This window comes from Mucilaginibacter sp. UR6-11, from assembly GCF_020880695.1.
Lineage (GTDB): Bacteria > Bacteroidota > Bacteroidia > Sphingobacteriales > Sphingobacteriaceae > Mucilaginibacter.
Genome location: NZ_JAJIWO010000001.1, coordinates 632,960 through 748,302 on the forward strand (window position 1 = coordinate 632,960; position 115,343 = coordinate 748,302).

Here is a 115,343-nt window from a genome sequence, read left to right on the forward strand (position 1 = left end):
CGCAAAACCGGTATGCCCAATGCTTGAGTAAGCCAGCATGCGTTTGGCATTATTTTGCATAACTGCAGCAAAGTTGCCAGCTATCATGGTAACAATGCCGATGACTGAAAGATAAAGGCCAAAATCAACCGCTTTAAATTGCGGGTTAATTATAAAAGGCGTTAAAAAATTAATTAATAGGGCAAATGCGGCAACTTTAGGCACACTTGATAAAAAAGCAGTAATTGGTGTTGGCGCGCCTTCATAAACATCGGGCACCCAAAAATGCACCGGTACAAATGACAATTTAAAACCCATCCCCACCAGCACTAACACCATTGCGAAAACTACCCCCGCAGTATTAACCTGAATTAATGCCGTCACAAAAGCCGGATCAAACAAACTTAAGCTACCGGTAAAGCCATATAGTAATGACATCCCGTACAACATAACTGCCGACGATGCGGCACCAAACAGTACATATTTAAACCCCGCTTCGGTACTAAAAGCATTCTCTGACCGGTAGGCCACCAGCAGGTAAGAAGCGACGGATACCATCTCGATAGCCAGGTAAACCGACAGCAGGTTTACAGCCATCGCCATTAAATGCAACCCGAATACTGCCGCAATAGTTATAGAATAGAGATCTGACAGTTTTTTTTGGTGCGATTTAAGTGGCTCGTCCCAGGCAAAATATAAGAGCAGCAATAATGCTGAAATATCAATAATCAGCTTAAATACGACACCTGTATGGCTTTGCACCAACATCCCGCTAAATAAAAAACGGACGTCGTCTCCCATATACAGTTTCTGAACAACGTCCTTCGATATAATCACCATCATACCTCCACAGGCTACTATTCGGCAAAGCCTTTCTGAGTTACGGCCGAAAAGCAGGTCGGTAATTAAAACCACTATAAACAACAACGACAGGAAAATTTCAGGGATAAAATAGTTGATATCGCCTAAAATGCCGGTTAGCTGTTGATGTATGTTGGGTATTAAATCGTGCATATTATTTGGTTAGCTGTAAAAATTGCACCAATGCCAATACCGAATCATTGATCTTGCTGAATACCAATGAAGGCATGACACCTAATACTAAAACTACCAAGGCCAGCGGCAGGAGGGTAATTATTTCGCGGATGTTCAGATCGGCCAGGGCTATTTTCCAAATCTCTCCCCCTTTTAATGATACCGCGCCGAAAAACATGCGTTGCAGCGTCCATAAAAAGTAGCAGGCACTTAGCAATATACCTACTGCGCCGCAAATAGCCATCCAATAAGGTAATAATCCGTTTGCGGTTGGCGACTTAAAGGCGCCGGCCAATGAAAATGCCTCTGCTATAAAAGCCGAAAATCCGGGCAAACCCAATGATGCAAAGAAAGCGATCATTACAAATACGGTATATTTAGGCATCAGGGTTCCTAAACCACGGAAATGGTAGATATCCCTGTCGTGTACCCGGTTATAAACCACCCCGGCCAGGAAGAACAGCATCGTTGATAAAAAACCATGGCTTACCATCTGGATCACCGCGCCGCTCAAACCCTCGGCGGTTTGCGAGGCTATGCCCAATAATACAAAACCCATTTGCGATACCGACGAATAGGCGATAACCTTTTTCAGGTCGCGCTGGGCCAGTGCGTTAAGCGCGCCATAGATAATGGAGATCACACCCAGCAATCCCAACCAAAACGCTCCCGAAATCGCGATATCCGGGAATATGCCCAGGCAGATCCGGATGATCCCATACCCGCCTATTTTTAATAAGATAGCTGCCAGTATGATGGATACCGGCGTCGGTGCTTCAACGTGCGCATCGGGCAGCCAGGTATGCAGCGGCACTACCGGCACTTTAATAGCAAAGGCAACAAACAGGATGATAAAGCCAAGCGTACGGGCCGGCACACCAAATAGCGTATAATGGCTGGCTGCACCAAATATTGATCCCTGTCCGTAATTGGCAGGGTTCATCATTTGTACCATATTAAAGGTATGATTACCCGTTGCAGGGTCGGTCACCGACAGGTATAAGCCAATCATCACCAGCAACATAAATACCGAACCAAACAAGGTATACAGGAAGAATTTTATAGCTGCATACTCGCGCCGTGCGCCGCCCCACATCCCTATAAGGAAGTATAATGGCAGCAACATCAACTCATAAAAAATATAAAACAGAAAGAAATCCAATGAGCAAAACACGCCCATTACGGCCATATCCAATATCAGGAACAGTACAAAGAAACCCTTAAGATTACTCTTAATTTCCCACGACGCCAGGGCCGCAATAACCAATACCAGCGATGTCATTACTAAAAGTGTAATAGATATGCCGTCAATCCCTACAAAATAATCCATCTGCATGTGGCCCATGCTGCCCAGGTCGAGGTTGATCCAGGGGTGCTTCTGCACAAACTGAAACTGGCTCTCGGTGGTAACACCTCCAAAAGCGGTGCCCGTTTTAAAATTAAGATATAAACCAACACTCATACATAACTGCACCAATGTAGCGGCCAGCGTAATGTATTTAAAACTACCGCGCAGGCTGGATGGCATCAAAGCAATGATGAACCCAAACAACAACGGTATAAATATGAGTATGGTTAAACTAGTCATTTTATGAGATGTAAGCTATGAGATGTGAGCTTTTAGCTATTTTGATTAAAAACGGGACAACAGGAAATATTCGGTTATTAAAAACCGTATGGTGACGCTGGCACATTGTTTCATATCCCATAGCTAAAATTTCACTTCTAAATAAATAATAAGGGCCAGCACAACGGCCAGCATGCTAAATAAATAATACTGAACCTTACCGCTCTGAAACCTGCGCACAAAATTACCGGTAATTTGCACGGTAAAGGCAAGCACGCGCGATATTCCGTCGATAACATGATAGTCAAACCAAACCGCTAATTTTGACAGAGTTATGGTTATGGTTGATAATCCGTTAACAAAGCCATCTATAACCTTGCTGTCAAACCAGGACAGCGCGTGGCTAAGCGCCATCACTGTACGGACGATGACTTTGTTATAAAAGTTATCGATATACCACTCGTGATAAGATAAACGGAACAAAAAACCGGTTTGCGGGAACACCAATATCTTGCGACCGGTATAAACGGCCCATGCCCAGTAGATCACGAATAAGCTTAATATGTTTACCCCAACCGGTACAATGGTATGATAGATATTTACCCGTTCCAGGTGGATCGAGCTGAACCCGGTAAAAACCCAGGCACGTTCATACAAAAACGGGTTCCATGAAAATAACGGAAATAAGCTGGCCAATGCCAACAGGATAAGCGGTGCGCGGTACTGCCAGCTGCCGTCACTGATATGGTACTTGATATGAGGATGAAATTGCTCGAGCCTGAAATCGCCAAAGAACACTTTTGCTATTAGCCGCGCCACATAAAAACCGGTAAGCCAGGTAGTGACGATTGCACCAATTGGGATCAACCTGAATAAAGTACCTTTATTATCAGACCAATCAACTGCCTGCACCAAAATACCATCTTTTGATAAATAGCCGGATGTAAACGGCAGGCCTATCAACGCCAGGCCCGCTACAACCGCAACCCAAAAGGTTAGCGGCAGCTTTTTGCGCAGCCCCCCCATGTACAATATGTTCTGCGGATCAATATCCAGCTCATTATCATCTTTAATATGCTGCATCTGGTGGATAACAATACCCGCTACCAAAAACAAAGCACATTTAAAAAACGCATGTGTTACCAGGTGGAACAGCGATGAAGCGTAAGCACCTATCCCCATAGCCATTACCATAAAGCCTAGTTGCGATATGGTTGAATAAGCCAGGATCCGTTTCAGATCGTTTTGTGTGAGGGCAATGGTTGCTGCCATAAAAGCGGTGAGGCAACCTGCGATAGCCAATATATCCAGTTCATGGGTATTGAATAGCGGATAAACCCGGCCCAGCAGGAATACACCCGCAGCCACCATCGTTGCCGCGTGGATTAATGCGGATACCGATGTAGGGCCTTCCATTGCATCAGGCAGCCAGGTATGCAACGGGAACTGTGCAGATTTTGCAGCAACGCCCAACATAATGCCCCCGCAGGCGATATATTGCCAGATAACCGGTAGGCTACCAGCCGGGGTTACCCACAATCCGTTTTCAGTGGTCGACTGGCTGATTAAACCGTTGGCGCCAAATAACTGTACAATATCAAAAGTGCGGTATTGTGCAAACAGGATAATGATGGCTGTTAACAAGCCTATATCCCCTATTCTGTTCATCAGGAAAGCTTTTTTGTTGGCCTGCACCGCTTTTTCCCGCGTGAACCAAAAGCCTATCAGCAGGTAGGATGAAAAGCCAACCAACTCCCAGAAAGCGTAAAGCAGCACCATATTATCAACTACTACCAGTGCCAGCATGCTGAAGCAAAACAGGCTGAGGTATATGAAGTAACGATCGTAATTCTCATCGTGCTTCATGTAGGCCGTAGAGTAAATATGTACCGGTAAAGCTATCACCGATACCAGCATCAGCAATATAGCCGAAAGGTTATTTAGCAAGATACCCGCATACAATTGCGTTGCGCCAATAGTGAACCAAAGCTGTTGCACATGTATCTGCTGTCCATTCCACGTTTTGGCAAATATAGCGACAGACAATATACAGCTGATTAAAATAGCTGCTGTAGCTATCCAGCCTGATACCTGATTGCGCTTACCCGGCAAACAACAAATTACCATACAGGCAAAAAGTGGCAGCAATACCGTTGCTATGGCAAAGTAAATGGCAGACAGATCCTGGTATGGTATAAGTGTTTTCAAATATTATTTATCTTTCAAATTATTGATCTTACCCGGATCAATGGTTCTGTATTTTTTATAAACGTTTAATATTATAGCCAGCGCCACCGCAGTTGTGGCCGCAGCCAGTACAATGGCAAACAAGGCAAATATCTGCCCGCCGTTAGTGATCCTGTCAAACTTGCCAAAAGCTACCATATTTAATATAGCCGCGTTAAGCATCAGCTCAATACCAATTAAAATCTGTATGGCGTTATGTTTGGTAATGATCATGTACAAACCGATACAAAACAGCGCTGCGCTTACTATTAAAAAATCCGTTAGCGTAATCATACGGCTCCCCGCTCCTTTCTGGCTAAATGTGCCGCTCCAACCAACGCCATCATCAGCAAGATAGAAATAGCCTCAAACGGCAGCAAATAGCGGGTCATTAAATTTATGCCGATGTTATTTACGGTTATATCATTAGGCCCAATAGCAGCGTTAGTTGCGACAGCTTGTTTTATCCAGGGCAAGTTACCGGCTCCGGTTTTAATCAGCACATTTACCATCACTACAAAAAATAAGGCTGCAAATAATATGGCCGGCAATTTATTCAGGCTGATGAATTTACTTTTTTGCTGTTGTAATATGTTCAAAGTCTCCCTGCCTGATAGCATGAAGGCAAACAATATCAACACCAGCACCCCCCCTACATAAATTACAATCTGGGTTACTGCCACAAAATCGGCTAAAGCCAAAACGTAAAGGCCAGCCAGGCCAAACAGCGTTATAAAAAACATAAAGATTGAACGTACCAGGTTTTTGCTGCCTGCCACAAACAACGCCGATGCCAGCACCACAAATGCCATTACATAAAAAAGCACCTGGCCTATATTCACGCGTCGCCCTCCTTTTTATTTAGGGCGGCTAATTTGGCGGCCTGCCTTTCAGCTATCTGGTTTTCTAATAACTGCCTTTTCTCGGCCGCGACTTCCGGCGCCATGTCGGCAAATTCATAGTTTAAATTCTTCAACTCAAAGACGCTCCTGTCATATTGGTTCGTCATGATGATACACTCGGTTGGACAAACTATGGTACATAGGCCGCAATACATGCACTTGGCCATGTCTATATCAAACTTCGGTGCATATAATAATTTCTTTGAACCGTCCGAAGTTTCACCGATGGGGCCTGTTGTTGATTTTATCGATTCGATAGTGATGCAATCAACCGGGCAAATTTTGGCGCAAAGATCGCATACTATACAATCGTCTATCTCTACATCCAACTGGTATCGGCCCACTTCGGGCACGGGCAGTTTTTGATGCGGATATTGAATGGTATTGGTACTGCTGTCTAATTGTTTAAAGTAATTATCGTCGCTAACAGAAATTACCCGGCGCTTCGCGTTTGATGCAAAGAGGTGCCTCCAGGTAAGGGATAGTCCCTTCATGGCAGTAGTAAATCCGTTTATTGCTCTTTTTAACACTTTATTATTTTGATTTCACCGATTACATTCCTAATCTCTAATTAACTAATCTCTAATACCTACATCAACCACAACCGCCACACGCCTGATATCAGCATACATAAAAATGCCAGCGGTGTTAATACTTTCCAGCATAGATTCATTAACTGATCCACGCGTAAACGGGGTAATGTCCATCGTATCCACATTTGTACAGCAATTAAGGCCAATGTTTTTGCAGCTATCCAGAATATGCCCCAAGCTGTATTGGTAGTCCAATCTGCCAGATGTATTGCGCCTATATTTGGCAACGGAGTGTTCCAGGCGCCTAAAAATAAAATAACGCCTATCATTGACACCAAAAACATCATGGCATATTCGGCCAAAAATACCAGCGCAAACTGCAAACCGGTAAATTCGGTATGGAAACCGGCCACCAGTTCAGATTCGGCCTCGGGGATATCAAAAGGCGCACGGTTACTCTCGGCCAGTGAGGCTATGAAGTAAATTACAAATGCAATGATCAGGTGCGGCGCCCTAAAAATATTCCACGCCAGTATACCGCCGTTGGCAGATACATCAAAGAAGCCTAAAAACTTTATTTTTTCTGTGGATAATATCCCCTGTTGTAAAGCTATCTCCTGAAGGTCAAGTGTCTGTGCAATCATTACCACAGCTATCAGGGCAAAGCCCGCAGGGATCTCATAAGAAATGATTTGTGCAGCCGACCGCATTGCGCCCAGTATAGCGTATTTGTTGTTTGATCCCCATCCGGCCATTAATATGCCCAGGGTTTCTATCGATATGATTGCGAGGATATAATACAACCCGATATTAATCTTAGCCGGCACTAAACCCGGCGCCCAGGGTAAGGCCGCAAAACCCAAATAAACCGCTACAAATATGATAACCGGGGCCATTAAAAACAGCACTTTATCTGCAGCGGCGGGTATAATCAATTCTTTTTGAATAAGCTTCATTATATCGGCAAGCGTTTGCAGCATGCCATACTTACCCACCTCGGTTGGGCCCAGCCGGTCTTGTATAAAGGCAGAAAGTTTGCGCTCTGCATATACGCCGAACAGCGTAAACACAGCCACAAAAGCAAATAAGCCTATCGCAATAATGAAATATGTACTATAAAAGTTCAACCGGTTTGCTTTAGCTGCAAACTTAATAAATTTTGAATTGATTGAGTTGACTAACCGCCATAAAGTTGACTAAACTGGTAGGATTAATTAAAATTTACAAAGCCCCGGCTAAATCCTCCTCAAACGAAAGCGCTAAGAAAAACAATTTTGCCAAGCTATTTTATCCCATCCTTTGGAGAGGCTACATAGGCCTAGCAACTAAATTCGGTAACCGATACAAATTCTGAGGTTACAGGCGCCGAAAAGAAGCGCGAAGCATGATGATCAAATTCGGCGGTATCATCTGTAGTAGTATAGAATTTACGTGTACCTTCTTTACTTATTTTTTGTTCCAGTTCAGGGTGGCGCTGCAAATAATCGGCCAGGCTTTTGGCTACGATATCGCCCTGCGCTATTACATTTACGTTGGCCGGCAAATGCGCTTTTATTTTATCCTGTAATAACGGATAATGCGTACAGGCCAGTAACAGCGTATCAATATTGGCTGACTGTGACATGATCTCATCCAGGTATTCTTTGATAAAATAATCTGATCCCGGTTTTTCGTATTCGCCGCTCTCAACCAGGGGCACCCATAGCGGGCACGCCTGCTGGTAAACCTTTAAATCAGGAAAAAACTTTTGGATCTCAATCAGGTATGATTCTGATTGTACGGTACCTGTTGTGCCCAATACGCCTATCTCTTTTGTGGTTGAATAGTTACCAATAACCTCGGCTGTAGGCCTTATCACGCCCAGTACCCTTTTAGTTGGATCAAGGCCCTGCATATCCTTTTGTTGAATAGTGCGCAACGCCTTGGCTGATGCGGTGTTACAGGCCAGTATAATAAGCGGGCAGCCCTGCTTAAACAACCACTGCACACATTCCCAGGTATATTGGTGGATAGTATTGAACGACCGGTTACCGTAAGGCGCACGGCTGTTATCTCCCAGGTAAATATAATCATAGCCCGGTAACTGCCCGGCAATAGACCGGAATACAGTAAGCCCGCCTATCCCCGAATCAAAAATACCTATTGGCGTGTTTGGCATAGTTAAATATTAATTATTAGCGATAAAGATCAGCGAAACCGTTATCAAAAAATCTTTGACCCAAAAATAAAAAAAGCGCCCTGTATCGGAGGGCGCTTTCAAATGTTTTTATTAAATCTTACTTAACACCTAATTTAAGCTTTACCGCAGCCATCAGATCATCAGCCGGTGGCGATACCAATAAAGCGGTTTGTGATGAATCCAACACATAGTTATAGCCTTTTTCTTTAGCTACTGCTGATATTGCATTATGAACCTTATCAAGTAATGGTTTCATCAACTCATTTCCTTTAGCTTCAACTTGTTGTTGCGCGTTAGTTTGATAATCCTGAGCGCGTTTTTGCAGGTCAGCTAATTCGCTTTGTTTAACTGTTTTTACAGCGTCAGTCATGGTAGCTTGTTTAGACTGGTAATCTGCGCTTTTTGTTTGTAGCTCAGTACCTAAGTTTTGGAGTACATCCATAAATGTCTTTTTAAAAGCATCCATTTGTGTATTAACCGTCTTTAATTCAGGCATAGCTTGAATTAAATCGTTTGTATTAATATATCCAATTTTTGTTTGTGCCTTGGCAAAGTTGCCCATCGATATCATGCATACTGCAACTAAAGCAACTTTAAATAGTTTTTTCATTGTTTTTTTGTCTGTGTTTAATTTTAATAATGTGCGATTATATATATAAAAAGTTTATTTAGCAAATACTCCCGGTTTTAATCCCAGGCGTGTTATAACGTCAGCGCTCTTATCATAACGCGGATTAGCGTAAAGCATTATAACTTCACTGTTTTTATCAAATATCATATCCAGGTTTTCGGCCTCGGCAACAGCTTGCACCGCTTTAGCCACCCTATCCTGTATAGGTTTCATTACCGCGCTGCTTTTGGTTTCTAACTCACCGTTAGGACCAAATTTTTGGCGCTGAAAGTCTTTAGCTGCTTTTTCTTTAACGATAACCTCGTCTTCACGTCGTTTTTTCATATCTGCAGACATCAACACCTGATCAGCCTGGTAGGCTTTGTACATCCTGTCAATTTCCTGAAAGCGGCTATCCACTTCTTTTTGCCATTGATCTGATAATGCCCCCAGTTGTTTTTGGGCAGATACATAATCTGGCATATGTTTTAAGATATACTCAGAATCAACATAAGCAAACCGTTGCGCAAATGCGCCGGTGAATGCTAAAAACGTAAAAGCCAGTACTAAAATTACCTTTTTCATTAGTTTTTTTTCTTAGTTAAATCCGCCGCTTAAGCTTTGCGCAATAGAGAAGCTAAATTGCCCCTTATTGGCAGACGGTATTCCGGGTATCGGATCATAGCCATAACCATAATCCAAACCAAGTAAACCAAAAATAGGTAAAAATATCCGTGCGCCAATACCTGTTGATCTTCTAACATTATACGGATTAAATTGAGAGAACTTATCCCAAACGTTACCACCTTCAGCAAATACCAATAAAAATATGGTTGCCGATGAACTGGTAATAACAGGGTGACGGATCTCAAAGGTTAATTTATCATAAATAGCGCTGCCCGGGTTATTGTTAGCATTAAAGTGTGAGCCTACCGGTACTATCGAGAAGTTTTCATAACCACGCAAGCCTATGATATCACTACCTTGTAAAAACTGGTAGCTCTGCATACCGTCACCACCCAGTTTAAAGCGTTCAAACGGCGATCCGGGAACGGCTGAATTATACTCGCCCAGGAAACCAAATCTTGTTTGCGTCATCAGGGTAAATTTACCGGCAAGGTGAACAAACCACTGCGCATCAAACTTAACCTTGTAGTATTCTACAAAATGATACAATTGTTCCTGCGTTGGCGGCAGCTTGTAGTTAATGTTGTTAAACAATGAATATGGCGGCGTACCCTGTAAAGTAAACTTAATGTTTGAGCCACCTGTAGGGAAGATTGGCGAGCCTTCTAACGAGTTACGCGAAAGTTCCTGCGTTAGTTTAATATTATACGAAGTACCATTTGAGAACAGGTAACCCGGATAGTTATCTAAAGCGTAATGGTCAACATTTAATGAATAATTTAACTGGAAGTGGTTATCCGGCCATTTTAAACGCTTTCCTAAAGTAACACCAATACCGTTTATACGCAGGTGGTTATAGTTAGGGTCTGTTTTGGCATAATACTGACCTGATGAGCTTAACTGGGTATAAGCCGAAACCGCAAAGTATATTGGCCTTTTTCCACCCAACCATGGCTCAGAAAATGTAAACGAGTAATTCTGATATGATCTTCCGCTTGACTGGCCTCTTAAGCTCAATTTTTCACCGTCACCTTTTGGCAGTGGTTTATAGTCCTTAAGATGGAAGATGTTTCTTATAGCGAAGTTGTTAAAGGTTAAACCTAATGTACCCACAAACTGGCCACCACCAAAACCGCCCGAAAGCTCAACCTGATCTGATGGTTTTTCAACCACGTTATAGATCAAATCAACTGTGCCATCCTGTGGATTAATGTTAACCGGTCTTGGTTCGGTTTTTTGGTCGTCAAAGTTTCCTAACTGGCCAATTATCCGCGTACTTTCAACCAATAATGCTTTGTTAAATTTTTGTCCGGGTAAAGTTTGCAATTCGCGTATAACCACTTTATCGTTGGTTACATCATTGCCTTTCACGGTTACGCGGTTAATGGTATACTGTGGGCCTTCATATACCCTTATATCCAAATCAACAGTATCATTATGGATACGGGTTTGTACCGGATCGGCGCTATACGTCAGGTATCCATCATTTAAATAAAGTGATGAAACATCGTCCCCGCCGGGACCGCCGCCACTTAATCTTTTGCTTAAAACCTCTTCGCTAAAAACATCGCCTTTTTTTATGCGTAATATCAAGTCTAAAGTCTTGTTGTCATATTTAGCATTACCAGACCATTTAATGTTACCGAAATAATATTTAGGGCCTTCAAAAACTTTAATTTTCACATCAACCGTTTGACTATCATGTTTGGTAACGGTATCGCTTATCAATGCGGCATCGCGGTAACCGGCAGCCTGCATTTTTTCAATCAGGTTTTGTTTATCTTCCAGATATTTATCAGCCTTAAATTTTTTCGACCCAAAAATGTTATAAAATTTACGGCTGCGTGTTTTTGATAAATAACCTCTTAATTTCCCCTGCGAGAAATCTTTGTTACCTTCAAAAGTAACCGAGTTTATCATCACTTTTTTGCCTTTATCAATAACCACATCCAAAATTAAACTATTGGCATCACCCGGATCGGGCCTTTGTTTGATGGTTACCGTGGTATTTAAAAATCCTTTTTCGTTAAAAAAACGTTTGATGATAGCGGTAGTACGCGTCAACAGGTTGGCGTTAACAATTTTTCCTTTATCATCTAATTTCTTGTTCAGGTCGTCAATTTCGCTTTTGCGGATACCTATTAAGCGTAAATTTGATAAACGCGGCAGTTCTTTAATAGCTATCTCAAGATAAACAGTGTCTAAGCTAATTTTGGTGATATTTAACTGTACATCATCAAATAAATTTTCTTTGTACAGGTTTTTAACAATGGTAGCGCTGGCTTCGCCGGGTAAAAGCAATTTATCACCTTTATTCACTTTGGCTATTTGAAGCAACACTTCTTTATCCAGGTGCTGGGTACCGGTAATAGTAACACCGCCAACGATGTACTCTTTAGGATTTAAATAGCTCAATGTATCAGATGATGATCTAAACATTTGAGTATTATTTTTAACCTGGGCCAGGGCAGCAGTACTTATTACGGAGAAAAGAATAGCAAACAGAAATTTATTCATTCGGATATTTTAGTGGGCTAAAAATAATTTATACAGTTGTTAAAATTTGTTAAAAGAAAAAATTTAGTTGACTTGCTCGCTTGTCATACCAAAACGGCGCTCGCGTTTTTGATAATCTAATATCGCTTCATACAGATCTTCTTTCCTGAAATCGGGCCATAATTTTGTTGTAAAATACAATTCAGCATAGGCTATTTGCCAAAGCAAATAGTTACTTATTCTAAATTCGCCACTGGTTCTTATCAACAATTCCGGGTCGGGCATATCACCGGTATATAAGTTGCTTTCAAAAAGCTTCTCATCTATGTCATCGATGTTAATTTCGCCACTCTGCACTTTAGCAGCTATATTTTTTGCTGCCTGTACAATTTCGCGCCGTGAGCTGTAGCTTAACGCCAGCGTTAACACCAAGCCGGTATTGCCCGCCGTAGTATTAATAGCATTAGTTAGCTCGTCATAACATTTTTTGGGCAGCATAGTCAAATCGCCTATGGCGTTCAGGCGAACATTTTTTTCCATAAAGTTTCTGATCTCTTTGTGGATGGTACTAACCATTAATTCCATAATGGCCATAACCTCTAACTTGGGCCGGTTCCAGTTTTCGGACGAAAAAGTATATAACGTAAGATATTTAAGGCCGAGGTTAACCCCGCCCTCTACTACGTCCCTGACAGAAAGCACACCACTGTGGTGACCGAATATTCTTAATTTGCCTTTGTCCTTCGCCCATCTGCCATTGCCATCCATAATGATAGCGATGTGCTGCGGTAACTTTAACAAATCAATCTGATCCTTATAACTCATTTCCTTTGCCGATCAATAAAAGCCCATTAAGGCCTGCAATACGTGTTTTTAATAAAAAACGATGTCTTAATAACACGCCCGATAATTATGCTTTTATTAAATAATGCCCAATTTTTCAGGTGACAAAGGTAAAACTTACTTTGTACTTTTTTAGTATGCAGATGAAAAGAAAGTTTGCACAAAAATTTACCTGTTTTTTGCTTAGCTTTTGAGTATGTGAGGGTTGATATGTGCCATCCGCAGGATATTCTGCGGGGGACCTGACCACCGGTCAGAAAATCTTTATCTTTCTTTTTTCAGCTTTTCGCGGTGCATGGTGCCCCCACTCTGGCAAAGTCAGCGGTTGCTTCACAATGACAGTACCGGGTTAATAATAGCACTTTTGTGTTATAAAGGTATATGACAAAGTAAAACCTACAAAAAGATAGGTATCATGCGGCTGCAAATCACCGCGTTGCGTGCCTGTCGCGGCAGTTTGTCCGGCTGAGCGATCGGACAGTGCCAATGCTACCGAGCCGGGCTGCAGTTTGCTTTTATCAATATATACACCGCTTACGTCATCCAGATAATCTGTATAGGCTGTACGATAGCCCAGTTCTGCAGCTAAACTAAACCTGCCGGCTATATTATATTTTATGCCCACACCAAAGGGCACGGCTATAGCAGTATTAGCATAAGCTTTACCTTCAGTTTGATAATCCCGCAGATCATAGGTTTGCCCCCGGTAGGTTGCCTGCGGATTGTACGCCATATAAGCAATCCCCGCAAAAATATAAGGCGTATATACATTTTTGCTTACAGACGGAACATAGCTCATCAGGTTAAACTCGCCGGTTAGGCTGGCCTCATTTAACAACGTCCTGAAACTTAGGTTACGGTTACGCGCCTGTTGGTTTTTTGAGGTACTGTCGGCACCCGCTATACGGCCCAGGGTATAGCCAAGCTTTAATGAAAGATAGCCATCAAAATTTCGCTTTACAAACAACCCGGCAGCCAGGCCTGATACTTTAATTGGGTTGGTCTGGTTCAGGTCGCCCATATAACCTGCCCCGCCGCCAAAGCCACCTATCTCCCAGGTCTGTGCCCGGACATTAAGCGAAACCACCAGGAATAAAATTACAAGTAACGTTTTAAACATCCACCCCAATTAATAGTTGCGCGCATCAAGGCCCCACAACAGTTTGTTCCTTAACGTTGATAAATAACTTTCATTATTTAAACGGATCAGATTCAACTCAAATTTTGCTTTCTGAACCTTAAACCGCATAGTTTTATCTATCACTTCAGTCTTCGAGTCGCAGGACAGGATGTAGTTTGCACTGCGCGATTCGACTTCAAAAGACAATACACAGCTATCAGGCAGCACAATTGGCCTTACATTTAAATTATGCGGAGATACGGGTGTAACTACAATGCTGTTTGACTCGGGGAAGATAATCGGGCCGCCGCAGCTTAAAGAGTAAGCGGTTGAGCCGGTTGCGGTTGCTATAATAATGCCATCGCCCCAGTAAGAGTTTAAAAACTCGCCATCCAGGAACATATTGGTTGTGATCATGGCGGAATCATCACGTTTATGGATGGTAATGTCATTAAGCGCGAAGTTATCTATCCCCAAAATATTCAGCTCAGACTCAACACTAAGCAACCCCCGGCTATCCAGCGTGAAGTGATTATTGACCACAGCGTGTATAGCTGAGGCAATATCATTTTTATTTACACTGGCTAAAAAACCCAGCCTGCCAAAATTAATACCTATTATCGGCACACCCGAGTCGCGGATTACGCTGACCATATCCAACAGTGTACCATCGCCACCAAGGGTGATAAAAACGTCGATAAGGCCTTTTATGCGGTCTCCGTCATTCAGCACATTGTATGCCCCGGTATTTATTTTGCCCGAAAGATAATTGTTTAGCTGGTGATGAACATATATATCAACCGCATGCAGCGAAAGACTATCAAATACCTGTTGAATGTAAGGAATTACCGCCTGATCATTAAAGTGCCTGCCGTATACTGCTATTGTCATTAGTTAATGGTTCATGGTTGATAGTTCATTGGACCTTAGCGGGATGGAAATATACGATGAACCATCAGCTATGAACTAAGCTATAAATTTAGATAATTCATTAATGAATCGTATCTGTCCATTGAGTTGTCATTATTATCGCTGTGATTAAAAGTGGCTTTAACGTCATACTCATAGCGCAAAAATGTAGCAATTATATTTGATATATCCTGTTTGTTTACTTTTAGGGTAACCTCCATACGGGTTGAATCCGGGAAAGTGCGCACGTATGAACTCAGAATCTGGGCGTTGTCTGACTCTACAATCTGCGCCATATGCGCGAGCGAGTTGTTTTTGTTATTGATATCCAGCACAATAATGCCACCCGGCTGCGAAACCGATGCTATAGTAGCAAAATATTGGTTCATGGCATTAATGGGTATTAGCCCCAAATAATTTTTTTTGATATCCAACACCGGTACCACGCTAAGCTGTTGCTCATAAAAAAGGCGGATCACATCATAAATATGCTGGTCTTCACGCACGTACGGATTAACCAGTGAAAGTGCCAGTGTACCTATGGGCGTTTGGGGATCCATTTCGGGCTGTATATCACTTTCGGCAAGCAGGCCCAAAAACTGCTCTTCGTTTACAATGGGTAAATGGCGGACCCTAAACTCCACCATACGGTCAAGCACCTTCTGTATCGTGTCAGAGGTGTGTACCGGTGGTATCGCTTCAGCTATTAATTCGCCCGCAAACATATTTTATGCTCCTATTTTTTGTAAAAATCCTTTTAACAAACGGTTAAACTCCTGCGGGTGCTCCATCATGGCAGCGTGGCCGCATTTATCTATCCAGTGTAACTCAGAGTCGGGCAGCAACTGATGAAATTCCTCAGCAACCTCCGGCGGTGTTATTTTATCATTTTTACCCCATATTAATGCAACCGGCATATGTATTTTATGCAAATCCTTTTTCATATTATGGCGTATGGCCGATTTTGCCATGGCTAACAACCTGATAACGCTATGCCGGTCATTAACTAATTTATAAACTTCGTCAATTAATTCGGGCGTAGCAATTTTAGGGTCGTAAAAAGTGTATTCAACCTTTTCTTTTACAAATTCCATACTTTCCCTTCGCGGGAAAGACCCTCCAAAAGCATTCTCATACAAACCGGAGCTTCCGCTTAAAACCAGCGCCCTTAATTTCTCAGGGTGGGCCAGTGCATATATTAAACCAACATGGCCGCCTAACGAGTTTCCAAGCAGGATAACATTCTCCAGTTTTTTATATTTAATAAACTTATGTACGTATTTTGATAACGTTTTTACCCCGGTAGTTATTACCGGCAGATCATATACAGGCAACATGGGTAAAATTACCCGGTATTTATCTTTAAACGCTTCAATAACTTCCTCCCAATTACTAAGCCCTCCCATTAAGCCGTGCAGCAACAACAGCACTTCGCCTTCGCCCTCATCGATGTAACTAAAACCACGTTCCTCTTTAAGCACGAAACCCATATATATATTCTTTGTAAATGTTAATTTTAATAACGATCAGTATTTTGATACCCGCCATAAAAATAGCTTATTGCGGTTTACCTGCAACTATAAAAACAATAATTTATCCTAACAATTGTTTTACCACCTCTGATATGGTTTTCCCATCCGCCTGGCCGGCAAGTTCTTTATTTGCCATACCCATTACCCTGCCCATATCTTGTATTGAGGTTGCGCCTATGCGCCCTATTAGTTCCTGCACAAAGCCTTCAATTTCAAAACGCGTCATTTGTTGCGGTAAATATGGCTCAATTACCTGCATCTCACCTATCTCAATCTGGTAAAGATCGTCCCTGCCCTGTGTTTTGTAAATATCAGCCGACTCTTTACGCTGCTTTACCAGTTTTTGCAACACCTTAATCTCGGCCTCGGGGGTTAGTTCTTCGGCGGCGCCTTTTTCTGTTTTGGCCAGCAATAAAGCTGATTTTATCGCACGCAGGCCCTGCAACCGTTCCGGCTGTTTAGCAAGCATGGCTAATTTAATATCCTGATCTATTTGTGTTATTAGTGACATCTTAATTATTATTGAATGAATGTTTTTATTTAAACATTAGCTATTTTCTGACTATTGTTGTTGCATTAGCCTGCGCAGTTGGCATAATTAACAACTCATTAATGTTAACATGCTTAGGGCGCGATACTACAAAAAATATTGTTTCGGCAATATCTTCGGCTGCCAGCGGCTCAAAACCGTCATACACTTTTTTGGCCCTTTCCTTATCGCCATGAAAACGAACTTCAGAAAACTCAGTTGCAACCGCGCCCGGATGTATGGCAGTTACTTTTATACCATGCTGCACCAGGTCTATCCGCATGCCTTTATTTAATGCGTCTACCGCATGCTTGGTGGCACAATACACATTGCCGTTTGGATAAACCTCTTTGCCTGCTATCGAACCAATATTTACAATATGTCCTTTACCGTTAGCTATCATCCAGTTTGAAATTACCTTGCTTACGTATAACAGGCCCTTAATGTTGGTATCAATCATGGTATCCCAGTCGTCAAGGTCGCCCTTTTGTATAGGATCAAGCCCCTGGCTTAAACCGGCATTGTTTATCAGCACGTCAACCTTTTTCCATTTAGCCGGCAGGCTTTCTAAATTAGCAGTAACCTGCTCACGGTCGCGCACATCAAAAGCGCAAACGGCAACTTCGGTGTCATATTTTTTATTTAGGCGTGCGGCTAGCTTTTCTAACCGGTCAAGCCGGCGGCCTGTTAGTATTAGGTTATACTTTTCGCGCGCAAACAATTCTGCGCAGGCCTGGCCAATTCCGGCGGTAGCCCCGGTTATTAATGCAATTTTAGCCATAGTTATCCTATAAAATTCGGTGCGAAATTAGACTTTTTCATTGGGACTTAAATGATTTTAAACAGATTTAAGCAAGCAGCCTACTCAAAGTAAAGGCTAAACATTAACGTATGCAATGATAATTTGTTTATCGGTGCTGCATAAGGATGATCTTCGTGAAGCAATACGTTGCCAAATGAGTTTGATAGCTTTATCTCGGGCGATAACTTAAAAAACTCAAAATAGATATCGCAGCCCAGGCCCGCTTCGTATGAGCCAAAACCACTGATATTTTTAACATGTTTATCAATTGGCGCCAGTGCGGCATCGGCGTTGGCGCGCGAGCCAATGCCTTGCGAATATTTTACACCGCCTAAGATATAAGCCCTGAAATCGCCTATTCTATCGGACTTTATTTTGAGGGACACGGGCAGATCAACCGATGTGGACTGAACAGATTTTGTTGTATTAAGCGATGGCGTGACATAGGTATAGGTCAAACTGCGGTCGGCAAAAACCAATGACGGGGTTACACGTGCCTCTAAATGTTCCGTAAGCATGAACCGGGCCAGGAAACCAACAGCGAAACCCTGTGAACCCGGTGACGAAATCGTATTTAAAGGATCGGTTACTTTAACGCCGTCTTTATCTATAAAAGGATCGCGCCAGTTGGCATTCTTATCAATCTTAAAATAACTGTCTACATAACTAAAGCTAAAACCAAAGCTTATATCTTTTTGATCAGCGGCGCCGCCCCATTTGGGCACCGACTGCGCAAACAGGCTGTCGCCGCAAAAAAAAGATAAAATTAGTAGCAGGTATCTTAGTTTAATCATTTAACGCCTGTATAAATTGAACAGATACCAAACGCTAATGGCCTGCATTTGGTATGTTTAAAGCCTACCTTATCCATTACCGCGATAAAATCTTTACCATCCGGAAAGGCCGCTACCGATTCAGGCAGATAGGAATAGGCTCTCGAATCTTTTGAAAAAAGCTTGCCGATACCCGGCGTGATATAGTTGAAATAAAATTTATACAATTGCTTTACCGGGAATACCTTTGGTTTTGAAAACTCCAACACAACGGCTTTACCACCCGGTTTTAATACCCGGTTAATATCGGCCATACCCATTTCCAGGTTCTCGAAATTACGCACGCCGTAAGCAACCGTTACTGCGTCAAACTCACCGGCTTCGAAAGGTAGTTTTTCCGAGTCGCCCAGCTTAATTTCAAATTTACCGCCTAAGCCGCGTTTGGTAATTTTTTGTTGCGCGATATCCAACATCCCCTGCGAAATATCAACCCCGACAATTTTATCGGGATTTAAGATGGATAAAGCTTCGAAGGCAAAATCACCAGTACCGGTGGCTACATCCAGGATCAGTTTTGGCTGATCTTTCTTTAACTCGTTAATGGCTTTTTTGCGCCAGATAATATCAATACCCAACGACATGAAGTGGTTCAGGAAATCATAGGTTTTTGATATATTATTAAACATATCGGCCACCTGCTCTTTTTTGGTGCCCTGCTCCTGGCTGTACGGGATTACGGTTTTGCTCATAGTATGGCGCAAAGATAGGGATTTAGAGATTAGTGATTGGAGGTTAGAGATTAGTTTTTAAACCTTACATTACAAACAACTAATCCCTAATAGTCGATAGCGATCAGGTGTTACACCTGACACAGCTGACACAACTTATAACTCCTTCACCATCCAAATCGTACAGGCAAAATGCCCCGAGTTGCCCAAAGCTCCATCTAATGGCTTAAAACCGGCCTTTTCATACATGCTTACAGCTTTAGCTAATTGAGGAAAGGACTCCAGGTATAAATGCGTGTAACCCAACCCGGCAGCAGCTTCGTAACATTTGTCCATCAGCATTTTGCCGATGCCTTTGCCGCGGGTTGCAGCCGTGAGGTATAGTTTTACCAGTTCGGCGTAGCCGGTTGGTAAGCCGGGCGTAGGGTAAACGCCGCAGCCGCCAATTAAAACGCGGTCTTCTTCGGTTACAAAATAGCAGCTGTTTGGTGCTTCGGCAAATAGCTGATATAGACGATCAGTATCCGGATCGGAATAAACGGTGCCTACCTTGGGTACATCAAATTCAACCAGCGATTCACGGATGATCCGCGCCAGTTCGATGTTATCTTCGGGTTTAATATTTCTTATCGTTATTGACATAATTGTAGTATTCAAGTTAATTTCTTGCTTCGTTTGCCGCCATAATAACTTTGGCGCGCTGGTAAAAGCTCTGGATCTCCATTTGCTTTTCTACCTCTTCAATGGCTTTCATCAGGTTATTTTGGGTATCGGTTAATTGCGTCGCGGCGGCTATCATAATTTTCCAGACGGGTTTCATTTGTTCTATTAACGCTTTACCTTTTTCGGTTAGTTGTACCAGGCGCTTTCGCTCGTCGGCCTTATCTTTGCCCGATTTGATGAGCTTCAGCTTTTCCAATTCTTTTAATAAGGTAATGGTTGAAGGATGACTGTAACCGATCTCGTTTGCCAATTCGACCACGCTTAACACCGGCCGGAAATACAGTGTGTAGATCACCGGGAACCACTTGGGTTCAAAGTCGATGCCGTGCGCTTTGTAGATCAATAAGCCATCCTTACGCATTTGTTCGCTAAGTCGCTGCATCCGGGTGGCAATAGCCAATATGCCCGATTCGTCAATTACTCCCATAACTTTTATTTAATTAAATGTAACTGGTAAAACATCGTGTCGGTTAACATCAGCGGAAAATAAGGCGGCAAGTCTTCTTTTGCTATCCTTTCAAAACCATTACGCTCATAAAACCGGTGCGCGGCTTTTAATGGTTCAACTGTGCCTAACTGCACATCGGTTATACCATTATCGCGGCAAAACTGCAGCAATACATCCAATAGTTTTTGGGCCATGCCCCACTCCCTGCCCCGGTAAGCTGGTTTAACAAACATCTTGCGGATGCAGCCCGCATTGTGACCGGTATTTATTAACGCGATGGTGCCTGCTAACTCTTCGCCCACAAAAGCGCCCCAGAAATTACCGTCACCTGCATGATAATTGGTATCGATATCCCGCAGATCGGGCTGTTGATCAATAGTTATCGTTAAGCCAAATTCTTTTTGCTGGATGGATAAAATAAGATCAATTACCTGCTCACAATATTCATTATGAATAGGCCGGATGGTTAATGGAACTGTCATACTATTAATTAATATACAATATTACGTAGTTAACTACATATAATGCAACATTTATTTGTAAATTATTTTTTTTGAAAAAGAATGCCCCGTTGGGGCTACCCAATTTGTTAAGGGTAGCCCCAACGGGGCAAAATATATTTCTCTGTTGGCTACAAACGGATAGCCCTTGGGCAGAATACTTGCTTGTAGGTTATTTAACCAGTGCCAACAATCCCTCCATATCCAACCTGCGGGTAAACATTTCTATTTCGCCATCGGCATCAAACGGCCATTGTTCTTTGGGTCGGTCCCAATACAATTCAACGCCGTTACCATCTGGATCGTCAAGGTATATAGCTTCCGACACGCCATGATCTGATGCACCCGTGATGGGGTATTTTTTGTCTATTAACCGCTGTAAAATTGCGGCTAGGTCCTTACGTTCAGGGTATAATATAGCGGTGTGGAACAACCCCGGTGCAAACTCTGGTGCGCGTGGTGCGCCTTTACTTTGCCAGGTATTTAAGCCGATATGATGATGGTAGCCACCGGCAGATATAAATGCTGCCTGGTCGCCGTAAAGTTGTTGAATCTCAAAACCCAGTAATCCGCTGTAAAAGTCTAAGGACTTTTGCAGATCGCTCACTTTTAAATGTACGTGGCCTATACGGGTTTGGGCAGGGATTTTATAATCGCTCATTTTATCAGAGATTAGGGGTGAGTTAATTAGTGATCAGGCAGGACAAATATAAATGTTTAAACATTTATATTTGTCGCATATTAAATAGATTACAATTTGCTGATACGAATATAAGCTACAGAACCAATCTTCAATCTTTATTCACCAATCTTTAATTCACTATCTTTGCCGCATGATCATAAAATCTGCCGACTTTATTTGCAGCAATACCCAGATATCCAAACTTCCGCCGCCGGTAAAGCCCGAGTATGCTTTCATCGGCCGGTCGAACGTGGGTAAGTCATCATTAATTAATATGCTGACGGCTAAAAAAGGTCTGGCCAAAACATCGCAAACACCCGGCAAAACCCAGCTAATCAATCATTTTTTAGTGAATGATAACTGGTATATCGTCGATCTGCCTGGTTATGGCTATGCACGTGCATCAAAAACCAAAAAAGCCGACTGGAACAAGTTCATCCAACAATACCTGGATAAGCGCGAAAGCCTGCAATGCGTAATGGTTTTGATTGACAGCCGCCTTGATCCACAGAAAATAGACATTGAGTTTTGTAACTGGCTGGGTGAAAAAGGGCTGTCGTTTGTGCTGGTGTTTACCAAAGCCGATAAGCAATCGAGCATAAAAACAGATCAGAGCATAGCTAAATTTAAAAAAGCTTTATTGGAGACTTTTGACGAAGTACCGCAGATCTTTATTACCTCGGCCGAAGAGCATCTTGGTCGTGATGAGATCTTAGGTTTCATCAGCACCATCAACCAGGATTTTGAAATACCGGATTATAAGACGTTTGATTAAGCATACATGAAAAAATATCTCTCATTAGTAACTTTCTCGCATACCATATTTGCCATGCCGTTTGCTTTTATCGGCTTTTTTTTGGCGGTGACCACTACCACCCATACCTTTGAATGGCCAAAGCTGGTGATGATGGTTTTGTGTATGGTGTTTGCCCGTAACTCGGCCATGGCGTTTAACCGTTACCTGGACAGGGAGATTGATGCCAAGAACCCACGCACCAAAGTACGCGATATCCCGGCCGGTCGCATCAGTGCGGCATCAGCGTTAACGTTTACTATTGCTAACTGCCTGTTGTTTATAGCTACCACTTACTTTATTAATACACTTTGCTTTTACCTGTCGCCGGTGGCTTTACTGGTGGTGTTAGGTTACAGCGCTACCAAACGTTTTACCGCGCTTTGCCATTTGGTTTTAGGACTGGGCTTATCGCTTGCACCTATCGGCGCTTATTTGGTTGTTACAGGCGAGTTTGCCTTGCTGCCGATATTTTTCTCACTGGCCGTATTATGCTGGGTGAGCGGTTTTGATATTATCTATGCCTTACAGGACGAGGACTTCGACCGTACTGAAAACCTGCATTCTATCCCCGCCTGGTTGGGTAAAGTAAATGCTTTGCGCCTCTCTACCTTCTTGCATGTATTATCGGCGATATTTATTGTGCTGCCGGTGTTTTATACCCAGGTTGGTTTGCTTTATTATGTGGGGATCCTGTTTTTCTGCATCATGCTAACGTACCAGCACCTGTTGGTTAAACCGAACGACTTGAGCCGGGTAAACTTCGCCTTTATGACTACTAATGGCATTGCCAGTGTAGTGTTTGCGAGTCTGTTTTTATTAGACAGAACCTTGCTGTTGCATGGGCTATTTATGGGGATAAAGCTTTAAAATAACCGGTATATGGATAGCTCGATCGCACTAATTAGCTTCAGAAAATCGCTTGAAAAATTTGTTGAGTTTAATGAGGCAGAGTGGATCGTATTTACCCAACATCTAACCTTTAGTACCTTAAAAAAGAAACAATATTTTGCCGAGTGTGATAAAGTATGCGACAAAATAGCTTTTATTGTTACCGGATCGGTACGTTATTTCCACATGAAGGATGGCCTGGATATAACCGGTTACTTCAGTTTTGAGAATGAATTTGTAAGCTCCTACAAAAGTTACCTTACCCGCCAGCCAAGCTTAACCTACATTCAGGCGCTGGAAGATACCCGCCTCATTAACATCAGCCGGGCAGATATGGAGAAAATGCTGAATAATCCTTTGCTTGCCTATAAAATGGAACGCTTTGGCCGCCTGGTTGCCGAGTACTATCTATGCTGCTATGAAGACAGGGTGGCTTCGTTTATCACACAATCGCCCGAGGAGCGTTACCTGCAGTTGTTAAGTAATGGTAAAGAGATCCTGCAAAGAATGCCGCAACACTACATCGCTAATTTTTTAGGCATCACGCCCGTTTCGCTTTCGCGGATAAGAAGACGATTGATCGTAGCCCGGTAACCTCACCCTGCTACTCCTTACTGCCATCACCGATCACGCAACGTTGATCGTATTTCTTATCTTTTGTTAACGTTTTAAGTATCAGTACTGATCTACTTTTGTATCACACTAAAACAGAAAGATCATGTATACGATATTAGGAGCCGGCGGACCGGTAGCAAACGCACTAACCACCGAGTTAGAAAACAATAACCAGACCGTACGTCTTATTAGCCGCAAGCCTGTTAACCCGGCTAAATCAAATACCACCTGGAAAAAGGCAGACCTGCTGAATTACGACGAATTATCAATGGCTGCAAAAGGGGCAACTGTAATTTACCTATGTGCCGGCCTAGTGTACGACAAAGACATTTGGCGCGAACAATGGCCCGTATTAATGCGTAATGTTATTGAAGTAACTAAACAGAACAACGCACGTTTGATATTCTTTGACAACGTTTACATGTATGGCCTGGTTAACGGGCCGATGACTGAAGACACGGCCTATAATCCGATAAGTGAGAAAGGTAAAGTTCGTGCCGAAATAGCCAACATGTTGATGGCTGAAATTAAAGCCGGAAACATAAGGGCCTCCATAGCACGCGCCGCCGATTTTTACGGCACAAACTCAATGAACAGCTTTTTTGATATGATGGTGCTTGATAAATATGCCAAACACCAGACAGCCCAATGGATGGGCGATGTTAATAAATTACATTGCTTTAGCTATATACCTGATATGGGCAAAGCCATGTACCTGTTAGGCCAACACCCGGAAAGCGACAACCAGATCTGGCACCTTCCAACCGCAAAACCCATGCGCGGCAAAGCCTTTATTGAACTGGCTGCACGCATTTATCATGTAAAACCCAAATACTTCAAAATTAACAAACTGATGCTTTTTGTTATCGGGTTGTTTAACAAGCTGATAATGGGAACGGTAGAGATGTATTACCAGTGCATTAATGATTATGTGTTTGATAGCAGCAAATTTGAAAAAGCGTTTAATTTTAAACCTACAAGTTATGAGGATGGGATAAAACTTATGTCTGAGACATTGTATAAGAAATGATTTGATTCAGCATTGGACGTTGTGAGAAGAGTTTGATAACAATTTTATCAGATTTAGTAGGGTGTTCTAAAATTTATGGGAATAAGGCTTTAAAAACACTTACTTCGCTTGAAGTTCCGGGGTGTTCCGCTTTGCGTGAGCGGAACACCCCGGAACAGGTGGAACACTACGGAACACCCCCTGTTAGATTTGGAACACCATAATAGTTAAGCAGGACACTGCTATAGTTAAAAAATTAATTTTTAAATGGAGTGACAGGATCCTGTCATTGTGATGAGTATGGCGCATCTGCGACGAGCGCGGGTAAGAGCTATCTAAATTAATCTTTATTTACATTATCCTGTTTCCGCACTTCCCAACTAATTTGCACATTTGCATATCTGCATATTTGCACATCAACACATCATCATGATCCATAAAAAAACACGCACCTATATACCTGCCGACCTTGAAATTAAATGGGAAACGCTTGAGCCATTATATAAAGATTTGGTTGAGCGCCCGATAAATTCCGTTGGAGAACTGGAGCATTGGCTTCACGACCGCAGCGAGCTGGAAGCCGCTTTGGAAGAAGACTTTGCCTGGCGCTATATCCGCATGACCTGCGACACCAATAACGAACAATTGCTGGCCGATTTCCAGTATTTCGCTACCGAGATCGAACCCAAAACCGCGCCTTATAGCAACGAGTTAAACAAAAAGCTGGTAGCCAGCAAATATTTAGACAAGCTGGATAAAGACAAATATTTTGTTTACCTGCGCGGCATTAAAAAATCGCTAGAATTATTCCGCGAAGAGAACATCCCGATCCAAACCGAGATCCAGGTTGAGCAACAAAAATACCAGTCGATAAGCGGGTCATTATCCGTTCACATCGGTGATAAAGAATATACGTTAGAGCAGGCTGCCGTATTTTTAAAAGATACCGACCGCGCCAAGCGCCAGGAAGTTTGGGAGAAGATCACCTTCCGCCGCCTGGAAGAAAAAGAAAAACTGAACGACCTGTTTGATCACCTGCGTGTGCTGCGCCATAAAGTGGCCGTAAACGCGGGTTTTGAAAACTACCGCGATTATATGTTCCAGGCTTTGGGCCGTTTTGACTACACCCCGCAGGATTGCTACGCTTTTCATGAGGCTATCGAACTGGAGATCGTTCCTATCCTGCGCGAACATGCCGAACAACGCAAAGCAGCTTTAGGACTGGATACCTTGCGCCCCTGGGACATGGACGTTAACACTTCGGGCAAACCGGCCTTAAAGCCGTTTAACAGCGGTGCGGAGCTCATTGAAAAATCTATCCAATGCTTCCGCAATATCAATAGCTACCTGGGCGAGCGTTTGGAAATTATGAAGGACAATAACCTGTTTGATGTGGAGAGCCGCAAGGGCAAGGCACCGGGCGGTTATAACTATCCGCTGTCAGAAACCGGCGCGCCGTTTATTTTCATGAACTCGGCCAATACCTTTCGCGACCTGACTACCATGGTACATGAAGGCGGCCACGCGGTGCATACTTTTTTAACTGCCGATCTGGAACTGAACGATTTTAAACATTGTCCGTCTGAAGTTGCCGAACTGGCCTCTATGTCGATGGAGTTAATATCTATGGATAACTGGAACGTCTTTTTTGATAACGAGGAGGACCTTAAACGCGCCAAACGCGATCAGTTGGTTGATGTGCTGAAAACCCTGCCCTGGGTAGCCGTTGTCGACCAGTTTCAGCATTGGATCTATACCAACCCGGATCATTTAGCCTCAGAGCGTGCCGATGCCTGGTTAAAAATATACGAGCCTTTTGGCGCAGGTTTTGCAGACTGGAGCGGCCTTGAAGAGGCAGAAGCCAACTTATGGCAAAAACAACTGCACATATTTGAGATCCCTTTTTACTACATTGAATATGGTTTTGCGCAATTGGGCGCCATAGCAGTTTACAAAAATTATAAGGAAAATCCCGCGAAGGCGCTGCAACAATACCTTGATGCCCTAAAATTAGGTTACACTAAAACCATTAAGGAGATTTATGAAACCGCCGGAATTCAATTTGATTTCAGCGCCGCTTATGTAAAAGAATTAGCCGATTTTATCAAGGCCGAAATAGCTAAATTATAAACATTAATTGGCTAGATTTCAGTAAATTACATATTCGAATATTAATACAGCCGGGGTTTTGTAAACTTCGGCTGTCTTGTCTATACCAATGTCATAAAACACCAAAAATTAACTTTTTGGTATGGTTTTAGGGCAGGTACAGGTATGAAAAAGATATTTTTAATTTCAGCGACACTTATATTATCAGCTCTGGCCGGCTTTGCCCAGGAGCTGAAACCGGTAAAAATAGATAGCGTAGTTACAGTATCAATGCCTGCTGCGTATCAAAAAACCGATACCCTGGGTCAGCAGGTATTTTCTTCAAACTCGTCATTGGGTTATGTAGTTGTATTAAGGACCCCTAATGCCAAAAACACGGCTCCCCTGCAAAGAGAGAATGACCTGGACAGGGTATTAAAAGAGAACGTTAAAAGCATCCAGGCCGAGTCAAGCAACGCCAGTGCGCAATATGTACGCGATACCACCATTGGTAAGCTAAAGGCCAAAACATTTACCTTACAAACCGATAACGGCCAGGGCGACATCCAATTTAGAAACATTGTGCTGTTATACACCAATGCTGCAAGCTATGTTTTTGAATATGTATACCCCAACGCCCGTAAAGAGATGATTAACGGAGAATATAAATCGTTTATAAACTCAATCAAACTATCTCCCGAACTGCAAAGAAATGATCAGTATATATCAAATGCTAAAAGTACCCCGATTGTACTGATCGTAGGTTTAGCAGGCGGAGGTTTGCTGATAGCATTTGCAGTTGGTTTCTATATCCAGCGAAAAAAGAGAATGGAACTGGAATAATCCTGCCATTTTTGGAAACAGCGAAGTAACTGGGTACAGCAAGTGCAGTTGTCGGTTGCTTCGCTTTTTAAAATGACAGCTATTTTTTTTTCAACAGTCCCCTATCCCATTTGGGAGACTTTAAAAACTTTCTGTTCGCTGTCCACCAGATCCATATTACGGTAATTACCACGCCTATTACAGAACCGGCTGTGACATCCTCAAAAAAATGCTGGCTCAGGTACATCCTGGAGTAACCCACCAGTACGGCAAGTAACAAAAGCGGTAATCCCCAAAATTGGTTTTTACACCAGTAGGTTAACAGGATTGCCGTTGAAAAAGCAGTAACGGTATGACCTGACGGGAAACTATGGAAACTGAGCTGATCTGTACCGGTAACAAAATGGATCTTTAATAACTGGTTATGAAAATATAATTTAGGCCGGGGTGCGGCAAATGCATACTTTAGGGCCTGCGCCACTATTGTTGAACTTGCCAGGTAGCTGCCCGCCAGAATAAATGCCTTACGATAGCTGAATAAAGCTAGTACAGCAGCCAGCAGGATAGTTGTTAACCCATCACCTATATCAGTAATATACGGGGCTATAGCGTCGGCCCAGCTCCAGTTGCGGGCATTCACTGCAAAATAGATCTCCTCGCGGGTATAAGTTAGCTTAATGATGAGGCAGGCGGCTATCAGGATCAGATAGGGTATAAAAAAAAATCTGACCTTGTATAAAACGGCCTTTATTCCGATATTCATAGGTGCAAAGTAAGCATATCCTTACATCCCAACAAAAAAATGGTTATGTTTGGTATCAGGACAAATAATTTAAATGGCTAGAAATTTATTCCGTAAAAAATCGATCGAAAAAATAGTTGCGGACGCAGAAGCCGGCCTTGATGACGGGCACGGGGTATCATTAAATAAAGTTTTGGGTGTGCGGGATCTTACCGCGTTAGGCATAGCGGCCGTAATAGGCGCCGGTATTTTTAGCACCGTTGGCAAGGCTTGCTTTGATGGCGGGCCGGGCGTAATTTTCTTATTTATTATATGCGCCGTAGCCTGTGGTTTTTCTGCACTTTGTTACGCCGAATTTGCTTCACGCATCCCGATGTCCGGCAGTGCTTATACCTACTCATACGCCGCCTTTGGCGAAATAATAGCCTGGATAATCGGGTGGGACCTTGTTATGGAATATGCTGTGGGAAATATAACGGTAGCCATTTCCTGGTCAGGTAACCTCACCAGCTTTCTTCACAATATAGGCCTCCACATTCCTGATTTTTTATGCAGCAGCTTTTTTGAAGTTAAAAACGGGAACACGCAATATCTGGCGAAGATGGCCGGCAATGATGTCGCCGGCGCCGCAGATTTCCTGAGCCTGCACAACACCTGGCTCAATGCGCCGCATATTGGTTCGGTCCCGTTTATCCTTAATCTTCCAGCTTTAGCAATCACTGCGTTTATTACTTACCTGGTATATGTAGGCATTAAAGAGTCAAGGCGCGCCAGTAACCTGATGGTACTGTTTAAATTATTAGTGGTTGTTGCGGTTATAGCTATTGGCTTTTATTATGTAAATCCTGCAAACTGGGTGCCGTTTTTGCCCAATAAATTTGCCGGGGTGATGAAGGGCGTTTCGGCTGTGTTTTTTGCCTATATTGGTTTTGATGCGATCTCAACAACAGCCGAAGAATGTAAAAACCCTCAAAGAGATTTACCAAAAGGGATGTTTTACTCGTTAATAATTTGTACTATATTGTATATTTTAATAGCGCTTGTACTTACGGGGATGGTAAACTATTCTAAATTAAACACAAGTGATTTCCTGGCAAATGCCTTTAATGAAAGAGGGTTAAATATATTGGGGGGTATCATTGCCTTAAGTGCCGTTGTTGCTACCACATCTGTTTTATTGGTGTTTCAGATAGGCCAGCCCCGCATCTGGATGAGTATGAGCCGGGATGGATTACTGCCACCCAGGTTTTCAAGATTACATCCTAAATATCATACGCCGTCTTTTGCAACCATTATTACCGGTTTGGTTGTAGGCATACCATCTTTGTTTCTTGATTCGGCCATCGTTACCGACCTTTGCAGCATAGGTACTTTATTTGCTTTTGTGCTGGTTTGCGGCGGCATTTTAATACTGCCACGTACCGAAAAAAGCTCGGGTAAATTTAGGGTACCGTATATCAATGGCAAATTCATAATCCCCTTAATATTAATTGTAGCTGTCGCATTTATACAATTTGAATTTCCGGGGTTCTTTAAAAACTTTTTTGGGCTGATAGACGCCGGCCAACCCGGTCTTTCAAAAATGGCTGTCCTCCATGAAAGGATACCTTATTTTGCCTTTACATTATTGGTACTTGCCATTACGGTTGCCGGTTTTATTAAAAATTATTCGCTGATACCGGTATTGGGTTTAATATCCTGTTTTTATTTAATGACCGAGTTGGGCACGACAAACTGGCTGCGCTTTTTAATATGGCTGGTAATAGGGATGCTTGTTTATTTTGGCTATAGTTATAAAAACAGCAAACTGGGTAAAGAGGAACAAGCCATCAACAGGATTTAATACGCAAACCACCTTAGTGTTAAATTTACACTAAGATAGTTGATTATCTAATAATAATCTGCAACTTTGCATAGCCTCAAAGCTATACCACAATGAGTTATATAGAAATAATAGGCTTCATGGCCGCCTTTAGCACAACCGTATCCTTTTTACCGCAGGCGGTTAAAACCATCCGCACCAAAGATACTTCGGGGATATCGTTATCCATGTACGTGGTATTTACCGTAGGCACTTTTTTATGGCTGATGTATGGTATCATGTATCCCAGCCTGCCGGTTGCGGTAGCCAATGCCATCACCTTTTTGTTCGCGGGCGTTATACTGGTCTACAAACTCCGGTATAAATAGATTATAATAATTAGAGCTGCATAGCAAAAGTAAAGCCGCCCATACCATCCTGGTAAGTGGGTAAAATGGTTACGCTTTTACCTTTTTTATCGGTATGGGTTAACGCGTTACGGATATAAGGGTAAACCAGGTAAGAAAGCTTGGTTGAGATAATACCCAAACCGGCGCCTGCAACCACATCGCTGAACCAATGATCACGGTTATACATCCTGAAAACCCCGGTAGTTACCGCAAAAGAATAGCCGATAATGGTATATACCGGCGATTTATTGGAAAACTCCTGTGCTAAAAATTCGGCACCCATAAATGCGGTGGCTGTATGTCCCGACGGGAATGACAGGTGATCCTCTCCGTTGGGTCTTAACCGATGAGTTAAATGCTTGGTACTATAACCGGTAACGCCTAAAATACCTGCAGACAAGGCAAGTAAAGCCGTACGGTCGACAAAAGTGTTCTTACCGGATACGCCGACTAAATTTAGCCCGTAGACCATGGCAATGGGTGCGAACTGAAAATAGCTCTCGGTAGTGGTATGAAAACTTGCGCCGGTTTTGTTGGTTTCGGTCTGTATGAAGTAATCTATGCGGCGTAACGGGTGCACGGCGAAGGTTAAGGCGCCATAGGTTATCGCTGCAAACGGCGGGACAAGGGCCCATGGCTTGGTATGTAAACGCTTAACCGTATCTGGTGCGGTCAGTAAATCTTTTTTAAGGGTATCGCCCAGCTTTTTATGGGTAGTATCACTTGCCTGTTGGGCATTGGCCGATATGCTGGCGATAAACAGACTAATAATTAAAATGTACTTCATGGTATAGTATTAATGCAGACTGCAAATCTAGCTTAACAATCTGTATTAATACTGAAGCAACATTAAATTAAAATATTTTTAACATTAGCAACTTACGCGGGTAATTTCAACCGTTTCAGGCGCGGCAAGCATTAACGGAACTTTTTCTATGGTTACAAAGCTCAGGTCGAGCCCAAAGCCACGCTCCTCTGACAAGCTGATCTTTTTAAGATAGCCGTAAAAAGCCATAACCACTTTTTCATAAAACGAAAGGTTATGTGAGCGCGAAAGTACTTTTTCAATCACCACGAACCTGAAATCGCCAACAATTTTATGTTTATTTAATGATTTATAGCTGCTGGTGATATCAACCTCGCCGTTTTTAACCAGGTCTTCCACTACCCTTCTAAACAGCAGGTTTATTTGCTGCTCAATACGGAAGCCCAGTTTAAAGTCGATTCTTATTAATTTATTAGGGACAAGGAAATCAACCTCGTATTCTTTTTTATAAGGCTCATCAACCACATCAACGTGTACCAGCCAATAAACGTCGGCACGTTTGGGTTGCTTTTGCAGGATAGAGTAGATGATTTTTGACTCAACTTCTGAGTTAAAGTTAGCGCTGGTTAAATAAACCAGTTGCGATGCGTACTTAGGTACGGTTTCGTCATCGCTCAGTTCTTTGATGATATTGTAATAATCATCAATTTCGACAAACTTAACATAGCGGTTCCTGATCTTGCGGGCAGTATGCCAGGTCCACATGATCGAGAATAAAACGGTACCTATGGATAAAGTGAACCAACCGCCATCAACAAATTTATTTAAGTTACCATAAAGGAAGGTGCCCTCAATCAATAAATACATCACCAGGAAAGTATTTACCATATAACCCGGCACCTTTTTACGGCGCAAAAACCTCGAAACCAATATAGTGGTCATCAACATAGCCACGGTGATACTTAACCCGTAAGCTGCCTCCATCCTGTCTGAATGCTTAAATAACAGAACCACGCCAATACAGCCCGCACATAGCAACCAGTTAACACTGCCAACATATAACTGGCCCTTTTGCTCGCTTGGATAATGGATCTTTACCTTGGGCCATAAATTTAACCTCACGGCTTCCGCAATTAAGGTAAATGAGCCTGAGATCAATGCCTGGCTGGCAATAATTGCAGCAACGGTGGCTATACCAATACCAAATATCAAAAACCACTCGGGCATGATCTTATAAAAAGGGTTTTGCAGGTTAAGGTTAATCACCTGGCCGTTACGCTGTAGCAGCCATACCGCCTGACCAAGATAATTTAATATCAAACAGGTTTTAACATATACCCAGCTTATCTGGATGTTTTTCCGTCCGCAATGGCCCAAATCAGAGTATAACGCCTCGGCCCCGGTGGTACATAGAAATACGGCACCCAGTATAATAAACGCGTGATAATCAGAACTGGTTAAAAGCTTAATTGCGTAATATGGGTTTAAGGCCCTGATAATAGTCGGGTCCTGGATAATAAAACTCATGCCTAAAACGCCCATCATGGTAAACCAGATAAACATAATTGGGCCAAAGGCCTTGCCTACGGTTGAAGAGCCAAATTGCTGAATAATAAACAGGCCGGCTATAATAGCAATAACAACCGGTACCGTACGGAGATGCGGAAACGATGGCACCAAACCTTCAATAGCGGATGATATGGTAATTGGCGGGGTGATAATACCATCCGCAAGCAACGCGCAACCCCCAACTACGGCCGGTACAATTAACCATTTTGCTTTACGCCTGACTAAAGAGAACAGGGAGAAAATACCACCCTCACCCTTATTATCCGCACGCAGTGTTATCACTACGTACTTTAAGGTTGTTTGCAGGGTAAGCGTCCAGAAAATGCAGGACACGCCGCCTAAAACTAAAATATCTGAAATGTGCTGAGTGCCAACAATGGCCTTGAAAACGTATAGTGGAGAGGTACCAATATCTCCGTAGATAATTCCTAAACTGATAAGGAGCCCAGCGGCCGTCAGTTTTTGTAGATCTTTATGTTGCGACACTATCTTTATTTAAACGCACAAAAGTATTAAAATATTTGAGTTACAACTTAAAAATTATACAAACGTATAAGGAATTTAATTGTTAAGCAGCTAATTGGCTTTGTTAAATTATGTTAAATTGTGCAATAAAGCCGATGGCATTGTAATTGATGAAAAGTTTATTTATACTTTTGTAAAAAACTAATTGTAACGCATGAGGCGAAATTTTACCTCCACTTTTTCATGGATAATCATAATTGCTCTGGCAGTGTCCCTGAATTGTGCCTATGCCGCAACAATTCGGCTTCCGAAGCATGACACCATAAGTTACTACCTGCTTAAGAGGAAACCTAAAAAGAGCCCGTTAAACTTTACCTTACCGCCTATAAAACCCGGGGTAATATCAAGCACCAAACTGGTTATCCCTAACGATAAGCTGTTGAGCAACGTAGAAGTTTACCCCAATCCTATAGTTGATCAGATCAATTTAAAATATGTTCTGTCGCGCAATTCAAACGTAACCATTAAAATGGTTGATGTGCTGGGTAACGATGTAATGGTGCTGTTTTCGCAAAGGGTTGAACCCGGCGAGCAGGTTCTTAACCGCCAGATCAGCAATAAACTAAATCGTGGTTTCTACTTTATCCGGGTTATTGCCGGTACCGAGTCGGTAATTAAACGGATATCCCTGCTTTAATTGATGAGTTAATGTGCCGGTTTGATTAGGCGAGTAAGAGCTTATCATCAGATCAAACCGCTATTGTAATGATTAATTTATTCATTAAATCAAACATTATTCTTATTCTCGCATTTAAAAAGTTCACGCAATCGCTTACTAATTCACTCATTCTGATAAATGAAGATCATCGCCATTGGCCGCAATTATGCCGAGCATGCCAAAGAGTTAAATAACCCGGTACCTGACGTTCCGGTAATATTTTTAAAGCCCGATACGGCCCTGTTAAAAGACAACAAGCCCTTTTATCATCCAGACTTTTCAGAAGATATACATCATGAACTGGAAGTGGTTTTAAAGATCAGCAAAGAAGGCAGGCACATCAGCCAAAAGTTTGCAGCCGGTTACTATGAGGAAATTGCTTTAGGGATTGATTTTACCGCCCGCGACATCCAATCGCGCCATAAAGAAAAAGGGCTGCCCTGGGAACTAGCCAAAGCATTTGATAACTCGGCGCCGGTTAGCAACTTCGTTCCTAAATCGCAATTCGCCGATATTTATAAGCTAAATTTCCATCTTGATGTTAATGGCCAAAGCAGGCAGGCTGGTAATACCGGTGATCTGCTTTTCTCATTCGAGTACATTATAGCTTTTGTATCTAAATACTTTACCCTTAAAAAAGGCGACCTGATATTTACCGGTACCCCGGCGGGCGTAGCCAAAGTAAATGTTGGCGACAGGCTGGAGGGCTACCTAGAGAACCAAAAGCTGATTGATTTCTATGTAAAATAAGATCGCCTAACGCAGGGCAGGTATCAGCTCTAAAAGTAACCTTAAAGATTAATGTCGAAACAAGTATGGCATCACGGCGTTAACCCTAATTACATTTACAATACATCCATCTTAATGAAAAAAATATTTTTCATCGTTCTGCTATTTATAGATTATCAGTTTGCCCCGGCTCAAAACACTATCCAAAGCCAGGAATATCCACAGGGATTTTTCCGGTACCCGCTTGATCTTCCGCCATCTACAGCCGGTGGTTTTGGCGAGATCAGGCCCAATCATTTCCATGCCGGATTAGATTTCAGGACCAATCAACAAAGCGGTTATCCGGTGCACGCGGCAGCCGATGGCTATGTATCAAGGATACGTGTGCAGTTTGGCGGCGGTGGTAACATTGTCTACATTAATCACCCAAACGGCTTTACCACGGTTTACATGCACAACCAAAAGTTTAGCCCGCAAATTGCCAGGGTTTTGCATGACTACCAGTATGAGCACCAGTTATATGAAGTTGATTTTAACCTACAGCCCGGCCAGTTGCAGGTCTGTAAAGATGACGTTATTGCTATTTCGGGCCAGTCGGGTGCGGTAGCCGGCCCCCACCTGCATTTCGAGATCAGGGATACAAAGACCGAGCACACTATAAATCCACAACTATTTGGTATTACCATTCCCGACAGGATCCCTCCGGCTATAAGCGCTATAGGGATCTATCAAATGGACGGGCCGTTTAGCGAAAATACCCCACGTCAGTTTTTGGCAGTGGGCGGGGCGCCGGGTAACTATCATTTGGTAAACCCTAAAGTAATTGAGCTAAGCGGCAATATCGGGTTTGGTATCACTACCATCGACAAAAACAGCGCTTCGGTTAATCCCAACGGTGTTTATTCTATCCAGCTGAATTTAGACGGCAAAACGGTCTATACCTTCTCCATGGAGCATTTTGCCTTCGACCAGACACATGCCATTAACGGATATATTGACTACCCAACCTTTTTAACCCAGCATCGCTTTATACAAAAATGCTTTGTGCCGCCGGGCAGCCATATCTCGCTTTATCCGCAGGCTGTTAACCGCGGTATAATTAATTTTGATGACGACAATTTGCACGACGTGCAGTACGTGGTTAAAGACGTAGCCGGCAATACATCTACCCTGAACATCAAAGTTAAATCAACACATTTGTTAAGGCCAACAGCCATCGCTCAACCATCTGCTACCATGTTTCATTATGACCGGGTAAACCAATTTACCGGGCCCGGAGTTAAAATTGAAATTGACCCGGGGAATTTATATGATGATATTGATTTTAAATATGAAGCATTACCTGCAAAACCGGGCGCTTATTCTATTACCCACCGTATACACAACAAGTTTACGCCGATACATGACCATTATGATATCTGGATAAAGCCGGATGTTGACCTGGGTAACCAGGCCGGCAAAGCCGTTATAACCGGCACCACCGGCGTATGCGACAGTTGTATTTATGAAAACGGCTTTGTTAAAGGCCGCGCCCGTGGGTTTGGCGATTTTTATATAACCCTTGATACCACAGCACCATATATTACCCCGCTTAACATTCATAACGGCGTTAATCTTTCAAAAGCCAAGGCCATCTATTTAAGAATCGGCGACAATCTGTCGGGCGTAAAAACATACAATGGCAAAATAGACGGCAAATGGGTTTTAATGGCCTGGGATTTTAAAACTAAAGTACTAAGTTATACCTTTGACGAGAGCATCGCACACGGCAGGCACACTTTTGAATTGAACGTTGGCGATGCAAAAAATAACGTTTCACAATTCACAGCAGAATTTAGCAGATAATGGCAACACTTAAAGCAGGCGATAAGGCCCCGGATTTTACGGCGAAAGATCAAAATGGCAAAACAGTTTCATTAGCTGATTTTAAAGGAAAAACAGTGATCCTTTATTTTTATCCTAAAGACGATACCCCGGGCTGCACCGCCGAGGCTTGCGATTTCAGGGATAACTACCAATCCTTAACAGGCAAAGGTTTTGAGGTAATCGGCGTTAGTACCGATGATGAAAAATCACATAAAAAATTCGAGACCAAATATAACCTGCCGTTCCCGCTTATTGCCGATACTGACCATAGCATAGTTGAGGCCTATGGCGTTTGGGGCGAAAAAAACATGTACGGTAAAAAATATATGGGCACCATGCGCACCACGTTTATTATTGATGCCGAAGGTAAAATTAAAGACGTGATTGATAAAGTTGATACTAAAGCGGCATCACAACAGGTACTTGATTTGTTGTAGAATGGACCAAACCCTCTTTCCGCCGAAGGCGAAGAGAGGGTGGACAAGCGAAGCTTCGTCGGGGTGAGTTGTCGCCGCCTGCATCAGCCGGTATTTACTCATCCGGTCTTTACTTCACTCGACCACCCTCTTGCGCAAGCAGTAAAGAGGGCCGGGTAAAGGAAATCAGAGCAACCGACGCCAACGGCAGCATTATCATTTAGAAAATAATAAGTATTTTAGCGGCGGTTGATAGCTTAAACAAACAAAAGCCGCAAATAACTATTTTACTGAAAAAATAATTATCAAACATGCCCATACAGGTTGAAGATGCAGAGATACTAAGTAAATTTCAGGACGAAAAGACCCGGAATGAGGCATTTAACCTGCTGCTTAATAAATATCAGCAAAAAATTTACTGGCACATACGCCGCATGGTTATTGACCATGACGATGCTGATGATCTGGTTCAGGACGTTTTCATTAAGGTTTGGAAAAATCTGGCCGGTTTCCGTAATGATTCACAATTGTACACGTGGATGTACCGGATAGCCAGCAATGAATGCATCACGTTTCTGAACAAGAAAAAGCTGCGGAACAATGTTTCTATCGAGGATGAAGCTTACAATTTGGCCGATACCCTGGCCGACTCATCCTACTTTAATGGCGATGCTGCCCAAAAAAAATTACAGAATGCGATAATTACCCTGCCCGAAAAGCAGCGACTGGTATTTAATATGAAATACTATGAGGACATGAAATATGAAGAAATGTCGCAGGTTTTAGGCACAAGTGTAGGCGCGTTAAAAGCCTCTTTTCACCTGGCTGTTAAAAAAATTGAAGCTATTTTACTGGCAGAAGATTAAATTTAAAATGTTATTAAACCTTTTCATCTAAATTTCATCTATAAGGTAATCATGGCAAGGGATATAGAAAACAAAGAATGGCTAAATGATTATGCGCGGCTTAAACAGGTAAGTACAAAAAACCCGTTTACAGTACCCGATAGCTATTTTGAAGGGTTGGATGAACGCATAATATCAGCAATTAAACTGGATGAATTGAAAAACTCAATTTCGCCGGATTGTTTTGTTGTACCTGAAAATTATTTTGAAGAGTTGGGCAGCAACATCAAGAGCCGCATCGCTATTGAAGAGATTTTGGATACCACGGCTACGGGGTTAACCGTTCCGGAGAATTATTTTGGAGAGCTAAGCGGCAATATCCAAAGCCGTATAGCCATTGAAGAGCTTACCGGCAGGGAAGCTGCCGGCTTAACCGTACCTGAAAACTATTTTGAACAACTAAGCAGTAATATACAAAGCCGCATTGCGGTTGAAGAATTATTAAATAATGAAGATACCGGTTTAACCGTACCCGCGAATTATTTCGAGGACCTAAGCAGCAAGATCCGGAGCCGCCTGGTAGTTGAAGAAGCGTTAGCCAATGCCGAAGATGCCTTTACTGTTCCGCAGGATTATTTTAACAGGCTAAATCAAAATATATTAAATAAAACGGTTAATCAGGATATCGTAAAACGCAAAAGCGCTGTTATAAGGGTATTATCATCTACTGCATTTAAATATGCTACTGCCGCTTGTTTTGTGGCGATGATTGGTACCGGCGTATTTTTGCAGATGGAATCGCCTGAAGCTGTACATGATCGTTCATTCCTGCATAAAGAGCTGTCAACTATCCCGGTAACCGATATTCAAAATTACCTGGAGCAAAATGTTGATGGCAGCGATACCCAACATACGGTTGCCAATGAAAATTTGCCGGTTAGCCCTGATGAGTTAAAGGCCGCTTTACAAGACTATACCGACCAATAAGAGATGACAGTTAATAAGTTGTGTAAACACGTTTTTTTTATATTGTTATTAGGGTGTTTTAGCTATACAGCTTATTCGCAAAACCTGCGTATGCAATCCCGTCAGCAAACCGGGTTGCGGATAGTTAAGCCACAAAACCCGGGTATGCGCCGCATCCAGGTGGTTAAAGAGACATTTATAGGCCAGCAGCTTGCGCTTACGCGCCAGCAGGGCGAATTATTCTGGCCGATATACCGCCAGTACCAAAATGAACTTTTTGAAGTAAGGCGGTTAAAACGCCTTAACAATTCAGATGCCCAGGCCAACGGGGCCGAGCAGGTAAAAAGAGACCTGGATTACGATGCCCAGTTAGTAGCGATACGTAAGCATTACAATGAAGAGTTTATGAAAGTGCTGCCTCCTGAAAAAGTAAGCCAGCTGATAAAATCAGAACGCGAATTTAATGATGAGCTGGTAAGAAAGCTCCATGAACAAAACGTAGCCAAACCCTGAGCGAAAATATTTAATGAACAATAAAAGGCTTATCACATAAAGTGGTAAGCCTTTTGTATTTTTGGGCTATGTTAACCCTTCGCCAACTGTTTCTGACCAACAATGCCCAAACTACAGATTTCCCGCTGCTCCTTGAGTTTGAACGCGCCGAAGGGGTATATTTATATGGCAGCGATGGCCGGAAATATACAGACCTGATATCCGGTATAGGTGTAAGCAACCTGGGCCACAGCAATCCCTATGTGATCAACGCTATAAAGCAGCAGGTGGATAAATATATGCACCTGATGGTTTACGGCGAGTATGTACAAACACCACAGGTACGCTTTGCCGAAAAATTGGTTTCTGTATTGCCGGATAACCTGCAATCGGTATACTTCGTCAATTCAGGTACGGAAGCCGTAGAGGGCGCTTTAAAATTGGCGAAGCGCTTTACCGGCAGGCAGCAAATAATTTCATGCACCAACTCCTATCATGGCAGCACGCATGGCGCATTGAGCGTAATGGGTAATGAAACTTTTAAACAGGCATTTCGCCCGTTATTGCCGGGGATCGGTTTTATTCGTTTTAACGATCCGGCTGATCTGATACGGATCACCGACCAAACTGCCTGTGTTATCATAGAAACCATCCAGGGCGAAGCCGGGATCCGCGTTCCTGATATACAATACATGCAGGCCCTGCGCAGGCGCTGTGATGAAACAGGCACGTTGCTGATATTGGATGAGATCCAGGCCGCGTTTGGCCGTACAGGCAAACTATTTGCTTTTGAGCATTTTAATATCCGGCCCGACATCCTTTTACTGGCCAAGGCGTTGGGGGGCGGTATGCCAGTGGGCGCCTTTATCTCATCAAACAAAATAATGGGGTCGCTCAAAGAAAATCCAATCCTGGGGCATATCACCACATTTGGCGGCCACCCGGTTTGCTGTGCCGCCGGACTGGCAGCCCTTGAAGTTCTGCTGGCTGAAGAGCTTGTAAATACTGTTGCCGAAAAAGAAACACTGCTGCGAAGTTTACTGGTACACCCGGCTATAAAAGAAGTACGCGGCAAAGGATTGATGCTGGCCATAGAGCTGGAGAACTTTGCTGTTAACAAAAAAATAATTGACCGCTGCATAACAAATGGTGTAATTACCGATTGGTTTTTACATTGTGATAATGCCATGCGTATAGCCCCTCCACTAATTATCACCAAAACCGAGATCGAAGATGCCTGTAGGGTAATAATGGAAGCCATTGCTCATTATTGCTGATTGTCTGTATCCCGGCATATTATTATTAAATTAGTGTAATAAACCCGTTATAAACTTTAACGCGGTTAATCTTGGTATGGTTTATGCAAAATATAGGGTAAACTGCTAAAAAGTGCGTTTAAACAGCTTAAATCGAGTTTTTAAAGGTTTGATTGCACATTTTTCAAGTCAGTATACTATACAATAACTATAAAACAACCTTGGTATAACATGGCCGGAAATAACACACTACAAAAAAACATGAAAATAGCCTATATCTCAACCTATCCACCGCGTGAATGCGGAATCGCAACATTCAATCAAAACTTAATGAAGGCCATTGGCGCCAATTTCCCCGAAAGGGCAACATTACTGAAGGGTGATTTTGTGGTAGCGCTAACTGACTCTGAAGACGTCCACGAATATGAATACCCTGAAGAGGTAAAATATGTTATTCGCCAAAACCACCAGAAAGATTATATAAGGGCAGCTAATTATATCAATACCAGCAACGCGGATGTTTGCATAATGGAACATGAGTTTGGCATTTATGGTGGTGAAAGCGGTATCTATATACTGCCCTTGTTAAACCGGTTGGAAAAACCACTGATCTCTATTTTACATACAATACTGAAGGATCCCAGCTATGTACAACGTGTTATAATAAGGGAGATTGCCGAGCAGTCGGCCAAAATAATTGTAATGAGCAACAGGGCACTGGAGTTTTTAACGACCATTTATGACATCCCTGCAGAAAAGATACAAATAATAGAACATGGTGTGCCTGATTTGGAAGCACCAGAAGATAACCCGATAAAAAGCTTAACGCCATTTAAAAATCGCAGGGTATTATTAACCTTTGGGTTGATAAGCAGAAATAAAGGATTAGAGACCGTAGTGCGCGCCCTGCCAAGAATTGTAAAGGACCACCCGGATGTGATGTACGTAGTATTGGGTAATACCCACCCGGGTGTATTGAAAAACTCGGGAGAGGAATACCGGGATCACCTGAAAACACTGGCAAACCAACTCGGGGTGTCACAAAATCTGGCATTTGTTAACAAGTTTGTTGCAGAAGAAGAATTGATCCAATACCTCTCAGCGGCCGAAATTTATGTTACGCCGTATTTAAATGAGGCACAGATAACCAGCGGGACATTGTCATATGCAGTTGGTGCAGGTTCGGCAGTAGTTTCAACGCCCTACTGGCACGCTACTGAATTATTGGACCATAACCGCGGCCGCTTATTTGAATTTAAAAATGCCGACGCACTGGCCGATATCGTGATTGAATTACTTGACCAGGAACGCGTATTAAATGAGTTAAAAGAAAACGCTTATGAATATGGCCTGCATCTGCGCTGGCCTGTTGTAGGAGCTGAATATATAAAAGTGGCACAAGAAGCCTGCTCCGAGCATGATTTCAGGGACAAAATACTTAAAAACAGTATTGTTGACCCAGAGATAATGCCCAAATTCAGCCTGGCCCACGTATTGCGCCTAACAGACGATACTGGCATAGTGCAACACGCCAAATACGGTATACCTAACTTAAAAGAGGGATATTGCCTTGATGATAATGCCCGGGCGTTGATTATGGCGATTATGGCCCATAAACGCAGCAATAGTAAAGAAGCGTTTGAACTGCTTCCGATCTATCTGAGCTATATCCATTACATGCAGACAGATGACGGTAACTTCCGCAATTTCCTGAGCTTTAACAGGCAATACCTGGATGAAGTGGGTTCTGAAGATTCTTTTGGACGTACCATATGGAGCCTTGGCTATTTAATCGGCTATGCTGCAAGTAACTCGTACCGCGAATTTGCTACAGAGATATTTCAGCGTTCGTTCCCGCATTTCAGGGCCTTAAAACATTTAAGGGGAATGGCCAATACCATAATCGGTATCAGCCTGTACCTGCAGCTTCACCCAACCGACGACGGCATGGTAGCCGAGTTAGTCCGCCTAACCAATCCGCTGGTTGATGCTTATGAAAAAACGCAAACGGAAGACTGGCCGTGGTTTGAAGAGAGCATGACCTACGATAACGCCATACTACCATTGGCATTACTGCACTCATGCCAGGTAACAGGTAATGAAAGGGTTAAAGAGATTGCGTTAAAAACTATGGCCTTCCTTGATAATTTAACCTTATCAAATGGTTATCTGAGCCCGGTTGGTAATGATGGCTGGTATTACCGCGGTGGTAAATTCCCGACATTTGATCAGCAGGCTATCGAGACGATGGCTATGGTATTGATGCATTTCCAGGCTTACCAACTGTTCCGCAAGCCTGAGCATATCGAGAAAATGTTTTTATGCTATAAATGGTTCCTTGGCGAAAACACCTTACGTGCACCGTTATATGACCACGAAACCAAAGGCTGTTGCGACGGGCTATTACCGACAGGTATAAACCGCAACCAGGGTGCCGAAAGCACATTGGCTTATTTAATATCCCACTTAACCGTATTGCAGGCATTTGAGCTGGAATACGAATACAACAGATTTTCACAAAAAATGTTAAGTGCCAACGCCAAATAATGAAAGCAGCTATATTAGCTCCCGTTGCCTGGCGCACACCGCCCAGGCATTACGGGCCGTGGGAACAAGTGGCATCAAACATAGCCGAGGGACTGATAAAACTGGGCGTTGAAGTAACGCTTTTTGCTACCGGCGACTCTATAACCGCCGGTAGGCTGGAAGCCGTTTGCGAAAAAGGCTATGAAGAAGACCGCACACAGGATGCCAAGGTGCTGGAATGCCTGCATATCAGCAACCTGATGGAGAAAGCCGATGAGTTTGACATCATCCATAACAATTTCGACTTTTTACCGCTTACCTATTCGGGATTGGTCAAAACGCCCGTTATCACCACGATACACGGATTTTCATCGCCAAGGATTATACCGGTTTATAAAAAATATAACGCACGGGGGCACTATGTTTCCATAAGCGATAGTGACCGTAGCCCTGAACTTAAGTACCTGGCTACGGTTTATAATGGCTTAAATACTAAAGATTTTGTATTTAACGCACATCCTCGGGAATACCTGCTTTATTTCGGCCGTATTCATCCCGATAAAGGAACTGTCGAAGCTATTGAAATCGCCAAAAAAAGCAAACGCAAATTGCTGATAGCAGGTATAGTACAGGATGAGGGCTATTTTAAAGAAAAAATAGAACCGCAGTTAAACGATCAGATCACCTATATCGGCAGCGCCGGACCGGAGAAACGAAATGAATTGTTGGGCAATGCTTTGGCGCTGTTACATCCTATAAATTTCGAAGAGCCTTTCGGACTAAGCGTAGCCGAAGCTATGCTTTGCGGGACGCCTGTCATCGCTTTCAATAAAGGCTCGATGCCTGAACTGATCAAGCATGAAGAAACAGGCTTTTTGGTAAAGGATATTGAAGAAGCGGTTAACGCCGTTGAAGCTTTAAATAAAATCAAAAGAGAGAATTGCTATAATTGGGCAACCAGCCAATTTTCATGCGATAAAATGGCTGCCGATTATTTAAAGCTATATCACCAGATCCTGGGGTAACTGCCTGATTAAGCAGTTAACTCTATCCCCTGGCCTGCAATATCATGGTTTAAAATATCCGCCTGATTCTCCTGATCTGTTTGATGATCATAATTGATCAACGGCCTCAGCCTTGCTTCTGCAGCTTGATACGTATCCTCATTGTGTACTGAACGATAATTTTCAAGGTCGACATGCGGCGCATATTTGTAACCAAGTCTTTTGTTTTCTTCTTCAATAAAACTAAACAGGTCGCCCAGACAAGCGTGTACCGCTTGCAGGTATTTAAAGTTGGTAGATGTAAGACATTTACCGGTATCGTCGGGGCCTTTACCCGGCTCACAAAAATTTAATTTTGTAATAATACCATTTACAAGTTCAGCCTCGAATTTACCTTCGTTATGCCAGGCAAGGTTGTTTTTTATTTCTCTGAAATGATCCATCGGTTTAATAAATTTATTTCCATATAATTTGTAACAGACACATTATTAATTAACTACTGTTAGTAGGTACATAACAATGGATATGCCATTTTTTGATATGTTGATAAATAAATAAAAAAGGGCTTTAAGCGTGATTTTGGGATAATGAGAGCATTTAGCGGGTGGATATCTTCCACCCGCATGCGTATACTTTTCAGTACATATTTTATTGAAGGGTACTTAAGAAGCTGTGGAACTTCGCAAATATTATACTGCTACCTGTTTGTTTTCTTTTTTGGTTACGGTAGCATCTTCTTTAAACTTTGCTATTAGTTCGTCAAGATCGATTTCGGCAAACGAGGTAGAATAATCCGACAATCCGTAAGGGATGATCAATTTATTATTATTGATGATTGAACCACATGAATAGATCACGTTAGGCACATAACCTTCGCGCTCGTCGCTGTTGGGGATCAATATAGGCTCTCTCAGCCTGCCTATTTCTACCTCAGGATCATCAAGTTTAAGCAAACTGGCGCCCAGCACGTACCGGCGCATAGGGCCTACGCCATGGGTAATTACAATCCAGCCGTGTTTGGTTTCAATCGGCGATCCGCAGTTACCTATCTGTACAAACTCCCAGCTAAATTTAGGTTTTTGCAGTAATATGGGTTTCTCCCAGATATTGATCTTATCCGAGTACATGATATAGTTATTGCAGCCATCAATACGCGATATCATCACATACTTGCCATTTATTTTACGCGGAAAAAGCGCCAGGTTTTTGTTTTGGGCACCGGCACCATATAACGGCATGATCTTGAAATTATAAAAATCAGTGGTTTGCAATAGCTTAGGCATGATTAACGCGCCATCATAAGCCGTATAGGTTGCATAATAAACACGGCTGCCATCCTCATTCATAAATTCAACAAAACGTGCATCCTCTATACCTTTACGTTCGTACTCAGATATCGGGAAGATTACCCTGTCTGATATATCGGTATCCAATGAAAATACAATTTCGTAGTATGAATCGGCCAGCCAAAGCACTTTATCATACTCCAGTTTCTTCATATCGCTCTCCTGCAGTTTTTGCGAATCAATAATTATCCGGCGCAGGTTTGAATATTCAAAATGATGATCGAGCTTTGATTCCAGCTCGTGCAATACATCAATATTTATTTGGGTGATAGCGGCTTTATCAAAAAATAACTTTTTATTATAAACCGCATTACGTACAATCTCGGCCTCATCAATATAATTACCGGCAGGTAAAACCGTGATGTTATTACTCTTATCGATCAAAGCCCGGCGGAAAGTGATAGATGAAATGTGGCCCTCGCCTACCGCCCTGAAACTCATGATCACCCTTCGCTCGCCTTCTGAAAGCTCCGTTTGATCTGGGTCCTGAACTATTGACGGATTAAAAAATGCTGCTGATTCGATTGAATACTCATGCGTGAAATAAGACCCGATAAGCAGTTTACGATACACCGTCAGTGTATCATAATCAATATTCAATTCGGCAAAAAATGGTTTTAGTTTACTGCAATGGCGGTTTAAAACCCGGGTTATATTACGGTGACGTTTAGAATACTCCTGCAATAGTGGCGAGATGATGCTAAATGCTTCTTCCTCGCTTATACTTATTACACGCTCTAATACTTCTTTGGCTCGGTCGTTTCCGTTAAAAAAGAATCTTGCTATAACACGTTTTGGATCTGGATTAACTCTTACGGGTTTACGTTCAACAGATAACTTCATATATAAATAGTACGTTTTATAATTAACACAAACTTGTTCAAATTGATTGAAGTAATTTCAGAAACCTTTTAATTAATTATAGCCCATGGTTTTAACCACGCACCCCATTAACCATTAAGCTAATGATTATACGTTAAATCATGCTGTTTCGTTTGATGAGATATGATTTTAAGATGTTATAATAGCCGTCCTGTATAGCAGCGTCAACCATATCAATATGGTATTGCGCGCATTTAAGCTCCAACTGATGCTTGTAATGGTTTAAAGAGGTTTGGTAAGCCCCGCGTATTTTACCGGGATGCACCTTTACTTCGTGACCGCTTTCCATGTCGATAAAATGGTGCGGGCGGTTATCAAAATTAAAATCGAGTTCTTTTTGTTTATCGTTTACATTAAATATCACCACCTCGTGCTTGTTATATTTTAAATGCTGAATAGCGGCAAATAACGCCTGCATTTTTTCAGAATCCAAATTATTCTCCAACATATCGCTGAATATAATGACTAACGACCGCTGGTGGATCTGCTCGGCTACATGATGTAGTACACTGGTTATGTTGGTTGTTGTATTTATTTTAGGATTACTGTATAGTTTTTCAAGCTCGGCATACAGGTAAAACAAATGGCTTGAGGTTGATTTTACCGGGCTTATCCAGTCAACCTGTTCAGAAAACAGGCCCAGCGCAAAAGCATCACGCTGTTTTTTAAACAGGTACATTAATGACGCTATGGCGTATATAGAAAATTGCAGCTTATCCATCCCTTTGTCAGGGAAATTCATTGACGACGAGGTATCCAACAGCAAATAGCAGCGCAGGTTGGTTTCTTCTTCAAATTGCTTAACGAATAATTTCTCGGTACGGGCCATCAGCTTCCAGTCGATATTTTTAACCGACTCACCGTTGTTGTACAGCCGGTGTTCAGCAAACTCAACCGAAAAACCGTGGAAAGGGCTTTGGTGCAAACCGGTGATAAAGCCCTCAACCACCTGGCGGGCCAATAACTCCAAATTGGCTAAATGCCTTATTTGCTGATCATCATTTAGTTGCGACATACCGATTCAACAAAACCACCAGTGTGTATCAATAATACATCCCGCCGGCTTCATTACCACTAAAGTACAAATTATATAAATGAAAAAAGCGTTACAAATTGTAACGCTTTTTTAAACTTTAATATGCTGGTTAAGCCAGTTGCTTATCTAATTTACCGGCCAAAACTGATTTTGGAACAGCACCTATTTGTTTGTCTACGATCTCGCCGTTTTTAAAGTATAATAAGGCAGGGATATTGCGGATACCATATTTTACAGAGATACCAGGGTTGTTATCAACATTTACTTTGCCTACAACTGCTGTATCTGCATATTCTTTTGATATTTCTTCAACTACCGGGCCAACCATTCTACAAGGGCCGCACCATTCTGCCCAAAAGTCTACCAATACGGGTTTATCTGATTTAAGCACAAGCTCCTCAAAGTTTGCGTCTGTTATTTCTAAAGCCATGTTCTTTTATTTATTGTTATACAAATATATAGTATTCAAATTGCTTGCCACGAATGCTGACCTGACAATCTGACAAAGAAATTACTAACAATGCTACTATTTATACACTTTGATTTTGGGGTGACAATAAATTACTGTTTACAGTTCTCATTTTTAAAAATGAATACCCCTTTGCTTCAATGTGAACACCTGTTTTTACTAAAATAGACGGCGGAAAAATAATGTGACCGTTTCTTTCAGTGTAAACGCTATAAAAAATTGCAATCTATTAATTTTCATTCCTAAAAATTGTAATTTACAGTCGTTTTAAAAACACCTCATGAACGACCAGCCTATCATCCAGATAAAAAACTTAAGCAAGTTTTACGACAGCAAACAGGTTCTCAAAAATCTGTCTATTGACATTTTCCCGGGACAGGTGATCGGTTATATCGGGCCCAATGGCGCCGGTAAATCAACCACCGTAAAAATACTGACCGGCCTGATCCCCGAATTTACAGGTGAGGTAATTGTTGATGGGATGAACCTGGCAGAAAATCCGCAGGAGATAAAAAAATTGATAGGCTATGTACCCGAAAATGCCGAGATCTATGATGTGCTCACGCCCATGGAGTATCTCGACTTTATTGGTAAGCTATACGGCATGCAGGAGCCGGTACTTAGCGAGCGCGTAGTTAAGCTGGTAACGGCCTTTGGCCTGGGCGCCAATATTAATGACCGCATGGACACTTTCTCTAAAGGCATGAAACAAAAAGTGTTATTAATCGCAGGGATCATTAACAATCCAAAGATCCTGATATTGGACGAGCCGCTGTCCGGCCTTGATGCAAATGCGGTAATTTTGGTTAAGGAGCTCATCACCCGTTTATCAAAAGAAGGGAAAACCATTTTCTACTGCTCGCACATGATGGATGTAGTTGAAAAAGTATCAGACAGGATCCTGCTGATTAATAAAGGCGAGATCATTGCCGATGGCACATTCGAGTCTTTAAAACAAAATTACAGCGATACATTGGAGCAGATCTTTTCAAAACTTACCGGCCGCGAAGAATCCGGAGTTGAAACGGACGCTATTATTAACGCGTTTGAATAAGGCCGATGGATAAGCTTTTACTAAAACTGGTTGGGCTGTTAAACCCGCTGCTCGAGAAAACCGGTGTTGATGTTATGCAACTGCATGAAATTTTACGCATAAAGTTGCTGATAGATAACCGCAGGCCCAAGGCCGTATTTACCAGCCGCAAGGCTAAATCAGGTAAGGTGCAAAGTTCATTCCTGGCAAATTTCCTGATCGTTGTTATGGGATGCGTTATGGGCGCTTTGTTGTTTATTTCAAACAAGCCGCTGGTTGGGCAAACGCTCTACTTTTCTATTTTTATGGTGATGATGGCGTTAACGCTCATATCAGACTTTACCAGCGTTTTAATTGATACCCGCGACCAGTTTATCATCGCCCCGCGACCGGTTAACGACCGTACAGTAGCCATGGCCCGCTTTTTACATATTACACTTTACATAACCCGGATAGCGCTGTACCAGGGTTTACCCGGCATATTATTAATTGCCTTTATTGATGGCCTGCCTGCCATACCGTTATTTTTTCTTCAGGTTATTGAGGCTACTTTATTAAGTGTATTATTGGTTAACCTGGTTTATTTTATCCTGATAAAACTGGTGAGCCCGCAAAAATTTAAGGACATCATCAATTACATACAAATAACTTTCTCTATAACCATATTTGCTATTTACTACCTGGTACCCAGGCTAATCAATATATCTACCATTAAAAATGTTGATGTGCTAAGCCATAAATGGACCTGCCTGCTGCCACCTGTTTGGATAGCCAGTTTAAATGAAGCTATATTTCATGCCGGCCGCATTAACTTTACGGTTATTGCATTGGCCGTTATTGGTTTGATCTTCCCTATCACCGGTATCTGGTTCGTGGCAAAAGTGCTGGCACCCGGCTTTAACCGAAAACTGGCTATTGTAAGTACGGCCGATGGTGACAGCGGCGTCACCAACAAAACCTATAAAACTGATTTCAGGGATAAACTGGCCAACCTGGTTGCGCCGGATGCCATTGAAAATGCGGGCTTTAAAATAACCTGGAAACTGGCGGCCCGCACACGCGAGTTTAAAATGAAGGTTTTCCCGGCCTTTGCTTATGTGCCTATTTATTTTTTATACTTCGCATTTAACGGAAAGGGAGAAACTATTGCTGATAAATATGAACGGATGCAGCATAATACCACCTATATCTTCCTGATCTATCTGACTACGTTTGTACTGTCGTCTATTTTGCAAAATGTATCACAGTCTGCTAAATATAAATCTGCATGGGTTTATTATACACTGCCGATTGATCAGCCCGGTAAAATATTAGCCGGTATGTATAAAGCCATTATAGTGATCTACTTTTTACCTTATTGCCTGATTATAAGTATGGCAATGCTGTTTATATGGGGGCCGTCAACCATTAATGATGTTATACTGGCGTTTACCGTGAGCACTATTTATGGTATGCTGATGGCGCTCTTTATGGTAAAGGGCCTGCCTTTTTCAAAACCGATAATGGTAAAAGCCGGTGGCGGCAAAATGATCATATCTTTTGTGATACTGGGACTTGTTGCCGCTTTAGGTTTTGGGCACGTATTTATCGCGAAATGGGAGAATGTGGTATGGCTGCTAATTATACCTATGTTATTGATTAACTGGATAATGTTTAACCAGTATAAAAAGCAAACCTGGGATGCTATTGAACTGGCGGATGTAGATTAACCGCAGCTGTCATTTCGGGCAGTAGTGAGAAATCCATACACCGGTTACTTTGAAGTGCAGGGACCTCTCACCAATTTTTAATAAGTTAATTCAGCACCGCAGCGCTGTTGGTCACATTCAAAATATCCGCCATTAAATCATCGCTTGGGTTTACCTTATAGGTTTTTGATGGCATTTCAACCAGCATCGCTTCGTCACGGATCTTAAACCTCAGGGTACAGTTCTTCATTGGGTACTTTTGGTTATTGGTTTCAATAACGTCCTGGATATTATTTAAAAGCTGATCGTTTAAATTATGCAGCTCCAGGTATACAGTTAATGATTTGGTAAGCTTATCGCGCATTTCTGACAGCAGGCTCATGGTGGCTATCCGCAGGTCCCAGTTATCTTTCTGACGAAACTTCTCTTCTATGGTTCCTTTGATGTGCAGAAAATAACCGTCAACCATCAGGTTCCTGAATTTCACATAGTCCTCGCCAAACATCGCAAACTCGTACGATTCGTTGTAATCCTCCAACACGAAGGTTCCAAATGGTTTACCGGTTTTGGTCATTTTATGCTGTACGTTGCTAACCAGGCCGCCAATGCAAATCTCGCCCCTTTTACGCAACTGTGCAAACGCTGCCATCACTTCTTCGCCCCCCTCGCCCGACCGCGCCTTTTGCATATTCTTTAACTCGCTGATGGTGGTATTGCAATACTTTTCCATCTCCAGCTTGTAATTGTCCAAAGGGTGCCCGGTTAAATAAATCCCGATAACTTCTTTTTCGTATTTCAACTTCTCAATCAGCGGCCACTCTTCAGCCTCGGGCATTGGTGGCTCGGGGATATAAGAGGCCACTGATCCGCCGAATAACGACGACTGCGTGGTGCTCTGTGTATTCTGATAATCGTTAGCATATTTTATCAGGCGTTCAACGCCGGTTAATAAGCCGTTTTCCGTTTTAGCAAAAAACTGCGCCCGATTTATCCCGAACTCATCAAAGGCGCCGCCATAAACCAGATTCTCGTACGACTTGCGGTTAACGCTGCGCGTGTTTGACCGTTGTGCAAAATCGTATACAGATTTATAAGGGCCGCGCTCTGCACGCTCCTCAATAATGCTTTCAACCGCTTTATCACCTACGCCCTTAACACCGGTTAAGCCAAAACGGATCACTCCTTTTTTGTTGGCAGTAAATGCCATATCGCTCTCGTTAATATCAGGTCCCAAAACTTCGACACCCATACGGCGGCATTCTTCCATAAAGAAGGTGATCTTCTCCATGTTGTTCTGGTTATTTAATACTGCGGCCATATACTCTGCCGGGTAATGTGCTTTCAGATAGGCGGTTTGGTAAGCCACAAAAGCATAGCAGGTAGAGTGTGATTTATTGAACGCATACTGGGCAAACGCCTTCCAGTCGTTCCAAACCTTGGTTAGCTTATCTTTGGGATGGCCCTTTGCTATGGCGCCATCCATAAACTGGGCCTCCATTTTGTTCAATACCTCAATTTGCTTTTTACCCATGGCCTTACGCAAAACGTCGGCATCGCCTTTGCTAAAGCCAGCCAGCTTTTGTGATAAAAGCATCACCTGCTCCTGGTATACGGTGATACCATAAGTTTCGCCCAGGTATTCTTCCATATCCGGTAAATCAAACGCTACAGGTTCATAACCGTGTTTACGTTTGATAAAGGATGGTATATATTCTATCGGCCCCGGCCGGTACAGGGCATTCATGGCTATTAAGTCTTCAAACTTATCGGGCTTCAGATCGCGCAGATACATTTGCATCCCGTCGCTTTCAAACTGGAATGTGCCGTTGGTATCACCGCGTTGGTAAAGCTCAAAAGTTAGCTGGTCATCCAGCGGGATATAATCTATATCAATGTGTACCCCGTGGTTCTGTTTGATCAGCCTCAATGCGTCTTTAAGGATGGTAAGGGTTTTAAGCCCTAAAAAGTCCATCTTGATAACCCCTGCATCTTCAATTACCCGGCCGTCATACTGGGTAACCAACAGGTCAGAGTCCTTTGCCGTAGCAACCGGAACAATATCTGTCAAATCATAGGGGGCAATGATAATACCTGCCGCATGCACCCCGGTATTACGTACAGAGCCTTCCAGCTTTTCGGCCTCACGCAATACAATCCCTTTTAAATCGGTTGATTTATAAATAACCTGTAGCTCGGGCACCTGCTCAATAGCCTGTTTTAAATTGATCCCCAGGGTATCGGGCACCAGTTTTTTAAGCGCGGTAACATCAGACAAAGGCATGTCCAGTACCCGGCCCACATCCTGTATACTTGTACGGGCTGCCATGGAGCCATAAGTAATAATTTGCGCTACCTGGTTCTTACCATATTTTTCAACTACGTAGTCTATCACCTTCTGGCGGCCCGCATCGTCAAAATCAGTATCAATATCCGGCATCGATTTACGATCAGGATTCAAAAATCTCTCAAAAAGGAGATTATATTTCAACGGGTCGATATTGGTGATGCCAGTGCAATAAGCCACCACCGACCCCGCTGCCGACCCGCGGCCCGGACCAATAAACACACCTATATCACGGCCATGTTTAATAAAGTCGGCCACAATTAAAAAGTAGCCGGCAAAGCCCATGGTACGTATAGTAAACAGCTCGAAATTTATCCGTTCTTCAACCTCGGGCGTAATATCTTTATAACGCTCCTTAGCGCCCGTAAACGTTAAATGTTTTAAATATTCCCACTGGTTAAGCGTATCCGCGTCGGCAGTTTTGTGGATCTTAAATTCATCCGGGATAACGAAGTTGGGCAGCAGGATATCGCGTTTCAATTTAAGCACTTCTACCTTGTCAACAATTTCGTTGGTATTATCCAACGACTCGGGCAGGTCATGAAACAGTTTGCCCATTTCTTCCTGTGTCTTGAAATAAAACTGATCATTAGGGAAACCAAAACGATAGCCCTTACCGCCCTCTTCATCAGTGGCAATCGGCGTGCTTTGCATATCGCCGGTATTTACGCATAATAAAATATCGTGCGCATTCGAGTCCTGCTGATCCACATAATGCGAATCGTTAGAACAAATCACTTTTACATTATATTTTTTAGCGTATTTAAGCAGGGTATTATTTATAATCTCCTGCTCATGGATCTCGTGGCGTTGCAGCTCGATGTAATAGTCCTCACCAAAAAGGTCAAGCCACCATTTAAATTCGGCTTCGGCCTCTTCAGGTGTTCCCTTTAAAATGGTTTGCGGTACCGACGCGCCAATACAGCAGGTAGTGGCAATTAATCCCTTATGATGTTTTAATATCAGTTCCTTATCAATACGCGGCCATTTACTGTAAAGGCCCTCCATATAACCGTATGAGCATAGCTTAACCAGGTTTTTATACCCTTCGGGGTTTTTTGCCAGGAATAGCTGGTGGCGTCGTACGTCTTTCTTCTCTTTAGTGAATTGTTTCTTATGTCTGTCCTCCACTACGTAAAACTCGCAGCCAACAATTGGCTTGATGTTATGCTTACCGGCCTCGGCCACAAACTTAAATACACCAAACATGTTACCATGGTCGGTAATAGCCAGGGCCTTCATTCCATCTGCCGCCGCTTTCTTATATAATTTTGAGATATCAGCGGCACCGTCAAGTAATGAAAACTGGGTATGTACGTGTAAGTGCGAAAAATCGGGCATCGTAATTTATGGATTTTGAATAAATACAAATCTACCAAAAAAACAAGTTTGGATAAGCGTTGTTGAAAAATTGAACCTCGACCCAACCCGGCGTCAAAAGAGGGGCATATTAAGGTAAATTAGCTATGGTAAGCCCCCGCCCACCTGCTGAGGGCTGGGGGTGAGGCATACTATTTGATTATATAACAACTATAACAACTTAACCTTTGAAATTAATATAAAATTGGGACGATTTGGACGTATAGCTTTAAAAACCATTCTTTGGATAATTGCAAGTGTAATCTTTCTGGTTTTACTTGTAGTAATTTTAATACAGGTGCCCGCCGTACAAAACCTGGTAAAAGACAAAGCGGTAACTTTTTTACAAAATAAAATTCATACTAAAGTTGAAATTGGCCACATAAGCCTGGGGCTGCCCAAGCTGCTGGTTTTAGAAAATGTTTATTTTGAAGATCAGAAAAAAGACACACTTATAGCAGGCGATAAACTAAAGGTTGACATCAGTATGTTACAGTTGTTGCATCATAAAGTTGAGATCAATGAGCTTAACCTGCAGGGCATAACCGCAAAAATTAACCGTGGCAAAGACAGTGTTTTTAATTTTGATTATATACTGAAAGCCTTTGCAGGCGAACAGAAAAAAGAAGTTAAGCCTACCGATACCACGTCGACCATGAAATTCACGATGGATAAAATTGTCCTCGACCGGATCAATGTATCCTATAAAGATCTGACCACCGGAAATGACGTTAAATTTCTGCTGGGCCATTTTGATACCCGTATCAAGGATTTTGATATGGACAAAATGAAATTTACAATCCCCAAGATCAACCTGTCGGGGGTTAATGCCCGTATAATACAAACGCCCATGGGGTCGTCAATTGCGCAGGCCGCCAAAATTGATACCGCTGTAAAGCCCTTAAATATGGATCTTAGCCTGGGCACCATTGATGTATCAAAAATATATGTGGTTTATCGTAGCGGCGAAATGGCAGCCAATATAAACCTGAGCAAATTTTTGGTGGAGATGGATAAGATCGACCTGAAAAACCAAAAGGCAGGTATTAAAAGCATTGCTTTAAATGATACCAAAGCAGCGCTGACTTTTGCCAAACCGCAAACCGTTAAAAAGGCGGTTGTTAAAGCCATCAAGAAATTAGACACGCTGACATCAAACCCCAATAAAAAAGGCTGGATTGCAACACTGGGCAAAATTACGCTGGTTAATGATGACCTGAAATTTGATAACGAGGCACAGGCACCAATGGCCAGGGGCCTGGATTTCGCGCACATGCATATCCGTAATTTGAATGCCGACGCTGAAAACATCGCTTACAGTCCGGAAACGTTGTCGGGTAATATCAATTCATTTACCTTTACTGAAAAAAGCGGATTAGCAATCAACAGGTTCCACACCAAATTTTTCTACGGGCCAACCAGCGCTTATTTAAATGACCTGCTGGTTGAAACACCGCAAACCATCATACAAAAGCAGGTACATGTTAGTTATCCATCTATTGCGGCTATAACCAAAAATATTGGCCTGTTACATGTTAATGCCAATGTTGACGGCACCAGGATCAATTTAAAAGATGTTTTATTGCTGATGCCCGCCATGGCCGGTATGGAGCCCTTTAAGCATTCCCCAAACTCGGTATTTTTAATTAATGGAAAAGTTGACGGACAGGTTAATAACCTAAATATCCCTTACCTGGAAATTCGCGGTTTACACAATACCCACATCAAGGCCTCGGCCAGGTTAAAGGGGCTGCCGGATCTGAACAAGGCTTATTTTGACGTAAACATTGCCGACTTTAACACCAGCGCCGCCGATATAGCCAAGCTGGTTCCCGCCGGTACAATCCCGGCCTCAATCAGTATCCCGGCAAGCATGAACCTTAAAGGTAATTTTAAGGGCGGCATGCGTAATTTCAACACTAAATTAAATTTGCGGTCGACCTATGGAGCTGCAGACCTGACCGCGTCGATGAAAAACGGCAGCAGCAAAACCGGGGCGGTTTATGCCGTCAATATAAAAGCAAACAATTTAAACGTAGGTGCCTTTACCAAACAGCCGCAAATGGTAGGTATGGTAACACTTTCTGCAAATATTAAGGGCCGGGGGCTTGATCCTAAAACGGCCAGCCTGCAGTTTAACGGCACAGTAAACAAAGCTTACGTTAAAGGTTATAATTATCAGAACCTGCAACTTAAAGGTACGGCTGCCAACGGTAATTATACCGTGGTTTCGCGCATGAGAGATGCCAATATCAGTTTTACGCTGAATGCCAAAGCTAACCTGAACAAAAAATATCCATCAATAAAAGCTAATTTAATGCTGGATAGCATCAACCTTAAAAATCTGCATCTTACCGCGTCAACTTTACGGCTTCATGGTAAAGTGGTTGCAGATATACCAACCGCCGACCCGGATTATTTGAATGCCAACATTAAAGTGACTGATTTATTGGTAGTAGATAGTGCCCGGCGCGTTCGTATTGATAGCATCAGCCTGGTCTCTACCGCTACTGCCGACAGCAGCACCCTGCGTTTAAAAACACCGTTCTTAAACGCGCGTATGGGCGGCAAGTATAAACTAACACAAGTTGCACCCGCCATGCAGGATCTGATCAGCAAATATTTTGATACCAATTTGGGTAAGGCAGCGCCTAAAACCAAACCGGCCTACTCGCCGCAACAATTTACTTTTGCCTTGCGGATAATGAAAACCCCGTTGCTCACCCAGTTTATGCCGGCGCTTAAACAGTTAGACCCGGTTAATATTACGGGCCGCTTCAACAGCGCCACCGGCGAATTTGTGGTAAATGGCACCATGCCTAAAATAGTTTACGGTACCGAAATAATAAACAATGGCAAGCTGGCTATCAACACCGGCAATAACGCGCTTAACTATAGTTTAACGGTTGATGAAGTTAAAATGTCCTCCTCATTGGATCTGCTTTTCCCGAGCGTAAGCGGCAGCGCCCAAAACAACAAGTTAAATATTAACGTACAGGTGCGCGATGCCGCAAAGAAAGAACGCTACCGCATGGCCGGCATATTTAGCGTACTGCCTAACGAATACCAGTTCAGCTTTCTGCAAGACGGGGTAATGTTTAATTATATACCCTGGGCAGTTAATGCAGATAATGCCCTGCAATTTGGCAGCAAAGGTATCCTGGCGCGCAACTTTACCATTACCAACAATAACCAGGTATTAAGCGTAAACAGCAGCTCGAACGCGTATAACTCGCCCATAACGGTTAGCTTCCGCGACTTCCATATTGAAACTTTAACCCGGATGGCCCAACAGGATTCTTTACAGGTTGGCGGTGTTATTAACGGCGAGGCCAATATCAGCGATTTTCAGAAATCAATGAAGTTCACCACTGCTTTAAACATCAATGATTTTAGTTTTAAAGGCGATACCGTAGGAAATATCGCCCTAAAAGTTAACAATCAAACAGAAAATGCCTACGCCGCCAACATGAGCATAACCGGCAAGGGCAACCAGGTAGACCTGCAGGGAATATATTATACCAGCCCCGAAAGCAAGTTTGATCTGAACCTGAATATTGTTAAACTAAACATGAAGAGTATTGAGGGCTTTAGCTTTGGCAGCATCCGCAATGCCAAAGGTATTGTAACGGGCCAGCTGCACATAACCGGCACAACTGCCACACCCGTCGTCCGCGGCGATGTTAACTTTAACCAGGTTGGGTTTAATGTTACCATGCTTAACTCCTACTTCACCATGCCTAAAGAAACCATTACCTTTAATGAAGATGGCATATTGTTCAGAGATTTTACCCTGGTTGATTCGACCGGCAATAAAGCTATTGTAACGGGCACGCTGTATACTAAAACCTTTACCGACTTTAAATTTGGCATTGATATTAATGCAACCAATTTCAGGGCGGTTAACTCTACCCAGGCGGATAATAAATTATTTTATGGTAAGCTTTATATAGATACCAAAATACAGATCCGCGGCACCCAAAATTCACCGCGCGTTGATGCCAATTTAACCGTGAATGATAAAACCGATATGACTTTTGTCTTACCCCAAAATGATCCTGGTATTGAAGACCGGAAGGGCGTGGTAGAGGTTATTAATGAAAATGCACCAAAGTTAGATTCAATCATGCTGGCTAAGCGGCTTGACTCGCTTAAACAAACCAGTTTGAGCGGTTTAGATGTTAACGCCACCATCAATATTAATAAGGCGGCTAAATTCACCATTGTGATTGATGAGCGTAATGGCGATGTTGTACAGCTACAGGGCGAAGCCCGCTTAAACGGCGGCATTGACCCAAGCGGCAAAACCAGCTTAACCGGTACCTATACCGTCGAAGATGGCTCGTATAACCTGGCTTATGCCACTGTAAAACGTAAATTCAATTTCAAAAAAGGCAGCTCGATTACCTGGACCGGCGACCCTACCACGGCCAACATAAATCTGACCGCCATTTATGTAGCCAATGTACCGCCTATTGATTTGGTGAACCAGCAGGATGATGGCAGCACCAGCTCGACCATGCTTAAGCAAAAGCTGCCGTTTAATGTACTGCTTAATTTAAATAACCAGCTATTAAAGCCGGATATTACTTTTGACATTGTACTGCCCGACAACAATTACACGGTATCGCCTGATGTAATCAGCAACGTAAACACCCGGCTGGCACAGATACGCCAGGATCCTAACGAGATGAATAAACAAGTGCTGGGCGTATTGGTGCTGGGACACTTTATTGGTGATAATCCGTTACAGAGCCAGGGGGGCGGCACCGGCATTAACGGCGCTATACGTAACAGCGTAAGCGGCCTGCTGTCAGACCAGTTAAATAAACTGGCCGGTAACCTGATAGGCGGAGTACAGTTAAGCTTCGATTTAACGTCGGGCGCTGATTATTCATCAGGTGTTCAGCAAAACCGGACAGATTTGAATGTAGGCCTGTCCAAACAATTCCTTAATGACAGGTTAACTGTTACAATAGGCAACAACTTTAACCTGGAGGGACAAAATCAGCCGGGGCAAAAAACCACGGATATAGCCGGTAATTTATCCGTAAACTATAAGCTAACAGCCGACGGCCGTTACATGATCCGCGCTTACCGCCGCGACGAATTTATTGTGGTTGAGGGGCAGGTTATTGAAACCGGCGTAGGTTTCTCTTTAACCTATGAGTATAATCGCTTTAAAGAGCTGTTTCGTAAAAAATCACAACGGGACAAACAGTTGTTAAAAGAGTATAACGATAAGCAAAAAGAACAAAAGAAAGAGCAGAAAGCCGCTGATAAGCAACACGATGACCAGGTAGCCCCTGTAGTACAACCAGCTGATAAACCTGCCGAACAAAAACAAACATCAAACTAACCAATGGCCAAACTTAGATATATACTTATTATTTTATTTGCCGCTTTTTTAAGCGCCTGCAGCACCACTAAATACCTGGGGCCTGGGCAAAAGCTATACACCGGCGGCCAAATAAAAATCACCGATAAGCAAAACTCTAAAAAGGGCGACATTAAAGCCATCACTGCCGATCTGGGATCATTATTGCGCCCGGCGCCTAATTCAACCATATTGGGCCTGCGTTATAAGCTATGGATATACGATAAAACCCGGACCAATAAGGTTAGGGGGCTAAGACATTATTTAAATACCCATTTTGGCGAGCCGCCTGTTTTAATAAGTTCTGTTGATTTAGTGAAGAACAGCAGCATTTTACAAAACAGGCTGCAAAACAAAGGCTATTTTTTAGCGGAGGTAAGCGGCGATACGGTCAGCAAGAAAAAATCAAAGCTGGCTAAGGCGGTTTATACCGTACAAACGGGTCCGGCCTATCATTATCGCCAAATTACTTTTCCTGCTGATAAAGACGACCTGGATACCGCCGTTGCAGGTACGGCCAAAGAGAGTTTGTTAAGAGTTGGAGACCGGTACGACCTTGATGTAATAAAAAATGAGCGCATCCGTATAGATGCGAAGTTGAAAGAAAAAGGGTTCTTCTATTTCTCGCCTGATAACCTGATCATGCGGTATGACAGCACCAAAGCCAACCATACCATTGACATGTTTGTGAAGGTTAAAGAAACCACGCCCGACCAGGCGCGATGGATCTACTCTATCCGTAATATCTATGTTTATCCTAAATACTCCTTAAGGGATACTTCACTTAAATTAGATTCAGCCGAGCATTATGCCTGGTATAATGTGATCGATCCGAAGAAAACTGTACGGCCATTTATATTTAAAAATACCGTATTACTGCATCCGAATGATATTTATAACCGCACTGCGCATAATAACAGCCTTAACCGCTTTATTGAATTGGGCCCGTTTAGCTTTGTGAAAAACCGTTTTGAGGACGTTACCCCCGACTCGCCGAAGCTGGACATCTATTATTTCCTGACGCAGGCTAAACGAAAATCACTCACCGCCGAAATTGTAGCGCGCCAAACCTCGGCCAATTATGACGGTACGCAGTTTAACCTTACTTTCAGAAACAAAAATACTTTTAAAGGCGGCGAACTATTCACCGTTAATTTCTTTACCAGTACGGATAAGCAGTTTGGCAGCTATAATAACGGTTTCAACGTTTTCCAGTTTGGGGTAAAACCGTCTATAAGCTGGCCCAGGATTGTTGGACCAATTGATATTAAAACAAATAACGCTTATATCCCCCGCACCATTCTTACTGCCGGCTATACACTTATTGACCGTACAAAGCTATACCGGCTAAACTCGTTTGATGCAGCTTTTGGCTACCAATGGAAACCAAACTTGCATAAGCAGCACATGCTTAATTTAATTGAGTTAACCTATGTTGACGCCGCCAACGTAAGCCAGCTTTACCAGGATAGTATCCGTAAAACGCGTAACCCCACTTTAACCCACGTTATTAATAACCAGCTTACTTTTGGCCCAAGCTATAGCTATACCTTTGATAACTCGACCGAGGAATTCAGGACCAATAGCATTTACTATAAGGGTAAGGTAAGCCTGTCCGGAAACTTATATGGTATCATTAGCGGCGCCGACACCTTAAACGGAAAAGTAAGGAAGATTTTTGGCACGCCGTTTAATCAGTATGTTAAAGTTGAGAACGACCTGAGATATTTCTATAAACTTTGGCCGGGTGCCAAAATAGCCAGCCGTATGCAGGTTGATGTTGGTTTACCGTATGGTAATTCAACCATTTTACCGTATAGCCAGCAATTTTTTATCGGCGGGCCCAATAGTTTGCGGGGGTTCCAGGCCAGGTCAATTGGCCCGGGTTCATACTATCCGCCGGGATCAGTAACCAATGGCACTCAGTTTTTGCCTGATGAATCAGGAGATATTAAACTGGAAGCAAATATTGAATACCGGCAAAAACTGATTAGCATAGTTGAGGGCGCGCTGTTTGCCGACGCGGGTAATATCTGGTTAATGAAGAGCCATTATGGCTTGCCGGGCGCCGCGTTTAGCAAAAGCTTCCTGAGCCAGGTAGCTGCCGACGCCGGTTTTGGCCTGCGCTTCGACCTCTCGGTATTGATATTACGTACTGATTTTGGTTTCCCGCTGATCAAGCCAAAATCAAACAATACCGGTATTATAGACGGTGTAGACTATACAGGGTCAGGCTGGCACGGTTCAAACATGGTGTTTAATTTGGCTATCGGGTATCCGTTTTAATTAATGAGGAATTTAAATTATGAAGGAGGAGTTAAGCCCTTTTTTAACTTGTTACCATTCCGGTTTTAAATTCGTCGCGATATAATTTTACCAGCGAAAATAAATGTATTACCCATATCATAGAAATGGTTGTTCCTATAAAAAGTGCAAAATTGCTATGTAAATAAGCCTCCTTTGTGGGGTAACCTAACATTTCTTGTAAAATAAAACTTATCAAAATAACAATTGGTCGCAGAAGCACCATATTAATTATAAAGAAACCATAAATTAACCATCTGAAACCACTATCACGTATGGATGCTTTTGTATCTCCATATTTTTTACCCAGGCTAAAGCTTCTAATAGAAATAAGTATAACAGGTACAAATATCACAATTAAAGCAAAAATTCCTTGTGCAATTAAAGCGTAGCGGCTTCTTTGTAAAAAGAAAATAATAGCCAAAATCACAATTGTATATCCAAGCAGCGGAGGTTTAAGCCATTCTATCGCGTTATGCCAATATTGCGCTTTCACTTCCGCATCAACTGCTGATCTGCAGTCAACCTCCATGTTGAGCATATTGATGCTGCCGCCAAAATCTTCGTCGATAATTTGGTAAACGGTACTTTCAAAAAATGGTTGCGCCTCTTTATGTTCTAAGGCCAGCAGAATGTGGTCATATACTTCATCATACGTTTCGCGGTATGTCAAAGCTTGGTACAGGTATTCCTGTAACCACTGTTTTTCTTGTGCGGTGGGTTTCATTGGTTTATAATTGTGATAAGGTTTAGGTTATGTTTTTAATTGATAATCATATTGGTTTTAAACTCGCTGCGATACAGCTCGATCACAGCAAAAACATTGATGATCATTAATACCAAAACACCCGTAGCAATACCATAAATTATGTTAACTGGTATAAATTTTTCGGTAGCCCAATGTTCTTGTTTAAACCCATATCTTGTAATCAGATCACTTGCCACCAGTACTATAAATAACCGCATAGAAATGAGATTCCACAGAAAAGGCGTTCTCCGGAGACCGTCACCTTGCGGCGTTTTATCTTTTCCATATTTATGATTTAACTTAAATCGTCTGATAGCAAACCAAACCAATAAGAAAGTTAAAAGTATGCCTACAGTCATACCAATAGTATCATTTAGCATAAACAAGTATTTTGTGGCCTGCTGAGCAATCTGGGAAGTAACAAGAAATTTCAAAAGAACATGATCTGAAGTAAACGCCAGTCTTCTAAAAACTTCATCTTTGATAGATGTTTTGTTCTCGCCATACTTATAGCCTAACTGCGCCGCCCTTACAGAACAAATAATGGTAGGTAAAATAACTAACAATACAAAAAGCAATAATAACGCACCACCTGTTTTAACGTTAGGAAGCTGCAAATAAAATAACCCAATAAACATAGCAGCGGTAACAATAACCAGCGGAGGAACAAACCAGCGCTTAAAATTATTACGAAACCGGGCTTGGGCTGTAGCTTCAACAGCTCGCCTGCAGTTTTCTTCAAGCACTAACAGTCCGTTGTTACCACCAAAGTCTTTTTCCAGTATGTCCAAAACGACAGTCGCAAAATATTGCTGCTCGGGGTGGTTTTCTATCGCAAGCAGCATGTGATCATAAACCTCTTCATAGGTTTCGCGATACATCATTACCTTGCGCAGGTAATCTTTTAGCCATTGCTTTTGTTCGGCGGTTGGTGTCATTGGTTTAGGTATTTACTTTAAATTCATTACTTCATTTAACAGCGGGCTTAAGGCTCAATAAAGTTTGCAGTTGGTCAATAAAAGCTTCGGCCTCGGTTACTTTATTGGTAACTTCTTTACCGCCCTGTTCGGTTAAGCGGTAGTACTTGCGTACCCGGTTATCCACTATTTGGGTAAAGGTTTCTAAAAAGCCGTCGGCTTCCAGCTTATGTAAGGCAGGATATAAAGCGCCTTCGGTCAGCAGGACATCGCCTGCCGAAATCTCTTTTACCTTTTGGGTAATTTCATAGCCATACATCTCTGTATGGTCTTCCAGCAATTTTAAAATAACAGTTTGAAGGGTGCCTTTCAGTAACGGATTAGTGCTCATATAACAACAAATATATAAATATTTATATACCTAACAAACTTAGGTATATAAATTTAAAAGTAATTAATTGAGATAAAAACAGTTTTAAAAATATCCCGGTTTTTTATTACTTTGACAATCATTTATTGAAACCCACGGCACCAGCTGTCCCCTGACATGAAAAAATTAAAATGGTTATTGGCATTTTGCTTTGCCGCGTTTATTTTAAGTGCTTTTGTTACCGGTAAAAAAAGCAATACTATTATTGCTGCCGATGATACAACCGGTTATAAAATTGATACGCTTGCCCGCGATTTAGTGGTGCCATGGCAGCTTGTTTTTTTACCGGATAACAGCCTGCTTTTTACCGAGCGCAACGGCAAACTGAGAATTTACCGGAATGGCCATTTGGTGAATAAACCGGTTTATATCATCAATGATATACCGCAACGTAACAAAACAGGATTATTAGGGCTTGTGCTGCATCCTGATTTTATTCATAACCATTTTGTTTATATGGCTAACAACTATTGGCTGGGCGCCCGTATGCGATTGCAGGTAGTGCGTTATGAGTTTAGGAATGATACGCTGTTGAAACCTTTTTTAATAACGGAGGATATCCATGCCAATCAAAACCATACCGGTTGCCGTTTGGTTTTTGGGCCTGATAAGAAACTATACATCACTACCGGCGATGCTGACGAAGCGATTTTAGCGCAGGACCTGAAAACGCTTAACGGCAAAATATTAAGGCTGAATGATGATGGAACCATCCCGACAGACAATCCGTTTTTTAATAACGATACCGCCCGCAAAGAGATCTGGAGCTATGGCCACCGTAACCCGCAGGGACTGGTATTTGAGCCGGGCACCAATACATTATTCGACTCTGAACACGGCCCCACCGGCGGCGACGAGATCAATATCATTAAACAAGGCATGAACTATGGCTGGCCCATCATCCACCACCAGTTAACCCGTGAGGGCATGCTATCGCCACTGGCCGAGTTTACGCCATCCATCGGCCCAAGTGAAGCAATGTTTTATAAAGGCGATAAGTTTCCGCAGTTAAAAGGCAAACTACTGGTGGCCTGCCTGCGTGGCGAATCCATTTTAAAGGTAACACTGGATCATGACAAGATCATTAACCAGGAAGTATTGTTAAAGAAGCAATATGGCCGCATCCGTTCACTGGTAACCGGGCCCGATGGTTATATCTATTTTTCCACCTCCCAGGTCGACCCTGCCGAAGGACAGCCGCGGCCGGATTATGACATGATCCTGCGCATGCGCCCGTCTGGCAGTAAGGGCAATTTATTGTCCACGCAAAAAATTGAAGCCAACACGGTTGCACAAATGGTTACGGTAAAAATGACTACCCCGATGCTGATCCAGCAAATGTGCGCGAGCTGTCACGGCGAGAATTTGAAAGGAACTGATAAAGGCGTGAACCTGGTTACCGTCGCCTTAAAACATGGCAGTACTAAACAGTCTATCATCAATACCATAACCAATGGGGTGTTAGATAAAGGTATGCCGGCGTGGAATGGCGCTATAAGTAAGGTGGATATTGATAAGATAGCTGGTTATATTATTGCGAAAAGGAAAGCGATTAAGGAGTAATTTAGGTTCGTCCTTATAAGGATACTATGTATTATTAGCTTGTGACTACCCGATATACCTCGCCATCCAAACAGTAGCACCGCACTCTTTGTCATCGACGACGTGTTTTATAACTTCAAAATTGTAGGCTTTTAGCAAATCTTCATACTCGGCAGTATCTAGGGATCCATGGAATACATGTTCGCCCCCATTAATCCCCCAGGCTTCGCCATGCGCTGTGCCGGAAGTAAAAAGTAAAATACCATTTGGGCTAAGGTGCTGTGCAAAAACTACAAACATAGCCGGCTGATCTTCGGCGGCCAAATGGAAGAAGCTGTTCCAGGCTATTATAGCGTCGAACTTTCTATCTAACTTAAGCTCGCGCATATCCTGCAAAATAAATTCGGTTTCGGGGAAGTTTGTTTTGGCGATACCTAAGATCTCGCTACTGGCATCGACACCTGTGACTTTTATTTTTTATCCAGGAGATATTTCAATATCGGTTTACCGGTTCCACAACCTAAATCAAGTATAGTACCGTCAGCCGGTAACCGCGATATAAGTTCGTCCAGGTATTTTTTCTCCGTTAAACGGGTATATCGGTTGGCGGCAAACCAGGCGGCTATCTTGTCATATACTTTATAAACGTTTTGTCTTTCGCCTTGCATCCATCAAATATAAACTATAAGCGCTTCATTACCGTGGTTGTTGTAAAACGAAAAAGCCGTCCCGACATATGTCGGGACGGCTTTTATACTACAAATCCGAAATCGAAATTCGGAAATCCTAAATCCTAAATCCTAAGTATCTATCCTTGCGTACTTAGCGTTTTTCTCAATAAATGCACGGCGCGGAGCAACCTCGTCGCCCATCAGCATAGAGAAGGTATGGTCGCACTCGGCGGCATTTTCAATACTGGCTTGTTTTAAGGTACGGCGGGCCGGGTCCATGGTAGTTTCCCATAACTGCTCGGCGTTCATCTCACCCAAACCTTTGTAACGTTGTACGTGTACACTATCTTCTTTACCGGCGCCTTTTAGTTTCTGAATAGCGGCGTCACGCTGATCTTCTGTCCAGCAATATTCAAACTCCTTACCTTTTTTTACCTGGTAAAGCGGTGGCGACGCGATATAAACGTAACCGGCTTCAATCAGTTCCTTCATATAGCGGAAAAAGAAAGTAAGGATCAGTGTAGTAATGTGCGATCCGTCAACGTCCGCATCCGTCATGATCACAATTTTATGATAACGCAGCTTGGTTAAGTTTAACGCTTTATCGTCTTCAGGTGTACCGCGGCTTACACCCAGGCCGGTAAACATGTTTTTTATCTCTTCGTTCTCGTAGATCTTGTGCTCCATGGCTTTTTCTACGTTAAGTATTTTACCCCTTAACGGCAATATAGCCTGAAACTCGCGGTCGCGGCCCTGCTTGGCAGTACCACCCGCCGAGTCACCTTCGACAAGGTATAACTCGCATAACGCCGGATCACTGTTGGCACAATCGGATAATTTACCCGGTAGGCCAGATCCACCCATTACACTTTTACGCTGCACCATTTCGCGCGCCTTGCGGGCGGCGGCACGGGCTGTAGCGGCCAGTATAACTTTGTTTACGATCATACGTGCTTCTTTAGGATGCTCTTCCAGGTAATTACCTAAAATTTCACCAACCGCCATATCAACGGCACCCATAACCTCGTTGTTACCCAACTTACCTTTGGTTTGCCCTTCAAATTGCGGCTCCTGCACTTTTACCGAAATTACGGCGGTTAATCCCTCACGGAAATCATCACCGGTAATTTCAATCTTCATATTTTTAAGCAAGCCTTCTTTATCGGCGTAGCTTTTTAATGTACGGGTTAACCCTCTCCTGAAACCGGCAACGTGGGTACCACCCTCAATTGTATTGATGTTGTTTACGTAGGAGTGTACGTTTTCTGAATAGGTATCATTATACTGCAAAGCCAGCTCAACCGGGATACCCTGTTTAATGCCATCCAGGTAAATAGGCTCAGGAATAATTGCGGTACGGGTACCATCCAAAAACTTAACAAATTCGCTTAATCCGCCGGTCGAATAAAACTCTTCCATCGGGAAGCTTCCATCCTCTTCGGGCTCGCGCTCATCAGTTAACGTTAAACGGATACCTTTATTTAAATAGGCCAGTTCGCGCAGGCGGGCAGCCAGGGTATCAAATTTATATTCGGTTGTTAAGGTAAATATTTCCGGATCGGGCTGGAAGGTCTGGGTGGTACCTGTACGGTCTGATACACCAATTTCCTTAACCTCAAACAAAGGTTTACCTTGTGAGTATTCCTGTGTAAAAATTTTTCCATCGCGTTCAACAACCGTTTTCATATGGGTTGATAACGCGTTAACGCAACTTACACCCACACCGTGCAAACCACCGGATACCTTGTAAGTGTCTTTATCAAACTTGCCACCGGCGTGCAAAACGGTCATTACAATTTGCAGTGCCGATACCTGCTCTTTAGTAGTAATACCGGTTGGTATACCACGGCCGTTATCAACAACAGTAATTGAGTTGCCTTTATGGATAGTAACGTTTATTGTATCGCAGTAGCCGGCAAGTGCCTCATCTATAGAGTTATCTACAACTTCGTATACCAAATGGTGGAGGCCCTTTACACCTGTATCACCAATGTACATGGACGGGCGCTTACGCACCGCTTCCAAACCTTCTAAAACCTGTATATTATCTGCTGAGTAATTCGATTTATCTATATTTTCTTCGCTCATATTTTGGTTAAAACAATAACTCACAAAAATACTCATTTTGCCGCAATTAATCACTACTGTTGATAAAAATCGCCCGGTATTAACAACCCCGGTAATTGATTAGGATACTTGTTATGAAAGATTATCTTTGTGAAAAATTTTATTAAAAATTGACGGCCTGTTTTTTTACAGGATAATTATCAGCATCATCAAAAACAAACCACTTTAAATGAAAACTACGGGTTCTATTTTCACAAAGATCACTTTAGGTTTATTAGCTGCCGCAACTATTGTTGCCTGCAATAACAATAAACCGGCTGCTACAACAGCAGCGCCAACAACTGCTACAACAGATAAAGGAACAACAGTATATATCAACTCTGATACTTTATTAAACCAGTATAACTACGCAAAAGATATGCAGACGCGCCTTACCGAGAAAGGTAAAGCAGCACAGGCCGAGGTAGCTTCAAAAGAACAGGCTTTAAGACGCGAGATTGCTGATTATCAAAAAGACGCTGCTACCTTACCTGCTGATAAGCGCCAGGCTACCGAACAGCGTTTAGCACGCGAGCAACAGGCATTTCAGCAATTTCAGCAAAATGAAGGCGCTGCTTTCCAAAGCGAACAAGGCGCCGAAACCAACAAGCTGTACCAAAAAACTGCCGACTTTGCCAAAGCATACGCCAAAGAAAAAGGCTATAAGCTGGTTTTAACGTACTCAAAAACAGCACCGGGCGTACTGTACGTTGATCCAAGCCTTGATGTTACTGCCGAAGTGGTAAAAGCATTAAATGATGCTTACGCAAAAGATAAAAAATAAGCCGCTTGCGCATCTGCACAGCTGCTGAAGCTATATATTTAATTTACAAAAAGAAGACCCCGGCCTTAAGTTGGGGTTTTCTTTTGATGGAGGGTGAGTTTTGATGCCCCGGCTCCTGATTCTTAACGCTTGATTTCCAGACGATATGAGTAATAACGAAAAATTTATGCAGATGGCAATTGACCTGTCTGAATATAATGTAAAAGAAGGACAGGGCGGCCCGTTTGGTGCCGTGATTGTAAAAGATGGGATGGTGCTGGCCCGCAGCGCCAACAAAGTGGTACCAACAAATGACCCTACCGCGCATGCCGAGATATCGGCTATACGCCTGGCCTGCCAGGAACTGGGCACCTTTAACCTGGCCGGCTGCGAAATATATACCAGTTGTGAGCCCTGCCCGATGTGCCTGGGCGCCATTTACTGGGCCCGGATTGATAAAATTTATTACGCAAACACCAAAGCAGATGCCGCTGCCATTGGCTTTGATGATCATTTTATTTATGAAGAACTTGACCTGCCGATGGAAAAGCGCAAACTGCCCTTTGTGCAAATGATGCGCAATGAAGCATTAGGAGCGTTTAAATTATGGAGCGAGAGCGAGAGTAAAACAGATTATTAGCCCCACAATGGTGAGGGCTTTGAAAGTTCAAAGAATTTTTAATAGTTTCCCTTTTGGGAGATTTAGCGGGATCAATCTTCCTTCTTTTCAAAAAAATCGTCCTGCAGGCCATCTATTTCGCGCCTGTCCCTTTTGGTAGGACGGCCGGTGCCCCTGTCCCGTTTTAATACCGGCGCCTGGAACATTGATTTAAAAGCCGGGGTTTGTTCAACCGGGGTGATATCTTCATAATAGCCTGCGGCGGTTTTGGCATCGGTACGGCTTTCCAACAGCCCGGTTACTTTAATTATTTTACGGTCGGGCCCCTTGGATACCTGATAGGTTTCGCCCAGCTTAACCTCGTGCGATGGCTTGATGTTATTGCCTTCCAGCTTAACCCGCCCGGCTTTACAGGCATCAGACGCCAGCGTCCGTGTTTTGAACAGGCGGATGGACCATAAATATTTATCTATTCTTAGTTTTTCTTTTTCGGCCATAGCGTTAATTTGCAAATTTAATAAAGTAGCGCAAAGTATGGCAGCAGGCCCTTCAACAATTTGCAAACATTTCTCCTTAAAATTCCTTTAATTTGTCGAAAGTTTAAATATACCAATGCAAGATCTGAAAAAATTAATTGAGGCAGCCTGGGAAGACAGGAACCTATTGAATTACAAAGAATATACCGATGCTATTGAAACTATTATTGAACGCCTTGACAAAGGCGAAATACGCGTTGTAGAACAAATTGGCGCACGCTGGCATACTAATGAATGGATAAAGAAAGCCGTAATATTATATTTCCCTATCCGCACAATGGAAGAGGTTAAAGCCGGACCTTTTACGTTTCATGACAAAATGAAACTAAAAACCGACTATAAAGCTACCGGCGTACGTGTAGTGCCGGGCGCATCTGCCCGTTATGGTGCTTACCTGGCAAAAGGTGTTATCATGATGCCCAGTTATGTAAACATAGGCGCTTATGTAGACGAAGGCACTATGATTGATACCTGGGCCACAGTAGGCTCATGCGCACAGGTTGGCAAACATGTACACCTGAGCGGCGGCGTGGGCCTCGGCGGCGTATTAGAACCCGTACAGGCTGCACCGGTTATTATCGGCGACAATTGTTTCCTTGGCTCAAGAGCCATAGTAGTTGAAGGCGTTCATGTTGAAAACGAAGCTGTACTGGGCGCTAATGTGGTTTTAACCGCATCGACCAAAATAATTGACGTTACCGGCAGCACCCCGGTTGAGTATAAAGGCCGTGTACCGGCGCGCTCGGTAGTTATTCCGGGTTCGTATACTAAAAAATTCCCGGCAGGCGATTATCAGGTACCCTGCGCTTTAATTATCGGTACCCGTAAAGAATCAACCGACAAAAAGACATCGTTAAACGATGCTTTGCGGGAAAATAATGTAGCAGTTTAAGTTATACGTTGTACGTTTTATGCTTTTTACAACTTAAAACGTACAACATAAAACGTACAACATAAATGAAGATACTGGTAAGATTGCCTAACTGGCTTGGTGATGTAGTTATGAGTACGGCTTTCATCGGTGCGGTTAAACAGTTTTATCCGTTGGCGCAGGTTGATATCATTATTAAAAAAGAGTTAAGCTCTATCGCCTCATTGATCCCCGGGCTAACCAATATTCACTCTTTTTCAAAAGACGAGTATAAAGGGCTGGGCGGTGTATACCGCTATGGCAAAACGTTGCGCTCCTATAACTACGACATTTTCTTTACCCTGCCTGATTCCTTATCGTCGGCAGTAATGGGTAAGGCAACCGGCGCCAAACAGCGCATCGGTTTTAGTAAAGAAGGCGGCTTTTTTTTACTGACCAAAGTTTGCAGGCGCCCGCCCAACGTGCACCGGGTTGATGAGTACCTGTCTGTATTGGAGCAGATTAATGAAATGCCGGTTACCGGGCGTAAAGTTATGCTTACCGCCAATGAGGTGAAACCCAACAACCTGATCCTGCTTAATTTCAACTCGGAGGCCGATTCAAGAAGAATGCCACTGGCCAAAGGCAGGGCATTATTGAATTTGCTCACCCATACCTTTACCGGCTATAAACTGGGCCTATTGGGCGGGCCCAAAGACGTAGTTTTTATAGAGGAGATTTTGGTTGATGCCGCAAATATTGATCGCATAGAGAACTACGCGGGTAAAACCACGTTGGCCAGCCTGACCAATTTGATGGCCGGTGCAAAAGTTTTGCTGACTACCGACTCGGGCCCGGCTCATTTGGGTAATAGTTTAGGCTTACCGGTGATAGCCCTGTTTGGCGCCGGCAATGAAAACAATACCGCGCCCTATAATAAAAGCAATTTAACCGTGTTGCGGGCCGGGCAGTTAAGTTGCGAACCCTGTGTACGCAACGAATGTAAATTATACGGTATACCCAAATGTATGGAGTTATTGGATGAACAAAGAATTATTAACGCATTGAGCTTATATTTAAACCATGCTTAAAGATGAAATAGCTAATGCACTTAAAGTTGTTCAGGACGGCGGCATTATCCTATACCCTACTGATACCATCTGGGGTATCGGCTGTGACGCCGCGAATACTGAAGCTGTACAGAAGATCTATCGCCTTAAACAACGCAGCGAAGCCAAAAGCATGATCATTTTGCTGGATACCGACAACAAACTGGCAAGCTATATACAGGAGGTGCCTGAACTGGCTTATAACCTGATTGAATTTGCCGAAAACCCGTTAACGCTGGTTATGCCGGGTGCGCGCAACATTTCGCCGGCGTTGGTCGCTGCTGATGGCAGTGTAGGTATCCGGGTGTCGAACCATCCGTTTTGCCAGGGGCTAATACAGCGTTTGCGCAGGCCGCTGGTATCAACATCGGCTAACATCAGCGGCAAGCCGTCGCCGCAATACTTTTCGCAGATCGACCAGGAGATCATTGACGGGGTTGATTATGTGGTAGATGTTGACCAGCACAGCATGGAGATCAAAAACCCGTCAACCATCATGCGGTTATCGCCCGACGGCAGGTTCGAATTTTTGCGGAGATAGGCAGCAGCTATCTCTCGGCACTGAAACAGCGCAGGTGATCCAAGTTAAAATATGGATCACCCGGATCACCTAAAATTTATAATCATTTAATAATCAACCACTTGATTTAAAAAGCGGATCACTTTGGATCAGGCTTATTCGTCAGGATTTCTAAACATAAATCCATATTAATATTCTGATAATCAAACAATTGAAAATCGGCTATTTTTCGCTAATTTTTTGGTAGCGGATCAGTAATATGGATCACCCGTCTAAAAAAATTTACAAACGCTGAATCTACGCCCTTGTTGGTGTTGTCACCAACAAGTACCATACTGTTTAATTTAGCAGTAACCGGCCCGGTGCATAGTTGTTGGTGACAACACCAACAACGGCGGTCGTGTTGCAACGGCGGTCGCGTCACAGAAGCTACTGTTTAATTAGCAGTACCCCGGCCCGGTGCCCAGCCATTGGTGACAACACCAACAACGGCAATCGCGTCACAGAAGCCAAATATGTTTTGCACGCGTTGCAAACAAGGGCAAAACAGTAATTATTATTAGCTTTGCAACATCATGAAGGCGCATCTCAAACATCACGTATTTACCGTTATATCGCAGCTTGCCGGCCAGCAAAACATGCCGGCTTACGCTATCGGCGGTTTTGTACGCGATATTTTTTTAGACCGGCCCTCAAAGGATATCGATATTGTTATCATTGGTAATGGCATTGCCTTCGCCGAGGCCGTGGCTGCCAGGCTCAAAGTAAAGCTGGCAGTATTTAAAAACTTCGGCACAGCGTCATTAAAATACCAGGATCTTGAAATTGAATTTGTTGGCGCCCGCAAAGAATCATACCGCCTTGATTCGCGCAAACCTATTGTAGAGAACGGCACCTTAGATGATGACCAGAAACGACGCGACTTCACTATCAATGCACTGGCTATTTCGCTGCACCCGGACACTTTTGGCGAACTGATTGATCCGTTTGAGGGGATAAAGGACCTGGAAGCAAAACTGATCAGGACCCCGCTAAATCCTGTCGAAACTTTTTCTGACGATCCGCTACGCATGATGCGGGCTATCCGGTTTGCATCGCAGCTAAACTTCAGGATAGATATTATCGCAGTTGAGGCTATAAAAAACAATGTCGACCGGATCAGCATCGTATCACAAGAACGTGTTACCGACGAGCTGAACAAAATCATCTTATCACCCAAACCGTCTATTGGCTTTAATTATTTGTTTGATACGGGTTTACTGCATAAGATATTTCCGCAGATGACAGCACTTTACGGTGTTGATTATATTGACGGGAAGGGTCATAAAGATAATTTTTACCATACCCTGCAGGTACTGGATAATATTTGCGAAACCACCGGCGACCTTTGGCTGCGCTGGGCAGCCATACTGCATGACATTGCCAAACCGCCTACCAAACGCTTTGAACCCGGCCACGGCTGGACATTTCACGGGCATGAGGATAAAGGCGCACGCATGGTACCGAAAATTTTCGCACAGTTAAAACTGCCTTTGAACGAAAAAATGAAACTGGTGCAAAAGCTGGTGCAACTGCATTTAAGGCCTATCGTACTTTCGCAGTCTATCGTCACAGATTCGGCAGTGCGCCGGTTGCTTTTTGAGGCAGGCGATGACATTGAGGGACTAATGTTGTTGTGTAAAGCAGACGTTACTACCAAAAACGAGTACAAGGTTAAAAAGTACCGCAACAATTTTGAGCTGGTTCAACAAAAATTAAAAGACGTTGAAGAGCGTGACAATATCCGCAACTGGCAGCCGCCGGTTACAGGGACAGATATTATGGAATTGTTCGGGATAAAAGAGGGACGCGAGGTGGGTATTATCAAAAATAAGATCCGCGAAGCGATACTGGAAGGCGAGATTCCCAACTCGCGCGAGGAGGCAATTAGCTTCACAATTAAAACTGGCGAAGAAATTGGCTTAAAAGTTGTGGCAAGCTCAAACACAAATTAAAATATTATTTTTACTAAAAATTCTACTACAATACACAATGGCACTATACAGGTTTAGAGTTACTTTTGAGGATTATGATGATGTAACCAGGGAAATTGATATTAAATCGACCCAGACATTTGAAGATCTTCACCGGGCCGTACACCAGTCAACCGGTTACAACCCCGAGTACTCCTCATCATTTTATGTAAGCAATGATCAATGGTTAAAAGGCGAAGAAATTACTTATTTGCCTAACCAAAAAAGGATTGATCGCGGCGTTGCGTTAATGGAGAAAGTAAAACTAAGCAGCCGTATTGATGATCCGCATCAAAAATTTTATTATACTTTTAATTTTGACCGCCCGTTTGATTTCCACGTCGAGCTGATGAAAATCATCCTGGATGAAACACCGGGTGTAACCTATCCGGCTATCATCAAATCCGTAGGCGACGCCCCAAGACAATTTGTCACCGTAGCCGACGCCGCAACGGCCGCTACCGCAGATACCGGCGATGACTTTGATTTTCTGAATGAAATGGGCATGAACCAGGAAGATACCGAAGATTTTTCGGAGGTGGACGAAACAGGCGAAGCGGTAGCTGAAGAGCACGAGGAAGAAGAGGATGAATTTGGCGGCGAGTTTGCAGACGACGAAGGTTTTGAAGACGACAGCAAAGCGCACGACGATTTTTAAATTAAGTTGACAGGTAACAGGTGATGGTTCATAGTCACAGCATTTTCATCAATTCAGGCACACTATGAACCATGAACCATCCCCAAAAACATTAATCGTAATTGCCGGGCCAACGGCTTCGGGCAAAACCGCTGCGGCTATCCGGCTGGCGCAGTATTATAAAACTGTAATTTTATCCGCCGACTCGCGGCAGTTTTACCGGGAGATGTCAATCGGGACAGCCAAACCCGATGCCGGGGAACTGGCGGCTGCCAAACATTACTTTATTGATTCACATTCGGTAACCGAACCATTTTCAGTAGGCGATTTTGAGAAACAGGCCTTAACGCTGCTGGATGAATTGTTTAAAGTTCACGACCTGGTGATCCTGGTTGGTGGTTCGGGTTTATATATAAAAGCGTTGTGCGAAGGGTTTGACGAAATTCCGCAGGCCGACCCTGAGATCAGGGAACAACTCAATCATGAATTTGACACGAAAGGCATTGGGGCACTGCAGGAAGAGTTAAAATTAGCCGACCCTGTATATTATAACGCTGTGGATTTAAGTAACCCACAGCGGATAATAAGGGCGCTTGAAGTATTTAGAAGCAGCGGTAATCCATTTTCATCGTACCGGAAAGCAACCCTTAACCAAAGGCCGTTTAACCTGTTAAAAATAGCGTTGGACCTGCCCCGCGAGGTTTTATACAACCGCATTAACCGGCGGGTTGATGAGATGATAAAACAGGGATTGGTTGATGAGGTAAAACAACTTATACCTTACCGTCATGTAAATGCTTTGAACACGGTTGGATACAGTGAACTGTTTGATTATTTTGACGGGAAGACGGATTTAGACAGGGCCGTTGAACTGATTAAACAAAATACCCGGCGTTTCGCGAAACGCCAGGTAACCTGGTTCAGAAAAGATAAGGACATCTATTGGCTCGGGCCGGAAGCTATCCAGCCCGAAACTATTTCGGGTTTACTTAACCAGTCGTAATAAGTATTCGCCGTAACCGCTCTTAATATACTTTTTGGCTATATCTTTCAACTGTTGTTTATCAATAAAACCCATGCGATAAGCTATTTCTTCAATACAGCCGATTTTGGTATCCTGTCGTTTTTCAATAACCCGCACAAATTCGCTGGCATCGCTTAATGAATCAAAGGTCCCGGTATCCAACCACGCCGTTCCGCGGTCCATCACACCTACGTGTAAATTGCCCTGCTGCAGGTAATATTTATTTACATCGGTAATTTCGTATTCGCCGCGCGGGGACATCTTTAGGTTTTTAGCGATGTCAACTACGGTATTATCATAAAAATAAAGGCCCGGCACCGCGAAATTGGATTTTGGCGCTGTGGGCTTTTCTTCGATAGACAACGCTTTAAAATCTTCATCAAACTCAACAACACCATATCGCTCGGGGTCGGCAACCGGGTAAGCAAAAACAGCTGCACCATTTACGTCATTAAAACTCCGCACCAGTTTACTAAAACCGCTGCCATAAAATATATTGTCGCCCAATACCAGCGCCACTTTATCATTGCCTATAAATTTCTCGCCTATTACAAAAGCCTGCGCTAAGCCATTTGGTACTGCCTGCACTGCATATTCAAAATTGCAGCCCAGTTCTCTTCCGTCTCCCAACAAGCGCTTAAAGCTTTCGCTATCCTCGGGCGTGGTAATAATTAAAATATCTTTTATATCAGCCAGCATTAATACCGATAAGGGATAATAGATCATCGGTTTATCGTAAATAGGCATTAACTGCTTACTTATGGCGCGCGTTATTGGGTAAAGCCTTGTGCCAGACCCGCCGGCTAAAATTATTCCTTTCATCGATTATAAAGTTATTGTTGAAGTTTTTTAATACAGTTTATTAAACTGTCTCTCCAATAAGGTATTTCAATACTAAATGTTTGCTTTGCCTTGCTTTTATCCATTACAGAGTAAGACGGCCGTGTAGCTTTAGTTGGATACTCGTTAGTACGGATAGGAATTACTTTTACCTTAGTATTTGATATATCAAATATGGCACGGGCAAAATCAAACCATGACGTTATCCCTTCGTTGCTGTAGTGATAGGTACCGTAAGCTTTGCTTTCGTTTTTTATAATCATTAAAATAAAACCGGCCAGGTCAATAGCGTAGGTGGGTGTACCTACCTGGTCGGCAATTATTTTAATTTCATCGCGCTCATTGCCCAGCCTGAGCATGGTTTTAACGAAGTTGTTGCCATATTCAGAGTAAAGCCAACCGGTACGAATGATAAAATGTTCAGTTAACATGCTGGCAACCGCCAGTTCACCGGCAAGTTTGGTTTGTCCGTAAACGCTTATCGGACTCGCTTCATCCTCTTCAGTAAGCGGGTGGGCGACATCGCCTTCAAAAACAAAATCTGTTGATATATGGATCAGTATTGCACCATGGTTTTTGCATTGCAGGGCCAGGTTGGCCGCACCGGTATTGTTTACTTTATCGGCAAGTTCACTCTCGTCTTCGGCTTTATCAACGGCTGTATATGCAGCACAATTAATTGCGTAGGCAGGTTTATGGCGGGCAAACAGGCGCTCTAATCCCGGCCCATTTAAAATATCTGCCTCAGCCTCCTGGGGGAAAATTAAATTGGATGGTTCGTCTCCATTTAACGAGGCAACGTGTTTTATACACTGCCCCAATTGCCCGGATGCTCCAAAAACTATAATATTATTCATGTGGTTGTTAAATGAGGCACTATTAGTAATTTATCTTTTAACTACCTTTTTAATAAGCCGCAACAAAACCGGTGGTATCAAGTCAACAGCCACCGTTTTTAACGTTACCGGCTCTTTAGTTGTATCATCGCTAATCCCGGCCCGGTTTACAAACAGGGTAGAATGAGCCTTGACACTCAGTTCACTTTTAGGCCGGCCATTGCTGTAATAATAAAGGGCTATGGATTTACGGCTCCGGTCGGGCGGGCAGTTCAGCGCGTCCGGATGGCCATGATAAGAAAAATCAGTGGTCGAAAAAATGGCTATACGATTAAACAGGGGCAACACTTTTTTATGTGATTTTGTCATCTCCCTGTCCCAAAGCTCAAAATGTCCGCCGTAACTTTCTTCCCAGTCTTTGTTTAAATATACCAGCAGGTTTATTCTGCGGTCAAGCATGGTTAGTTCGTGTTTATTAAAATCAGCATGTACCTTTAACAAACCACCGGGTTTAATTTCATGGTAGCCACCGCCTATCAGGTAAGGATCGGGCAGTAAAGTTTCCTTTATCCCGGTTAGTTCCTGCAAAAATTCAAGAACGGGCTGCGAATTTAAATAATGAATCAGCGCTTTGGTATTATCGCTAAAATACGCTTCGCCTTTTGCCGCCAGTTTTTTTTCATTATGATTGTCATAATGGATCACGTCCTGTTTTTTTGAAAGGTCCGGAAAATCGTCCAACACCTGTGTTAATAATTCCTCATTGAAGAAGTCATCAATCACGATATTGGGAAATGGCTGCGCATTAATATATTCCTGATGTTTATCCTTACCTAGTTGTTTGAGGTCGGTTATACGGGCGTTAAGAAAATTCATATATACAAATTATTTGGTTTGCTAAGATAACTGTTATTTGTTTTAATTATAAACGTTCGGGATTTCTATAAATAACGCCATATTATTATAAATAAGCTAAATTTGCCCTGCTATCAATCAGTAACATTTGAAACAACGCATAAAAGATTCTTATAAAAAGTTAAGGGCTACCAATGTCCTGTCAAACTTCCTTAACTTAAGCAGTATACAGATCTCTAATACGTTATTGTTATTAATTACCATCCGTATAATTGCCGGCAATGTTGGTATTGAAGGGTTTGGGATGATTATGTTTGCCTATCGTTTTTCTTTGCTGGCCGGTACGGTTGTTAACTACGGCACCGGCCAGTCGGGAGTAAAAGACACTGTTTTTAATCTTACCGATACACCAAAGCTTAGCATTGTATTTTCTAATACCTTATGGATCCGGTTATTAATTTTCATATTGTTCTTGCCTGGGTTACTTGGGTTTTATTGGACATACGCCGCAAGCCATACTTATATTTTGCTGGCGGCGCCTATTGTTTTAGCTGAAGTATTTAATCCGCTTTGTTTTTTTATCGGGATTGAACGGATCAGGATATTCAACATCTGGAACCTGGCATCAAATGTGGTGGCCGTAACGGCTATTATGCTGTTTATAAAAACACCCGCAGATGCGGCATGGGTTAACTTTATTTTAGGAACAGCTAATGTCATAACCTATTTTGGCTTGTTGATTTACCTGATTAATCGTTTTAAACTTCATTTCCAGATCCCCCTAAAAGCTGATCTGCTAAAAATTGTGAAAGATAATTTTTACCTCACCATCAACAACATATCGGCTAACCTGCAGCAATCCATCATCCTGTTTGCTTTAGAGTGGGGCAATTATCCAACCCTGCTGGGGGCCTATGCGCTGTGTGACAGGTTTATAGGCCAGTGCAGGAACCTGTTAAATATAATTACCAATGCTGTTTATCCAAATGCAGTTAACCTATATAAACAAAGTGCTGATACCTGGGCCGCTTACCGCAAAAAGTCAAAACGCTTATTTGCGGGGGTGTTCTTTGCCGGTGCGGTGGTGATATTTATTTTAGCTGATTTTATCATCTTTATTCTTTCAAAAAAACACAACGCCGGGGCAGTGACGATTTTAAGGATCATGGCATTTGTGCCGGTTGTATCGGCGCTAAATGTATTTAGTGTGCTGGATATGCTTTTAAAGAACCGCAACGTTTACCTGTTTAAGATTGCGATGCTGCTGGTTGCAGCAGGCGCATTGGTGGCCTTTGCCGCAGTGCGCGTAGGCAACAATTTACTGGTTGGCGCATTTACACTTATTATGGAGTGCCTTGCCCTGGTTATGTATGAATATGTAATAAAAAAACCTTTAGTTCACAATGGCTAAACGCGTAGCATTAATTCTGCTTAACTGGAATACACCTGTGCATACGGCTAATTGCGTCCGGTCATTACAGCAGCATTGCGCTGACGAACTATTTGATATCATTATTGCTGACAACGGATCTGCTGACGGCTCATTAAAATTGCTTAAGGAGCAGTTTCCAAACCTGATTTATATTGATAACCAGGAGAACCTGGGATTTGCAGCCGGAAACAACAGGGGTTTAATTTACAGCATAAAAAACGGGTACAGCTATTCGCTGGTAATGAATACAGATACCACGGTTGATGAAGATATCGTTTTAAAACTAAGCACGCATTTAGACAATTATACCCTGGCAGCCGCCGTGCAGCCTGCCATATACTGGATGCACGATAAAACAAAGATCTGGAATGGTGAGGGAAGTTTTAATTTATTAACCGGCACAACTTCATCGTCAGCTAAAAGCACTGTTGATAAAGGCGGCCACAAAACCGTAGCGTGGGTAACGGGCTGTTGTATGATGGTCAGGAATGCTTCGTTAGTAAGGGCCGGCGGTTTTAACAAATTGTTTTTCCTGTATTATGAGGATGTGGACCTGTCATTTAGATTGCGTGAATGCGGCTGTGAACTACATTACCTGCCGTCGGGCAAAATCTATCATGAAGCCGGAGTATCAGCCAGGGTTGAAAAAAAAGAAGGCTTCTTAAGCCCTGTAATTCATTATTACATCAGTCGCAACCACCTTTGGATCATAAGGCGTTACTGCAACCCCTGGTATTATCCTGTTAACCTTATTTACAATGGCTTTTATTACCTGGCTTTATTGGCTTATTTTAAATTGCGCGGGCGCAATGAAAAAGCAAGGCTTTTAATTAAAGGACTAAACGAGGGGCTTTTTACACCAAAAAGCCTAATTTGGACACCAGACAATATTAACATCGGATAGCCATGTTCATTTTCCCACTCATCTATCTTATTTCGTTTATGATGGCGGTTAGAGAGGTTTACAAAGGCCGCACCGAGGGAATTTTGCTGTTTTTAATTTTTGGCCTGTCCATGTATACCACAGCCATGTCCGTTTCATTCATGCTGGGGCTTAAAACTTTCATTCCTGTATTTCAGTTTTTTAAAGAGATCCTGGTATTGAGTGTGCTCGTTTTAAACATAGTCAATTTAAAATACCGCCCCAGGTTCCATTTAATTGATTATGCCATACTGGCTTTTTTGCTTTACACCTTTATGTACGTCATACTGCCTATTGGCCAGCAAGGTTTCGGGGCAAGGGTACTGGCTTTTAAAAGCACCTCATTTTATATTGTGGTTTATTTTGCGGGGCGGTTTTTTGATCCTAAAACCATTTACATCAACAAGTACTTTAATTACATTGTCTTATTAACCATTGCGGCCGGCGCGGTATTAATGGTTGAAGTGTCCATGCACGCGCAGCTGCAACTGTTTACCGGTTATACAGACTATTGCTATTACTTTTTTAATATCGAGCCAAGCGGCATTTTTGGATTAAGCACCACGTTTGATTCAGACAGCGGGTTGCGACGCTTTGCCAGCTTTTTTAATAATCCGCTTGAGCATGCTGCGGCCACCCTGCTGGCACTTTCCGTAATAGCAGCCTTATATACCCGCGACGATAATAAATTCAAACCAAACAGCGTGGGTTTACTGGCGTTGGGTGCCTCCTTTCTTTCTATTTTATTTGCGTTATCACGTGCGCCGTTAGCCGCTTATTTTTTGATCATTTACGTATATGCGCTGGTAACTAAAAAAAAATACATCACCAATACCGTACACGTGGGAGTGGGTTTGGGGCTGATCTATGTTATATACCTGTTTACTGAGTTTGAAAGCGGCCATAACAACGGGCTTATTGCCGTGTTAATGAATACTATTGATTTTAGCGACCCCTCAAGCGTTGGGCACCTGGTACAATGGGTTGAGGGAATCATGGCCATGATTGCCCACCCACTTGGGTTAGGTTTGGGTACGTCGGGCCGTGTAGCCGGGTCACTAGGCGAAAATGTAGGCGGCGAAAATCAATTTATAATTATTGGGGTGCAAGCTGGCATAATTGCCTTACTTTTATACTTAGCCATTTATATTATGTTTGTTAAAACAAGCTTAAAGTGGCTACCCAAGTTAAAGGGGAAAGAAAAAAAGGTATGCATGGCCGTTTTATTAATAAAGGTGGGCTTTTTTATCCCGATGTTAACTTCCGAGGTTGAATCATCCTCCTACCTGTCCTATATGGATTGGTTTTTTTCGGGTTTATTTATCAGCATGATCATGTATCCTGCGTCAGCAAAATTACAACCGGCAAATGATAATTGAAAAACTCATCAGGATATTAAAGAATAACCCCGACTATAAATGGGAGACTGCCTACACCGGCCGTGATATTTTCAGCGTAACCCGGGTTAGGTTCTTTCAAATGTCAAGGGGATTTTTTTTAAAACCTTTTTTAAAAAAATCAACAGGGTTGATGTTCATCGGCACCCAGGTAAAAGTTCGGCATGCTTACCTGATCAGCGCCGGCAGGAATTTAATATTAGGCGATAATGTTGATATAAACGCGCTCTCAACCAATGGTATACTCCTGGGCGACGACGTTTCGATAGCGCGCGATTCGATCCTGTTTTGTACGGGCGTTATAGCCCAAAAAGGGACAGGCATTACCATTGGCGACCGAACCGGCATTGGCGCAAGGGCGTTTTTAGCCGGGCAGGGCGGTATTACTATCGGTAATGATGTTATCACCGGACCAAACATTCAGATATTCTCAGAAAATCATAATTTTTCGGACCTCAGTCAAACCATCAAAGAGCAGGGCGTTTCCAAACAGGCCACTACAATAGGCAACAATTGCTGGCTGGGGGGCGGCATTACTGTCCTGGCCGGTGTAACTATTGGTGATGGCTGTGTAATTGCGGCAGGCAGCGTGGTTACTAAATCTGTCCCGCCAAACTCAATTGTTGCAGGTGTCCCGGCCAAAGTTATAAAAAGCCGCGAGACTGTTTAATTATGCCGCGCCCGTTAAAAATAGCTGTTGATGTGCGCGACCTCCGGTCGGCTAAAACCGGTACACGTACTTATCTGACCGAACTGTGCAACGAGTTTAAAAAAATGGAGGCAGAAGATCTTCGTTTTTATTTTCTGGATACCAGGTTTCCGGTATACAGCGGAAAAAACAAACTGCTGAAACTGGCAGAGCACGGACGCTATCAGTTATGGAAGCAGTTGATATTGCCGTTAAAGGCTTTTTTTAAAGGATGCAACATTGTTTTTTGTACCGATAACTTTGTACCAATAATTCATTTGGGCTATAAAACCATACCCGTTTTTCACGATGCTTTCTTTTTTGAAACACCGCAAAACTATGGCAAACTATGGTTATGGCTTTATAAAAAAACTGCTCTCCCGGCCGCAAAAAGATCACCATTTATAATTACACCGTCTGCATGGGCAAAAAAGCAGATCAGTCATTACACAAAAATAGACACTGATAAATTGATCGTGATTCCGGAAGGGGCAAAAACATTAGCCGGTAACAACACCGGGGATAATGCGGCGGAGTTATTGAGCCGGTTTTCTCTAAACCCAAAATCGTATCTGTTGCATGTGGGGTCAATGTTTAAACGGAAGAATATCCCCGCGCTGCTGCATGCTTTTAGCGAAGTTAAGGCATCGGGCTACCCTCAGCTTAAATTGGTGCTGGCCGGCCCGGCCCCATCGATGCTGATTGATAGTGATTACCTGCTGATAATAGATACCATTAGTCAGCTAAACCTTCAAAATGAAGTAATATTAACCGGATATTTACCAGATACAACCCTGGGCCAGCTTTACCAAAACGCCCTGCTATACATTTTCCCGTCAATAAACGAAGGTTTTGGCATACCGGTTTTGGAAGCGTTTAGTTATAACCTGCCGGTATTGGTCTCTGATAACACGTGCCTGCCCGAAGTTGGCGGCGATGCTGTTTTAAGCTTTAACCCTTTTGATACCGGTGATATCAGCAAAAAAATAAAAATGGCGCTTGACAATCCTGATTTGCGCTCCAGCCTGGCTCACAAGGGCACGACGCGCTTAAAATTGTTTTCATGGCGCAATACTGCACTTCAGCTGGTTAATGTTTTCAAAGCAGCAGTTTAGCTGTTTAAAAACACTTCTACATGCTCGTCGGCAACTTTTTCCCAATTAAATACCTTTAAAGCACGTTCACTGGCTTTTTGCGCAAGGTTCAGCATTTCAGGATAATTATCTTCACAAAAGTTTATTTCCGCCGTTAACGATTCTATATTGCCTTTTTTAAAGGTGCGGGCGGTATCTGCCACTGCATATTGGTTTTCTTCGATATCACTAACAATTATGGGCACATTTAACCCCATTACCGTTAGCACAACCGGCGATAACCCTTCAACATCCGAAGGCTGAATATAACAATATGAGTTGGCCATAAGTGTGTTGGTATCGTTTCCGTATACATATCCGGCAAATATTATTTGCCCGTTGGCCATATCAAAAAGCTGCTGCTCATAAGACGACGGGTTTGGCGACCCGCCTACCAGCACCAGTTTACGTTTTGATTTAGAATTGATAAATGCCGGTATCAGGTAATGCAAGCCTTTGTCAGGTATAAACCGCCCGACAAACAAATAGTAGCTGCCTTTTTGCAGATTATGCGCTTCCAGGATATCGGTACAGCCGGTGCCGGCTTCAACCTCACTCCCAAACGGTATAAACCTAAAAGTTTTTTTAAAGCGCTCCTCGAAGATCTTTTTGGCAATTACGTTATCAAATATTACTTCATTGGGTAAATGAGCCGTTAAAAACGCAGAAAATTTTAAATAAAGCTTACCGTACCAGGGCCACTTATCCCGTTTCCAGTCTACCCCGTCCTGGCTTATAAATACTTTTTTTCCAAATAAACGTAAGGGTAGTGCCCAAATGCTGTTGCCACCATTTTGAATATGTACAACGTCGGCAGTATTATTAACAATTATATCAATTGTACATTTAAAAGAATGCACCAGCGTATCAAACCCTTTTATAGCAATAGTTGTAAAGGTTTTTATTTTTACACCTTTATACTCGTCAATATCAACAAAAACGTCGGCATACCTGCGGTTATAGGCAATAACGCTATGTCCGCGGCTAACAAGTCTTGGAAACAGCTCAAGGGCAAATTTATCTGCCCCTGCAGCACCTTTTGCCAAAGGGATTGACCGGAAGCCAAAAGCAGCAATACGCATTATCGAAAATAGATATTTATATAGTAATATGTTCTTTTACCGGATAAATATTTTTTTCAGTAAGATAGTCTAAGTAGTAATTGTCGATATATTCTTTTAGCGCTGTTCTCCAGTCCTGCATTATATTCATGCTGCGCAGTTCCAGCTTTTTATTGATCAGCCTTTCAGACGAAGGCCTGGGTGCAAAATAAGTATCTTTAAAAAAGCTTGAAGACACCTCGTTAACAGCTATTTCATGTTCAAGGCCCAATATCCTAACAAGTTCTTTCGCAACATCGTATCTGCTGGTTTCGCCATTACAAACCATATTGTAAAGGCCCCAGTATTCCCGCTCTATTAACAGTTTAACATTTTTGGCAAAATCAACGGTAAAAGTCGGTGTGCCGTCTTTGTCGTTCACTATGTTTAGCTCGCGTTTTCCCGCAACCAGCTGCTTAATTATTTTATTAATAAACTTTTTGTCTTTTTCCGGTCCGCCGCCCATCATCCAGCCGGCGCGGCATATAATATAACGGGTTGCATTTTCACGTACATAACGCTCACCCATGTATTTTGAACGGGCGTAATGACCAAGAGGATTAGGCTCGTCCCAATCGTCATAAAAATCTTTTGTGCCGTCAAATATGCCCGCTGTACTGATATATAGTACCGGGATATTTAATTTATTGGCTATAAAAACTGCATTTTCAACAGCAGTTGTATTGGTAAGGTAAGTATCGTCTAAATTAAGTTCGCAATACTCAAGATCCGTATATGCTCCTAAATGGAAAAGGTAATCTGGCTTAAATGCCTCAACGTCCCGTTTATAAGCCTCAAAATTCCTAAAATCCAGAAAACTAAGCCATTTCTCATTTACATCTTTGTCTGAGCATTTAATCTCGTAATCATCTTTAAATATCCGGTAAAAAGCTTCTCCAAGCATTCCACCTGCACCAGCAATGTAAATTTTTTTCTTCATATAAACGTTAAAACCATAATGGTCACATCTGGTAGATGTTAAATCGTTACAGGGCGTTTTCTATTAACCTTCAACTTTCAAAATTAACCTTTTTCCGGCTCATTTGCAGCATGTTTTCAAAAAAAGCCATACACCAAAATAAATAGATTGATAATATAATTAAAATAGATAAGTCGTTTATATGCGATATTCATCAATAAACAACAAAAAAAGCCTATAAATCTATAATTATATTAAGCTTCTTTGAATTTAAACATATGTAATACCATATAATACGTTCATATTTGAATTTTGTTTGCGTAATGATAAAAAAGTGGAATCATCATCTATCCTTGCTTAAAAATTAATTAGCTAAAACATGAATATTCTTGTCGTAAACTGGACCTGGTATCCAAGTGGCGGAGACTGGACCTATGTTGAAAACGTAGTAAATCTTTACCGGCAAAAGGGGCACAACGTTATCCCATTTTCGATGAAGGATGAAAGGAATTTTCAGACTCCGTATGCCGGGTATTTTATTGAGAATATTGATTATAAAAAAATAAACAAGCGCAGCCTGACAGCTGGTGTTAAGGTATTGACGAAAAGCATTTACTCAACCGAAGCTCAAAAAAATCTGGAACGCCTTTTAACCGATGTAAAAATAGATTTCGCACATATAAATGTTATACATCATTACATTACCCCTACCATTTTAAAAATACTAAAGGACAGAAACATCCCCATAATATGGACACTGCATGAATATACGCCTATTTGCCCCGAAAGCACATTTATAAGCCATGACCAGGTATGCGAGCGTTGTTTTGGCGGTGCATTTTACAACTGTGTTACGCACTCCTGCAAAAAGGGCTCTTATCTGGCCAGCACTGTGGCCGCTTTGGAGAACTATGTGCATGAATACTTAAACTATTATGCTTTGGTTGACTATTATATCTGTCCTTCAGCTTTTGTATACAATAAGTTTAAACAATTTAATTTTCAAACCAATAAACTGGTGCAGTTGTATCATGGGTACGATTATACCGGCATTGAAGCGGTTAAACAAAACCCCCTGCTGTTTAACGAGCGATATATTGTTTTTGTGGGCAGGCTTGAAAAAATAAAAGGCGCGCATACGGTATTAAATGCGATTAAAAGCTGTCCAAACATTCACCTTAAAATAATCGGGACGGGCACCCAAGAGGCTGCTTTAAAAGAATTTAAAGAGACCCACCAGTTAAGTAACGTCGCTTTTATGGGCAAAAAAAGCAAGCACGAAACGCTGCAGATAATTAACGGTTCCGATTTTTTAATTTGCGCATCAGAATGGTATGAGGTTTTAGGTTTTACCGTTGTTGAAGCCATGGCTCTGGGTAAACCGGTAATTGGCTCGGCCATAGGGGCTGTACCAGAAATGGTAATCAATAATAAAACCGGATTATTATTTGAGCCGGGCAACTACAGCCAGCTTGCCGCGCTGATACGGGACCTGTATGATGACGCTGAACAAATAGCTTTATTGGGTAAAAATGCTCAACAACATATTAACATGCTTATTGACAACGAGAAACATTTTCAGGGTTTGCGAAAACTAATTCCTGCTTTATAGGTTCTAACACGTTGTGTTATGTGCGTAATAGCTCAGACCGATATAATATTTTATATTTGCATCACTTAGATTAACATCGATTTTTCATGCGCATCAAATACCTTTTTTACATACTGTTTTTTTGTTTAATCACACTTGCCCAACATGGCATTGCTCAAGGAATATCCATGGGCGATTTAAAGGGCATGAAAGTAAGCCAGGCAACTGACGAGCAAATAACACAAGCCTGGCAAAAAATACAAGATTCTGGTTTATCAGAGCAACAGGCGTATGCCCTTATGACAAAAAATGGTGTAAGCGGCGAAGAACTTCAGGCCTTTAAAGACAGGGTGACGCTATTAGGATTAAACAAAAAAGCCTCACCGCAAAAGGCCGTAACATCAACCGAAAAACAAAAAACCGGCTCACAGCGCGACATCATTGACCTGGTTGTAAAGCCTACGCCACTTGAAAGGCCGGTTACTACTGCCACACAGCCAGCGTTAGAAGTTTATGGAACTCAGTTTTTTAAGCAGGCTATTACCTTTGAGCCGAGTTTTTCAATAGCTACGCCCAAAAGCTATGTATTAGGCCCGGGGGATAAAGTTATAATATTGTTAACCGGTTTAAATGAAAAAAACCTCGAATCAACAGTAACACCTGATGGCAATTTGCAAATACCCTTTGCCGGTTTGGTTTATGTAAATGGTTTTACCATTGAGCAGGCTACCAGCCTGATCAGAAGTAAAATGTTAAAGATCTATCCGGCCCTAGCTTCAGGTCAGACGCAATTAACTGTAAACCTGGGTAGCACCCGCAGCATCAGGGTTACCGTTAAAGGCGAAGTAAAAACGCCGGGATCATATACCCTGTCTTCACTGGCTACCTTACCCAATGCTTTGTATAATTCAGGCGGCCCCGGTGCCAACGGATCATTAAGGTATATAAAGCTGATCAGAAATAATAAACTTTATAAAATTATAGACTTTTATACTTACCTGCAAAGCGGTATTCAGGAAGGTAATATCCGTCTGGAGGACCAGGATGTGATACAGATCCCCGTTTATAAAAAACGCGTAAGCATAAGCGGCGAAGTGAAAAACCCGGCTATTTATGAGTTGAAAGATGATGAGCATTTAGATGACGTTATCCGGTTTGCCAGCGGCTTTACTGACGTGGCTTATACCGGCATAGCCAAAGTTGACCAGATCAATGATCTGCAGCGTGAGGTAAAAGACGTACCTGCAAACCTGTTTGCGAATTACACTCCGCACAACGGCGACAAGGTACTGATAGGTGCTATTACAAACCGCTATACCAATCGCGTGGTGCTTGAAGGAGCCGTTTATCGTCCGGACGTTTATGAGCTAACTGCGGGCCTTACATTGAGCCAACTATTGAAATCAGCGCAGGGGCTAAAACCTGAAGCTTACCTGGAGCGGGGCTATATTAACAGAACATTGCCCAACCTTGAAAAACAAAGCATAACTTTTAAGCCGGGCGAGATAATTAACGGGGTTAACGATATTCCGTTGTTGAGAGAGGATACGGTAGTTATTATGGATCGCGAGGCATTTGTTTCAAGCCAGACAGTAACTGTTAGCGGACATGTGAGGAGGCCTTCTATCATTACCTACCGCAAGGGTTTAAAACTTGCTGATGTAATTGCCATGTCCGGCGGATTTAAAGACGACGCCGCAGATCATCATGTTGAGGTTAACCGGGTGATAAAAAATGAGTCGGATAGCGTAGCTAATCAACAGGTAAACACTTTCGTTGTTGACTTGAGTAATAATAATGATGCTAACCGCGATATCGAGCTACAACCAATGGATGTTATTAATGTACCAAGGCTGGTAAACTATAGGGCATTAGGTAATGTAGTAGTTAAAGGCGAGGTCGTTTTCCCGGGCGATTATCCGGTAGAACGCCGTAATGAAACCGCGCTTGACTTTTTACGAAGAGCAGGCGGTGTAACGCCATATGGCTCGATGGAAAATGCGCAGGTTTATAGAAATGGTGTGCGGGTTAATCTTGATTTATCTTTAAAAAACAACAAGCCTGAGGCAAACAAGGACATGGTTTTATTACCGGGCGATAGTATATACGTGCCAAGGGTAATTTCTTATGTTGAGGTGTCAGGCGCGGTAAACAATCCGCAATATATAAGCTTTAACGGCGGGCGTTTTAAGTACTATATTAATGCCGCTGCCGGCACCACGCAAAATGCGCGGTTAAAGGGTGCCTATATACAATATCCTGACGGGCTGAATCAACCCGTTAGACATTTCTTATTTTTCCGGCATTATCCTACAGTAAAACCGGGCAGCAAAATCATAGTGCCTGAGAAAGCACCCGATAATAAAATTAAAATAGGGTTCGGTGACCTGGGCAGCATAGCTGCCGCGCTAACCGCACTGGTAAGTATTGTAGCTATTTTACATAAATAACATGAGCCGGGAAAATACCCAATATCCACACGAACCGGAATTTTCTATAAAAAAACTGGTAGATGATCGCTTTAGCGATGTTAAATATATATTACGGTTTAAAACGGCACTGGCACTGGTTTTGCTGGTCGGAGCGTTATTGGGTGCGCTAACTGCTTGGCTGTGGACGCCAAGTTATACAGCCAGATTAACATTTGTTGTGGACGATTCAAAGTCAAGCGGTAGTGGCGGGTTATCTGCCTTAGCCGGGCTGGCAGGAGTTGATCTTAACGGCCTGGGAGGTGGAAGCGGCGTGCTGGCTGGCGATAATGTGCAGGAACTGATAAAGAGTCGTAAACTAATTAAAGCTACGCTGGTAACAGCATATGATAGCACCCAAACCCTTGCCGACCGTTACGCGGCGGTTAATAAGCTGAGTAAAAAATGGCTTAAATACAGCCCGGATGGCAAGATTATTCGTTTTCCTTTAAACGGACTTAATAATTCCAGGTTGCAAGACAGTTTGCTTCATGAAATGTCAGAGTTAATTTTGAAAGGCGAATTTGAGATTGCCAAAACAGACAAAAAGCTTGGATTTTTTGAAGTTAACACAACTATGGACGATGAGAAACTATCTCAACTTTTTTGTATGCGAATGATTAATCAGGCAACAAACTTCTATATAAGCACAAAAACCAAACGATTAAGAGACAACATTGATCGACTGCAAAAAAGGGCCGACAGCATAGGGCTAATACTTAACCGTAAAACCTATGCGGCAGCGGCAGCTAATCAAGGCAGCCTGGATGTGAATCCGGCCTATACTGCTCCTTCCGCCAATGTCGAAGTGAGAGAAAGGGATAAAATTTTACTATCTACTGTATTTTCAGAAACCGTTAAAAATTTAGAAACCAGTAAAACAATGCTGGCACAGGAAACACCAACTGTACAGATTGTAGATGAGCCGGAATTGCCTTTGAAGAAAAACAAGCTTAAGTACTCCATAGGTATTGCTACAGGTATATTTTTAAGCGGGCTATTTTTTAGTTTTTATGTTTTGTTTAAACGTAAAGATTCTAAAATCTAAATGTTACACCTAATTCGCCATGGAAATTATATACATCGTTATGTGGTATATAGTATTGGCTACTGTTATAGTCTTTCAATATCCATTCATAATTAAAAGATTTTATATGCTGCAGCTTGGCGTTAAAAATTATGTTCTTGTAAGCCCACTCCCCTTGTAACGCCAACGCAAAATCTACCCATTTCCGGCTATTTCCATTGATATCCGGGAAATACCGCTGGTAGAAATCAACATCATGCTCATAGCGTTCTACCTGTATACCAAGTTTTTTCAAACCGCTTACCCAGCTAATGTCTAACGATTGCAAATTACCTCCTGACCCTATACCTGCGCCAATAATCTGTCCAAGATTTGTTTGGCCATCTCTAATCTCGGTATGCGTATACCATCCGCCGGCATCTCTGGCAACGCGGTCAACCGTTTGTGACATTTGGGTTACTTCCGTACCGAACAGTATATATTGATTTTCATGATTATTTATCCGGACCATTTTACGTACCCCAAAGATGTATGCTCTGGAGTGTTCAGGTGAGCCGATAAAATCCTTCAGGTTGGCAGAATTATCGTTTAAACCGTATTCAAAATACACCTCAGCCATTGCTTTAACAAATAGCCATCGTCCATACACAGATGTGTTTTGATCCCTTGGAAATGCATCACCTAAACCACCAGCTTCCGCACCGCCGCTTGTAGACTGTTTGGAGTAGGGTATAAAAAATGGCACATAACCACTAAGGCCATGAACGTCCTGGTGATATGAGTTAAAGGTGCGCGTTAACCCCAGAGTAAGCCCGTTTATCCATTTTGGATGATAATTAAAATTAAAGCCGGTGTAATATCTCCACCCTATGCGTTTGGGTACATATAAATTTGTTCCGTCTGCATCCCTGGTAACATTCAGTGGCGGCAAACCAGATGCGTCTAATTTTGCTGCTATTATCTGACCCTCAAAATAACCTAAGAAAGTTTTTATGGGCTTAACGGTATTCAGAGTCAAATGTTTAAAACCTGGCGCATTGTTACTTAAAATCAATGCGTTTCTGATTCCGGGCCCCCACCAGATACTTTCGTTTGATAAACCCATTGATATCGCACCAAACGTCAAGCTTATGTTACTTTGCCCTAAAAACGCTTTTTTGTAGGCGCCATTTCCATAGACTTCAGGCTGATCAATATTATTATGATAACCATAATAATTTCGTAAATCATCGCCAGAATGGCCATCCGCAAAGTTGGTAAAATCAGTGTTTATGGCGTAAACAAATTCAGGTCTGAATTGAACGCCTAACGGGCCGTATTTGAAAAAAAAGCCACCGCTTACCATAGTTTGATATCCCCTGGCGGGTATCATAGCCTCGTCATTCCATCCATAAGGATGGTTGGAATTAAATTGCTGCTGCCAGTTTAAAGGCAATATTGCAAAAAGGCCATTTTTAGCAAATTGAATGCTGTGATCTTTTGTAGTATCATCAGGATGATATATATTTTTTACGCCTAATAAAGTTGGCCTTATACTAAACGAAATACTTGAATCTAACTTTCCAAGCAACTGCTCACGCCTATAATAATCATCAAGCACAGATGTACCCACCGGCAATGTTTGCGCGCTTACATGGACATTTATCGCCACACAAGTAAGGCAAAGACCTATTGATGCAAGTATTTTTTTTATCATCAATTAAAACCTGTAAGTAATACCTAATTCGCCGTGAAAATTATAAACATCATTATGAGGGATATAATACTGACCAGGATTATAATCTTTTAATATCCACTGATAATTTAGTGATTTTATTTGCTGAAGTTTTGCGTTAAACAAAAAGTGCTTGTAATTCCATTCGCCATGAACTGAAAGGGCAAAGTCAACCCAATTTCTGCTATTACCGTTTATCGGGGAATAAGCTATTTGATAAAAGTCAACATCGTGTTCAAACCTATCGAAACCTATACCTATTTTTTTTAATCCATCAACCCAACTAACGTCAAATGATTGCAGATTGCCACCGGGCCCTGTACCGGCACCTAACACTTGCCCATCATTTGTATGCCCGTGTAGCAGCTGGTAATTTAAATACCATTGCCCCACTTCTCTGATGGAGTTTTCTGTATGCTGAGACGTTTGCGTAATCTCAGCTCCTATTAGTATGTGCTGATTTTTATATTCGTTAACGGGTAGCAATTTACGAAACCCAAATATGTATGCTCTTGAATGCTCTGGCGACTGAATAAAATCACTTAAATTATATAAATTGTCTTCCCAGCCGTACTCAAAATAAACTTCTGCTTGGGCCTTCTTCATTAACCACCTGGCATACAAAGACGTTATTTGGTCGCGCGGGAAAAGATCGCCTACACCCTGATTAACGTTTTGCTTGGTGTATGATGTAAAAAACGGAACATACGCATTAAAGCCCCCGGTTTTTACGTCGGCATAATACGCGTTAAATGTTCTTATAATACCAAGTGTCAAACCGTTAATATATTTAGGATTATAATTTAAGTTAAACCCGGTAAAATACCGCCAATCTTTTCTTTTTTCGATATATAATTTTCTTCCGTCTGCTAAAGCAGTTGTAGGTAATGAGGGATAACCTGAATCTTCAAGCCGCCCGGCAATTACCTGGCCTTCAAAATTACCAATTGCCGTTTTTATTGGTGCGACGGTATTGATGGTTAGGTGCTTAAACCCTGCAGCATTATTGGTAAGAACCAGCGCGTTATTGATGCCCGGGCCCCACCATAGATTTTCGTTGGAGAAACCCAGGGAAATTTTACCGAAAGTTAACCTGATACTACTTTGGCCCAAAAAGGCCTTTTTATAAGGGCCATTTCCATATTTTTCAGGCAGATCTATCGAGTTGTGAAAAGAATAATAAACAATTAAATCCTGATCAGGATGACCAGAATCAAATCCATTAAAATTATTATTAGCGGCATAGACAAATTCAGGTTTAAATTGAATGCTAAAAACACCGTATTTCAAGTAAAAGCCGCTGCTAACAAGTGTTTGGTATCCTTTGGCAGGTATCATTGCCCCGTCATTCCAACCGTAAGGGTGGTCTGAATTAAATTGTTGCTGCCAACTAAAAGGTAATATTTGAAAAAAACCCTTTTTATTTCCAAAATAGATGGCACTATTTGTATAAGAGCTGTCTGGATTAAGTATATTTTGGGTATTTAATTGCTCTTTAGAGAGAAGAGGCCTAATCGCAAAAGATAAATTTGAATCTACTTTACCAAGTAACTGTTCGCGTCTGTAATAATCCTCCAGTACAGGCGTACCCACCGGGATTGATTGCGCATATAGCTTTCGTGTACCTAATATTATCAAACAAAACATCATCAACACAAAAAACACCTTCTTCATATTCGTTAATGTTAAAATCTGTATGTAATGCCTGTTTGTATTTGCAAGTTAAATTTATTAATCTGGTGCTGAAATGCAATGTCGTTTCCAGGCTGCGACAGTCCCCATTGATAATCTAATGAGTTGGTAAACTGAAGTTGGGCATTAAAAATGAGATTTTTATAATTCCACTCTCCGTCAAACCCCATGCTGAGGTCTACCCAGTGCCTTGTATAATCTTGACTATCGTGAAAAGCATAATAGTAAAAATCATTATCATGAACATATCTTTCAAGCTGCAAACCGAGTTTTTTCAATCCTTTTACCCAACTAACCTCTAACGATTGCAAGTTACCACCCGGGCCTACACCGGCGCCAATTTCCTGCCCCTGATTGGTATAGCCCTGCCTGATGCCCTGACTAACGTACCACTCCTGGCCCTGTATGTCTTTAGCTATACTTGTTCCCTGTAGTTGGGTAACCTCAACATTAATTAGAATATTTTCGTCAAGGCGATGTTTGAAAGGTAAAAGTTTACGTATGCCAAAAATGTAAGCACGCGCGTTATTTGGATTTAGTAACTCCTGGGTGAAATTTTGTGAGTTGTTGTATTTGCCGTATTCAAAATAAATTTCAGCATGTTCTTGCGGCCAAAGCCAACGCATAAACATTGCGCTTAACTGATCTTTACTATTTATCGGGCTATCAGCAGAGTTGTTATTTTTTATTGTTGAAAAGAATGGCAGGTAGTCTTTAATTCCATTTAAATTCTTGCCATACATTTGCTGGGTTTGATCAAGCCCTAAAAACAAACCCGGTACCCATTTTGGCTGCCATGTTACAATAAATCCTGATAAATATCGCCAGTTATTAGGTTTGGGCACATATAAATTTGTACCAAAATAACTTTTGTCGGGCACTAACGGGGCGAAGTTAGAATTACGTAAACTTCCGCCGATGATTGCTCCTTCAAATGAACCAACCGGCGTTATTATCGGTTTTGTGGTATTTAAAGTAAGGTGAGTAAACCCAGGTGCGGTATTACTCATTAATAATGAGTTTCTTATACCCGGCCCCCACCATAAGTTTTCGGTTGAGACTCCTGCCGAAATTGACTTGTAATTTAAACGGATACTACTTTGCCCCCAGTAAGCTCTGGCATATGGGCTTGATCCAAACCTGGCCGGTAGGTCAACATTGTTATATATGTCATAATATCTGGCATATATAACGTCGTAATGATTCTTATCAAAGGTGTCAAACTCGGCGTTTTCTGCTCCAATAAATTCTGGCGCAAGTTGTATAGCTAACGGGCCGTATTGAACAAAAACACCACCACTAACTACCGCCTGAAAGCCTTTTGCAGGTATCATTGGCCCATCATTCCATCCTGAAGGATGGCTGGAATTAGCTTTAGTTTGAAAGCTAAAAGGCAGAAGAATTGTTTTGAGTTTACCATTTTTACTTACCCAGGTGCTGTTGGTGTCTAAATTGCGCTCTGTACTGTCTGGAAAAAAGATATTTTTACTTAAATACCCGGGATAAAGCGGACGAATAGTAAAAGAGACATTAGTATCTGCCCTGCCTTGTAATTGTGCACGTCTGAAATAATCTTCCAGCGATTTAGTGCCTACAGGTAAAGACTGTGAATAAAGAGATGATTTCGCAAAAATCAGAAAAGCGCAAACCAGGGATAGCTTTATGATTTTCATAGTGTTATTGTTGTTACGGTAATGTTATCAACTGACCAACTTTCATCGCATTTAGGATTAGCAGCATTACGTTGTATTAATTTATCTAAACACTGTAGTTGCAGGGTGCTACTTTTATGATTTAAGGTTTTGCTGATTTTATACTGACTTGTAATTTTCGGACCAACGGTATCACATGCAGAAGGCAAATCTGTTCTGTAAGCGCCTGTTTTAGGATTGTTGTAGTTATTTGGGTAGTTAAACGGATAAGACTGGGGTGATGTAAAATTACCCGCTATGAAGGCATCATTTGAGAAAGTAGTATTTATAAACACGTTGCCGTCAACAACCATCTGCCAAATGTCTGGTCCATCAGGCTCTTTTTTGTTGCCATCCCAACTATCATGGATATAAAGATCAAATGAGATAGTTACCAAATCATGTTTGGGGAGATTGTTTAATACCAGGCTAAAGTTACCGTTGTTATAACGGCCCAACACGTTAGTACTGTTAAACTTTTCAATAACCCCATTAGTGATACCTTGTAAATCATTTTTTTCAAAATCATTACTATAAACAACGGCCTCATTTTTTACCTGATTTTTACAAGAAATGGCAAAAAAGAGAACGGCAATTAATAATGCACATTTTTTCATTGTCGATTTTTTAATAGGCATTCTCTTCACCTTTTACAGCGTTCCATACCGTTAAGAATATAATCTTCAGATCAAGCAAGAATGACCAATTTTCTAAATACCACACATCTGCCTCAACCCTCTCCAACATTGCTTCTGTTGTTTTTGTTTCGCCCCTAAGGCCATTTACCTGCGCGTAACCGGTTATGCCTGGTTTAAGAAAATGCCTGACCATAAATTTGTCAATAAGTTGGGCATATTGTTTTGTATGACTTATCATATGTGGCCGGGGCCCGACCACAGACATGTTGCCTATTAGAACATTAAAAAACTGAGGCAATTCATCTAAACTTGATCGTCTTAAAAAAGATCCTAATTTTGTGATCCTGCTATCATTTTTAGTTGCTTGCCTTTTATTTGATTCGGCATTGATTTTCATGCTTCGGAACTTGTAACACTTAAACGGCTTATTGTCCCGTCCAGACCGTATCTGCACAAAAAAAATCGGGCCTTTTGATCCTAATTTTATTAATACAGCCAAAATTGGAAACAGCCAACTAAAAACAAAACAAATAATAAATAAAGAAAACAGAATGTCAAAAGCACGCTTTAAAAATCTGCTAAGCATATTCTCAAGCGGCTCTGCACGTACCGAAATTACCGGTATATGTCCAAAGTTCTCTACATACGTTGGCCTTTTAGCAAAATCATAATACTCTGGCACAAATTTAAATCTTATAAGATTCTTATCCGCTTCGATCATCAATTGTTCTACTTTGGCCGATTCTGAATTAGGTAATGTACAAAATATCTCGTCGACGTTATTTGATATTACATACCGGATACACTCGCTAACCTTACCTGCATATAAATCTTTATTCTTTATATGCCTGGGATCATCATCAAAAAAACCCATCAATTTATAACCGAGTTCAGGGTTACTTTCAAAAAAACGGTATAAGTCCTGACCAATGCGGCCGCCTCCTACAATCACAAATGTTCTGTTATTAATTAAAGCAGTCCGTTCGCTTTTCCGAACGCTTAGGAAAATAAGTTTCCATAAGCTTAATAAGATACCAAATAAAATTAGTGAATAAATTAAGTATTCTCTGGTCACAAAGTAAGATTGCCGACCTATCAGAATGATTACCGTAAAACTTATTAAACTAAGAAATAGTAGGTATGTTTTTATTACTCCCCTGTAAGTTTTTATTGAGTCTTTTATCAAAACATGCTCATACAATCCGGTAATGTTTGCTGACAGCAACCAGACTAAATTGAATATCAGCACAACTGGTAAATAATGATTGTTCGTCCAAAATAAAAGGGTGTTATCGGCAAAAAAATAGGCCAATATCATACTTAGATTAAGAATGATAAAATCAACGGTGAGATTAATCGCCTTGACAAATGTCGTGTACCGATGAACCATTAGACTATTAAAAGCCAGTTAAATTTTTCACACATGAATTAAACTTACAATGCTTTATTTATCTTGACGCGTTTTGCATCATTAAACCACCCCCACTTATTGAAGTAATAGGCTGCACTTTGGATATGATATAACATGAGTTTTGAAAACTTATATGACCCCCTGGCTAAACCGTGCGCAATTTTTATCTCTGGTAAATAAAGCGTTTTTGATTTTTCATGAATACGCCTGGTTAAATCAATATCCTCGACATACATAAAGAAGTTTTCATCAAATCCGGCTATTTCCTTAAGTATGCTCATACGTATAAACATAAAACATCCTGGCAGGTTAGGAATGTTCATTGGCTTTGAATAATCTCTATTAGCCAGTAAATATTCGTCCAGTTGTTTTTTAAATATGGGTTTTACAAACGATGGTATAAACCTACGTGCAAACAAATCAAAAGGTGTTGGCAGCTTCCTGCAGAAAAACTGCATTTCGCCATTTGGCAAAACAATTTGCGGGCTTATCATACCTACGTCCGGATGTTTGCTCATAAATTGATGGGCTTTTACCAGGATGTTATGGTCAAACTCTATATCGGCATTCACTATGAGATGATACTTGGCGTTTGATTTATTTATAGCAATGTTATGACCAGCACCATAACCTATGTTTTTGCCATTAAAGATATATATTGTGTTTTCAAAAACTAACGAAACCTCTCTTAAAGCATCGGTCTGTGAATTGTCTATTAAAAAAATATCTATAGACAGCTCTGACCTTATAAAACTTTTTAATAAATTGTATAGTTCCTGTTTGTCAGTATGGTATAATACAACTGAAACCGAAAGATCAGCCATTTTTATTAAAATATTATTACATGTTAAAGGATATAGCTTTAATATATATCCTGTTTTTTTTTAATTTCCGTTAACCAATCAACAACGGTAAATGATTTAAAGCTGGTTAACCTTCTGTTATGAATTAAGCACTCAAAAGTAACCCATTTATATCTATCGAAAGCATTTTTTTTAAATTTTTACCCATTAAAGTTTAAAAGTAGTTTTAGTTAATGAATTGGGCATATAACACCTAATTTTTGCAAAATGTTTTACTTGCTTTTATAAAGTTATCTTAGCAGATTTTATACTATACCCATATTGCCCGCTGATTGTATTATATTTACGCCATATTTTTTATGGGTATTTTAAGATTATTACTTGCAATTTCAGTTGTTTTAGGACACCTCGACTCCAGATTCAGATTAATTAGCCCCCCGCTGGCTGTACAATCATTTTATATAATTTCCGGCTTCTATATGTCGCTGATTTTAAACGAAAAATATATTAATGCCAACAATTCATATAAGTTGTTTATCACTAATCGTTTATTAAAATTATATCCTATTTACTATGTGGTGCTGTTTTTAATAATTATTGTAAGCTGCTTCTATATTTTTTTTAGCGGACATGCTGACGGCTCTACAAGTTTAGCTTATTATATAAAATACTACAACACCATGGGGTTAGGGAGTCTGATTTTTCTCTTTTTCACGAATATTTTCATTTTCTTTCAAGACGCTGTAATGTTCCTGGGTTTAAATACCAAGAACGGCCACTTGTTTTTTACTACGGATTTTAAACTTACCAAACCAGGCTTATATAATTTTTTGTTCATACCACAGGCATGGTCTATTAGTTTGGAATTAATGTTCTATTTGATTGCCCCCTTTATAGTTCGACGGAATATAAAGGTTATAGCTGCACTTATTCTGGTTTCCTTGTCAGTTAGGGTATTCTTAGTGCTACACGGCCTAAAAGAAGATCCATGGAATTATAGATTTTTCCCTAATGAGCTGGTGTTTTTTTTATTGGGCAATGTGGCTTATAAAGTTTACACCAAAATCAAAAACATGCCCATTAATAAATGGATACCTATTTCATTTTTTTTGATAATAGTTTTGTTCACCTTGATTTATGCCTTAATTCCAGGCCACATTAAGCACTATTTTTACACCTTGCTGTTTTTTAGTTTTTTACCCTTTATATTCCTGGCCACAAAAAAATGGAAAACAGACAGTTACATCGGCGAACTTTCATACCCGATATATATTTGCCATTTATTTATCGCGGCAATAATATCTCATGTTTTTGTAGGATACGATAAGGAAATTTTAAACATCTTTATCATTATTGCTATTTTAATATTCTCATATGTGTTAAACGAGTTAATAGTCAAAAAAATAGAGCGTTTTAGACAGAACAGAGTAAAAACACCAAAAGATGGCAAACTTTATAAAGCTATTGTTACAAAATAGCTAATGACATTGAAAGGGAAACCGCAACTATAACTCTGAATAAAGTTTTAAGTAATGGTCTGCCATTATTTTGGCCGTGAAAGAGGCCACAAATTTCTGATGTATTTTTTGGGCTAAGTTTCGGCTGTTCTCTACAGCTGAATTCATAGCGTGGGCTAGTGAGTTGATGTTTTCTAATTCAAATTTTACTACTTCGTCTGTAAACAGTTCTTTATAAACCGGAATATCACTACACACTACGGGGATACTTTGAGATGCCGCTTCCAAAACACATAGCCCGAAGCCTTCAGTTCGGGATGACATGGCGTAAACATCACATAAGGCCAAATAAGGTCTTGGATTTTCTTTGTATCCCAAAAAAATAATGCGCTGCAATACGTTTAAACTTGTAGCCAACTGTACCAGGTTGTCTTTTTCAACCCCATCCCCAATAAGCAGCAACGAATAATTATTTTGAACTGCAAGCATTCTTACCACCTGATCAATCCCTTTTAAATAAACTAACCTGGCCGATATGCCAATAAGTTTAGTAGTCTTTTTAATTTCAGTTATCTGCTCAAGTTCCTGATGAGGAATTTCAATGCTCTCTGCCGTGTCAGGAATACCATTGTAAACGTAGCGAAGCCTGGTAGATTTTAATTTGGGGGCATAATAACTTTCCATATCCTTAGTTAACGTCACAACCATATCTGCCCTGCTTACGGCCTTAAGCCAAACATATTCCAGCACTGAGGCCGTGATGATATTATAATCTAATGAATAGTTAGGTTTAATTTTTTGATGCAACGTTGTTATCCATTTGGCTCTGTTTTTTAAATGCCAGGCTACATAAACATCGGCCAAAAAACCATGAGAGTGCACCACGTCAAAATCAGAAAAATTTATTGAAGTGGCGAAGGAACTGATCTTAGTTGTTTTAACACCAAAATTTATACGCTTTATCGAATCTTTTAAATAAAACACCTCTATGTCATGACTGCCTAAAGGCAGGTTGTTAATGATATCTCTGGCTATAATAAACGGACCTAAATGATCTGTCGTAGTTAATAAAAATCCTACTTTCATGCAACGTGGGGTGTGGAAGTATAAGTGTCCTTACTCGATATTAAGAACAAAATTAGAAAAACCGGGACTACAGCACTTTGTATGATATGGCCACTCAACGATGCCAATATCAGCATCATAATAAAAACAGGTATCCTGTCATTAGTTTTCTCAAATTTAAAAAATAGTTGAGCATATATAATTAAGTATAAAATGCTGCCTATACCGAAAAAGAAATATAAATCAAGCATATCTGTTTCGGTGTAAAGTTGAGGCTGTCCCAATATATAGCTAGGTAGAAACCAATTGTTGCTGATATATTCAAAAAATAATGCTACCCTGTAAGATCGCCCTCCGGTTATAACAAACATAATAGAATCGTTTTGAGCAACTGTGCTCAAAAAAGCTGTTATAAGATAAAAATATCTTGTTAATAAGAGAATTATAGATACGGACAATACCGGTAAAAAGAACAAGAAGAAAAACTTTCTGAAATATTTGTAAAAATAATAGGCGGTTAATAACAAAATAGCCAACACCGATGCCTTTGTACCAGTAAGTACGGCGGCAACTATTATCAGTAACAAAACAAAAATTTTCCCGTTTCTTTTATATAACAACACTTCGCGATAGAAGTGTGCGATCCCTAAAAAATACACACCTGTAACCTCGTTTATCCCAATTAACAGGCCCTTGTAGCCAAACCTGAGCTCAACATCGGTAAATTTGTTACCAGGATTATATGACGAAAATAAGGATATTTTAAAAACAGCCCCTACTATAACGCAAACGCTATTAACAATCATAAAATACTCGAAAAGTTTTTTTACGTTAATAGCAAATACCCGGTCATCAGCGTATAAATACATTATTAAGCTTAAAACGAAAAAGAATATGTAACGGCTAAACACCGTAACCGAGCCTATAAATGTATATATACCTTCTAAGCTGTCATCTTTTAATGGCTTCGCGAGCAATAATGTAGGAAAATTAAAAAAAAGAGTTACGTTTAACAGCCAGATTATCAATAAAATCATGCTTACCGCCACAGGTATTATGAAGCCGGTTTTAATAAATTTAAGACAATAAAATAAAAGATATATCTGGATAGGGATTTTGATTAATATACCAAAGTTCCAATAACGCCAGTCAAGGCTAGAACCTAGCGATGTTAATACATCGCCAATAATAATTACGGCTAATAATATAAAAGCAATTCTTGAATTCATTAATTCAACTATTAATTGATAATGCTGTTATATTTAAATACGCCGATAAACTTTTACTGTCAGCAGTGTTGCTAGATGTCATTTACTGAAGCCCGATTCAAAATTACTTAAAAAACGGGTATTGGATATCTACCCGCTCTTTAACATTTATTGTATTTAAAATTTTAGTTTCGCTAATTATTTCGTCGTAAAAGAGCTTTTTATTAACTAAAGTCATTTCGCATAACCAGGGGAAACTAAAATCTTTAAACTGCGTGTAACCGTAATTGTTAGCATGTAAATGGAATATATAATACTGATTTAATATTTTTCGTAAAATGTTAAGCCGTTTCCAGAAATGGTATGGAAAAAAAAGCCAGTGATATATAGAAGTCAGTTCCATCATGTGGAACTCAATTACTATCACCGGGATATCATACTTTATAAGGTTCAGCTTATTAAATATCCCCCACTCCCAACCCTCAATATCCATTTTAACTATGATTTGTTTTTCGATACTGTTTTCTTTAATAATTGTATCAAAAGACACCATGTTTTTCTTTTTCGAATCTTTACCGGCTACGCCTTTACTTTGAAAAATGATTTTGTCATTATGTCCCGGCAATTCTGCAATTGACGGATCAAATGCATACACAGTTGTTTTAGGGTAAAGCTTAATAAAGTCCTCTTCAAAGCTAATGTCATCGGCAACACCAAGCCCCATTAATACGTTGTCTTGATTAATAATATTTTTTGGTAATATATAAGTACCGTCACCTTCACGGCCTAACTTGATTTTTTCAATCTTAAATAAATTGGGTACAAATAATTCTGTTATCTTTCTGTAATGTGTAGGAAAAAACGTCCTATGAAAAAAATATAATACTGATTGAAGATTTCTTCTTATGACCTCTTTCATAACTCAAATTTACTATACATACAGTTTCAGTTTTCTATATCAAATTCAGCTTTAAGCTTTGCAACTCTGTTTTTTGCCTCGTCTATTTCATAATCCCACCAATTACTATCTTCAATAGCTGCTATCTGTGCTGGTGTAAATCTATATTTAATAACCTTTGCGGGGGTACCTACGGCTACCGCAAAAGGCGGTACATCTGAGTTAACAAATGAATTTGCCCCTATAATGGCGCCATTGCCAATTTTAACCCCACGTCGGACGATGCTGTCCACCCCAATCCAAACGTCGTTCCCTATCACACAGCTTTTCGACGTTAATATATCGTAAGAATTATTATAAAACAAACTGCTTGTTGAAATATCGTTAACTACATGTTCGCCCAAACCAATCGAAACGTTACACGCAATAGAAGTATATCTGCCTATATTAGCTTTTGTAACAAATGAATTATAGCCAATATAGGAATATTCGCCAATTGTTGAATCATTACTTACTATAGCGCCTTTCATTATTGTAATGTTTGACGGCGGGACAAAGAGTGCTTTTAGTGATCTTAATTTGTTGAACAGCCAGCCTATCATCTTATGAAATTTTGTTTAACAATGCGGGATATATATTTTTTAAAAGACCATTGTGGTGAAATAGTTACAGCTTTTTTAGCAGCATTGCCGTCCATCTGTTTCATATATGAAACTAATAGCGGAAATAAATTGTAGTTATTTAGCACTTTTGCCCTACCATCGCAAATATATTTCAACCTGTCTGCATAAAAATTTTCATCGTTAAGTACAGTTTCTATACTTTTAAGTGATTCATCAAAATTATTAATATTTATTGGGGTGAAAGATTTTTCAGAGAAGTATTTAGCGGCATTAGGGCAGCCGTAATAAAGGGGATAGGTATATGCTAAGTGACAATCAAAAAACTTTTCAGACAGATAATCTTTATAACTACTGTTCTCCATTGTTATTGAATATTTATATGGAGCCAATGTATCCCATTTATCTTCAAAATCTTTTAGCCCGCGCCCAAACAAATCTATTTCATCTTTAAAGTAATCTTTTAGTCTGAGCGAAAAATCTAACCGTCTTTTATGACCGTCAGTTTGTATTTTGTTGGATGTAATTATTGAAATTTTTCGACTCTTTTGCAAGGGTGCCAAGCTTTGCAGTTCATCATAGCTTTTGTTTACAAACCAGGGATGACCCTCTAAGTTATAACTAATATTTGGGTGCACAATTTCTCTCTGGCAAGAAATAATCAAAGCAAATTGTTTTAAAAATCTGCTGCTAAATCTTTCTACTGAAAAAGGTTCGGCGGGGATGAAAATGATGTTCTCAGGTGGGCAAAGGCAGGTCTGTTTCTGAAGATTATAGTTAGAATAGAATATCCAAAAATCGCACTCTGTGATATCGTCATCGATAAAAAAAAAGTAATCACCCCACTGGCCCGTCCAATTGGGGGTTTGCCGCATTAAAGGCCATTCTTTAAAAGGGAAGCTTATTTTAACACTATATCGCCTCATAGTTAAATCTGATTAGGGGGTGTACGCAATGTTTACAGGTGTGACGAGAATTGTTGCATAAAAAGCTTAATATCATGAAATAGCATGTAGTTTTCTTTAAGCCATGATAATTCTTTATCCCACCATTTGAATTTTAGCAGGAATTCAATTTCTTCCTCCTTAAATCTATACCTGAGAATTTTGGCAGGATTACCAACCACAATAGCATATGCCGGAACATTCCTGGTTACAATAGCTCCTGCACCTATAATAGCTCCGTCGCCTATTGTAATATCATCCATAATAATTGCATTAGCCCCTATCCAAACATCATTTCCTATGGTGCTCTGTCCCATTTCTCTAAATTGGCTTGTAGTTGTAAAAGAAATGCCAGCCTGTTTATGTGGCGAAAAAAACGCCGGATGAGTACTCACAAATACTGATGACGGATGCATACCCAAGCTAATAGCTACGCCCTGCCCTATAGAACAAAACTTACCTATTGTTGTGTTCATGACAGTAACGCCTGTTGCCAGGTAGCTAAAGTCGCCAATCTGCGTTTTATACAAATAACAATTTTTCCCGATAGAGGCTAACGGTGATATACCGTTTAATAAACGCCTGGCTATAGCGTCAGGAATTAGTAGTTTGAAGAAATTAATTATTTTTCTTTTCATTATAATTAAGCCAGATGGCGGCGTGCTGTATCCTATAATGTCAACTCCTATCTTTTTGTTTGCTTTATTTATGCCACAAACCAGTGCTCGCGTTGTTTATTATTTTCCTGCATTGTATAAACGCTAACACAGAGGATATCACCAAACAAAAAGTTGTAGAAATTGGCACCCCTATTAAACCCCAATTTAATGTACGGGAAAAAAAAATAGCCAGAGGTATGTTAAACAACGCCAAAACTACCGTAATATAGGCTTGCAGCTTAATTTTACCTATACCATTAATAAATGTAGCCATTATTGTAGCAAAAATACTGACATAGCTATAAATTAGCATAGTTAGGCTTACGGATTGTGGGACAATTACTGTAGTACCAATCCACAGCCTATAAAATAAATTTGAACACCAAAATATAATAAGGCCAACTACTATAGTAAGCCCCCACAAACCAATCATTTTTTTATGTGTCTTATCTATCCAGGCTAAATCTGCGGAGTAATAAGCTTTAGTTATCATCGGCCATAAAGGTGTCAACAAAAGCCCCCACCCCATGGTGAGCACTGAAAAATATTTTAGAGCTAAGTTATAGATTGTTACCTGTTGGGGCCCCAATAGAGCGGATATAATAAAATTATCTGTCATATACATAACCAAACCCGCTATTTGAATCAGGAAATACATGCCGCCAACTCCAACAACTTCTCTTGTCAATTTTCGATCAAAATTTTTCACTGATGGCATCAGCGACTTAAAGCTCCTTAAAAACAAGTAAATGTTTACTATCAGCAATACCAATAACTGAGATAAAGTAAACATGATGGCTACCGTTACTATTGAAGGCTTAAGAAATAACCGGGCTCCGTAAATAGCTAAAAATCCAACTAACTGCGAAATAAAAGTTATGATATCTACCTTGTAAGATTGCTGGTTGGCGTGTAACAAATTATTAATTAATTTCAAAAACAAGCTGGCCATTGTAAACACCAACATGATAAAAGTTGCTGTTGCCACCGAGGTAACCAATTGTTTAGGGATATTAAAAATTAACTGCCAGGGCACAATCGGATTTACCAGCAAACAAAATATACATACACTGCTGCAAATAAGCGCCATGGTTATGTAAGTAGTACTAACGTGGCTTTTGGCAAGGTCAGTTTCTTTTGTAGCGGCAAACTGAATAAGCCTATTTTTCAATCCGTTACCCAAGCCCAGATCAAATAACGTAAACCAGCTTGTGAAAGTTAAAATGGTTATCCAAACCCCGTAAATAGACCCGTCTAAATAGTTTAATAATAGGGGCACAGAAAGAAAAGAAATCGCTATAGTACCTATTTTTATTATTACTGAATAAGTTACATTTTTTAATACAGTACGGGTTTTTGCTTCAAAATTTCTTTTGACCAAGTTTCTGGATTTGATAAATAAGCTGGTCTTTTTTAAAGGATACATTTAAAATATGCTAATTTAAATTATATAGTGATCCAACTTTTAGGAAGTAAATTTTCTGAAGACTTTTTTTCATTTTTAAACCAAATTTTAGGCGATATAACAATTTTATTTAAATGATTATTCAACCATGCGCCCCACCAGCTAAAAGTGCTATTGGCAATAATATTATGCTTGCATTTGCTCATCAGGCGTAAATCTTCATATGCTGTATCTCCGTCATTTTCATCAACAAAAACCAGCTTAAAACTACTGTGCAAATTAGCTTTGACCCAGGTCATATCATCAGAAAAAACAAAAAACACCGGATCTTCCACCCGCTTTGCAATGTATTTTATAGCAGCTTCATAATAATCCAAAGAACAGGTATGATAAATTTGTTGTGCCGACGGATTGTTTATATAATCACCCCGTCGAATGTGAAGTGATACTGAATTTGAATTATTTATCAGTTTTATAAATTTCAAATTGCCCTCGCTTGGCGCCGTTATAATCTCAAATTCCGATCGTATCAAGTCTTCAATATCACTGAAATATTTTTCTGATTGCCAATAACCATTTAAATATAAGTCAGTCACATCAGAAAAAACTCCAAAGTCAAGCATTGACTTTTGTTCAGAGTAATATTTTATTTTCTTCTGACTAATAAGCCCTTTAAACAACAAAGAAAACTTAAAAATTATTTTATTGAATACTGAACTAGCACTCTCTATTTGCTCTTTAGTAGCGCTGTTCAATTTGACATTAAAATGCATAAGACCGTTTTTACGAAGTTCATAATTGTTATTAAGATCTTCTACGTCATGATAAACTCTTGTATTTGCTTTAGCTTCAATAGCTTTACTAAACGCATATTGAAATAGTTGGTTACCTAGCCCACCAATAATTTTTACAATTATCATACCTACCAGTTTAGCGTTTAAAAACAGATTTTAATAAGGCTTTAGAAAGCAATATGCTTGTCAAAAATCTATCTAACAGATAGCGGTCAAATTTTATAGATTTAACTAAATATAATAAAGAAAGCTTGTAAGCCCCCTCTTTTAAGTACACGATACCGAAATACCGGTAATAGTTAGCTAATGCTAAACGGTATGATTTAGTTTCAATTGTTTCAACCTTGTATTTGGCAATGAGTTTTCTGTAAGCGTTTTTGTACTTGTTTATTTTGTTTGTTATGCCTCCTGAACCTAACCTGTAGCTGGCTAAATCTTCATTAATATACCCAAATTCCTCTCCCAGCTTCGCTATTCTTATCCACAAATCCTGGTCTTCCATTGTCCATAAATTAATATCAAAACCGCCAACTTTTTGAATTAATTCCTTATCTGCCATCACAGTTAAAACACCAACAGAGTTTTTACAATATATAGAAGGTATAAGGTTACCGGATTTTTTATAGTTGAATTCTACAATTCTTTTTAATGGCCGTTTCACAACACCCCCGGCGTTAAATAAATCAAAACCGGTATGACTGATTTTTATAGTTGGTTGCTTTAAATGGAAGTTAACCTGTTTGTTTAATTTTTCAGGGGCCCAGGTGTCGTCAGAATCCAGGAAAGCGACAAAATCTCCGGTGGCTTTATTAATTCCCTGATTTCTGGCGTTTGGCAAACCTCCATTTTTTTTTAAATCCACTACCACTATTCGGTTGTCAGCTTGGGCATATTTGGTAGCCAGGCCAACGGTATTGTCTGACGATCCGTCGTTAATGATTATAAGTTCCCAATTTCTATATGTCTGGGCCAATACAGATTCTACAGAAGCTGATATAGTTGCAGCAGCGTTAAAAGCCGGCATTATGATTGAAACAAGCTGCATGAATTGATTTATTTTTTTCGATTTATAAAAGCTACAGATAATTCGTGATCAACGTCCCGGTGTGTAAGCAGTTAATAGATACGCAATCTCTAGTTTGAGATAAATTTGTAGAAAGGCTTTATAGACAATAATATTATCATTAATACCAAGGCCATTAATCCGCCCAAAATCAAGCACTTTACCTTACTGGTTTTTTCTTTCTCCAGCGGCAAAATGGGTTGATCAATTATTTGAATAAGCGGAGTTTCTTGCAGCAAAGACATTTTGCTCATGGCTAATTGTTTAACCAACTCGCTTAATATAGCTGTATTTGCCTGCACATCTACAGCGTGCTTTTGCGACGGTACGCGTAACGTTTGCATGGCTGGATTGGCGTTGGGAGTAGCATCTATCGAGCTTGCCACCCCACTTATACTTGAATTTAACGCTTGTCTTATCGAGTCGGTTTGCCTTTGCAAAATTTTAACGTTCTGACTCCCTTTTTTTGTTTTTGTCTGGATATAAAAATCAGACACAGTTTTGGCAAGTACCTCTGTAAAAAGCTTTGCAAACAGCTCATTAGTAGCCGTTACTTTTATGGAAATAATGCTTAACTTTTTGTCAAGTTTTTCGACAGCTATGTTATTTTTTATAAGCGACTTATGAAAAATGCCCAACAAGCTGTCTTGCGTCAAGTTAAATTTAGATCTGTCTGCCCCGGCCAAAAAATGAACATTAGCAAGCTTAGGCTGGTTTTGCCACTTTTCTCTAAAATTATTAAACTCTATATAAAAATCAGCCAAAGTTTCCTTTTTACCCCTTATTTCAACCGGGTTAAGCAATGTTTTTTCGATCATAGAACGCGACTTCATTAATTCCAGAAGATTATCGCCTGAAAACTCACCACCAACGCTGCCACCGGCACCTCCTACATCAATTCCAAACTGACTGGCTAAACCTAATGCACTACTAAGTCCACCTCCTGATTTTTCGTCTTGCAAGGCAAAGCTTAGTTCTGCGGTATATAAAGGTTTCTGAAGTAAGGCGTAAGCAACGCCTATAGCACCACCTATAGCCGATGCAATAATTAGGGTTATCCACTTAGACCGAAGATAATTACCCCATTTCCGTATTACCAAAATCACGTCTTTTAGCGATAATTCGCCGCTGCCTGTCATTTCGTTGTTTTTCTGTGTCATCAATATACTCTCAACCTTTACTTTCTCAAGCTTAAAATACCCAATATAATAGCACCTAATGACGCCAGGCCAGTTGTATAGCCCAATATTAATTGCCCGGTATCGCCGCGGCCAGGCAATTTTTTAGGTACAAAAATTTCACTGCCAGGTTTAACCTTAGGATGAATATTGAAGAAAAGAAATTTGTTGGTCCCTTTAACAGTTCCATTAGTATATACCACATACGCCGCTCTCTTCAAAGCGCTGGGCGAGAATCCGCCGGCGTTTAGAACGTATCCCTTAAATGTTTTTCCACTACTATAAACAACGGCACTTGGATATAGCACTTCGCCGTTTACCCTTACCGTTTGTTGTTCTTTAGGGATTCTTAAAACATCGCCATTCTCAAGGATTAAATCGTCACCTTCTCCGGGATGAGCTAATATTTTTTTCAGATCAATACCAACGTAGTTATTTCTAAATTGCGACGTATCCACGGAACTGCTTAAAGTATCTTTAAAACTACGTTGTAGTCTTCTAATCCTTTCTGCCCGCTCTTTGCTTAAGGTTATTGTATCAACTTTAGTTTTATCAACACCTAGTACAGCGGCATTATCCCTTTTTAAGCTGCCACCTTCTATATCTGCAGATCTTGTTAAGCCGCCGGCGCGCTTAACAAGATCCGATACCTTCTCGTTCTTTTTCTCAATAGTATAATATCCGGGGAAAATAACCTCACCTTCAACCTTTACTACTTTTTGAGTCTCATATCCCGGTAACGTATAAACCGACACAATATCAAACGGTTTTAAAGAAAAGTTGATGTCTTCAAACTTCAGATTGGCATCAACATTAACGCTATATACCTGGGCTACTCTGCTGTTTTTTTGACTAGGATCGCTATCAAACACTCTCCGTGACACCTCAATACGCCTGGCACTTGCGCCTTCTGCGAAACCGCCCGCCTTAAGAATCAGGTCAGCTACCTTCATGCTGTCAGCATATGCAAAATCACCAGCTCTTCTAACCTGCCCCTTTATAGTCACTTTATACCTGTCATGCAAATCAAAAACAGACGTTATAGAAATACTATCTTCTCGTTGCAGTACAATATCGGCCGATGGGTTTGACATCACGTCCTGAACGTTAAAAGAAAGTTGTTGAATAGTATTGTCGGCATTAAGTCTGATGATACTTCCCCGGCCTGTAAAGGCGTCTTCTCTTAACCCTCCTGCATTTTTAATTAATTTAGATACGCTAAGTCCGTCTTGTAATTCAAATTCGCCAGGCCTGAACACAGCCCCGTCTATTATAACTCTGTTTTCGTATCTGTCTAATATTTTCGACACCGTATATTTATCGCCACGCAGTGGTGTATAGTTTTTATAGTCGTTTTCGCCAATATCTTTAAATCGATGTTGTTGGCCATTAACCTGATCAACCTTTATACGCTCTGTATAGGCCTGATCTGTAAACCCGCCGCTATAATCCAGTATATCTTGCAATTTTTCGCCGGGAAGTGTTTCAAAAATGGCAGGTACTTTAACCTCTCCCTTCAATTCCACGTGGATACCATAAGGTGGTACATGTATTATATCCTGATCACGTAATACAATGTTACTTTTTCTGCTCCCGTTTACGATAAAGTCATACAGATCAAGTTTACTTACCACTTTATTATTCCTGATGATCTCAATTTTACGAAACGACCCTATATCATTGGGCCCTCCAGCTGCAAACAATGCATCAAACGCTGTCGACAGCGACGATAATGAATATGTTCCGGGCTTCATCAGTTCGCCTTGTAAAATAACATTAATTGTACGGATATCGCCTAACGAAACCTGTACAGAAGTGCCCCTGTCAACCGCATAGTTATTGGCGGCCAATTTACTTTTTATAGCAACAGTAGCCTGCTCAATAGTTTTGCCTGCCACATTTAATATGCCTACGCCGGGTATGTTGATATTACCTTCCGGGGTCACGGTTAATTGCCAGTTAGCTACAGAATTTCCGTAAACGTTAATGTGTAACTTATCATCGGGGCCAACAATGTAATTTACCGGCGTGGCTAGTTTTAAATTTGGCTGGAAGGTGTTGGCCTTACTATTTCTAAAAAGGCTGGCGCCAAATATTCTTGATCTGTCGCTAAACAACCCGGTAGTATTTCCCTGCGAATCCTGGTTATTATTGTCTCCATTGCTTAATTTCCGAGAAGACTGCGTATTACCTGTCGTATCAACAGCACTAACACTCCCATCTTTCCTGCGAATATCTGCCAACCTTGATTGTAAACGCTGAGCTTGGCTGGCTGGCAAACCTCTGCTTTGCGCCATTTGCATTAACTGACTGTCATTTAATCCCTGCGATTGTGCGTTTTGTAATACCGCTTTCAATTGAGCATCAGAATAGTCATCAACGTTAAAGCTTGACATATTTTGAGGTAATGATTGAGCAAAGACAGATGAAGATAATATCAGGCTAAAAACAACAACCAGTATAGATAAGTAAATTCTAAATTTATTCATTATTTTATGATAATCGCAGTAGCTTTTAAATCCCAAAAACTGCAATTTTTATTCTGATAAAGTTGCCACAATAATACGGAAATTTAATTATTTAGCGGCTATAATATCACCCATAAGCTTCCAGACCATCCGTGGTTGCCTACACTCATTAACTAATCCGTTGATAACGGCAAGTGTATAACAATGGAATTAACTTTAGGTTTTTTTAAACTAAAGTAATCAGGCAATGTGCTTTTCCAGGAAATCACGGTAGGCCAATTTAATGCCTTCTTCTAATTCAATGGTATGTGTCCAACCTTTGCTATGTAATTTACTAACGTCCATTAATTTTCTAGGCGTGCCATCAGGCTTCGTCGCATCAAATTTTATTTCGCCGGTATAGCCTATAATATTTTTTACCAGTAGGGCCAGGTCTTTAATAGACAGATCCTCACCCGTACCTATATTGACTAAGCCCGGCTCGTCATAATTTTGCATTAAGTAGTAACATGCTGAAGCAAGGTCATCGGCAAATAAAAATTCGCGTTTGGGCGTGCCGGTGCCCCATATAGTAACGTCAGGCACATTTTGCGTCTTTGCCTCATGGAACCTTCTGATCAGGGCAGGTAATACATGCGAGTTTTGCGGATGATAATTGTCATTGTAACCATAAAGGTTAGTAGGCATTACCGATATATAGTTACAGCCATACTGCGCCCGATAAGCGTCGCACATTTTAATGCCTGCTATCTTAGCTATAGCGTACGGCTCATTGGTTTCTTCAAGTGGTCCCATAAGCAAATAATCTTCCTTAAGGGGCTGCGGCGCCATTTTGGGATATATGCAGCTTGAGCCTAAAAACATTAGTTTGGTTACACCATTTAGGTATGACGAATGAATAACATTATTTTGAATCTGCAAATTATCATATAAAAACTCCGCCCTGTAAGTATTGTTAGCGATTATTCCACCAACCTTTGCAGCTGCCAAAAACACATAGTCAGGTTTCTCACCTGCAAAAAAATCAGCAACTTGTTGTTGATTCCGCAAATCAAGTTCTGCTGACACCCGGGTAATGATATTTGTAAACCCCTCTTTTTCCAGTTTACGATAAATGGCCGAACCAACCATACCCCTATGACCTGCAATATATATTTTGGAATTTTTTTCCATTATTGATTTATTGAAATGTTTTGAATTTCACGGTTTTGGTTGTAAGCGCCCCTTTTGAGTCATATTATATTAAAATGCTTTTTCATCACCCTTTATCACATTCCAAAAAGTAAGAAATATAATTTTGAGGTCAAGTAAAAAGGACCAGTTTTCAAGATACCATACATCGGCTTCTACCCGCTGAAGCATGTCTTCGGTTGTTTTGGTTTCACCTCTAAAGCCATTAATTTGCGCCCAGCCTGTTATGCCCGGCTTTAAAAAATGGCGCACCATAAATTTATCAACCAGTTGCGAATATTGTTCAGTATGGATTATCATATGTGGCCTTGGCCCTACAACAGACATATTGCCTATTAACGTATTAAAAAACTGTGGAAATTCATCTAAACTTGTTTTACGG

General features: G+C 41.4%; 103 protein-coding genes (2 of these 103 running past the window's edge). 40 read left to right on the forward strand and 63 right to left on the reverse strand.

Going from position 1 to position 115,343, the window contains the following annotated elements; translation table 11 throughout:
- From LJ658_RS02930 to LJ658_RS03045, 24 genes are all read right to left on the reverse strand, one after another.
- Window positions 1-993: the 5' portion of an NADH-quinone oxidoreductase subunit N gene (locus LJ658_RS02930; protein ID WP_230544959.1), read on the reverse strand. The gene continues 507 nt to the left of window position 1, outside the view; 993 of the gene's 1,500 nt are visible here — the first part of the coding sequence; its start codon is at window positions 991-993; the stop codon falls past the left edge of the window.
- A gap of 1 nt (window position 994) precedes the next feature.
- Window positions 995-2,602 (reverse strand): NuoM family protein, encoded by a 1,608-nt coding sequence (locus LJ658_RS02935; protein WP_230544960.1) that lies wholly within the window; start codon window positions 2,600-2,602, stop codon window positions 995-997.
- Between the two features lie 123 nt (window positions 2,603-2,725).
- Window positions 2,726-4,789: an NADH-quinone oxidoreductase subunit L gene (locus LJ658_RS02940; protein ID WP_230544961.1), complete on the reverse strand. Its 2,064-nt coding sequence runs from the start codon at window positions 4,787-4,789 to the stop codon at window positions 2,726-2,728.
- 3 nt (window positions 4,790-4,792) lie between these two features.
- Window positions 4,793-5,101, reverse strand: a complete 309-nt coding sequence (gene nuoK / locus LJ658_RS02945) for an NADH-quinone oxidoreductase subunit NuoK (protein ID WP_230544962.1) — start codon at window positions 5,099-5,101, stop codon at window positions 4,793-4,795.
- Complete coding sequence (locus LJ658_RS02950; RefSeq protein WP_230544963.1) at window positions 5,098-5,649, reverse strand: NADH-quinone oxidoreductase subunit J; 552 nt, start codon at window positions 5,647-5,649, stop codon at window positions 5,098-5,100. The genes nuoK and LJ658_RS02950 overlap by 4 nt, the downstream gene beginning before the upstream one ends.
- Window positions 5,646-6,239, reverse strand: a complete 594-nt coding sequence (locus LJ658_RS02955; protein WP_230544964.1) for an NADH-quinone oxidoreductase subunit I — start codon at window positions 6,237-6,239, stop codon at window positions 5,646-5,648. Before LJ658_RS02955 ends, LJ658_RS02950 begins: the two co-directional genes overlap by 4 nt.
- Before the next feature lie 59 nt (window positions 6,240-6,298).
- The gene (gene nuoH, locus LJ658_RS02960) at window positions 6,299-7,369 is read right to left on the reverse strand and encodes an NADH-quinone oxidoreductase subunit NuoH (RefSeq protein ID WP_230544965.1); all 1,071 of its coding nucleotides are present in this window, start codon (window positions 7,367-7,369) and stop codon (window positions 6,299-6,301) included.
- Window positions 7,370-7,560: 191 nt separating this feature from the next.
- On the reverse strand, window positions 7,561-8,400 hold the full coding sequence (gene murI, locus LJ658_RS02965) for a glutamate racemase (protein ID WP_230544966.1): 840 nt from the start codon (window positions 8,398-8,400) through the stop codon (window positions 7,561-7,563).
- A 118-nt stretch (window positions 8,401-8,518) separates the two neighbouring features.
- Window positions 8,519-9,031: an OmpH family outer membrane protein gene (locus LJ658_RS02970; RefSeq protein WP_230544967.1), complete on the reverse strand. Its 513-nt coding sequence runs from the start codon at window positions 9,029-9,031 to the stop codon at window positions 8,519-8,521.
- A gap of 54 nt (window positions 9,032-9,085) precedes the next feature.
- Complete coding sequence (locus LJ658_RS02975; protein WP_230544968.1) at window positions 9,086-9,616, reverse strand: OmpH family outer membrane protein; 531 nt, start codon at window positions 9,614-9,616, stop codon at window positions 9,086-9,088.
- 12 nt (window positions 9,617-9,628) lie between these two features.
- Window positions 9,629-12,175 (reverse strand): outer membrane protein assembly factor BamA, encoded by a 2,547-nt coding sequence (bamA, locus tag LJ658_RS02980; protein WP_230544969.1) that lies wholly within the window; start codon window positions 12,173-12,175, stop codon window positions 9,629-9,631.
- A 63-nt stretch (window positions 12,176-12,238) separates the two neighbouring features.
- Window positions 12,239-12,979: an isoprenyl transferase gene (locus LJ658_RS02985; protein WP_230544970.1), complete on the reverse strand. Its 741-nt coding sequence runs from the start codon at window positions 12,977-12,979 to the stop codon at window positions 12,239-12,241.
- 367 nt (window positions 12,980-13,346) lie between these two features.
- Window positions 13,347-14,117: a DUF6089 family protein gene (locus LJ658_RS02990; RefSeq protein WP_230544971.1), complete on the reverse strand. Its 771-nt coding sequence runs from the start codon at window positions 14,115-14,117 to the stop codon at window positions 13,347-13,349.
- Between the two features lie 9 nt (window positions 14,118-14,126).
- Window positions 14,127-15,008: an NAD kinase gene (locus LJ658_RS02995; protein ID WP_230544972.1), complete on the reverse strand. Its 882-nt coding sequence runs from the start codon at window positions 15,006-15,008 to the stop codon at window positions 14,127-14,129.
- A gap of 80 nt (window positions 15,009-15,088) precedes the next feature.
- The gene (locus LJ658_RS03000) at window positions 15,089-15,751 is read right to left on the reverse strand and encodes a CBS domain-containing protein (RefSeq protein ID WP_230544973.1); all 663 of its coding nucleotides are present in this window, start codon (window positions 15,749-15,751) and stop codon (window positions 15,089-15,091) included.
- Between the two features lie 3 nt (window positions 15,752-15,754).
- Entirely contained in the window at window positions 15,755-16,516 is a 762-nt protein-coding gene (locus tag LJ658_RS03005) for an alpha/beta fold hydrolase (RefSeq protein ID WP_230544974.1), read from the reverse strand.
- Between the two features lie 103 nt (window positions 16,517-16,619).
- Window positions 16,620-17,069 (reverse strand): GatB/YqeY domain-containing protein, encoded by a 450-nt coding sequence (locus LJ658_RS03010; RefSeq protein WP_230544975.1) that lies wholly within the window; start codon window positions 17,067-17,069, stop codon window positions 16,620-16,622.
- 40 nt (window positions 17,070-17,109) lie between these two features.
- Window positions 17,110-17,868: an SDR family oxidoreductase gene (locus LJ658_RS03015; RefSeq protein ID WP_230544976.1), complete on the reverse strand. Its 759-nt coding sequence runs from the start codon at window positions 17,866-17,868 to the stop codon at window positions 17,110-17,112.
- A gap of 80 nt (window positions 17,869-17,948) precedes the next feature.
- Window positions 17,949-18,683 carry an outer membrane beta-barrel protein gene (locus LJ658_RS03020; protein WP_230544977.1) on the reverse strand — a complete coding sequence of 245 codons (735 nt, stop codon included), beginning with the start codon at window positions 18,681-18,683 and terminating at the stop codon, window positions 17,949-17,951.
- The gene (ubiE, locus tag LJ658_RS03025; protein WP_230544978.1) at window positions 18,680-19,411 is read right to left on the reverse strand and encodes a bifunctional demethylmenaquinone methyltransferase/2-methoxy-6-polyprenyl-1,4-benzoquinol methylase UbiE; all 732 of its coding nucleotides are present in this window, start codon (window positions 19,409-19,411) and stop codon (window positions 18,680-18,682) included. Before ubiE ends, LJ658_RS03020 begins: the two co-directional genes overlap by 4 nt.
- Window positions 19,412-19,546: 135 nt before the next feature.
- On the reverse strand, window positions 19,547-20,032 hold the full coding sequence (locus tag LJ658_RS03030) for a GNAT family N-acetyltransferase (protein WP_230544979.1): 486 nt from the start codon (window positions 20,030-20,032) through the stop codon (window positions 19,547-19,549).
- A 16-nt stretch (window positions 20,033-20,048) separates the two neighbouring features.
- Window positions 20,049-20,540 (reverse strand): MarR family winged helix-turn-helix transcriptional regulator, encoded by a 492-nt coding sequence (locus tag LJ658_RS03035; protein ID WP_230544980.1) that lies wholly within the window; start codon window positions 20,538-20,540, stop codon window positions 20,049-20,051.
- Between the two features lie 5 nt (window positions 20,541-20,545).
- The gene (locus LJ658_RS03040; protein WP_230544981.1) at window positions 20,546-21,043 is read right to left on the reverse strand and encodes a GNAT family N-acetyltransferase; all 498 of its coding nucleotides are present in this window, start codon (window positions 21,041-21,043) and stop codon (window positions 20,546-20,548) included.
- 190 nt (window positions 21,044-21,233) lie between these two features.
- The gene (locus LJ658_RS03045; protein ID WP_230544982.1) at window positions 21,234-21,722 is read right to left on the reverse strand and encodes a VOC family protein; all 489 of its coding nucleotides are present in this window, start codon (window positions 21,720-21,722) and stop codon (window positions 21,234-21,236) included.
- 172 nt (window positions 21,723-21,894) lie between these two features.
- On the opposite strand from LJ658_RS03045, the gene yihA reads away from it, so the two are divergent.
- The 6 genes from yihA (at window position 21,895) to LJ658_RS03075 (ending at window position 27,982) form a co-directional block, all read left to right on the forward strand.
- Window positions 21,895-22,518 carry a ribosome biogenesis GTP-binding protein YihA/YsxC gene (yihA, locus tag LJ658_RS03050; protein WP_230544983.1) on the forward strand — a complete coding sequence of 208 codons (624 nt, stop codon included), beginning with the start codon at window positions 21,895-21,897 and terminating at the stop codon, window positions 22,516-22,518.
- Window positions 22,519-22,524: 6 nt separating this feature from the next.
- Complete coding sequence (locus LJ658_RS03055; protein WP_230544984.1) at window positions 22,525-23,406, forward strand: UbiA-like polyprenyltransferase; 882 nt, start codon at window positions 22,525-22,527, stop codon at window positions 23,404-23,406.
- A gap of 12 nt (window positions 23,407-23,418) precedes the next feature.
- On the forward strand, window positions 23,419-24,021 hold the full coding sequence (locus LJ658_RS03060; protein WP_230544985.1) for a Crp/Fnr family transcriptional regulator: 603 nt from the start codon (window positions 23,419-23,421) through the stop codon (window positions 24,019-24,021).
- Window positions 24,022-24,145: 124 nt separating this feature from the next.
- Window positions 24,146-25,072 (forward strand): NAD-dependent epimerase/dehydratase family protein, encoded by a 927-nt coding sequence (locus LJ658_RS03065; protein ID WP_230544986.1) that lies wholly within the window; start codon window positions 24,146-24,148, stop codon window positions 25,070-25,072.
- Window positions 25,073-25,480: 408 nt separating this feature from the next.
- Window positions 25,481-27,181 carry a M3 family oligoendopeptidase gene (locus tag LJ658_RS03070; RefSeq protein WP_230544987.1) on the forward strand — a complete coding sequence of 567 codons (1,701 nt, stop codon included), beginning with the start codon at window positions 25,481-25,483 and terminating at the stop codon, window positions 27,179-27,181.
- Between the two features lie 144 nt (window positions 27,182-27,325).
- The gene (locus tag LJ658_RS03075; RefSeq protein WP_230544988.1) at window positions 27,326-27,982 is read left to right on the forward strand and encodes a hypothetical protein; all 657 of its coding nucleotides are present in this window, start codon (window positions 27,326-27,328) and stop codon (window positions 27,980-27,982) included.
- Window positions 27,983-28,061: 79 nt separating this feature from the next.
- Here LJ658_RS03075 and LJ658_RS03080 read toward each other — a convergent pair whose 3' ends face one another.
- Window positions 28,062-28,724: a phosphatase PAP2 family protein gene (locus LJ658_RS03080; protein WP_230544989.1), complete on the reverse strand. Its 663-nt coding sequence runs from the start codon at window positions 28,722-28,724 to the stop codon at window positions 28,062-28,064.
- Between the two features lie 73 nt (window positions 28,725-28,797).
- Between LJ658_RS03080 and LJ658_RS03085 the strand changes: the two genes are divergently transcribed.
- Both LJ658_RS03085 and LJ658_RS03090 read left to right on the forward strand, forming a co-directional pair.
- Entirely contained in the window at window positions 28,798-30,546 is a 1,749-nt protein-coding gene (locus LJ658_RS03085) for an amino acid permease (protein WP_230544990.1), read from the forward strand.
- Between the two features lie 92 nt (window positions 30,547-30,638).
- A complete protein-coding gene (locus LJ658_RS03090) occupies window positions 30,639-30,893 on the forward strand; it encodes a SemiSWEET transporter (protein WP_230544991.1) in 255 nt (84 codons plus the stop codon).
- Window positions 30,894-30,903: 10 nt separating this feature from the next.
- Here LJ658_RS03090 and LJ658_RS03095 read toward each other — a convergent pair whose 3' ends face one another.
- Together LJ658_RS03095 and LJ658_RS03100 are read right to left on the reverse strand one after the other, a co-directional pair.
- A complete protein-coding gene (locus LJ658_RS03095; protein ID WP_230544992.1) occupies window positions 30,904-31,701 on the reverse strand; it encodes a phosphatase PAP2 family protein in 798 nt (265 codons plus the stop codon).
- Between the two features lie 84 nt (window positions 31,702-31,785).
- On the reverse strand, window positions 31,786-33,735 hold the full coding sequence (locus LJ658_RS03100) for a KUP/HAK/KT family potassium transporter (protein WP_230544993.1): 1,950 nt from the start codon (window positions 33,733-33,735) through the stop codon (window positions 31,786-31,788).
- A gap of 193 nt (window positions 33,736-33,928) precedes the next feature.
- Here LJ658_RS03100 and LJ658_RS03105 point away from each other — a divergent pair, with 193 nt between their 5' ends.
- The 10 genes from LJ658_RS03105 to LJ658_RS03150 all read left to right on the forward strand — a co-directional run bounded on the left by LJ658_RS03105 (window position 33,929) and on the right by LJ658_RS03150 (window position 44,553).
- Entirely contained in the window at window positions 33,929-34,411 is a 483-nt protein-coding gene (locus LJ658_RS03105) for a T9SS type A sorting domain-containing protein (protein ID WP_230544994.1), read from the forward strand.
- A 159-nt stretch (window positions 34,412-34,570) separates the two neighbouring features.
- On the forward strand, window positions 34,571-35,182 hold the full coding sequence (locus tag LJ658_RS03110) for a fumarylacetoacetate hydrolase family protein (protein ID WP_230544995.1): 612 nt from the start codon (window positions 34,571-34,573) through the stop codon (window positions 35,180-35,182).
- Window positions 35,183-35,296: 114 nt separating this feature from the next.
- A complete protein-coding gene (locus LJ658_RS03115) occupies window positions 35,297-37,006 on the forward strand; it encodes a M23 family metallopeptidase (protein WP_230544996.1) in 1,710 nt (569 codons plus the stop codon).
- Complete coding sequence (gene bcp / locus LJ658_RS03120) at window positions 37,006-37,464, forward strand: thioredoxin-dependent thiol peroxidase (RefSeq protein ID WP_230544998.1); 459 nt, start codon at window positions 37,006-37,008, stop codon at window positions 37,462-37,464. The genes LJ658_RS03115 and bcp overlap by 1 nt, the downstream gene beginning before the upstream one ends.
- Window positions 37,465-37,754: 290 nt before the next feature.
- Window positions 37,755-38,309 (forward strand): RNA polymerase sigma factor, encoded by a 555-nt coding sequence (locus tag LJ658_RS03125; RefSeq protein WP_230544999.1) that lies wholly within the window; start codon window positions 37,755-37,757, stop codon window positions 38,307-38,309.
- 51 nt (window positions 38,310-38,360) lie between these two features.
- On the forward strand, window positions 38,361-39,275 hold the full coding sequence (locus LJ658_RS03130) for a hypothetical protein (RefSeq protein ID WP_230545001.1): 915 nt from the start codon (window positions 38,361-38,363) through the stop codon (window positions 39,273-39,275).
- A gap of 3 nt (window positions 39,276-39,278) precedes the next feature.
- Window positions 39,279-39,767, forward strand: coding sequence for a hypothetical protein (locus LJ658_RS03135; RefSeq protein ID WP_230545003.1), 489 nt, complete (start codon window positions 39,279-39,281; stop codon window positions 39,765-39,767).
- Between the two features lie 68 nt (window positions 39,768-39,835).
- Entirely contained in the window at window positions 39,836-41,023 is a 1,188-nt protein-coding gene (locus LJ658_RS03140; protein ID WP_230545004.1) for an aspartate aminotransferase family protein, read from the forward strand.
- A gap of 240 nt (window positions 41,024-41,263) precedes the next feature.
- A complete protein-coding gene (locus LJ658_RS03145; protein WP_230545005.1) occupies window positions 41,264-43,549 on the forward strand; it encodes a glycosyltransferase family 4 protein in 2,286 nt (761 codons plus the stop codon).
- Window positions 43,549-44,553 (forward strand): glycosyltransferase family 4 protein, encoded by a 1,005-nt coding sequence (locus LJ658_RS03150; protein WP_230545006.1) that lies wholly within the window; start codon window positions 43,549-43,551, stop codon window positions 44,551-44,553. Before LJ658_RS03145 ends, LJ658_RS03150 begins: the two co-directional genes overlap by 1 nt.
- Window positions 44,554-44,561: 8 nt before the next feature.
- Here the strand turns inward: LJ658_RS03150 and LJ658_RS03155 are convergent, their stop codons facing one another.
- The 4 genes from LJ658_RS03155 to trxA form a co-directional block, all read right to left on the reverse strand.
- Window positions 44,562-44,975: a hypothetical protein gene (locus LJ658_RS03155; RefSeq protein ID WP_230545007.1), complete on the reverse strand. Its 414-nt coding sequence runs from the start codon at window positions 44,973-44,975 to the stop codon at window positions 44,562-44,564.
- A gap of 246 nt (window positions 44,976-45,221) precedes the next feature.
- Window positions 45,222-46,721 carry a glycoside hydrolase family 130 protein gene (locus LJ658_RS03160; protein WP_230545008.1) on the reverse strand — a complete coding sequence of 500 codons (1,500 nt, stop codon included), beginning with the start codon at window positions 46,719-46,721 and terminating at the stop codon, window positions 45,222-45,224.
- Between the two features lie 133 nt (window positions 46,722-46,854).
- The gene (locus LJ658_RS03165; RefSeq protein ID WP_230545010.1) at window positions 46,855-47,775 is read right to left on the reverse strand and encodes a DUF58 domain-containing protein; all 921 of its coding nucleotides are present in this window, start codon (window positions 47,773-47,775) and stop codon (window positions 46,855-46,857) included.
- A gap of 130 nt (window positions 47,776-47,905) precedes the next feature.
- Entirely contained in the window at window positions 47,906-48,226 is a 321-nt protein-coding gene (gene trxA / locus LJ658_RS03170; RefSeq protein WP_214071573.1) for a thioredoxin, read from the reverse strand.
- A gap of 319 nt (window positions 48,227-48,545) precedes the next feature.
- Here trxA and LJ658_RS03175 point away from each other — a divergent pair, with 319 nt between their 5' ends.
- Both LJ658_RS03175 and LJ658_RS03180 read left to right on the forward strand, forming a co-directional pair.
- Window positions 48,546-49,319, forward strand: coding sequence for an ABC transporter ATP-binding protein (locus LJ658_RS03175; protein WP_230545012.1), 774 nt, complete (start codon window positions 48,546-48,548; stop codon window positions 49,317-49,319).
- A 5-nt stretch (window positions 49,320-49,324) separates the two neighbouring features.
- Complete coding sequence (locus tag LJ658_RS03180; protein ID WP_230545013.1) at window positions 49,325-51,007, forward strand: hypothetical protein; 1,683 nt, start codon at window positions 49,325-49,327, stop codon at window positions 51,005-51,007.
- A gap of 85 nt (window positions 51,008-51,092) precedes the next feature.
- Here the strand turns inward: LJ658_RS03180 and dnaE are convergent, their stop codons facing one another.
- On the reverse strand, window positions 51,093-54,671 hold the full coding sequence (dnaE, locus tag LJ658_RS03185; protein ID WP_230545017.1) for a DNA polymerase III subunit alpha: 3,579 nt from the start codon (window positions 54,669-54,671) through the stop codon (window positions 51,093-51,095).
- A gap of 223 nt (window positions 54,672-54,894) precedes the next feature.
- Between dnaE and LJ658_RS03190 the strand changes: the two genes are divergently transcribed.
- Together LJ658_RS03190 and LJ658_RS03195 are read left to right on the forward strand one after the other, a co-directional pair.
- Window positions 54,895-60,048 carry a translocation/assembly module TamB domain-containing protein gene (locus LJ658_RS03190; RefSeq protein ID WP_230545019.1) on the forward strand — a complete coding sequence of 1,718 codons (5,154 nt, stop codon included), beginning with the start codon at window positions 54,895-54,897 and terminating at the stop codon, window positions 60,046-60,048.
- A 3-nt stretch (window positions 60,049-60,051) separates the two neighbouring features.
- Window positions 60,052-62,352 (forward strand): BamA/TamA family outer membrane protein, encoded by a 2,301-nt coding sequence (locus tag LJ658_RS03195; RefSeq protein WP_230545021.1) that lies wholly within the window; start codon window positions 60,052-60,054, stop codon window positions 62,350-62,352.
- Window positions 62,353-62,395: 43 nt separating this feature from the next.
- Here the strand turns inward: LJ658_RS03195 and LJ658_RS03200 are convergent, their stop codons facing one another.
- The 3 genes from LJ658_RS03200 to LJ658_RS03210 form a co-directional block, all read right to left on the reverse strand.
- Window positions 62,396-63,097, reverse strand: a complete 702-nt coding sequence (locus LJ658_RS03200) for a hypothetical protein (protein ID WP_230545022.1) — start codon at window positions 63,095-63,097, stop codon at window positions 62,396-62,398.
- A gap of 35 nt (window positions 63,098-63,132) precedes the next feature.
- The gene (locus tag LJ658_RS03205; protein ID WP_230545024.1) at window positions 63,133-64,002 is read right to left on the reverse strand and encodes a hypothetical protein; all 870 of its coding nucleotides are present in this window, start codon (window positions 64,000-64,002) and stop codon (window positions 63,133-63,135) included.
- An 85-nt stretch (window positions 64,003-64,087) separates the two neighbouring features.
- Window positions 64,088-64,426, reverse strand: coding sequence for a PadR family transcriptional regulator (locus LJ658_RS03210; RefSeq protein WP_230545026.1), 339 nt, complete (start codon window positions 64,424-64,426; stop codon window positions 64,088-64,090).
- 156 nt (window positions 64,427-64,582) lie between these two features.
- On the opposite strand from LJ658_RS03210, the gene LJ658_RS03215 reads away from it, so the two are divergent.
- Window positions 64,583-66,028 carry a PQQ-dependent sugar dehydrogenase gene (locus tag LJ658_RS03215; RefSeq protein ID WP_230545027.1) on the forward strand — a complete coding sequence of 482 codons (1,446 nt, stop codon included), beginning with the start codon at window positions 64,583-64,585 and terminating at the stop codon, window positions 66,026-66,028.
- A 45-nt stretch (window positions 66,029-66,073) separates the two neighbouring features.
- Here LJ658_RS03215 and LJ658_RS03220 read toward each other — a convergent pair whose 3' ends face one another.
- From LJ658_RS03220 to gyrB, 3 genes are all read right to left on the reverse strand, one after another.
- Window positions 66,074-66,481, reverse strand: a complete 408-nt coding sequence (locus LJ658_RS03220) for a trans-aconitate 2-methyltransferase (RefSeq protein WP_370632940.1) — start codon at window positions 66,479-66,481, stop codon at window positions 66,074-66,076.
- A complete protein-coding gene (locus LJ658_RS03225; RefSeq protein ID WP_230545029.1) occupies window positions 66,478-66,675 on the reverse strand; it encodes a hypothetical protein in 198 nt (65 codons plus the stop codon). The genes LJ658_RS03220 and LJ658_RS03225 overlap by 4 nt, the downstream gene beginning before the upstream one ends.
- Before the next feature lie 132 nt (window positions 66,676-66,807).
- Entirely contained in the window at window positions 66,808-68,766 is a 1,959-nt protein-coding gene (gyrB, locus tag LJ658_RS03230; protein WP_230545030.1) for a DNA topoisomerase (ATP-hydrolyzing) subunit B, read from the reverse strand.
- A gap of 208 nt (window positions 68,767-68,974) precedes the next feature.
- Between gyrB and LJ658_RS03235 the strand changes: the two genes are divergently transcribed.
- Both LJ658_RS03235 and LJ658_RS03240 read left to right on the forward strand, forming a co-directional pair.
- The gene (locus LJ658_RS03235; RefSeq protein ID WP_230545031.1) at window positions 68,975-69,568 is read left to right on the forward strand and encodes an OmpH family outer membrane protein; all 594 of its coding nucleotides are present in this window, start codon (window positions 68,975-68,977) and stop codon (window positions 69,566-69,568) included.
- Window positions 69,569-69,713: 145 nt separating this feature from the next.
- Window positions 69,714-70,187 carry a nucleoside deaminase gene (locus LJ658_RS03240; RefSeq protein WP_230545033.1) on the forward strand — a complete coding sequence of 158 codons (474 nt, stop codon included), beginning with the start codon at window positions 69,714-69,716 and terminating at the stop codon, window positions 70,185-70,187.
- A 71-nt stretch (window positions 70,188-70,258) separates the two neighbouring features.
- Here LJ658_RS03240 and LJ658_RS03245 read toward each other — a convergent pair whose 3' ends face one another.
- Window positions 70,259-70,663 (reverse strand): RNA-binding S4 domain-containing protein, encoded by a 405-nt coding sequence (locus tag LJ658_RS03245; protein WP_230545034.1) that lies wholly within the window; start codon window positions 70,661-70,663, stop codon window positions 70,259-70,261.
- 115 nt (window positions 70,664-70,778) lie between these two features.
- On the opposite strand from LJ658_RS03245, the gene LJ658_RS03250 reads away from it, so the two are divergent.
- The 6 genes from LJ658_RS03250 (at window position 70,779) to miaA (ending at window position 76,833) form a co-directional block, all read left to right on the forward strand.
- Window positions 70,779-71,594, forward strand: coding sequence for a 2,3,4,5-tetrahydropyridine-2,6-dicarboxylate N-succinyltransferase (locus LJ658_RS03250; RefSeq protein WP_230545035.1), 816 nt, complete (start codon window positions 70,779-70,781; stop codon window positions 71,592-71,594).
- A 65-nt stretch (window positions 71,595-71,659) separates the two neighbouring features.
- Entirely contained in the window at window positions 71,660-72,643 is a 984-nt protein-coding gene (locus tag LJ658_RS03255) for a glycosyltransferase family 9 protein (RefSeq protein WP_230545036.1), read from the forward strand.
- Window positions 72,636-73,202: an L-threonylcarbamoyladenylate synthase gene (locus LJ658_RS03260; protein ID WP_230545039.1), complete on the forward strand. Its 567-nt coding sequence runs from the start codon at window positions 72,636-72,638 to the stop codon at window positions 73,200-73,202. The genes LJ658_RS03255 and LJ658_RS03260 overlap by 8 nt, the downstream gene beginning before the upstream one ends.
- Before the next feature lie 554 nt (window positions 73,203-73,756).
- Window positions 73,757-75,175 (forward strand): CCA tRNA nucleotidyltransferase, encoded by a 1,419-nt coding sequence (locus tag LJ658_RS03265; RefSeq protein WP_230545040.1) that lies wholly within the window; start codon window positions 73,757-73,759, stop codon window positions 75,173-75,175.
- A 37-nt stretch (window positions 75,176-75,212) separates the two neighbouring features.
- On the forward strand, window positions 75,213-75,851 hold the full coding sequence (locus tag LJ658_RS03270; protein ID WP_230545041.1) for a plasmid pRiA4b ORF-3 family protein: 639 nt from the start codon (window positions 75,213-75,215) through the stop codon (window positions 75,849-75,851).
- 64 nt (window positions 75,852-75,915) lie between these two features.
- Complete coding sequence (gene miaA, locus LJ658_RS03275; protein ID WP_230545043.1) at window positions 75,916-76,833, forward strand: tRNA (adenosine(37)-N6)-dimethylallyltransferase MiaA; 918 nt, start codon at window positions 75,916-75,918, stop codon at window positions 76,831-76,833.
- Here the strand turns inward: miaA and rfbA are convergent.
- Genes rfbA through LJ658_RS03290 form a run of 3 tightly spaced genes read right to left on the reverse strand, consistent with a single transcriptional unit; the run spans window position 76,816 to window position 79,406 of the window.
- A complete protein-coding gene (rfbA, locus tag LJ658_RS03280) occupies window positions 76,816-77,676 on the reverse strand; it encodes a glucose-1-phosphate thymidylyltransferase RfbA (protein ID WP_230545044.1) in 861 nt (286 codons plus the stop codon). The two genes, miaA and rfbA, sit on opposite strands and share 18 nt — an antisense overlap.
- An 11-nt stretch (window positions 77,677-77,687) precedes the next feature.
- A complete protein-coding gene (rfbD, locus tag LJ658_RS03285; RefSeq protein WP_230545045.1) occupies window positions 77,688-78,551 on the reverse strand; it encodes a dTDP-4-dehydrorhamnose reductase in 864 nt (287 codons plus the stop codon).
- A gap of 30 nt (window positions 78,552-78,581) precedes the next feature.
- Window positions 78,582-79,406 (reverse strand): 2OG-Fe(II) oxygenase, encoded by an 825-nt coding sequence (locus LJ658_RS03290; RefSeq protein ID WP_230545046.1) that lies wholly within the window; start codon window positions 79,404-79,406, stop codon window positions 78,582-78,584.
- Window positions 79,407-79,533: 127 nt separating this feature from the next.
- Between LJ658_RS03290 and LJ658_RS03295 the strand changes: the two genes are divergently transcribed.
- The 5 genes from LJ658_RS03295 to LJ658_RS03315 are packed head-to-tail and all read left to right on the forward strand — an operon-like array spanning window position 79,534 to window position 84,939.
- Complete coding sequence (locus tag LJ658_RS03295; RefSeq protein ID WP_230545047.1) at window positions 79,534-80,796, forward strand: oligosaccharide flippase family protein; 1,263 nt, start codon at window positions 79,534-79,536, stop codon at window positions 80,794-80,796.
- Window positions 80,789-81,721, forward strand: a complete 933-nt coding sequence (locus LJ658_RS03300) for a glycosyltransferase family 2 protein (protein WP_230545048.1) — start codon at window positions 80,789-80,791, stop codon at window positions 81,719-81,721. Before LJ658_RS03295 ends, LJ658_RS03300 begins: the two co-directional genes overlap by 8 nt.
- Before the next feature lie 38 nt (window positions 81,722-81,759).
- The gene (locus LJ658_RS03305) at window positions 81,760-83,118 is read left to right on the forward strand and encodes an O-antigen ligase (protein ID WP_230545049.1); all 1,359 of its coding nucleotides are present in this window, start codon (window positions 81,760-81,762) and stop codon (window positions 83,116-83,118) included.
- Complete coding sequence (locus LJ658_RS20480; protein WP_304610917.1) at window positions 83,108-83,806, forward strand: DapH/DapD/GlmU-related protein; 699 nt, start codon at window positions 83,108-83,110, stop codon at window positions 83,804-83,806. Before LJ658_RS03305 ends, LJ658_RS20480 begins: the two co-directional genes overlap by 11 nt.
- Before the next feature lie 2 nt (window positions 83,807-83,808).
- Window positions 83,809-84,939, forward strand: coding sequence for a glycosyltransferase family 1 protein (locus tag LJ658_RS03315; RefSeq protein WP_230545050.1), 1,131 nt, complete (start codon window positions 83,809-83,811; stop codon window positions 84,937-84,939).
- Here LJ658_RS03315 and LJ658_RS03320 read toward each other — a convergent pair.
- A complete protein-coding gene (locus LJ658_RS03320; RefSeq protein ID WP_230545051.1) occupies window positions 84,936-86,039 on the reverse strand; it encodes a glycosyltransferase in 1,104 nt (367 codons plus the stop codon). The genes LJ658_RS03315 and LJ658_RS03320 overlap by 4 nt on opposite strands.
- A 16-nt stretch (window positions 86,040-86,055) precedes the next feature.
- Window positions 86,056-86,997, reverse strand: a complete 942-nt coding sequence (locus LJ658_RS03325; RefSeq protein WP_230545052.1) for an NAD(P)-dependent oxidoreductase — start codon at window positions 86,995-86,997, stop codon at window positions 86,056-86,058.
- A 358-nt stretch (window positions 86,998-87,355) separates the two neighbouring features.
- On the opposite strand from LJ658_RS03325, the gene LJ658_RS03330 reads away from it, so the two are divergent.
- The 3 genes from LJ658_RS03330 (at window position 87,356) to LJ658_RS03340 (ending at window position 92,083) form a co-directional block, all read left to right on the forward strand.
- Complete coding sequence (locus tag LJ658_RS03330) at window positions 87,356-88,588, forward strand: glycosyltransferase family 4 protein (RefSeq protein ID WP_230545053.1); 1,233 nt, start codon at window positions 87,356-87,358, stop codon at window positions 88,586-88,588.
- Between the two features lie 167 nt (window positions 88,589-88,755).
- Complete coding sequence (locus LJ658_RS03335) at window positions 88,756-91,017, forward strand: SLBB domain-containing protein (protein ID WP_230545054.1); 2,262 nt, start codon at window positions 88,756-88,758, stop codon at window positions 91,015-91,017.
- Window position 91,018: 1 nt separating this feature from the next.
- Window positions 91,019-92,083: a hypothetical protein gene (locus tag LJ658_RS03340; protein ID WP_230545055.1), complete on the forward strand. Its 1,065-nt coding sequence runs from the start codon at window positions 91,019-91,021 to the stop codon at window positions 92,081-92,083.
- Here the strand turns inward: LJ658_RS03340 and LJ658_RS03345 are convergent.
- Genes LJ658_RS03345 through LJ658_RS03370 form a run of 6 tightly spaced genes read right to left on the reverse strand, consistent with a single transcriptional unit; the run spans window position 92,073 to window position 100,032 of the window.
- Window positions 92,073-93,758, reverse strand: coding sequence for a capsule assembly Wzi family protein (locus LJ658_RS03345; RefSeq protein WP_230545056.1), 1,686 nt, complete (start codon window positions 93,756-93,758; stop codon window positions 92,073-92,075). The two genes, LJ658_RS03340 and LJ658_RS03345, sit on opposite strands and share 11 nt — an antisense overlap.
- Window positions 93,759-93,761: 3 nt before the next feature.
- Window positions 93,762-95,450, reverse strand: a complete 1,689-nt coding sequence (locus LJ658_RS03350) for a capsule assembly Wzi family protein (protein ID WP_230545057.1) — start codon at window positions 95,448-95,450, stop codon at window positions 93,762-93,764.
- Between the two features lie 11 nt (window positions 95,451-95,461).
- A complete protein-coding gene (locus LJ658_RS03355) occupies window positions 95,462-97,141 on the reverse strand; it encodes a capsule assembly Wzi family protein (RefSeq protein ID WP_230545058.1) in 1,680 nt (559 codons plus the stop codon).
- Complete coding sequence (locus tag LJ658_RS03360) at window positions 97,138-97,776, reverse strand: hypothetical protein (RefSeq protein WP_230545059.1); 639 nt, start codon at window positions 97,774-97,776, stop codon at window positions 97,138-97,140. Before LJ658_RS03360 ends, LJ658_RS03355 begins: the two co-directional genes overlap by 4 nt.
- A gap of 10 nt (window positions 97,777-97,786) precedes the next feature.
- Window positions 97,787-99,187, reverse strand: coding sequence for an undecaprenyl-phosphate glucose phosphotransferase (locus tag LJ658_RS03365; protein ID WP_255670397.1), 1,401 nt, complete (start codon window positions 99,185-99,187; stop codon window positions 97,787-97,789).
- Between the two features lie 44 nt (window positions 99,188-99,231).
- The gene (locus LJ658_RS03370) at window positions 99,232-100,032 is read right to left on the reverse strand and encodes a glycosyltransferase (RefSeq protein ID WP_230545061.1); all 801 of its coding nucleotides are present in this window, start codon (window positions 100,030-100,032) and stop codon (window positions 99,232-99,234) included.
- Between the two features lie 338 nt (window positions 100,033-100,370).
- Between LJ658_RS03370 and LJ658_RS03375 the strand changes: the two genes are divergently transcribed.
- On the forward strand, window positions 100,371-101,489 hold the full coding sequence (locus tag LJ658_RS03375) for an acyltransferase (protein ID WP_230545062.1): 1,119 nt from the start codon (window positions 100,371-100,373) through the stop codon (window positions 101,487-101,489).
- A 27-nt stretch (window positions 101,490-101,516) separates the two neighbouring features.
- Here LJ658_RS03375 and LJ658_RS03380 read toward each other — a convergent pair whose 3' ends face one another.
- From LJ658_RS03380 to LJ658_RS03440, 13 genes are all read right to left on the reverse strand, one after another.
- Complete coding sequence (locus LJ658_RS03380; protein WP_230545063.1) at window positions 101,517-102,554, reverse strand: glycosyltransferase family 4 protein; 1,038 nt, start codon at window positions 102,552-102,554, stop codon at window positions 101,517-101,519.
- A complete protein-coding gene (locus LJ658_RS03385) occupies window positions 102,551-103,402 on the reverse strand; it encodes a hypothetical protein (protein WP_230545064.1) in 852 nt (283 codons plus the stop codon). The genes LJ658_RS03380 and LJ658_RS03385 overlap by 4 nt, the downstream gene beginning before the upstream one ends.
- 463 nt (window positions 103,403-103,865) lie before the next feature.
- Window positions 103,866-104,660, reverse strand: a complete 795-nt coding sequence (locus LJ658_RS03390; RefSeq protein ID WP_230545065.1) for an FkbM family methyltransferase — start codon at window positions 104,658-104,660, stop codon at window positions 103,866-103,868.
- A 26-nt stretch (window positions 104,661-104,686) separates the two neighbouring features.
- Window positions 104,687-105,169 carry a CatB-related O-acetyltransferase gene (locus tag LJ658_RS03395; protein ID WP_230545066.1) on the reverse strand — a complete coding sequence of 161 codons (483 nt, stop codon included), beginning with the start codon at window positions 105,167-105,169 and terminating at the stop codon, window positions 104,687-104,689.
- A gap of 68 nt (window positions 105,170-105,237) precedes the next feature.
- A complete protein-coding gene (locus LJ658_RS03400) occupies window positions 105,238-106,185 on the reverse strand; it encodes a glycosyltransferase family 10 domain-containing protein (RefSeq protein WP_230545067.1) in 948 nt (315 codons plus the stop codon).
- A 32-nt stretch (window positions 106,186-106,217) separates the two neighbouring features.
- Window positions 106,218-106,841, reverse strand: coding sequence for a CatB-related O-acetyltransferase (locus LJ658_RS03405; RefSeq protein WP_230545068.1), 624 nt, complete (start codon window positions 106,839-106,841; stop codon window positions 106,218-106,220).
- A gap of 64 nt (window positions 106,842-106,905) precedes the next feature.
- Window positions 106,906-108,288 carry a lipopolysaccharide biosynthesis protein gene (locus LJ658_RS03410; RefSeq protein WP_230545069.1) on the reverse strand — a complete coding sequence of 461 codons (1,383 nt, stop codon included), beginning with the start codon at window positions 108,286-108,288 and terminating at the stop codon, window positions 106,906-106,908.
- A gap of 20 nt (window positions 108,289-108,308) precedes the next feature.
- Entirely contained in the window at window positions 108,309-109,187 is an 879-nt protein-coding gene (locus tag LJ658_RS03415) for an alpha-1,2-fucosyltransferase (protein WP_230545070.1), read from the reverse strand.
- A gap of 10 nt (window positions 109,188-109,197) precedes the next feature.
- Complete coding sequence (locus LJ658_RS03420; RefSeq protein WP_230545071.1) at window positions 109,198-110,106, reverse strand: glycosyltransferase; 909 nt, start codon at window positions 110,104-110,106, stop codon at window positions 109,198-109,200.
- An 89-nt stretch (window positions 110,107-110,195) separates the two neighbouring features.
- The gene (locus LJ658_RS03425; RefSeq protein ID WP_230545072.1) at window positions 110,196-111,230 is read right to left on the reverse strand and encodes a lipopolysaccharide biosynthesis protein; all 1,035 of its coding nucleotides are present in this window, start codon (window positions 111,228-111,230) and stop codon (window positions 110,196-110,198) included.
- 71 nt (window positions 111,231-111,301) lie between these two features.
- Window positions 111,302-113,791: an SLBB domain-containing protein gene (locus tag LJ658_RS03430; RefSeq protein ID WP_230545073.1), complete on the reverse strand. Its 2,490-nt coding sequence runs from the start codon at window positions 113,789-113,791 to the stop codon at window positions 111,302-111,304.
- A gap of 219 nt (window positions 113,792-114,010) precedes the next feature.
- A complete protein-coding gene (locus LJ658_RS03435) occupies window positions 114,011-114,943 on the reverse strand; it encodes a GDP-L-fucose synthase (protein ID WP_230545074.1) in 933 nt (310 codons plus the stop codon).
- A 69-nt stretch (window positions 114,944-115,012) separates the two neighbouring features.
- A protein-coding gene (locus LJ658_RS03440) for an undecaprenyl-phosphate glucose phosphotransferase (RefSeq protein ID WP_230545075.1) crosses the window boundary here: on the reverse strand, window positions 115,013-115,343 show its 3' end. It continues 1,067 nt past the right edge of the window; the window shows 331 of its 1,398 coding nt (coding positions 1,068-1,398); the start codon falls outside the window, past its right edge — the gene reads right to left on this strand; it ends in the stop codon at window positions 115,013-115,015.

Coding starts and splice junctions, on each gene's coding strand:
- LJ658_RS02935 (WP_230544960.1), bottom strand. CDS start 2,602: ATGACTAGTTTAACCATACTCATATTTATACCGTTGTTGTTTGGGTTC.
- nuoK (WP_230544962.1), bottom strand. CDS start 5,101: ATGATTACGCTAACGGATTTTTTAATAGTAAGCGCAGCGCTGTTTTGT.
- murI (WP_230544966.1), bottom strand. CDS start 8,400: ATGCCAAACACGCCAATAGGTATTTTTGATTCGGGGATAGGCGGGCTT.
- LJ658_RS02970 (WP_230544967.1), bottom strand. CDS start 9,031: ATGAAAAAACTATTTAAAGTTGCTTTAGTTGCAGTATGCATGATATCG.
- LJ658_RS02975 (WP_230544968.1), bottom strand. CDS start 9,616: ATGAAAAAGGTAATTTTAGTACTGGCTTTTACGTTTTTAGCATTCACC.
- bamA (WP_230544969.1), bottom strand. CDS start 12,175: ATGAATAAATTTCTGTTTGCTATTCTTTTCTCCGTAATAAGTACTGCT.
- LJ658_RS02985 (WP_230544970.1), bottom strand. CDS start 12,979: ATGAGTTATAAGGATCAGATTGATTTGTTAAAGTTACCGCAGCACATC.
- LJ658_RS02990 (WP_230544971.1), bottom strand. CDS start 14,117: ATGTTTAAAACGTTACTTGTAATTTTATTCCTGGTGGTTTCGCTTAAT.
- LJ658_RS02995 (WP_230544972.1), bottom strand. CDS start 15,008: ATGACAATAGCAGTATACGGCAGGCACTTTAATGATCAGGCGGTAATT.
- LJ658_RS03000 (WP_230544973.1), bottom strand. CDS start 15,751: ATGTTTGCGGGCGAATTAATAGCTGAAGCGATACCACCGGTACACACC.
- LJ658_RS03005 (WP_230544974.1), bottom strand. CDS start 16,516: ATGGGTTTCGTGCTTAAAGAGGAACGTGGTTTTAGTTACATCGATGAG.
- LJ658_RS03010 (WP_230544975.1), bottom strand. CDS start 17,069: ATGTCACTAATAACACAAATAGATCAGGATATTAAATTAGCCATGCTT.
- LJ658_RS03015 (WP_230544976.1), bottom strand. CDS start 17,868: ATGGCTAAAATTGCATTAATAACCGGGGCTACCGCCGGAATTGGCCAG.
- LJ658_RS03020 (WP_230544977.1), bottom strand. CDS start 18,683: ATGATTAAACTAAGATACCTGCTACTAATTTTATCTTTTTTTTGCGGC.
- ubiE (WP_230544978.1), bottom strand. CDS start 19,411: ATGAGCAAAACCGTAATCCCGTACAGCCAGGAGCAGGGCACCAAAAAA.
- LJ658_RS03030 (WP_230544979.1), bottom strand. CDS start 20,032: ATGTCAATAACGATAAGAAATATTAAACCCGAAGATAACATCGAACTG.
- LJ658_RS03035 (WP_230544980.1), bottom strand. CDS start 20,540: ATGGGAGTAATTGACGAATCGGGCATATTGGCTATTGCCACCCGGATG.
- LJ658_RS03040 (WP_230544981.1), bottom strand. CDS start 21,043: ATGACAGTTCCATTAACCATCCGGCCTATTCATAATGAATATTGTGAG.
- LJ658_RS03045 (WP_230544982.1), bottom strand. CDS start 21,722: ATGAGCGATTATAAAATCCCTGCCCAAACCCGTATAGGCCACGTACAT.
- yihA (WP_230544983.1), top strand. CDS start 21,895: ATGATCATAAAATCTGCCGACTTTATTTGCAGCAATACCCAGATATCC.
- LJ658_RS03055 (WP_230544984.1), top strand. CDS start 22,525: ATGAAAAAATATCTCTCATTAGTAACTTTCTCGCATACCATATTTGCC.
- LJ658_RS03060 (WP_230544985.1), top strand. CDS start 23,419: ATGGATAGCTCGATCGCACTAATTAGCTTCAGAAAATCGCTTGAAAAA.
- LJ658_RS03065 (WP_230544986.1), top strand. CDS start 24,146: ATGTATACGATATTAGGAGCCGGCGGACCGGTAGCAAACGCACTAACC.
- LJ658_RS03070 (WP_230544987.1), top strand. CDS start 25,481: ATGATCCATAAAAAAACACGCACCTATATACCTGCCGACCTTGAAATT.
- LJ658_RS03075 (WP_230544988.1), top strand. CDS start 27,326: ATGAAAAAGATATTTTTAATTTCAGCGACACTTATATTATCAGCTCTG.
- LJ658_RS03080 (WP_230544989.1), bottom strand. CDS start 28,724: ATGAATATCGGAATAAAGGCCGTTTTATACAAGGTCAGATTTTTTTTT.
- LJ658_RS03085 (WP_230544990.1), top strand. CDS start 28,798: ATGGCTAGAAATTTATTCCGTAAAAAATCGATCGAAAAAATAGTTGCG.
- LJ658_RS03090 (WP_230544991.1), top strand. CDS start 30,639: ATGAGTTATATAGAAATAATAGGCTTCATGGCCGCCTTTAGCACAACC.
- LJ658_RS03095 (WP_230544992.1), bottom strand. CDS start 31,701: ATGAAGTACATTTTAATTATTAGTCTGTTTATCGCCAGCATATCGGCC.
- LJ658_RS03105 (WP_230544994.1), top strand. CDS start 33,929: ATGAGGCGAAATTTTACCTCCACTTTTTCATGGATAATCATAATTGCT.
- LJ658_RS03110 (WP_230544995.1), top strand. CDS start 34,571: ATGAAGATCATCGCCATTGGCCGCAATTATGCCGAGCATGCCAAAGAG.
- LJ658_RS03115 (WP_230544996.1), top strand. CDS start 35,297: ATGAAAAAAATATTTTTCATCGTTCTGCTATTTATAGATTATCAGTTT.
- bcp (WP_230544998.1), top strand. CDS start 37,006: ATGGCAACACTTAAAGCAGGCGATAAGGCCCCGGATTTTACGGCGAAA.
- LJ658_RS03125 (WP_230544999.1), top strand. CDS start 37,755: ATGCCCATACAGGTTGAAGATGCAGAGATACTAAGTAAATTTCAGGAC.
- LJ658_RS03130 (WP_230545001.1), top strand. CDS start 38,361: ATGGCAAGGGATATAGAAAACAAAGAATGGCTAAATGATTATGCGCGG.
- LJ658_RS03135 (WP_230545003.1), top strand. CDS start 39,279: ATGACAGTTAATAAGTTGTGTAAACACGTTTTTTTTATATTGTTATTA.
- LJ658_RS03140 (WP_230545004.1), top strand. CDS start 39,836: ATGTTAACCCTTCGCCAACTGTTTCTGACCAACAATGCCCAAACTACA.
- LJ658_RS03145 (WP_230545005.1), top strand. CDS start 41,264: ATGAAAATAGCCTATATCTCAACCTATCCACCGCGTGAATGCGGAATC.
- LJ658_RS03150 (WP_230545006.1), top strand. CDS start 43,549: ATGAAAGCAGCTATATTAGCTCCCGTTGCCTGGCGCACACCGCCCAGG.
- LJ658_RS03155 (WP_230545007.1), bottom strand. CDS start 44,975: ATGGATCATTTCAGAGAAATAAAAAACAACCTTGCCTGGCATAACGAA.
- LJ658_RS03160 (WP_230545008.1), bottom strand. CDS start 46,721: ATGAAGTTATCTGTTGAACGTAAACCCGTAAGAGTTAATCCAGATCCA.
- LJ658_RS03165 (WP_230545010.1), bottom strand. CDS start 47,775: ATGTCGCAACTAAATGATGATCAGCAAATAAGGCATTTAGCCAATTTG.
- trxA (WP_214071573.1), bottom strand. CDS start 48,226: ATGGCTTTAGAAATAACAGACGCAAACTTTGAGGAGCTTGTGCTTAAA.
- LJ658_RS03175 (WP_230545012.1), top strand. CDS start 48,546: ATGAACGACCAGCCTATCATCCAGATAAAAAACTTAAGCAAGTTTTAC.
- LJ658_RS03180 (WP_230545013.1), top strand. CDS start 49,325: ATGGATAAGCTTTTACTAAAACTGGTTGGGCTGTTAAACCCGCTGCTC.
- dnaE (WP_230545017.1), bottom strand. CDS start 54,671: ATGCCCGATTTTTCGCACTTACACGTACATACCCAGTTTTCATTACTT.
- LJ658_RS03195 (WP_230545021.1), top strand. CDS start 60,052: ATGGCCAAACTTAGATATATACTTATTATTTTATTTGCCGCTTTTTTA.
- LJ658_RS03200 (WP_230545022.1), bottom strand. CDS start 63,097: ATGAAACCCACCGCACAAGAAAAACAGTGGTTACAGGAATACCTGTAC.
- LJ658_RS03205 (WP_230545024.1), bottom strand. CDS start 64,002: ATGATGTATCGCGAAACCTATGAAGAGGTTTATGATCACATGCTGCTT.
- LJ658_RS03210 (WP_230545026.1), bottom strand. CDS start 64,426: ATGAGCACTAATCCGTTACTGAAAGGCACCCTTCAAACTGTTATTTTA.
- LJ658_RS03215 (WP_230545027.1), top strand. CDS start 64,583: ATGAAAAAATTAAAATGGTTATTGGCATTTTGCTTTGCCGCGTTTATT.
- LJ658_RS03225 (WP_230545029.1), bottom strand. CDS start 66,675: ATGCAAGGCGAAAGACAAAACGTTTATAAAGTATATGACAAGATAGCC.
- gyrB (WP_230545030.1), bottom strand. CDS start 68,766: ATGAGCGAAGAAAATATAGATAAATCGAATTACTCAGCAGATAATATA.
- LJ658_RS03235 (WP_230545031.1), top strand. CDS start 68,975: ATGAAAACTACGGGTTCTATTTTCACAAAGATCACTTTAGGTTTATTA.
- LJ658_RS03240 (WP_230545033.1), top strand. CDS start 69,714: ATGAGTAATAACGAAAAATTTATGCAGATGGCAATTGACCTGTCTGAA.
- LJ658_RS03245 (WP_230545034.1), bottom strand. CDS start 70,663: ATGGCCGAAAAAGAAAAACTAAGAATAGATAAATATTTATGGTCCATC.
- LJ658_RS03250 (WP_230545035.1), top strand. CDS start 70,779: ATGCAAGATCTGAAAAAATTAATTGAGGCAGCCTGGGAAGACAGGAAC.
- LJ658_RS03255 (WP_230545036.1), top strand. CDS start 71,660: ATGAAGATACTGGTAAGATTGCCTAACTGGCTTGGTGATGTAGTTATG.
- LJ658_RS03260 (WP_230545039.1), top strand. CDS start 72,636: ATGCTTAAAGATGAAATAGCTAATGCACTTAAAGTTGTTCAGGACGGC.
- LJ658_RS03265 (WP_230545040.1), top strand. CDS start 73,757: ATGAAGGCGCATCTCAAACATCACGTATTTACCGTTATATCGCAGCTT.
- LJ658_RS03270 (WP_230545041.1), top strand. CDS start 75,213: ATGGCACTATACAGGTTTAGAGTTACTTTTGAGGATTATGATGATGTA.
- miaA (WP_230545043.1), top strand. CDS start 75,916: ATGAACCATGAACCATCCCCAAAAACATTAATCGTAATTGCCGGGCCA.
- rfbA (WP_230545044.1), bottom strand. CDS start 77,676: ATGAAAGGAATAATTTTAGCCGGCGGGTCTGGCACAAGGCTTTACCCA.
- rfbD (WP_230545045.1), bottom strand. CDS start 78,551: ATGAATAATATTATAGTTTTTGGAGCATCCGGGCAATTGGGGCAGTGT.
- LJ658_RS03290 (WP_230545046.1), bottom strand. CDS start 79,406: ATGAATTTTCTTAACGCCCGTATAACCGACCTCAAACAACTAGGTAAG.
- LJ658_RS03300 (WP_230545048.1), top strand. CDS start 80,789: ATGGCTAAACGCGTAGCATTAATTCTGCTTAACTGGAATACACCTGTG.
- LJ658_RS03305 (WP_230545049.1), top strand. CDS start 81,760: ATGATGGCGGTTAGAGAGGTTTACAAAGGCCGCACCGAGGGAATTTTG.
- LJ658_RS20480 (WP_304610917.1), top strand. CDS start 83,108: ATGATAATTGAAAAACTCATCAGGATATTAAAGAATAACCCCGACTAT.
- LJ658_RS03315 (WP_230545050.1), top strand. CDS start 83,809: ATGCCGCGCCCGTTAAAAATAGCTGTTGATGTGCGCGACCTCCGGTCG.
- LJ658_RS03320 (WP_230545051.1), bottom strand. CDS start 86,039: ATGCGTATTGCTGCTTTTGGCTTCCGGTCAATCCCTTTGGCAAAAGGT.
- LJ658_RS03325 (WP_230545052.1), bottom strand. CDS start 86,997: ATGAAGAAAAAAATTTACATTGCTGGTGCAGGTGGAATGCTTGGAGAA.
- LJ658_RS03330 (WP_230545053.1), top strand. CDS start 87,356: ATGAATATTCTTGTCGTAAACTGGACCTGGTATCCAAGTGGCGGAGAC.
- LJ658_RS03335 (WP_230545054.1), top strand. CDS start 88,756: ATGGGCGATTTAAAGGGCATGAAAGTAAGCCAGGCAACTGACGAGCAA.
- LJ658_RS03340 (WP_230545055.1), top strand. CDS start 91,019: ATGAGCCGGGAAAATACCCAATATCCACACGAACCGGAATTTTCTATA.
- LJ658_RS03345 (WP_230545056.1), bottom strand. CDS start 93,758: ATGATAAAAAAAATACTTGCATCAATAGGTCTTTGCCTTACTTGTGTG.
- LJ658_RS03350 (WP_230545057.1), bottom strand. CDS start 95,450: ATGAAGAAGGTGTTTTTTGTGTTGATGATGTTTTGTTTGATAATATTA.
- LJ658_RS03355 (WP_230545058.1), bottom strand. CDS start 97,141: ATGAAAATCATAAAGCTATCCCTGGTTTGCGCTTTTCTGATTTTTGCG.
- LJ658_RS03360 (WP_230545059.1), bottom strand. CDS start 97,776: ATGAAAAAATGTGCATTATTAATTGCCGTTCTCTTTTTTGCCATTTCT.
- LJ658_RS03365 (WP_255670397.1), bottom strand. CDS start 99,187: ATGGTTCATCGGTACACGACATTTGTCAAGGCGATTAATCTCACCGTT.
- LJ658_RS03370 (WP_230545061.1), bottom strand. CDS start 100,032: ATGGCTGATCTTTCGGTTTCAGTTGTATTATACCATACTGACAAACAG.
- LJ658_RS03375 (WP_230545062.1), top strand. CDS start 100,371: ATGGGTATTTTAAGATTATTACTTGCAATTTCAGTTGTTTTAGGACAC.
- LJ658_RS03380 (WP_230545063.1), bottom strand. CDS start 102,554: ATGAAAGTAGGATTTTTATTAACTACGACAGATCATTTAGGTCCGTTT.
- LJ658_RS03385 (WP_230545064.1), bottom strand. CDS start 103,402: ATGTATTTATACGCTGATGACCGGGTATTTGCTATTAACGTAAAAAAA.
- LJ658_RS03390 (WP_230545065.1), bottom strand. CDS start 104,660: ATGAAAGAGGTCATAAGAAGAAATCTTCAATCAGTATTATATTTTTTT.
- LJ658_RS03395 (WP_230545066.1), bottom strand. CDS start 105,169: ATGAAAGGCGCTATAGTAAGTAATGATTCAACAATTGGCGAATATTCC.
- LJ658_RS03400 (WP_230545067.1), bottom strand. CDS start 106,185: ATGAGGCGATATAGTGTTAAAATAAGCTTCCCTTTTAAAGAATGGCCT.
- LJ658_RS03405 (WP_230545068.1), bottom strand. CDS start 106,841: ATGAAAAGAAAAATAATTAATTTCTTCAAACTACTAATTCCTGACGCT.
- LJ658_RS03410 (WP_230545069.1), bottom strand. CDS start 108,288: ATGTATCCTTTAAAAAAGACCAGCTTATTTATCAAATCCAGAAACTTG.
- LJ658_RS03415 (WP_230545070.1), bottom strand. CDS start 109,187: ATGATAATTGTAAAAATTATTGGTGGGCTAGGTAACCAACTATTTCAA.
- LJ658_RS03420 (WP_230545071.1), bottom strand. CDS start 110,106: ATGCAGCTTGTTTCAATCATAATGCCGGCTTTTAACGCTGCTGCAACT.
- LJ658_RS03430 (WP_230545073.1), bottom strand. CDS start 113,791: ATGAATAAATTTAGAATTTACTTATCTATACTGGTTGTTGTTTTTAGC.
- LJ658_RS03435 (WP_230545074.1), bottom strand. CDS start 114,943: ATGGAAAAAAATTCCAAAATATATATTGCAGGTCATAGGGGTATGGTT.